At 63.8% G+C, this 94,457-nt stretch carries 91 protein-coding genes and 3 pseudogenes; 56 read left to right on the top strand and 38 right to left on the bottom strand.

Annotated features, from left to right (window positions below; all coding sequences use genetic code 11):
* From Q2941_RS19410 to Q2941_RS19455, 10 genes and pseudogenes are all read left to right on the top strand, one after another.
* Positions 1–235: pseudogene (locus Q2941_RS19410) on the top strand (NAD(P)/FAD-dependent oxidoreductase); the annotation flags it as partial.
* A gap of 97 nt (positions 236–332) precedes the next feature.
* On the top strand, positions 333–845 hold the full coding sequence (gene msrB, locus Q2941_RS19415) for a peptide-methionine (R)-S-oxide reductase MsrB (protein WP_027528659.1): 513 nt from the start codon (positions 333–335) through the stop codon (positions 843–845).
* 189 nt (positions 846–1,034) lie between these two features.
* Positions 1,035–2,834 carry a flagellar hook protein FlgE gene (locus Q2941_RS19420; RefSeq protein WP_027528660.1) on the top strand — a complete coding sequence of 600 codons (1,800 nt, stop codon included), beginning with the start codon at positions 1,035–1,037 and terminating at the stop codon, positions 2,832–2,834.
* A 38-nt stretch (positions 2,835–2,872) separates the two neighbouring features.
* On the top strand, positions 2,873–4,741 hold the full coding sequence (gene flgK, locus Q2941_RS19425; RefSeq protein WP_458193456.1) for a flagellar hook-associated protein FlgK: 1,869 nt from the start codon (positions 2,873–2,875) through the stop codon (positions 4,739–4,741).
* 50 nt (positions 4,742–4,791) lie between these two features.
* The gene (locus Q2941_RS19430) at positions 4,792–6,660 is read left to right on the top strand and encodes a flagellar protein (protein WP_027528662.1); all 1,869 of its coding nucleotides are present in this window, start codon (positions 4,792–4,794) and stop codon (positions 6,658–6,660) included.
* A gap of 215 nt (positions 6,661–6,875) precedes the next feature.
* Positions 6,876–8,488 (top strand): annotated as a pseudogene (locus Q2941_RS19435) (hypothetical protein).
* Between the two features lies 1 nt (position 8,489).
* Positions 8,490–9,740 (top strand): ATP-grasp domain-containing protein, encoded by a 1,251-nt coding sequence (locus Q2941_RS19440; RefSeq protein ID WP_027528664.1) that lies wholly within the window; start codon positions 8,490–8,492, stop codon positions 9,738–9,740.
* Positions 9,737–11,245: a pyridoxal phosphate-dependent decarboxylase family protein gene (locus Q2941_RS19445; RefSeq protein ID WP_458193457.1), complete on the top strand. Its 1,509-nt coding sequence runs from the start codon at positions 9,737–9,739 to the stop codon at positions 11,243–11,245. Before Q2941_RS19440 ends, Q2941_RS19445 begins: the two co-directional genes overlap by 4 nt.
* Before the next feature lie 529 nt (positions 11,246–11,774).
* Positions 11,775–13,022, top strand: a complete 1,248-nt coding sequence (locus Q2941_RS19450; protein ID WP_458193458.1) for a flagellin N-terminal helical domain-containing protein — start codon at positions 11,775–11,777, stop codon at positions 13,020–13,022.
* A 293-nt stretch (positions 13,023–13,315) separates the two neighbouring features.
* Positions 13,316–14,563 (top strand): flagellin N-terminal helical domain-containing protein, encoded by a 1,248-nt coding sequence (locus tag Q2941_RS19455; protein ID WP_254111646.1) that lies wholly within the window; start codon positions 13,316–13,318, stop codon positions 14,561–14,563.
* Between the two features lie 139 nt (positions 14,564–14,702).
* Here Q2941_RS19455 and Q2941_RS19460 read toward each other — a convergent pair whose 3' ends face one another.
* Positions 14,703–15,959, bottom strand: coding sequence for a flagellin N-terminal helical domain-containing protein (locus tag Q2941_RS19460; protein ID WP_254111647.1), 1,257 nt, complete (start codon positions 15,957–15,959; stop codon positions 14,703–14,705).
* Positions 15,960–16,092: 133 nt separating this feature from the next.
* Between Q2941_RS19460 and Q2941_RS19465 the strand changes: the two genes are divergently transcribed.
* The 4 genes from Q2941_RS19465 (at position 16,093) to flbT (ending at position 17,874) form a co-directional block, all read left to right on the top strand.
* Entirely contained in the window at positions 16,093–16,371 is a 279-nt protein-coding gene (locus Q2941_RS19465; protein WP_458193459.1) for a hypothetical protein, read from the top strand.
* 86 nt (positions 16,372–16,457) lie between these two features.
* Positions 16,458–16,826, top strand: coding sequence for a flagellar biosynthesis regulator FlaF (gene flaF / locus Q2941_RS19470; RefSeq protein ID WP_027526339.1), 369 nt, complete (start codon positions 16,458–16,460; stop codon positions 16,824–16,826).
* Between the two features lie 27 nt (positions 16,827–16,853).
* Positions 16,854–17,219 (top strand): hypothetical protein, encoded by a 366-nt coding sequence (locus Q2941_RS19475; RefSeq protein WP_027526338.1) that lies wholly within the window; start codon positions 16,854–16,856, stop codon positions 17,217–17,219.
* A gap of 268 nt (positions 17,220–17,487) precedes the next feature.
* Positions 17,488–17,874: a flagellar biosynthesis repressor FlbT gene (flbT, locus tag Q2941_RS19480; protein WP_027526337.1), complete on the top strand. Its 387-nt coding sequence runs from the start codon at positions 17,488–17,490 to the stop codon at positions 17,872–17,874.
* 85 nt (positions 17,875–17,959) lie between these two features.
* Here flbT and Q2941_RS19485 read toward each other — a convergent pair whose 3' ends face one another.
* The 4 genes from Q2941_RS19485 to Q2941_RS19500 form a co-directional block, all read right to left on the bottom strand.
* Positions 17,960–18,322, bottom strand: coding sequence for a FlaG family protein (locus tag Q2941_RS19485; protein ID WP_458193460.1), 363 nt, complete (start codon positions 18,320–18,322; stop codon positions 17,960–17,962).
* A 146-nt stretch (positions 18,323–18,468) separates the two neighbouring features.
* The gene (locus Q2941_RS19490; protein WP_027526335.1) at positions 18,469–18,984 is read right to left on the bottom strand and encodes a hypothetical protein; all 516 of its coding nucleotides are present in this window, start codon (positions 18,982–18,984) and stop codon (positions 18,469–18,471) included.
* Positions 18,985–18,996: 12 nt separating this feature from the next.
* Positions 18,997–19,362 (bottom strand): flagellar assembly peptidoglycan hydrolase FlgJ, encoded by a 366-nt coding sequence (flgJ, locus tag Q2941_RS19495; protein ID WP_458193461.1) that lies wholly within the window; start codon positions 19,360–19,362, stop codon positions 18,997–18,999.
* Positions 19,362–20,486, bottom strand: coding sequence for a flagellar basal body P-ring protein FlgI (locus Q2941_RS19500; RefSeq protein WP_458193462.1), 1,125 nt, complete (start codon positions 20,484–20,486; stop codon positions 19,362–19,364). The genes flgJ and Q2941_RS19500 overlap by 1 nt, the downstream gene beginning before the upstream one ends.
* Positions 20,487–20,755: 269 nt before the next feature.
* Between Q2941_RS19500 and Q2941_RS19505 the strand changes: the two genes are divergently transcribed.
* On the top strand, positions 20,756–21,172 hold the full coding sequence (locus tag Q2941_RS19505; RefSeq protein ID WP_458193463.1) for a flagellar assembly protein FliX: 417 nt from the start codon (positions 20,756–20,758) through the stop codon (positions 21,170–21,172).
* A 220-nt stretch (positions 21,173–21,392) separates the two neighbouring features.
* Here the strand turns inward: Q2941_RS19505 and Q2941_RS19510 are convergent, their stop codons facing one another.
* Positions 21,393–21,764 (bottom strand): winged helix-turn-helix transcriptional regulator, encoded by a 372-nt coding sequence (locus Q2941_RS19510; RefSeq protein ID WP_027526331.1) that lies wholly within the window; start codon positions 21,762–21,764, stop codon positions 21,393–21,395.
* A gap of 129 nt (positions 21,765–21,893) precedes the next feature.
* Here Q2941_RS19510 and Q2941_RS19515 point away from each other — a divergent pair, with 129 nt between their 5' ends.
* From Q2941_RS19515 to Q2941_RS19530, 4 genes are all read left to right on the top strand, one after another.
* Positions 21,894–22,505 (top strand): NAD(P)-dependent oxidoreductase, encoded by a 612-nt coding sequence (locus tag Q2941_RS19515; protein WP_254111654.1) that lies wholly within the window; start codon positions 21,894–21,896, stop codon positions 22,503–22,505.
* Between the two features lie 213 nt (positions 22,506–22,718).
* On the top strand, positions 22,719–23,084 hold the full coding sequence (gene dksA / locus Q2941_RS19520; RefSeq protein ID WP_085966600.1) for an RNA polymerase-binding protein DksA: 366 nt from the start codon (positions 22,719–22,721) through the stop codon (positions 23,082–23,084).
* A 413-nt stretch (positions 23,085–23,497) separates the two neighbouring features.
* Complete coding sequence (locus Q2941_RS19525; RefSeq protein ID WP_458193464.1) at positions 23,498–24,526, top strand: SDR family oxidoreductase; 1,029 nt, start codon at positions 23,498–23,500, stop codon at positions 24,524–24,526.
* A gap of 86 nt (positions 24,527–24,612) precedes the next feature.
* Positions 24,613–25,392 (top strand): 2-keto-4-pentenoate hydratase, encoded by a 780-nt coding sequence (locus Q2941_RS19530; RefSeq protein ID WP_458193466.1) that lies wholly within the window; start codon positions 24,613–24,615, stop codon positions 25,390–25,392.
* A gap of 266 nt (positions 25,393–25,658) precedes the next feature.
* On the opposite strand, the gene flgH is transcribed toward Q2941_RS19530, so the two are convergent.
* From flgH to flgF, 4 genes are read right to left on the bottom strand one after another with little or no spacing between them, the layout of a single operon-like run.
* Entirely contained in the window at positions 25,659–26,423 is a 765-nt protein-coding gene (gene flgH, locus Q2941_RS19535; protein WP_027526326.1) for a flagellar basal body L-ring protein FlgH, read from the bottom strand.
* 3 nt (positions 26,424–26,426) lie between these two features.
* The gene (flgA, locus tag Q2941_RS19540) at positions 26,427–27,527 is read right to left on the bottom strand and encodes a flagellar basal body P-ring formation chaperone FlgA (protein WP_458193467.1); all 1,101 of its coding nucleotides are present in this window, start codon (positions 27,525–27,527) and stop codon (positions 26,427–26,429) included.
* Positions 27,528–27,536: 9 nt separating this feature from the next.
* The gene (gene flgG, locus Q2941_RS19545; RefSeq protein ID WP_027526324.1) at positions 27,537–28,325 is read right to left on the bottom strand and encodes a flagellar basal-body rod protein FlgG; all 789 of its coding nucleotides are present in this window, start codon (positions 28,323–28,325) and stop codon (positions 27,537–27,539) included.
* Positions 28,326–28,346: 21 nt separating this feature from the next.
* The gene (gene flgF / locus Q2941_RS19550) at positions 28,347–29,108 is read right to left on the bottom strand and encodes a flagellar basal-body rod protein FlgF (RefSeq protein ID WP_027526323.1); all 762 of its coding nucleotides are present in this window, start codon (positions 29,106–29,108) and stop codon (positions 28,347–28,349) included.
* 387 nt (positions 29,109–29,495) lie between these two features.
* Here flgF and fliL point away from each other — a divergent pair, with 387 nt between their 5' ends.
* From fliL to Q2941_RS19570, 4 genes are read left to right on the top strand one after another with little or no spacing between them, the layout of a single operon-like run.
* Positions 29,496–29,996: a flagellar basal body-associated protein FliL gene (gene fliL / locus Q2941_RS19555; RefSeq protein WP_027526322.1), complete on the top strand. Its 501-nt coding sequence runs from the start codon at positions 29,496–29,498 to the stop codon at positions 29,994–29,996.
* Between the two features lie 30 nt (positions 29,997–30,026).
* Positions 30,027–31,229, top strand: a complete 1,203-nt coding sequence (fliM, locus tag Q2941_RS19560) for a flagellar motor switch protein FliM (RefSeq protein ID WP_027526321.1) — start codon at positions 30,027–30,029, stop codon at positions 31,227–31,229.
* Positions 31,226–31,672 carry a DUF6468 domain-containing protein gene (locus Q2941_RS19565; protein ID WP_027526320.1) on the top strand — a complete coding sequence of 149 codons (447 nt, stop codon included), beginning with the start codon at positions 31,226–31,228 and terminating at the stop codon, positions 31,670–31,672. Before fliM ends, Q2941_RS19565 begins: the two co-directional genes overlap by 4 nt.
* A 9-nt stretch (positions 31,673–31,681) precedes the next feature.
* A complete protein-coding gene (locus tag Q2941_RS19570) occupies positions 31,682–32,458 on the top strand; it encodes a MotE family protein (RefSeq protein WP_027526319.1) in 777 nt (258 codons plus the stop codon).
* 1,629 nt (positions 32,459–34,087) lie between these two features.
* On the opposite strand, the gene Q2941_RS19575 is transcribed toward Q2941_RS19570, so the two are convergent.
* Positions 34,088–34,276, bottom strand: coding sequence for a hypothetical protein (locus tag Q2941_RS19575; protein ID WP_027526317.1), 189 nt, complete (start codon positions 34,274–34,276; stop codon positions 34,088–34,090).
* A gap of 146 nt (positions 34,277–34,422) precedes the next feature.
* A complete protein-coding gene (locus tag Q2941_RS19580) occupies positions 34,423–37,608 on the bottom strand; it encodes a VCBS domain-containing protein (protein ID WP_458193468.1) in 3,186 nt (1,061 codons plus the stop codon).
* A 444-nt stretch (positions 37,609–38,052) separates the two neighbouring features.
* On the opposite strand from Q2941_RS19580, the gene Q2941_RS19585 reads away from it, so the two are divergent.
* Together Q2941_RS19585 and Q2941_RS19590 are read left to right on the top strand one after the other, a co-directional pair.
* A complete protein-coding gene (locus tag Q2941_RS19585) occupies positions 38,053–38,712 on the top strand; it encodes a FecR family protein (protein WP_027526316.1) in 660 nt (219 codons plus the stop codon).
* A 53-nt stretch (positions 38,713–38,765) separates the two neighbouring features.
* Positions 38,766–39,629, top strand: coding sequence for a tetratricopeptide repeat protein (locus Q2941_RS19590; protein ID WP_458193469.1), 864 nt, complete (start codon positions 38,766–38,768; stop codon positions 39,627–39,629).
* A gap of 317 nt (positions 39,630–39,946) precedes the next feature.
* On the opposite strand, the gene Q2941_RS19595 is transcribed toward Q2941_RS19590, so the two are convergent.
* Complete coding sequence (locus tag Q2941_RS19595) at positions 39,947–42,739, bottom strand: UPF0182 family membrane protein (protein ID WP_254111661.1); 2,793 nt, start codon at positions 42,737–42,739, stop codon at positions 39,947–39,949.
* Between the two features lie 241 nt (positions 42,740–42,980).
* On the opposite strand from Q2941_RS19595, the gene Q2941_RS19600 reads away from it, so the two are divergent.
* Together Q2941_RS19600 and Q2941_RS19605 are read left to right on the top strand one after the other, a co-directional pair.
* On the top strand, positions 42,981–46,712 hold the full coding sequence (locus Q2941_RS19600) for a tetratricopeptide repeat protein (protein ID WP_035664127.1): 3,732 nt from the start codon (positions 42,981–42,983) through the stop codon (positions 46,710–46,712).
* Between the two features lie 100 nt (positions 46,713–46,812).
* Positions 46,813–47,049, top strand: a complete 237-nt coding sequence (locus Q2941_RS19605; RefSeq protein WP_027526312.1) for a hypothetical protein — start codon at positions 46,813–46,815, stop codon at positions 47,047–47,049.
* A gap of 127 nt (positions 47,050–47,176) precedes the next feature.
* Here Q2941_RS19605 and fliP read toward each other — a convergent pair whose 3' ends face one another.
* Both fliP and Q2941_RS19615 read right to left on the bottom strand, forming a co-directional pair.
* A complete protein-coding gene (gene fliP, locus Q2941_RS19610) occupies positions 47,177–47,932 on the bottom strand; it encodes a flagellar type III secretion system pore protein FliP (RefSeq protein ID WP_254111663.1) in 756 nt (251 codons plus the stop codon).
* Positions 47,929–48,876 carry a flagellar biosynthetic protein FliO gene (locus Q2941_RS19615; protein ID WP_458193470.1) on the bottom strand — a complete coding sequence of 316 codons (948 nt, stop codon included), beginning with the start codon at positions 48,874–48,876 and terminating at the stop codon, positions 47,929–47,931. The genes fliP and Q2941_RS19615 overlap by 4 nt, the downstream gene beginning before the upstream one ends.
* A gap of 349 nt (positions 48,877–49,225) precedes the next feature.
* Here Q2941_RS19615 and flgB point away from each other — a divergent pair, with 349 nt between their 5' ends.
* From flgB to Q2941_RS19665, 10 genes are all read left to right on the top strand, one after another.
* Positions 49,226–49,630: a flagellar basal body rod protein FlgB gene (flgB, locus tag Q2941_RS19620; protein WP_027526309.1), complete on the top strand. Its 405-nt coding sequence runs from the start codon at positions 49,226–49,228 to the stop codon at positions 49,628–49,630.
* A gap of 18 nt (positions 49,631–49,648) precedes the next feature.
* Positions 49,649–50,074: a flagellar basal body rod protein FlgC gene (flgC, locus tag Q2941_RS19625; protein WP_027526308.1), complete on the top strand. Its 426-nt coding sequence runs from the start codon at positions 49,649–49,651 to the stop codon at positions 50,072–50,074.
* 17 nt (positions 50,075–50,091) lie between these two features.
* Complete coding sequence (gene fliE / locus Q2941_RS19630; RefSeq protein ID WP_027526307.1) at positions 50,092–50,400, top strand: flagellar hook-basal body complex protein FliE; 309 nt, start codon at positions 50,092–50,094, stop codon at positions 50,398–50,400.
* Positions 50,401–50,556: 156 nt separating this feature from the next.
* Complete coding sequence (gene fliQ, locus Q2941_RS19635) at positions 50,557–50,820, top strand: flagellar biosynthesis protein FliQ (RefSeq protein WP_007612284.1); 264 nt, start codon at positions 50,557–50,559, stop codon at positions 50,818–50,820.
* Positions 50,821–50,837: 17 nt separating this feature from the next.
* The gene (fliR, locus tag Q2941_RS19640; protein ID WP_458193471.1) at positions 50,838–51,608 is read left to right on the top strand and encodes a flagellar biosynthetic protein FliR; all 771 of its coding nucleotides are present in this window, start codon (positions 50,838–50,840) and stop codon (positions 51,606–51,608) included.
* Between the two features lie 10 nt (positions 51,609–51,618).
* Entirely contained in the window at positions 51,619–52,698 is a 1,080-nt protein-coding gene (gene flhB / locus Q2941_RS19645; RefSeq protein WP_458193472.1) for a flagellar biosynthesis protein FlhB, read from the top strand.
* A 155-nt stretch (positions 52,699–52,853) separates the two neighbouring features.
* The gene (cckA, locus tag Q2941_RS19650) at positions 52,854–55,439 is read left to right on the top strand and encodes a cell cycle histidine kinase CckA (protein ID WP_458193473.1); all 2,586 of its coding nucleotides are present in this window, start codon (positions 52,854–52,856) and stop codon (positions 55,437–55,439) included.
* 186 nt (positions 55,440–55,625) lie between these two features.
* Entirely contained in the window at positions 55,626–56,597 is a 972-nt protein-coding gene (locus tag Q2941_RS19655; protein ID WP_027526303.1) for a Tim44 domain-containing protein, read from the top strand.
* A 146-nt stretch (positions 56,598–56,743) separates the two neighbouring features.
* A complete protein-coding gene (locus Q2941_RS19660) occupies positions 56,744–57,433 on the top strand; it encodes a lectin (protein WP_027526302.1) in 690 nt (229 codons plus the stop codon).
* A 229-nt stretch (positions 57,434–57,662) separates the two neighbouring features.
* Entirely contained in the window at positions 57,663–58,370 is a 708-nt protein-coding gene (locus tag Q2941_RS19665) for a glutathione S-transferase (protein WP_458193474.1), read from the top strand.
* A gap of 107 nt (positions 58,371–58,477) precedes the next feature.
* Here Q2941_RS19665 and Q2941_RS19670 read toward each other — a convergent pair whose 3' ends face one another.
* The 4 genes from Q2941_RS19670 to Q2941_RS19685 all read right to left on the bottom strand — a co-directional run bounded on the left by Q2941_RS19670 (position 58,478) and on the right by Q2941_RS19685 (position 60,750).
* Complete coding sequence (locus tag Q2941_RS19670) at positions 58,478–59,152, bottom strand: methyltransferase family protein (protein WP_458193475.1); 675 nt, start codon at positions 59,150–59,152, stop codon at positions 58,478–58,480.
* A gap of 81 nt (positions 59,153–59,233) precedes the next feature.
* Positions 59,234–59,407 (bottom strand): hypothetical protein, encoded by a 174-nt coding sequence (locus Q2941_RS19675; protein WP_198031875.1) that lies wholly within the window; start codon positions 59,405–59,407, stop codon positions 59,234–59,236.
* Positions 59,408–59,644: 237 nt separating this feature from the next.
* Complete coding sequence (locus tag Q2941_RS19680) at positions 59,645–60,124, bottom strand: hypothetical protein (RefSeq protein ID WP_027526300.1); 480 nt, start codon at positions 60,122–60,124, stop codon at positions 59,645–59,647.
* Positions 60,125–60,216: 92 nt separating this feature from the next.
* The gene (locus Q2941_RS19685) at positions 60,217–60,750 is read right to left on the bottom strand and encodes a hypothetical protein (protein ID WP_458193476.1); all 534 of its coding nucleotides are present in this window, start codon (positions 60,748–60,750) and stop codon (positions 60,217–60,219) included.
* Between the two features lie 120 nt (positions 60,751–60,870).
* Between Q2941_RS19685 and Q2941_RS19690 the strand changes: the two genes are divergently transcribed.
* From Q2941_RS19690 to Q2941_RS19700, 3 genes are all read left to right on the top strand, one after another.
* On the top strand, positions 60,871–62,526 hold the full coding sequence (locus Q2941_RS19690) for a fumarate hydratase (protein ID WP_027526298.1): 1,656 nt from the start codon (positions 60,871–60,873) through the stop codon (positions 62,524–62,526).
* A 143-nt stretch (positions 62,527–62,669) separates the two neighbouring features.
* Positions 62,670–64,628 (top strand): DEAD/DEAH box helicase, encoded by a 1,959-nt coding sequence (locus Q2941_RS19695; protein ID WP_458193477.1) that lies wholly within the window; start codon positions 62,670–62,672, stop codon positions 64,626–64,628.
* 548 nt (positions 64,629–65,176) lie between these two features.
* Positions 65,177–66,238 (top strand): fatty acid desaturase, encoded by a 1,062-nt coding sequence (locus tag Q2941_RS19700; RefSeq protein WP_254111671.1) that lies wholly within the window; start codon positions 65,177–65,179, stop codon positions 66,236–66,238.
* A gap of 212 nt (positions 66,239–66,450) precedes the next feature.
* Here the strand turns inward: Q2941_RS19700 and Q2941_RS19705 are convergent, their stop codons facing one another.
* From Q2941_RS19705 to Q2941_RS19730, 6 genes are all read right to left on the bottom strand, one after another.
* Positions 66,451–67,404, bottom strand: a complete 954-nt coding sequence (locus tag Q2941_RS19705; protein WP_458193478.1) for an SH3 domain-containing protein — start codon at positions 67,402–67,404, stop codon at positions 66,451–66,453.
* Positions 67,405–67,416: 12 nt separating this feature from the next.
* Positions 67,417–67,713, bottom strand: coding sequence for a hypothetical protein (locus Q2941_RS19710; RefSeq protein WP_027526294.1), 297 nt, complete (start codon positions 67,711–67,713; stop codon positions 67,417–67,419).
* Positions 67,714–67,818: 105 nt separating this feature from the next.
* The gene (locus Q2941_RS19715; protein ID WP_458193479.1) at positions 67,819–68,373 is read right to left on the bottom strand and encodes an inner membrane-spanning protein YciB; all 555 of its coding nucleotides are present in this window, start codon (positions 68,371–68,373) and stop codon (positions 67,819–67,821) included.
* 15 nt (positions 68,374–68,388) lie between these two features.
* Complete coding sequence (locus Q2941_RS19720) at positions 68,389–68,961, bottom strand: hypothetical protein (protein ID WP_027526292.1); 573 nt, start codon at positions 68,959–68,961, stop codon at positions 68,389–68,391.
* A gap of 75 nt (positions 68,962–69,036) precedes the next feature.
* Positions 69,037–69,543, bottom strand: coding sequence for an MAPEG family protein (locus Q2941_RS19725; RefSeq protein WP_458193480.1), 507 nt, complete (start codon positions 69,541–69,543; stop codon positions 69,037–69,039).
* A gap of 130 nt (positions 69,544–69,673) precedes the next feature.
* On the bottom strand, positions 69,674–71,074 hold the full coding sequence (locus Q2941_RS19730; protein WP_254111674.1) for a carotenoid oxygenase family protein: 1,401 nt from the start codon (positions 71,072–71,074) through the stop codon (positions 69,674–69,676).
* A gap of 107 nt (positions 71,075–71,181) precedes the next feature.
* On the opposite strand from Q2941_RS19730, the gene Q2941_RS19735 reads away from it, so the two are divergent.
* Positions 71,182–71,904, top strand: coding sequence for a TetR/AcrR family transcriptional regulator (locus tag Q2941_RS19735; RefSeq protein ID WP_458193481.1), 723 nt, complete (start codon positions 71,182–71,184; stop codon positions 71,902–71,904).
* Positions 71,905–71,911: 7 nt separating this feature from the next.
* On the opposite strand, the gene Q2941_RS19740 is transcribed toward Q2941_RS19735, so the two are convergent.
* On the bottom strand, positions 71,912–72,514 hold the full coding sequence (locus Q2941_RS19740; RefSeq protein ID WP_458193482.1) for a hypothetical protein: 603 nt from the start codon (positions 72,512–72,514) through the stop codon (positions 71,912–71,914).
* Positions 72,515–72,663: 149 nt separating this feature from the next.
* On the opposite strand from Q2941_RS19740, the gene Q2941_RS19745 reads away from it, so the two are divergent.
* Entirely contained in the window at positions 72,664–73,224 is a 561-nt protein-coding gene (locus tag Q2941_RS19745) for an SET domain-containing protein (protein WP_254111677.1), read from the top strand.
* A 149-nt stretch (positions 73,225–73,373) separates the two neighbouring features.
* Here the strand turns inward: Q2941_RS19745 and Q2941_RS19750 are convergent, their stop codons facing one another.
* Complete coding sequence (locus Q2941_RS19750; protein WP_254111678.1) at positions 73,374–73,772, bottom strand: hypothetical protein; 399 nt, start codon at positions 73,770–73,772, stop codon at positions 73,374–73,376.
* 34 nt (positions 73,773–73,806) lie between these two features.
* Positions 73,807–74,037: a hypothetical protein gene (locus Q2941_RS19755; RefSeq protein WP_458193483.1), complete on the bottom strand. Its 231-nt coding sequence runs from the start codon at positions 74,035–74,037 to the stop codon at positions 73,807–73,809.
* Positions 74,038–74,138: 101 nt separating this feature from the next.
* On the opposite strand from Q2941_RS19755, the gene Q2941_RS19760 reads away from it, so the two are divergent.
* On the top strand, positions 74,139–74,960 hold the full coding sequence (locus Q2941_RS19760) for a helix-turn-helix domain-containing protein (protein WP_458193484.1): 822 nt from the start codon (positions 74,139–74,141) through the stop codon (positions 74,958–74,960).
* Between the two features lie 67 nt (positions 74,961–75,027).
* Complete coding sequence (locus tag Q2941_RS19765; RefSeq protein ID WP_027526284.1) at positions 75,028–75,693, top strand: DsbA family oxidoreductase; 666 nt, start codon at positions 75,028–75,030, stop codon at positions 75,691–75,693.
* Between the two features lie 5 nt (positions 75,694–75,698).
* Here Q2941_RS19765 and Q2941_RS19770 read toward each other — a convergent pair whose 3' ends face one another.
* Positions 75,699–76,889, bottom strand: a complete 1,191-nt coding sequence (locus Q2941_RS19770; RefSeq protein ID WP_458193485.1) for a GNAT family N-acetyltransferase — start codon at positions 76,887–76,889, stop codon at positions 75,699–75,701.
* Positions 76,890–77,049: 160 nt separating this feature from the next.
* Positions 77,050–78,489, bottom strand: a pseudogene (gene ccoG / locus Q2941_RS19775) (cytochrome c oxidase accessory protein CcoG).
* Between the two features lie 310 nt (positions 78,490–78,799).
* On the opposite strand from ccoG, the gene Q2941_RS19780 reads away from it, so the two are divergent.
* Positions 78,800–79,156 (top strand): carboxymuconolactone decarboxylase family protein, encoded by a 357-nt coding sequence (locus Q2941_RS19780; protein WP_027526281.1) that lies wholly within the window; start codon positions 78,800–78,802, stop codon positions 79,154–79,156.
* 81 nt (positions 79,157–79,237) lie between these two features.
* Here Q2941_RS19780 and Q2941_RS19785 read toward each other — a convergent pair whose 3' ends face one another.
* Both Q2941_RS19785 and Q2941_RS19790 read right to left on the bottom strand, forming a co-directional pair.
* Entirely contained in the window at positions 79,238–79,564 is a 327-nt protein-coding gene (locus Q2941_RS19785) for a hypothetical protein (protein WP_027526280.1), read from the bottom strand.
* 135 nt (positions 79,565–79,699) lie between these two features.
* Complete coding sequence (locus Q2941_RS19790; protein ID WP_254111680.1) at positions 79,700–80,104, bottom strand: hypothetical protein; 405 nt, start codon at positions 80,102–80,104, stop codon at positions 79,700–79,702.
* 156 nt (positions 80,105–80,260) lie between these two features.
* Between Q2941_RS19790 and Q2941_RS19795 the strand changes: the two genes are divergently transcribed.
* Complete coding sequence (locus Q2941_RS19795) at positions 80,261–80,491, top strand: hypothetical protein (protein WP_027526278.1); 231 nt, start codon at positions 80,261–80,263, stop codon at positions 80,489–80,491.
* Positions 80,492–80,548: 57 nt separating this feature from the next.
* Positions 80,549–82,534 carry a pyrroloquinoline quinone-dependent dehydrogenase gene (locus Q2941_RS19800; protein ID WP_458193492.1) on the top strand — a complete coding sequence of 662 codons (1,986 nt, stop codon included), beginning with the start codon at positions 80,549–80,551 and terminating at the stop codon, positions 82,532–82,534.
* A gap of 50 nt (positions 82,535–82,584) precedes the next feature.
* Here Q2941_RS19800 and Q2941_RS19805 read toward each other — a convergent pair whose 3' ends face one another.
* On the bottom strand, positions 82,585–82,827 hold the full coding sequence (locus tag Q2941_RS19805; RefSeq protein ID WP_027526276.1) for a PilZ domain-containing protein: 243 nt from the start codon (positions 82,825–82,827) through the stop codon (positions 82,585–82,587).
* A gap of 198 nt (positions 82,828–83,025) precedes the next feature.
* On the opposite strand from Q2941_RS19805, the gene Q2941_RS19810 reads away from it, so the two are divergent.
* A complete protein-coding gene (locus Q2941_RS19810) occupies positions 83,026–83,319 on the top strand; it encodes an HdeA/HdeB family chaperone (RefSeq protein ID WP_027526275.1) in 294 nt (97 codons plus the stop codon).
* 1 nt (position 83,320) lies between these two features.
* Here the strand turns inward: Q2941_RS19810 and Q2941_RS19815 are convergent, their stop codons facing one another.
* Complete coding sequence (locus Q2941_RS19815) at positions 83,321–83,785, bottom strand: PaaI family thioesterase (protein ID WP_458193486.1); 465 nt, start codon at positions 83,783–83,785, stop codon at positions 83,321–83,323.
* A 349-nt stretch (positions 83,786–84,134) separates the two neighbouring features.
* On the opposite strand from Q2941_RS19815, the gene Q2941_RS19820 reads away from it, so the two are divergent.
* The 3 genes from Q2941_RS19820 (at position 84,135) to Q2941_RS19830 (ending at position 85,245) form a co-directional block, all read left to right on the top strand.
* Entirely contained in the window at positions 84,135–84,425 is a 291-nt protein-coding gene (locus tag Q2941_RS19820) for a lysozyme inhibitor LprI family protein (protein ID WP_254111682.1), read from the top strand.
* 77 nt (positions 84,426–84,502) lie between these two features.
* Positions 84,503–84,733: a hypothetical protein gene (locus Q2941_RS19825; protein WP_027526271.1), complete on the top strand. Its 231-nt coding sequence runs from the start codon at positions 84,503–84,505 to the stop codon at positions 84,731–84,733.
* Positions 84,734–84,900: 167 nt separating this feature from the next.
* Complete coding sequence (locus Q2941_RS19830) at positions 84,901–85,245, top strand: hypothetical protein (protein ID WP_458193487.1); 345 nt, start codon at positions 84,901–84,903, stop codon at positions 85,243–85,245.
* Here the strand turns inward: Q2941_RS19830 and Q2941_RS19835 are convergent.
* On the bottom strand, positions 85,236–85,475 hold the full coding sequence (locus Q2941_RS19835; RefSeq protein ID WP_027526269.1) for a DUF6894 family protein: 240 nt from the start codon (positions 85,473–85,475) through the stop codon (positions 85,236–85,238). The genes Q2941_RS19830 and Q2941_RS19835 overlap by 10 nt on opposite strands.
* A 188-nt stretch (positions 85,476–85,663) precedes the next feature.
* The gene (locus Q2941_RS19840; RefSeq protein WP_027526268.1) at positions 85,664–85,852 is read right to left on the bottom strand and encodes a hypothetical protein; all 189 of its coding nucleotides are present in this window, start codon (positions 85,850–85,852) and stop codon (positions 85,664–85,666) included.
* Between the two features lie 279 nt (positions 85,853–86,131).
* On the opposite strand from Q2941_RS19840, the gene Q2941_RS19845 reads away from it, so the two are divergent.
* Together Q2941_RS19845 and Q2941_RS19850 are read left to right on the top strand one after the other, a co-directional pair.
* Complete coding sequence (locus Q2941_RS19845; protein WP_156944645.1) at positions 86,132–86,302, top strand: hypothetical protein; 171 nt, start codon at positions 86,132–86,134, stop codon at positions 86,300–86,302.
* 600 nt (positions 86,303–86,902) lie between these two features.
* Positions 86,903–87,133 (top strand): DUF2798 domain-containing protein, encoded by a 231-nt coding sequence (locus Q2941_RS19850; RefSeq protein WP_027526267.1) that lies wholly within the window; start codon positions 86,903–86,905, stop codon positions 87,131–87,133.
* Positions 87,134–87,724: 591 nt separating this feature from the next.
* Here Q2941_RS19850 and Q2941_RS19855 read toward each other — a convergent pair.
* A complete protein-coding gene (locus Q2941_RS19855) occupies positions 87,725–88,054 on the bottom strand; it encodes a hypothetical protein (RefSeq protein WP_458193488.1) in 330 nt (109 codons plus the stop codon).
* 493 nt (positions 88,055–88,547) lie between these two features.
* Here Q2941_RS19855 and recA point away from each other — a divergent pair, with 493 nt between their 5' ends.
* The 3 genes from recA (at position 88,548) to Q2941_RS19870 (ending at position 91,848) form a co-directional block, all read left to right on the top strand.
* Positions 88,548–89,636: a recombinase RecA gene (recA, locus tag Q2941_RS19860; protein ID WP_027527840.1), complete on the top strand. Its 1,089-nt coding sequence runs from the start codon at positions 88,548–88,550 to the stop codon at positions 89,634–89,636.
* Between the two features lie 173 nt (positions 89,637–89,809).
* Positions 89,810–90,805, top strand: coding sequence for a hypothetical protein (locus Q2941_RS19865; protein WP_458193489.1), 996 nt, complete (start codon positions 89,810–89,812; stop codon positions 90,803–90,805).
* 59 nt (positions 90,806–90,864) lie between these two features.
* Positions 90,865–91,848, top strand: a complete 984-nt coding sequence (locus Q2941_RS19870; protein WP_458193490.1) for a hypothetical protein — start codon at positions 90,865–90,867, stop codon at positions 91,846–91,848.
* A 4-nt stretch (positions 91,849–91,852) separates the two neighbouring features.
* Here the strand turns inward: Q2941_RS19870 and gcvP are convergent.
* The coding region (gene gcvP, locus Q2941_RS19875; protein WP_458193491.1) for an aminomethyl-transferring glycine dehydrogenase at positions 91,853–94,457 on the bottom strand (2,605 nt) is incomplete at its 5' end.

Genomic DNA, 94,457 nt, shown 5'->3' on the forward strand with positions numbered 1-94,457 from the left:
GCTCTGGGGCAGGGCGAGCTCGGCCGCCGCCGGCTCGCTCGCCCGCTACCGCGAGCGGGCGCGGGTCAAGGAGCGGGAGCGCGACGCGAAACTGGCTGCGGCCAACCGCGCCGCCGGCACGGGTCCGCGGCGCGCGCCGCCCGGCGCGGTTCGCCCGGTTCGGCCGGCGCCGCCGCCGGAACCGGCGCCGCGTGCCGAGGAGGCCGTGTCGGAGGAGCAGGGCGTCTCGCAATAATTTGAGAAAAAACTCCGCCTGACGGTGTAACGTCGTGCGTTGAAGCCCGTATCTCAGCGCGTGGACAGGTGAAAAGTCCCCTCGCACGGAGAAAGAGATGTTTGACCGCCGCATCCTGTTGACGTCCGTCGCCGGCCTGTTCGGCCTGACGGCGTTCCGCTGGCTGAGAGCGACCCCGGCCAAGGCTGGAGAGAAGGCCGCGGAGAAATTCGAGATCGAGAAGACGGAGGCCGAGTGGCGCGCCCAGCTCACGCCTCAGCAGTACGAGATTTTGCGCAACCACGGCACCGAGCGGCCCGGCTCGAGTCCGCTTCTGAAGGAGCATCGCAAGGGCGTCTTCGCCTGCGCCGGCTGCGATCTGCCGCTGTTCGCGTCCGACACCAAGTTCGAGAGCGGCACCGGCTGGCCGAGCTTCTACCAGCCGATCGAGGGCAATGTCGGCAAGACCGAGGACCGCACCTACGGCATGGTCCGCACCGAGGTGCATTGCCGCCGCTGCGGCGGCCATCTCGGCCACGTCTTCGATGATGGTCCAAAGCCCACCGGATTGCGCTACTGCATCGACGGTTTTGGGCTCGTTTTCCACCCCGCGGCAGCGTCCGCGACGTAAGGGGTGTGCCCGGCAATTGTTGCCGGCCCGGCAATTGTGCCCCGGTCCCACGGCCGGGGCATGTCTATTTAAATATTTGATTTCACTGAAATACCCGCATTGGCATAGGCCTTGCGACGTCTCCTTCGATTGCGGCCAAGGGTCGCGAACGGTCGGCCGGCCGTCGGAATCGAATTTGGAGACAAAGTTATGGGTATCTTCGATGCAATGAACACCTCGGTGGGTGGCCTGCAGGCGCAGTCCTACGCGCTTCAGAACATTTCCGGCAATATCGCGAACTCCTCCACCACCGGTTACAAGGGCATCGGAACCAGCTTCGAGGATCTGATTCCCAACTCCGAGGTGCCCAGCAAGCAGGTCGCCGGCGGCGTCACCGCGCACGCGCAGGCGACGATCACGACCCAAGGCACGATCTCGGCATCCAGCGTCGCCACCAACATGGCGATCACCGGCGACGGCTTCTTCTCGGTGGAGAAGGCTACCGGCGTCGTCGACAACGTGCCGGTGTTCGACGGCGTCACCTATTACACCCGCCGCGGCGACTTCCAGGTCAATGCCAACGGCAATCTCGTCAACGGCGCGGGCTACTATCTGATGGGCGTCTCGGTCGATCCGAAGACCGGCAATCCCACCGGCAGCGTGCCGACAGTGCTGCAATTCCAGAACAACTTCGTCCCGGCGCAGGCCACCACGGCCGTCCAGTATGCCGCGAACCTGCCGACAACGCCGAACACAGTGGCGAGCTCGACGGCGGCGAGCGGTTCGCTCGTGGCCTATGGCGGCCTCAATCCTGCCGACTTCGCGTCGAGCCCGTTGCCGTATCTCGATCAGACGGTCACCGGATCGGCCGTCAACAATAAGGCTTCGACGCCTGTTCCCATCACAGCCGCGACGAAACTGTCGGGTCCCGCGAACAGCGACTCGTTGACGACCAACTTCGCCGCCGGCGATACCATCGTGGTTGACGGCATCACGATCACTATCACCACGGCCGGCACCGGCCTGCAGGACTCGACGCACGTCCGCGCGGACGACACTGTCGGTGATCTGCTCACGGCGATCGGTGGGATCACCGGTGTGGCGCCGACGATCAGCGGCAGCGGCGCCATTACACTCCACACCGGCGCCATGCAGGACCTCAGCATCACGAGTACAGCGTCCGCCTTTTCCCCTTCCGCGCTCGGTTTCACGAGCCCAGTATCGCTGGCACGCGCCGCCAATCCCAGCGGCGGCACCGTGATCGGAAACGACATCGCGACTTTCACCAAAGAATCCATCAGCGGCGGCGCGGTGACGGCTTACAACGCGGCCGGCACGCCGGTGAATCTGCAACTGCGCTGGGCCAAGGTCGACAGCGCGTCGCTTGGCGCCGGGCACGCCGATACCTGGAACCTGTTCTATCAGGCCGATCCCAGTGCCACCAACACGAAGGTCGCATGGGTGAATACCGGCACCAATTTCACCTTCGCAAGCGATGGCTCGCTGGCCTCGCCGACCGGCTCGGGCATCACCATCAATAACGTCACCGTCGGTGGGCAATCGCTGGGCTCGGTAGCATTCAATCTCTCCGCCGGCTCGCTGACGCAATATGCGAGCTCGAGCGGTGCCGTGACCATCAACACCATCACGCAGAACGGCTACGCCGCCGGCCAGCTCCGCTCTGTCGCCGTCAACAATAATGGCCTCGTGGTCGGCACCTTCTCCAACGGCCAGAACCTCGATCTCGCCGCGGTGACGCTCTCGCACTTCAATGGCACCAACTACCTGAAGTCGCTCGACGGCGGCGCCTATGCAGTAACCGACGAGTCCGGCCCGGCGATCGCCGGCGCCTCCGGCACGATCAGCGGCTCGTCGCTCGAGGGATCGAATACCGACATCGCCGACGAGTTCACCAAGCTGATCGTGACCCAGCAGGCCTACTCGGCCAACACCAAGGTGATCACGACGGCGAATTCGATGGTGCAGGATCTTCTGAACGTGTTGCGCTGATCAGCGCTCACGCAGCGTAACCAGAGGCGGGCAGTAACATGGGTTTGAGTTCATCCCTCGCCAGCGCAATGAGCGGCCTGCGTGCCAACCAGGCCGCGCTTGCGATCGTCTCCTCGAACGTCGCCAACGCGCAGACGCCGGGCTACGTCGTCCAGACGCCCAATCAGATCGAGGTTACCTCCGGCAGTTTCGGATCGACGGTTCTGACCACCGGCGTCGGCCGCGAGCTCGATCTCTACGTGCAGGGTCAACTTCGCACCGAGACCGGGGGCAGCGGCTATGCCGACCAGATGGCCAGTATCCTGGGCCAGCTGCAGAACGTCTACGGCACCCCAGGCGGCGACGGCACGCTGGAAAGCGCGCTCAACCAGTTCACGACCGCGCTGCAGTCGCTGTCGACGAGCGGAGGTTCGCTGTCGGCGCAATCGGTGGCGGTGACCGCGGCGCAGTCGCTGGCGCAGCAGCTCAACGCCACGAGCAACGGCATTCAGACGCTGCGCTCCAATGTCGAGCAGGACATCGGCGCTACGGCGCAGCAGGCCAACACTGCAATGGCGCAGATCGCCGACATCAATACCAAGCTGCAGAGCCTGACTGCGAACGACCCATCGGCTGCGACGCTGATGGATCAGCGGGATGCTGCGATCGACTCGCTGTCGAAGCTCGTCGATGTCCGTGTCGTCACAGACAGCTCTGGCCAGGCCAACGTTTTTACCAGCACCGGTATCCAGCTCGTCGGCGCCGGGCTCGCCTCGCAGTTCACCTTCTCCTCACCAGGCGCACTCACCGCAAACTCGCTGTACGACCCTAACTCGGTCAAATCCGGCGTCGGCACTTTGAGTATCAAGCTGCCGAACGGCTCGGCGACCGACGTTGTCGCCAACAATGTTGTCTCTTCGGGCCGGCTTGCCGCCGACCTCAAGCTGCGCGACCAGACGCTGGTCCAGGCGCAGAACCAGGTCGACCAGCTTGCCGCGACGATGGCGAGCGCGTTGTCCGACAAGACCACTGCAGGCACTGCCGTGGCCGGACCGCCGTCCGGATTCGATCTCGACGTCTCGAACGTGGCGCCGGGCAATACTGTCAACCTGACCTACACGGACACGGCGACCAACACCCAGCAGCAGATATCGATCGTCAACGTGACCGATCCGGCGGCGTTGCCGTTGCAGAATGCCGCGAACGCCAACCCGCTGCGCGTCGGTGTCGATTTCTCCGGCGGCATGGCCTCGATCGTATCGCAGCTCAATTCCGCGCTGGGCGCAAACCATCTCCAATTCTCCAATCCGTCCGGCACGACGTTGCGGGTCGTGGACGACGGAACGGGCTCGGCCACCGTCAACGCCGCCTCGGTGACGAAGACGATCTCGTCGCTGACCTCGGGCAATCCGCAATTGCCGCTGTTCACCGATGGCACCGCGCTCTATACCGGCGCCATCGCCTCGACCGGCCTGCAGATGACCGGTCTTGCCGGGCGTATCGCGGTGAATTCGGCGCTGGTCACCGACCCCACCCGGCTTTCGGTCTATAGCACCTCGCCCGTGACGCCGGCAGGCGACACCACGCGCTCGGATTTCCTCTATTCGCAGCTCACCAATTCGGTGTTCTCCTATTCGCCGCAAACCGGGCTCGGCTCGTCGAGCCAACCCTTCAGCGGCACCGTCCCGAGCTACCTGCAGCAGTTCCTGAGTATCCAGAGCAACGCCGCGACCCAGGCGAAGCAATTGCAGCAGGGCCAGAGCGTCGTAGTCTCGACGCTGCAGGAGAAGTTCAATTCGACCGCGAGCGTCAATATCGACACCGAGATGTCGAACCTGATCCAGCTCCAGAATGCCTACGCCGCCAATGCCCACATCATGTCCGTGGTGCAAAGCATGATGAACACCTTGCTCCAGGCCCAGGGGTGAGAAGCGAAAGCGTGATGCCCGAGTGTAACAAAGCGTAGGGTGCGGAAAACATGTCGATCAGCAGCATTAATTATTCCTCGTCGGTTCTTGGCGCGCAGATCCGCAACATCAACCAGCAACTCACCGACCTCTCGACGCAGCTTTCCTCCGGCAAGCTGTCGCAGACCTATTCGGGCATGGGCAACAATGAGGGCTTTGCGATCGCCGCGCGAACGCAGCTTTCGAACATCTCTGCCTTCACGGACACGATCAGCAACGTCAACATCAACGTCAACCTTGCCAACACCGCACTGCAGTCGCTGGTGTCGATGCGTAACACGACGCAGTCGGCGGCGGCGAGCACCAACCAGGATATCAATTCGGCCGGTCAGACGGTCGCGCAGCTGACCGCGGCGGCGCAGCTCCAGTCCATGGTCGCGGTGCTCAACACGCAATCGGCCAACCACTACCTGTTCTCCGGCACCGCACTGAACACGCCGTCCGTGGCGAGCGCCAGCAACATCATCAACGGGACCACCACTCAGGCCGGCCTGAAGCAGGTGATGGCCGAGCGCCAGCAGGCCGATCTCGGCACCAGCGGCATGGGGCGGCTCGTGCTGAGCCAGCCTTCGGCGACGTCGGTGCAGGTCGCGGAGGACGTTGCAGGATCGCCCTTCGGGCTGAAGCTCGCTGCGGTCTCCTCGACGTTCACTGGCGCCACCGTGACGGCTCCGAGCGGCTCGCCGGTCGCGGCCTCCGTCGACCTCGGCGCCACCAATCCCAACAACGGCGAAAACGTGAACTTCCAGTTCACGCTGCCCGACGGCACGAGCGAGCAGATCACGCTGACCGCAACCACCACGACGCCGGTACCGGTGGGCAGCTTTGCCATCGGGGCCACTCCGACTGCAACTGCAACCAATCTCAACAACGCGCTGAATAGCGCGATCAGCACGCTTGCCAACACGTCGCTGGTGGCTGCATCGGCGATAGAGGCCGGCGATAATTTCTTCAACACCGATGGCTCGGCGACGGGCGGCGCCAAGAACAACAAGGCGGCGCCGCCGGCTCCAATCACCGGCGCCACATTGCTGTCGGGCACGGCGCCTTCGGACTCCATCGGAACCAATCTTGCCGTCAATGACACCATCACGGTCAACGGCACGACGCTGACCTTCGTGGCGTCAGGCGCCACCGGCAACCAGCTCAACGTCACCGACAGCATCCAGACCCTGCTCAGCAAGATCGATCAGATCACCGGCACCTCGAAGCCGTCGACCGTCCATGGCGGCGTCATCACCATCAACACCAACGACGCGGCGAGCCTGAACATCACGAGCTCGAACAATGCGGCACTCGGCGCGCTCGGCTTCGGTGCGACGGTGACCGCCGCGACTCCCCCGCTGCGCGTCGGCAGCGTGCCGTTCGGTTCGGCGACGACACTGGTCAACGGCTCGGCCAATACGGTCAAATGGTACACTGGCAACTCCGGACCGGGCCCGGCGCGCTCCACCGCGCAGGCCCGGGTCGACGACTCCGTCACCGTGCAATACGGCGCGCAGGCCAACGAGACCGCGATCCGCTCGGCGCTGCAGGCGGTCGCCGTGTTCTCGACGTTCTCGACCTCGCCAACGGGCATGAATTCGCCCGGACAGATCTCGGCGCTGAGCTCGCGGGTGACGCAGCAATTGCTGCCGCAGCCCGGACAGCAGAAGATCGAGGACATCCAAGCGGATATGGCGATGGCCCAGAGCACGATGAAGGATGCCTCTGCCCGCCAGACCCAGGCTAAAGCAACGCTGCAGACCATCGTCGACCAGACCGAAACGGCCTCGCCCGACCAGGTGGCGAGCGAAATCCTGGCACTGCAGAACGCGCTCCAGGCCTCCTACCAGACCACCGCGAAGCTCGCGGATCTGTCGCTCGTCAAGTTCCTGTAAGGGAGCGTTAAGGCTCCATTAACCATGCCTGTTTACCTCTTGGTGAGGATTTGAGGCGTGGGGCCGTCGATGTCGGACAAGATGCAGCTCGTGGTGGCGCCCCCGTGCCTCGTCGGCCGGGTGTCGAGCATCTGCGCAAGCTCGGTCTTTGCGCAACAGCGACGTCACGTTGCAATTCGCACTGATCGCAGTCGCCGCGGCGTGAGCGGTCCGAGATGAGCGTCGGCGCGTCCCGCTGGCGGACTGAAGATGGTCCGCGCTACGGCCTACGCGACCTCTTTACGCCGCTTGAGGCGCTGCTCGTATCCGGCGGAGATCAGCGGCTGGCGATAGATCCCGTCACCCGCCTGAGCGACTACGGTTGCGCGCCGGAGCCCACGCCCGAGATCTGGAATTTCGCTTCTTCGACAGCATCGTCGATCTCCGAACGCGCCTATCACCGGGCGGCGCTGGCGCGCGAAGAGCTGGTGCACAAAACGTTGTTCGACGAGGTCGAGGTCGCATTCGATGCGCGTAATGAAGACATGCGCGACGAGTTGCGCAGCCATCTGCAGCTCGCCCCGCGCGTCGATATCGTGTTCTCGCCCTCCGGCACCGATTCCCAGCTCCACGCGCTGTTCCTGGCCCGCGCCACGCTCGGCGCGCCGCCGGTGACGATCGTTGTCGGCTCCGATCAGACGGGAAGCGGAACCGTCTATACCGCGCGCGGGCGTCACTTCAGCACCAGAAAGCGAGCGGATTCGCAGTTCGCAAGGATGGTGCGATCGCGGACCTGGGCTGTGACAGCATCGCGCTGCCGCTTCTTGATGCCGCCGCGGATCTCGGACCGCGACCCGACGCGGACTCTGCCGTGCTTCGAGCGATCGAGACCACGATCGGGCAGGGCAAACGCGTGCTGCTGCAGATCATGGATTCTTCGAAGCTCGGCTGGCGCGCGCCGAGCGAAGCCTGTCTCGACGAGATCGCCAGGCGCTGGCCCGGCAAGGTGCAGATCGTCGTTGATGCCTGCCAGATGCGGCTCGGTCTAAAGCGGCTGCGCTCCTACCTCGACCGCGGCTATATGGTGCTGATCACGGGGTCGAAATTCTTCGGCGGTCCCGCCTTCAGCGGCGCGTTGCTGGTCCCGAAGGGATTGTCGCGCAGGGTCGACCGGGGCGTCGACGCGGCGCCCGGCTTCTCCGACTATGCCAGCCGCAGCGATTGGCCGATGGGCTGGGCCGCTCTGCGCTCACGCTTCGACAGCCGGCCGAATTTCGGGCAGTGGCTGCGCTGGGAGGCGGCGCTCGAGGAGATCGGCGGCTACTATGCCGTGCCGAGTCCGTTCCGCGCGAAAGCCCTTGGCGAGCTCAGGGCCGGCATCGAGAGCATGATCGCGTTGACGCCGTCGCTCGGCGCGATCCGATCGGATGCGGGACATGCCGGAGTCGATGACGAGGAGTTCACCCATCCAACGGTGTTTCCCTTCACGCTCAACCGTCACGGCAAGCTGGCCGCGATCGCCGACTACAACGCGCTCTATCGCACGTTGGCGCGCGACATGAACGACGAGATCAAGGGTAGCGCGATGGACCGGCAGGTCGCCGCGCAACGCTGCCTCATCGGCCAGCCGGTTCGGCTGGAGCGACCGGACGGCGCAGTCTCCTGCGTGCTCCGCCTGTGCGTCGGCGCGCAACTGGTGACTGAAGCCTGGTCGGCGGACGCTGGAGATGCGCAACGGAATCTGCAGCGCATTCTCGACCGTATCGCCCATGTGCTGGTCAAGATCGAGCTGTTGCTCAACCGCGCCGACACCGCGGCACCTTTCATTCTGTCTGCGTCCGGAGCGTGACATGCAGCATCGTGCGTCTCAACCGATCGGCCTCACCGTGCCGCAATATGCCGACCGTATCGGCTTTGCGCGCTTGACGCATCAGGCCTTCGATGGCGTCGATCTGCGTCCCTTGCGCGACCGGTTCGTCGCCAAGATTGCGGAAGGAACGGTGCAGGCAGGCGAGGTGCTCGATCTGTCGCTGATCACTCAGCTCCTTGGCGACAAGAAGACGGGGCTTGCGATGCAGGCGGAGGTGCTCGCCTTCCATCAGCTGTTTCGCTCGCCCTGCGCCGTTGCAAAGCCCGCGCTACGCGTGCTCGCGCTTGCTGCAGCTATCGACATGGGCGGCAATACCCCGATCGAATTCCTGCTCGAGAGCTCGGACATCGAGCTGTTGACGCTCTACGTCGTCAAGGGCGTCGGCCTGCCGGAGCCGCTGCCGGATCACGACGTCGCCATCGTCGTCGCATCCGATTCCGAGGAGTGCCGCGAGGCGCTCGCGGCGATCGACGATGCTGCATCGCGCTGGCCGCGGCCGCTGCTAAACCGTCCGGACCGCATCGCCAACCTCGATCGCGACAAGCTGCATCGGCTGCTCGCCGGCGCGGCAGGCCTCGACATCCCCGCGACGGTCTGCGCGACGCGCGCGCAATTGTCGGATCTGTCGCAAGCGCGGATCCGGTGCGAGGACATCACGAGCGAGTTGCACTTCCCGATGATCGTGCGGCCGCGCGGCACGCATGCGGGCGTGGGACTCGCGAAGATCGACGATGCCGCGGCGCTGGCGGATTATCTGCCCGGGCGGCAGGAGCAGCAATTCTTCGTCGCGCGCTTCGTCGACTATTCCAGTGCCGACGGATTGTTCCGCAAATATCGTCTCGCCATCGTCGACGGTCGGCCCTACGCATGCCACATGGCGATCGCCGACCGTTGGGACATCTGGTACCTCAACGCCTACATGGCATTCAGCGAAGAGAAGCGCGCGGAGGAAGCCGTCTTCATGCGCGACTTCGATACTGCCTTCGCGAGCCGTCATCGTGCTGCGCTCGACGAGATGATCGCTCGCGTTGGACTCGACTATTTCACAATCGATTGTGCCGAGAACAGACGCGGCGAGCTTCTGATCTTCGAGGCTGACAACACGGCCGTGGTGCACAACATGGATTCGCCGGACTTGTTTCCGTACAAGCAGCCGCAGATGCACAAGATCTTTGCCGCGTTCACGGCGATGCTGTCGCGACATGCGAGGGCGGACGGGAGCGTGGCATGAACGAGATCGTTCGGGGCGATATCCAGAGCGCGCTTGCAGGGACTTCGCTCGATCCGCAGGATTGGAACGCGTTTCGCGCGCTCGCCCACCGCATGCTGGGCGAGACGATCGATTCGATAGCCAATGTGCGCGAGCGGGCGGTGTGGCAGCCTGCGCCGGACAGCGTTCGCGCGCAATTGAAAGCGGATGTGCCGCGCGGGGCAGCCGATCTCGGCGATGTCTATCGCGAGTTCTCCGACGTGATCGCGCCTTACGCGACCGGCAACGTCCATCCCGGTTTCATGGGGTGGGTGCATGGCGGCGGCACCGCGGTGGGCATGCTCGCGGAGATGCTGGCGGCCGGGCTCAACGCCAATCTCGGTGGCCGCGATCACATGCCGATCGAGGTCGAGCGGCAGATCACCGCATGGATGCGCGAGCTGTTCGGCTTCCCGCAAGATGCGAGCGGCATCTTCGTCACGGGAACGTCGATGGCGAACCTGATGGCGGTGCTGGTGGCGCGCACGAACACGCTGGGCACGCTTGCGCGTCAGCACGGCATCGGCAATGACGGTGCGCTGCTCACGGCCTACACGTCGAAGGCGGCACATGGCTGCATCGCGAAGGCGATGGACATCGCGGGGCTCGGCACCGATGCGCTGCGCCAGATCGATGTCGATGCCGAGCATCGCATCGACATCGCTGCACTGCGCGCGCAGATCGCCGTTGATCGCGAGGTTGGCTTCAGGCCGTTCCTCGTCGTTGCGTCGGCCGGCACCGTCGATATCGGCGCCATCGATGATCTCGCCGATCTCGCCCGATTGTGCCGCGAGGAGGGGATCTGGTTTCACGTCGACGGTGCGTTTGGTGCGCTCGCGATTCTTTCACCTGAACTTGCGCCGCGCCTTGCCGGCATCGAGCTTGCGGATTCCATCGCGCTCGATTTCCACAAATGGGGGCAGGTGCCCTATGACGCCGGCTTCCTGATGGTCCGCGACGGTGACAAGCATCGGCAGGCCTTTGCGCAGCCTGCGGCCTACCTGCGGCGCGAGGCGAGGGGGTTGGCGGCGGGCTCGCACTGGCCGTGTGATTTCGGGCCCGATCTGTCGCGCGGCTTCCGCGCGCTGAAGACCTGGTTCACGCTGAAGACCTTCGGCACTGACAGGCTGGGCGCCATGATCGCGCGCACCTGCGCGCTCGCCAAATATCTCGAGACGCGCATTCTCGCCGAGCCGCGGCTCGAACTGCTGGCGCCGGTCAACCTCAACATCGTCTGCTTCCGTTATCGCGCGACCGATGCCGACGAGGTCAATCGCGAGATCGTCGCTGATATCCAGGAGTCCGGGATCGCGGTACCGTCGAGCACGATGATCGACGGCAACCTCGCGATCCGTGCGGCGGTCGTCAATCACCGCACGGACACGATGGACATCGATGCGCTGGTCGCCGCGGTGCTGGATTTCGGCGCGCGGCGCTCGGGCGACGGCCTGATCGAGATCGACGCACCGCCGCTTGCGGCGCAGTAATCTCTTGCGCGATCTGAAATGAAGTCGGCCCCGGAGACGATCCGGGGCCGATCTCGTTTTGTGCAGAGAGTGCACGCCGATCAGGAGACAAGTGCTCAGGCCGCGGAGCTGACATTGCCGTTGGGGCGCATTGTTTCGTATTGCTTCCGCAGCTTCGCTTCACAGGTGATGCGTTCGTGTGGTGTGAGCTCGACTTTTGAGGGGCGTGCCTGTTCTCCATCAACGCTTCGGTAACGAGCGACTGTCGGGCTCCGCGCGAAGATGGCTGCCGGCTGCGGCATGCGAGCCATTGCTTCTGCAACATGTTCGTTGCTTGTTAACCACGATGACTGGCGCGATCTGCGATCGCCTTCGATCGCAGCAGGTGTTTCCGAGCGATCTTCACCCTTCTTAAAGCATGAGCTTCGAAGTCCGCCGGTATCCGGGGCATCCTACCGGTCAGATTCAGTTTTCGTTGATCAGTTGCTTCGTAGCGTCGGTGTACTCGGCCAAGAAGGCCGAAGTTGCGTAACGCCAGAAAGGTTGTTTCATGTCTCTCTCCAATATCACTCTGTCCGCCGCAGTCCGCCAGAACCTGCTCTCGCTGCAGGGCACCGCTGACCTGCTCGCGACCACGCAGAGCCGCCTTGCCACCGGCAAGAAGGTCAACAGCGCGCTCGACAACCCGACCAACTTCTTCACCGCCGCCGGCCTCGATGCTCGCGCCAGCGACATCAGCAACCTGCTCGACAGCATCGGCAACGGCGTGCAGGTGCTCCAGGCGGCCAACGAAGGCATCACCTCGCTCTCGAAGCTGGTCGATACCGCCAAGTCAATCGCCAACCAGGCGCTTCAGTTGTCCTCGGGCTATACCACGAAAGCTAACGTCTCCATCGCCGCGCCGACGGGCGCCGGCGCGCTGGGCGTCGCGGGTACGGCAACCGATCTGACCAACGCGGGCACCAACTCGCTGGAAGGCAAAACGCTGGTCTTCAAGACGTCTGCGACTGCCTCGACCACGCTGACCATCAGCAGCACGGCCGGTGCCGGCAACGTCAACTCGATCAGCAGCCTCAACTCGGCGCTTTCGGCGGCAGGTATTCAGCTGACCGCTAGCCTTAACACCAACGGCTCGCTGACCTTCACCTCGAGCAACGATGCCGCCTCCCAGACCATCACGGCCACAGGCACCTATGCCGCTCCGTCGGCCGGTTCCTCGAGCTCGGTGGACGTTTCCGGAACGGCGACCTTCGGCGCGGTTACCGCCGCGGTAGCCGATCCGGTGTCGCAGGCCTCGCGCTCGTCGCTGGTCGCGCAGTACAACCAGGTGATTCAGCAGATCACCACCACGGCGCAGGACGCCTCCTTCAACGGCATCAACCTGCTGAACGGCGACTCGCTGAAGTTGGTGTTCGACGAGACCGGCAAGTCGGCGACGACGATCCAGGGCGTGACCTTCAATCCGAACGGTCTCGGCCTGGGTTCGCTCACCTCCGGCACCGACTTCATCGACAACGTCGCCACCAACTCCGTGCTGACTTCGCTCAACACCGCCAGCACCACGCTGCGCTCGCAGGCTTCGGCCTTCGGCGCCAACCTGTCGATCGTGCAGATCCGCCAGGACTTCAACAAGAACATCATCAACGTGCTGCAGACCGGCTCGTCCAGCCTGACGCTCGCCGACGCCAACGAGGAAGCGGCCAACAGCCAGGCGCTGTCGACCCGCCAGTCGATCGCAACGTCGGCGCTGTCGCTCGCCAACCAGTCGCAGCAGAGCGTGCTGCAGCTGCTCCGCTAAGCGCGTCAGAATTCTCGATCCCGCGAGCGGCGGGGCTTCGGCCCCGCCGTTTTCTTTTGTCCGCGTGTTCTTTCGTTCGCGTGTCGTATTTGCATCCGGCCGGTCGCGCTTTAACCTCTGCTTAACTCGCCGGCCCGTCTTGACCGTCTGTTAACCATAATATTTCGAAAGCGCCGGCGCCGTTAACCAAGACCCGGCCGGCTTCATCCTTTGTTGACCATAGGATTCCTAGGGTTCCCGGCATGCGCGGCCAAGAAAGGCCGGCTGTTGATTTAAGCCAGAAAGGTGCCTTCATGTCTCTCTCCAACATCACCCTCACTGCCGCAGTCCGTCAGAACCTGCTCTCGCTGCAGGGCACCGCTGACCTGCTCGCGACCACGCAGGGCCGCCTTGCCAGCGGCAAGAAGGTCAACAGCGCGCTCGACAACCCGACCAACTTCTTCACCGCCGCCGGCCTCGATGCCCGCGCCAGCGACATCAGCAACCTGCTCGACAGCATCGGTAACGGCGTGCAGGTGCTTCAGGCGGCCAACACCGGCATTACCTCGCTGTCGAAGCTGGTCGATACCGCCAAGTCGATCGCCAACCAGGCGCTGCAGCAGCCGTCGGGCTATACCACGAAAGCTAACGTCTCCATCGCCGCGCCGACGGGCGCCGGCGCGCTGGGCGTCGCGGGTACGGCAACCGATCTGACCAACGCGGGCACCAACTCGCTGGAAGGCAAAACGCTGATCTTCAAGACGTCTTCGACTGCCTCGACCACGCTGACCATCAGCAGCACGGCCGGTGCCGGCAACGTCAACTCGATCAGCAGCCTCAACTCGGCGCTTTCGGCGGCAGGTATTCAGCTGACCGCTAGCCTTAACACCAACGGCTCGCTGACCTTCACCTCGAGCAACGATGCCGCCTCCCAGACCATCACGGCCACAGGCACCTATGCCGCTCCGCCGGCCGGTTCCTCGAGCTCGGTGGACGTTTCCGGAACGGCGACCTTCGGCGCGGTTACCGCCGCGGTGGCCGATCCGGTGTCGCAGGCCACGCGCTCGTCGCTCGTCGCACAGTACAACCAAATTCTTCAGCAGATCACCACGACGGCGCAGGACGCCTCCTTCAACGGTGTCAACCTGCTGAATGGCGATTCGCTGAAGATGGTGTTCGACGAGACCGGCAAATCGACGGTGACGATCGCGGGCGTGACCTTCAATCCGACCGGTCTCGGCCTGGGTTCGCTCACCGCCGGCACCGACTTCATCGACAACCTCGCCACCAACTCCGTGCTGACTTCGCTCAACACCGCCAGCATTACGCTGCGGTCGCAGGCCTCGGCCTTCGGCGCCAATTTGTCGATCGTGCAGATCCGCCAGGACTTCAACAAGAACATCATCAACGTGCTGCAGACCGGCTCGTCCAGCCTGACGCTCGCCGACGCCAACGAGGAAGCGGCCAACAGCCAGGCGCTGTCGACCCGCCAGTCGATCGCAACGTCGGCGCTGTCGCTCGCCAATACGTCGCAGCAGGCCGTGTTGCAGCTGCTGCGCTGACCTCGGCAAAATCTCACTACGAAATTGCGGCGGGGCTTCGGCCCCGCCGTTTTGTTTGCGGCGAGAACAAAGAAGAAAGCGACGAGGCCAGGCCCCGCCGCCGCAACTTTCTTGTCAGGAGCGTCGCCGAAACTAGCCGTCAGCGCAGGAGCTGCAGCACACTCTGCTGCGACGTATTTGCGAGTGCCAGCGCCGACACCGCGATCGACTGGCGGGTCGACAGCGCCTGGCTGTTGGCCGCTTCCTCGTTGGAATCCGCGAGCGTCAGATTGGATGAACCGGTCTGCAGCACGTTGATGATCTGCTTCGAGAAGTCCTGGCGAATTTGCACGATCGACAAATTGGCGCCGAACGCAGAGGCTTGCGACCGCAGCGTGATGCTGGCGGTATTGAGAGCGGTCAGCACCTTGCCGGTCAGCACGTTGTCCGTGAAATCAGTGCCGGGGGTGAGGTTGCTCAGGCCGAGACCGTTCGGATTGAAGGTGACGCCTGCGATCGTCAGCGTCGATTTACCGGTCTCGTCGAATATCATCTTCAGCGAATTGCCATCCAGCAGGTTGACGCCGTTGAAGGAGGCGTCCTGCGCGGTGGTGGTGATCTGCTGAAGGATCTGGTTGTACTGGCTGACGAGGGTCGCGCGAGCCTGCTGCGACACCGGGTCGGGGACTGCGGCAACGACCGTGCCGCCGGCGCCGCCACCCGCGGCATTGGCGCTGATGTTGATGGCATCGAGCGCAGTGGGAGCCGTGGCGGCGGCCGTACCCGTGATCACCTGTCCCGCGCCGTCATTGGTCGATGTGAAAGTCAAGCTGTCCGGGCCGGTGATCGACGTCGACAGGTTGACGCCCGCATCCGCCAGCGCCTGATTGAGCTGGGCCAGTGACTGAACCTGCGCGGTCAGGGTCACCGGGTTGAAGCTCGACGGCGACGTGCCAATCGTGATCGTGACTGCGGTGCCGACGGAATTCGTGAACGTGTAGACGCCGCCGTTGAGCTTGCTGGTCGTGAGGTCTGCGGCAGTGGCCCCGCCGGTCGCGGTGGGAACGCCCGTGCCGGTGAACTGGATGTTGGATTTGGTGCTGTAGCCCGTGGGTTGCTGCAGTGACTGATTGGCGATCGACTTCGCAGTATCGACCAGCTTCTGCAGCGAGGTGATGCCGGTGTCGGCCGCCTGCAGGACCTGCACGCCGTTGCCGATGCTGTCGAGCAGGTTGCTGATGTCGCTGGCGCGGGCATCTAGACCGGCGGCGGTGAAGAAGTTGGTCGGATTGTCGAGCGCGCTGTTGACCTTCTTGCCGGTGGCAAGACGGGTCTGCGTGGTCGAGAGCAACTGGGCGGTTCCCTGCAGCGAGAGCAGGTTTTGGCGGACTGCCGCGGTAAGGACGACGTCGGACATTTGAATGGCTTCCCTAGGTGCGCACGCCAGCCTGGTTCGGGCACACGTTTTTTGGTTCCAACCATCGGAGAGTGTGAAGAATAGCTTTTAAAATATGGTTAACTGCTGGTTATGAAACGTGGTTAATGAGACGTTGAAGCATCATCTCGGCCACTTCGTGTGCTTCGCTGGAGTCGGCGGCGGCCTGGTTATTGGCGCAGCGGCGCTGTTCAACCGTGGGGCACCGGGCGGTGTCGGTCTGCTCGGCAGAGTCAGAATGCCGATCAGCGCTGATCCGATCCAAAATGTCGTCTTGCGGCGGCGGGCGGTTGTCGCGACTACCACTGCATTATTTTTGCGCGCTGAAGACTTACTTCATACAGCCGCCAGCGGCGATGCGCCTTTTGCTGACGCTAAATCGAGCAGCAAGTAAGTTAATCTTAATTGGCCTTCCTTAGGGATTATCAAGAGGAAATCCGGAAGCTTGTCTGCGGAAAAAAGGGGTTGCTGAGGTGACGAATGTCTAATGCTGCCGCTCAAGCCTATGCGCGCGTCGCGAATACCACTTTGTCTCCGCGGGACACCGAAGCCCAGGCATTGTTGATGGCTGCGAACAAGCTGCAGGCCGTCATGACCAATGCTGACGCGACCTACGCGCAGATGTCGGAAGCGCTGATCTTCAATCGCAAGCTCTGGACGATCTTTCTCAGCGAAGCGCAGCGCGATGAGAACCCGCAGCCGGTGCAGGTGCGGCAGAACATCGCCAATATCAGCGTCTTCGTGCTGTCCCAGACGGCGGCGCTGCAGATCAGCCCTCAGCGCGAGCATCTCAAGCCGTTGATCGAGATCAACCGCAACATTGCAGCCGGATTGAGTGGGCGCGCCTGAGAGGACGTGCCGGCGGGAGTTTTTGAGATGGTGGATTTCTTCAGCATCCTGAGCAGCAGCTACGCGTCGGCGCCAACGCCATCATCGTCCAAGACGAAGTATGTCCCGGTCGATCCCACTCTCTATACCGGGACGTGGACGGGCACGTATTCCACCGGCGAGAAGTTCTCGCTTACGATCTCGGAAGTTCAAGGGTTTCGCGCCAAGGTGAAATACCAGAGCGGCACGGGTCCGATTCAATACCAGGATGTGTTGATCAAGGATCATGCCTTCCGGTTCGGCGACACCAAGTTCGCATTGACGAAGACAGGTCACGCCCAGATCGGGACGGTCGTCACTAATCCGGCAACGGGCGCCAGCGTGCTCAACAAGGCCCCCGCGACCCTCCAGTGACCGCGCCGGGTTCGCGTCACGCCGCGCGTCCGGTCCGTTTTTCCGGACCTGGGGAGTTAAGGTCTCGTTAACCAAACGAATTTACGGTTTGGCAACCGAAGCTCGCGCGTTGGGCCGGCTGGCTCCAAGCGAGCCACGGTCGACGAGGCGACATGCCCCGAGATTTGCGCGATTCGTTCGGTTGCAGGATCGGTTCAGTGCTAAAATGCGGGCGGTCGGGGGTGTGGTCGAATCACTCGCTCTTGTTTGAGAGCAGGAGGTAGCAGCGATGGCGCTGAAAGTTGAACTGAAGCCCTTCGAGCGAATTATCATCGGCCAAAGCCTCATCACCAACTCCGACACGCGCACCAAGCTATTGATCTCGGGGGAGGCGCCAATTCTGCGGGAGAAGGACATCCTGACCGCGGAGACCGCCAATACGCCGGTGAAGCGGCTCTATCTCTGCGTCCAGATGATGTACCTGGAGAACGACATCCCGAAATACCAGGACCTCTATGTGGGCTTCGTCAAGGATTTGCTGGAGGCGGTGCCGAGCCACAGAAAGTCGATTGAGACTGCGAGCAAGCTGATCCTGAGCGGCTCTCTCTACAATTCACTGAAAGAAATCCAGAAACTCATCAAACGTGAAGCGGAACTGCTGAATCAGGCCGTCTAGTTCTGCGGCTCATGCCCAAGCGTCCGTGGCCGTGAGGGTTGCGGGCCGCCGCGGCTAGGTCCAACGACTGATCGGTCTCACCTCTTCAGGCGCTGCGGTCTGTGGAGAGGGGATGCACCGCATCGGCCTTGCTGAGGTCGAGCGCGTGGAAATAGGCGCGGCGGCGCAGCATCGCTTCGTCCGGAAATTGCGTCACGACCGCGTCGGTCTCTCGATTGACGACCTGGAAGACGAAGGATGCGGCGGCCTGGTCGAACACGACCAGGCGCGACATGTTTTCATTCTGCTGCAAATCATTGCGTGCGCTCGCGCCAGCGTCGCTTGCGTTGACGGTCTGACGTGCCGGCAAATCGGTCGGCACAGCATCGTTCGCCGCCGGCCTCGACGTCGTTACGGGTAGCACGGGGGCCGGGATCCCCACCGGCCGGATGCTGAAATCTGTACTCATGGCGCCCTCCTGGTGCCTTGCGAGTCAAATCCCACCCCTTCACTCGGCGCAACTATGGAGGCTTATTGTTAAAGGTCCAGTTAGGAAATATGGCTAACGGTGCCGCTGATTCGCGGTGCAAATTTTCCTAGAATTGTGCGAAGTGCTCAGAGCGAGCGGCTGACCGAGAGCGGCGTGATGTGGCGCGGACCTGGTGCGGCGCGCCGGCCGGCGGCGGTGTAGGTGTTCGGCACGTTGCGCTTCTGGATCTCGGCGTTGACGCCGCGGATCACGCTTTCGGACACCGCGTGTGCGGTTGCGAGCACGGTGAGGTTGACCTGGAGCATGGCGCGGAAGGCATCGTGATGGCGATGCAACGTCGAGAGCAGCTCGGGCGCGGATTTCGCAAGCTGGGTCTGGTTCGCCTTGAGCTGGCTCACGGCGCCGACGTAGCGGCGGGACAATTCCTGCTTCTTCGATTCAAATGCCAGCGCTTCGCGCAGGCGGCCGGCACGCACCAGCTCGGTCTCCCGTTCGATCAGCCCGAGCAGCGCGCTCATCGCGTCCATCAGCTCCTCGGCGAGCTTGCGCGCCTCGGCGCTGCCCGGCGCGCTCGCGCTGCCGGGTGCAGCGGCAGCGCGAGGGGCGGGCACCGGCTGACGTGACGCGTTGAAGTGGTTCATGTCGTTTGTACCTTATGCCGTGCGGATGGTTTTCGCCTGCTGCAGGATGAGGGTGCGGTAGACTTCGCTGGCCACGCCGACGCCGCCGGCATTGGCGAAATTCTTCGAGTATTGCTCGGTCAGCATCGAGCGCCACACGCCGGTGCCGACCGTGTCGCCGAACGGGCCCTCGCCCTTCAGGCCCGACGTCATCTGCGAGAACATCGCGTTGAGGAACATGCCCTCGAAGTCGGTCGCGGTCTTCTGGGCCTTGGCCTGCTGCCGCGGCGAGACCTTTTGCAGGGCGCTCGCGAGCTCGAAGTCGGGCCGGCCGTTGCGGCTCTGCACCGCGAATGCGGAGGAGGCGATGGGGGCCGAATTGGTCATGCCGGTCTGCATCACATCACCTCGATATCGGCTTCGATCGCGCCGGCGGCCTTGATCGCCTGGAGAATGCTGATGAGATCGCGCGGGCCGATGCCGAGGCCGTTGAGGCCGTCGACGAGTTGCTGGAGCGAGACGCCGTCCTTGACGACCGCGAACTTCTTGCCGTCCTCGGTGACGCTGACGCCGGTGCGCGGGGTGACCACGGTGCGGCCGCGCGACAGCGGATTGGGCTGGCTCACTTGCGGGCTTTCGGAGATCGTGACGGTGAGATTTCCTTGCGCGACCGCGACGGTGGCGACGCGAACGTCGCGGCCCATCACAATGATGCCGCTTCGTTCGTCGATGATGATTTTCGCGGCGAGATCCGGATCGACCTGGAGCTGCTCGATCTCGGTGAGGAAGGCGACGACGTTGCCCTTGAACTCCGGCGGGATCGAGAGCTGCACGGTGGAGGGATCAATCGGCTCGGCGCTCTTGACGCCGAGATAGTCGTTGACGGCCGCCGCGATGCGCTTTGCCGTGGTGAAGTCGGCGTTGCGCAGTGCCAGCCGCACGTTCGGCAGGCGGTTCAGCGCGAACTCGATCTCGCGCTCGATGATGGCGCCGTTGGCGATGCGCCCCACCGTCGGCACGCCGCGGACGATTTTTGCAGCTTCGCCCTCAGCCTGGAAGCCGGAGATCGCGAGCGAGCCCTGGGCGACTGCATACACGTTGCCGTCGGCACCGAGCAGGGGGGTGACGAGCAGCGTGCCGCCCTGCAAGTTCTTGGCATCGCCAAGCGCGGACACCGTGACGTCCATGCGCGTGCCCTGCGTCGCGAAGGCCGGGAGATTGCCGGTCACCATGACGGCGGCGACGTTGCCGGTGCGGATGGTGGCACCGCGGATGTTGACGCCCATGCGCTCGAGCATCGCCTGCAGCGACTGCTTGGTGAAAGGGATGTTGTTGAGCGTGTCGCCGGTGCCATTGAGGCCGACGACGAGGCCGTAGCCGATGAGCTGGTTCTGCCGGACGCCTTCGATGTTGGCGAGGTCCTTGATGCGCGAGGTCGCGCTTGCAGGCGCGGCCGAAAGCGCCAGCGCTGACAGCGCGGCACATGCCACCCCCAATAACCTTGCCCAACGCACGCTTGGCATCCTCTGCTCCCCGAGGCTCCTTTAGATCTCGGACCTTCTCGACACTCCCATGACAAGCTGGCCCGATCCTCTCTATGCGAGCGCTGTGCCAGCATGGTGAGTCAAGCTAGGTGACTGAATAGGTTGATTAAACTGCGCTTCATCAGCGCCAGCCGATGTTCTCCTTACGGAGCGAAACTGCCGCCTGTCGGCAGATTTTGCCGAGCCGTTTACGCCTCATTAACCATAATGCGGCGAAGCTGCCGTCATCGATCACGCGGATTCCTGCGATGCGCATCTACGGACCGAACGGCACCACACTTGGAGCGCCCGCCAGCCAGACCAGGCGGACGGGCTCCGGTACCTTCGTGCTGCCCGACACCTCCTCGACGCAGGAGACCAAGTCCGCATCCGCGCCGAAGGCGGCCGCCGCCAACATCGATGCGCTGCTCGCGCTGCAGGGCATCGAGGAGGACCCGGTCGAGCGGCGCAAGCGCTCGGTCGCCCGCGGCAAGACCGCGCTCGACGTGCTCGACGATCTCAAGATGGGACTGTTGTCGGGCAATCTCGATGCCTCGACGGTCATGCGCTTGCGCGATGCGGCAGCGAACCTCAAATCGTCTTCGGGTGATCCCGGCCTTGATGCCGTGCTCTCCGAGATCGAGCTACGCGTCGAGGTCGAACTCGCCAAGGCCGGGCAGGGCTGACGCTTATCGTCAGTTAGTTATCCGTCACCCCCGCGCAACGGCGAAGCCGTTGCCGAAGCGAAGCGGAGGCCTCGAAGGGCGACGGCCCGGCTGTTGCCGCAAGAGCATCGAGCGCGCTGATCCATCTCGGCCGTTCATCCTTCGAGGCTCCCAGCGCGATACTGCGTATCGCGCGGCTCGCACCTCAGGATGACGGGTCTGCTATTTGCGTGCTCATCAACTACGCCGCTTCCTGCTTCTGCTGCGCGTCGTAGCGGCGCTGTGCGGCGAGGACGTCCTTCAGGTTCTGCTCGGCCCAGTCGCGCAAGGGATCGACTGCGGCCGCTAATGTCAGCCCGAGCTGCGTGATCGAATACTCGACCGTTACCGGAACGGTTGCGATGGCGCGGCGCTTGATCAATCCGTCGCGTTCGAGTGACTTGAGAACCTGGCTCAGCATCTTCTGCGAAATGCCTTCAATCGTCCGGCGCAACTGATTGAAACGCATCGCATCCTCGCGCAGCAGCAACAGGATCAGCACCGCCCATTTGTCACCGACGCGATCGAGGATCTGGCGTGTCGGGCAATTGGCTGCGTAGACGTCGGGCTTCATGTCTTCGTTCCTCGCGAACTGTTCCGGTTACTCCTGCGTAAGCAGGTAAGCCAAAAGTGCTCTCTTAACACCAGCATTCTTTGCGATATCTAGTCACTGCTAGTTACCACAGAAGCGAAGGAGCCTTCCATGAAAATCGCAGTCACCGGGGCCTCGGGCCGGGCCGGTTCGGAGATCACCAGGGAACTGTCCCGCCGCGGCCATGCCGTCACCGCCATCGCCCGGAACCCGGAGAAGATCGCTCATCTGTCCAACGTCACCCCGACCAAGGGCGACGTGCTCGACCAGGCAGGGCTCGCCAAGCTGTGGGCCGGGCATGACGTCGCCATCAGTTCCGTTCACTTCCTGGCCAGCGACCCAGACAAGCTGATTGGCGCTGCCAAGGACTCGAAGGTGGGCCGCTACCTCGTGGTCGGCGGTGCCGGCAGCCTCGAGGTTGCTCCCGGCGTGAAACTGGTCACAACCCCCGGTTTTCCCGCCCAATACAAGGCCGAGGCGGAGAAAGGTTCCGAATTCCTCGACCTGCTGCGGCAGGAAAAGGAGCTGAACTGGACCTTCGTCTCGCCCTCGGCCCTGTTCGTGGAGGGTGAGCGGACCGGCAAGTTCCGGCTTGGGACCGATCAGCTTCTCGCAGATGCGAGCGGGAAGAGCTGGATCACCTTCGCCGATTACGCGATTGCGCTCGCCGACGAGATCGAGCGGCCTTCGCATCTGCGGAAGCGTTTCACGGTCGGCTACTGAGTGGATAACCGCCCCCAGGCGCTTGCCGATAAACCTGCCGGTGCAAGGACTTGGGGGCGGTAACGCCAAGATCAGGGAAATATTGTCTGTCACAGGAGGCCGCTATATAAGGCCCGGCTCAACGGACCCTGTTCGTTGCGAGTCGTCGCTTAGAAAGATAGGCCACCCTTGGAAAAGTTGAAAAATTACCGACCGACCGAAAAAGAGCCTTTCATGAACGACCGGCAGAAGGAGTACTTCCGTTTGAAGCTCCTCGCCTGGAAGGATGAGATCCTCAAAGAGTCCAAGCTCACCCTGCAAGCCCTGCAGGAGGAGAACGTGAACCACCCCGATCTCGCTGATCGGGCTTCGTCCGAAACCGACCGTGCCATCGAACTCCGCGCCCGCGACCGCCAGCGCAAGTTGATCGCCAAGATCGATGCAGCGCTTCAGCGTATCGAGGACAACACCTACGGCTATTGCGAAGAGACCGGCGAGCCGATCTCGTTGAAGCGGCTGGAAGCCCGCCCGATCGCGACGCTGTCGGTGGAAGCGCAGGAGCGCCACGAGAAGCGCGAGAAGGTCTATCGCGACGAATAGGCGTTGAGCCGTAAGCAGCGGCTCCGCATGCAAGACGCATCTGGCGCGCAGCGTCGCGCCGTGCTCGATTTTTTTCGTGCCGATATTGCACGCGTCCGGAACCCCGCATGGCGAACGCGAAAAATGAATCGCGATCAAGGGGCTAGACTCAACTCCTTCATGCTTACGTGAGCTCGCATGAGAAAGAGCCTTCACTTCAGGTGAGGATGTTTTTGCGAGTCCGGGCAACGGGATCGACTCGACTTCTAAGGATGCGACCGGCGGGACGAGACATCGTCGTCATCACGCATCCTGCACCTCTGAGCGCAGGGTGCGCGCCGCCATAAATCCTGGACCGGCTCAACAACTCCTTAAAGGCCGGCAGCAGGGTTCGGTGGACAAATTTGCCTGCCCGCGAGAGAAGGGTTTGCGACATGAGCACTGTTCTGGTCACGGGCGGGTCGGGTTTCGTCGGCATCCATGCCGTCCTGCAACTGCTGGCCGCGGGCCACGAGGTGCGGACCACGGTCCGTCGACCGGACCGGCAGGCCGATGTGCTGGCGATGCTGCGCGAAGGCGGTGTCGATGCGGCCGAGCGGCTCGCTTTCTTTATCGCCGACCTGACCCGGGACGAGGGCTGGCGCGAGGCGGTCGCGGGCTACGACTATGTCCTGCATGTGGCTTCGCCGCTCTCGACCACAGTCCCGAAGGACGAGAACGAGATGATCATTCCGGCCCGCGACGGCACGCTGCGGGTGCTGCGCGCCGCGCGTGAGGCGGGCGTCAAGCGCGTGGTCGTCACCTCGTCGCTGGGCGCGGTCGGCTACGGCCATCCGCCGCGCGCAACGCCGTTCGACGAGACCGACTGGACCAATCTCGACGGTGCTGACGTGCAGCCTTACGTCAAATCCAAGACGCTGGCCGAGCGGGCGGCCTGGGATTTCGTCGCCCGCGAAGGAGGCGGCCTCGAGCTCGCCGTCGTCAATCCCACCGGCATTTTCGGTCCCGTGCTGGGGCCGGATTTCTCGGGCTCGATCGAGATCGTTAAATTACTGCTCAATGGCGCCATGCCGGCGGTGCCGCGGATCTATTTTGGTCTGGTCGACGTGCGCGACGTCGTCGACCTGCATCTGCGGGCGATGACCGCGCCCGAGGCCAAGGGCGAACGGTTCATCGCGGTCGCTGGGGAGACGCTGTCGCTGCTCGACATCGCCAACGTGCTGAGGCGGGAGCTGGGGCCGGCGGCGCGCCGGGTTCCACGCCTTCAGGCGCCGGATTGGCTGGTGCGCCTCGCCGCGACCGGCGTTCCCATGCTGCGCTATACCTTGCCGATGCTCGGCAAGGTGCGGCGGTCGACCAGCGCCAAGGCGGGGCGGCTCCTCGGCTGGCAAGCGCGCTCCAATGACGAGGCAATTCTGAGCTCGGCCGAGAGCCTGATCCGGCTTGGCCTCGTCAAGGCGTGACGCGCGCCCCTCCCGCAGCGCTTGTCAGGCGGGAGCGGGGATGGTGAAGTGCGGCCTTGAGTTGCGTAGCGTGGGAGTCGGCGCCGATGGACAAAATTCTCGCAGCCGCAAAGGCGATCGCGCTTGCGCGCCGCAACCATGCTCCCCTCGCGCCGCTCGAGGTTCCCCCACGCGATGAGGAGGAGGGTTACAAGATTCAGCGCGCGCTGCACGACCTGCTGCAACCACATGTCGGCTCGCTGGTCGGCTACAAGATCGGCTGCACCAGCCCGGTCATGCAGGACTACATGCAGATTGACCATCCCTGCGCCGGCGGCGTGTTCGAGAAGGTCGTGTATGACAGCCGCGCAAAACTGGCCGTCTCCGACTATGTCCGCGTCGGCGTCGAATGCGAGATCGCCGTGCGGCTGAAGCGCGACCTTGCCCCCGGCGAGGCGCCGTTCACCGCCGAATGGGTGGGAGAGGCGGTCGACGCCTACGCCCCCGCGATCGAGATCGTCGATGACCGTTATGTGAAATGGGAGACGATGGGCGCGCCGACGCTGATCGCGGATGATTTCTTCTCCGCCGGCTGCGTGCTTGGCGCCACGGTCGACCGCGCCAATGTACCCGATCTTCGGGCGGTCGCCGGCCGCGCCCTCGTCAACGGCGAGGAGGCGGGCAAGGGCACCGGCGCCGACGTGCTCGGCCATCCCCATAACGCACTCGCCTGGCTCGCCAATCATCTTGCCACCGAAGGCAAGGGCCTGCATGCCGGCCAGCTCGTGCTCACCGGCAGCCTCGTGAAAACGCTGTGGCTGAAGGCCGGCGACAAGGTACGGATGGAGCTGGATGGGCTGGGCGTGGTGGAGGCGAAGTTTACGTGAAGGCATAACGTCATTCCCCGCCGTCATTGCGAGGAGCGAAGCGACGAAGCAATCCAGAATCCCTCCGCGGAAAGGCTCTGGATTGCTTCGCTGCGCTCGCAATGACGGAGTGTGTGTTGGCGGCTGAGCGATTAGTCGTAACTCGCTGCCGCAACCACCAACAGCAAAAATCATGCGGCCTCCGGCAGGGGAGCTACCGGAGGCCGCGTAGAACATCGCGTTGTGCCTAGGTTCACAACGAGATGTGGGAGCTCTTAAAGAAACTCTTAGAACGGCAGCAGCACGTCCATCACTTGCTGGCCGTAGCGCGGCTGCTGCACGTCGGTGATCTGGCCGCGGCCGCCATAGGCGATGCGGGCCTGGGCGATCTTGCTGGAGTCGATGGTGTTGTCGCTCTGGATGTCCTCGGGCCGGACGATGCCGGCGACGACCAGCTCGCGGATCTCGTAGTTGACGCGGATTTCCTGCTTGCCTTCGACGACGAGGTTGCCATTCGGCAGCACCTGGGTGACGACGGCCGCGACGTTGGTCTGCAAGGCTTCCTGGCGCTGGACCGAGCCCTTGCCGTCGGCGGAGGACGTCGAGTCAGTGGTGAGAAGACGGCCGGGCAGGATCTTGAGCGGCTGTGTGATCGTCTGGCTGCCGATAAAATCGGTAATCCCCGAATCTTCCTTGGCGGTCCGGCTGCGCTGGGTCTCGTTGGCGATGTTGGCCTTGTCCGTGAAATTGACCGTCACCGTCAGGAGGTCGCCGACCTGATGGGCGCGCTGGTCCTTGAAGAAGGCGCGGCTGCCGTTGCGCCAGAGCGAGTTCGGATTGTAGGAGGCGACTTCCGGCTTCGGCATCGGCATCTGCACCGGCTTGTAGCCGGGCTGCGTCGTCGGATTGTCGATCGCGGACAGTTTCGGCTGTTCGCCGATCTGCGACAGACGGTCGATCGAGGAACACCCGCTCGCAAAGGCGAAAGTTGCGAGCAGCGTGCCGGAGAGGGCGATACGACGAAGACGGGCCACGGAACGGAACTTGGACATGACTTACTCTGACTTGGCTTGTGCTTGCGCGATCTGGGTTGGCGAAACGGGGGCCTGGATCAGGCTTTGGGCGAGGGCGGCCGCTGCCGGCGTCTCCTCGCGCTTGAGGGATGACGTCTGCTCGACCGCAGGCGCGGCAGGCGCGGACTGGCTCGCGCCCTGCACAGTGACCTGGCCGCGGCCGGTGACGATGCCCTGGAGCGTGCGCTTGGACTGCATGTTGAGGACGGAGACGGTGTCGCCCTCGGAGCCGCTGTCGACCGCCTTGCCGCGGGTCGTGAGATAGAGGCCCGGCACCTGGTAGATGATGGTGACGTTCTGGTCGCGCTGCACGAGGTCGGGCTTTGCGATGTCGGCGACGCGGATCGGGGTGCCTGCTCGCATCGGATGACGGAGCTGCATGCCGACGGCACGCTCGCGCGAGGCCGCTTCGCCCTGAATGTCCGCCTTCGGGCGGCGCTCCAGCGTGACGTCGGACGACTTCAGCATCTCGGTGCGGTCGATGTCGCGGGTCAGCACGGCAACCTCGACGGTTTCAATCGCGGTGCCGGTCAGGCGCAGCCTGGCCGGCGCGAGGCTGTTCTCGTTGTTGATCTCGAAGCTCAGATCGAAGCGGCCGCTGCGCGCGTCGTAGCGCGTGGCAGTCGCCTGGAGCGCGCCGGTGTTGGAGGCGTCCAGCCGTACGTCGGAAACGCCGCGGTCGAAGGTAACGGTGATGTTGGCGGCATCCCCGAGGCCGAAGCGGCGCTCCAGCGCGGAGGCGACCGCGAGCTCGAGGTCCTTGTTGGCAAGCGTGCGCGCGAGCCGCGTGACCGTGACTTCCTTGAGGTCGCCGGTCATCACGCCGATCACCTGTTTTGCGCGCAGCACGCTCAGGACGTTCGCAACCGGCAGCGCGCCGGTGGTTCCGAGATCGGGTGAGCGATAGACCGGAATCTGCGCGGCCGACCCTGCATTGTCGATGAGGTCGCCGACCCGCACCACGTCGGAGGTGACGGTGATGCTGGCGCGCAGCGTCGGCGGCGCGATGCCGTCGTCGGCGGCGCATGCCGGCGCGGACAGCGCGAGCAGGGCGGCGAGGGTGGTGATGGTCTTGCGCATCATCGTCATTCCCTAGCGGAACAGCGCCGTGGTGGATTGCATCATCTGGTCGGCGGCGCTGATCACCTTGGCGTTCATCTCGTAGGCGCGCTGTGCGGCGATCAGGTCGCTCATCTCCGAGACGACGTCGACATTGGCCTGTTCGAGGCTGCCTTGCGTGATCGTGCCGTAGCCTTCGGAGCTCGCGGTGCCGTCCTGCGGCGCTCCGGAGGAGGGCGTCTCGGTGAACTGGTTGTTGCCGACCGGCTGGAGGCCCGCCTTGTTGATGAAGCGCGTCAGCGCGAGCTGGCCGATGATGGTGGAGGTCGACGAGCCCGGCAGCGTCACCGAGACCTGGCCCTGCACGTTGACGGTGAGGCCCGAGGCGTTGTTCGGGATCGTGATGGTCGGCTGCACCGGGTTGCCCTGCGCGGTGACGATGCGGCCCTGGTTGTCCATCTGGAAGGTGCCGTCGCGGGTGTACTGGTAGGTCCCGTCGGGCATCAGGACCTTGAAGAAACCTTCGCCCGAGACCGCCAGATCGAGATCGTTACCGGTCTGCGACAGCGTGCCCTGCGTCATGCTGCGCGGCGTGCCGACCGTCTTGACGCCGCCGCCGATATCGACGCCGACCGGCAGGATGGTGCCCTGGTCGGACGACTGCGCGCCGACGCGGCGAATGTGCTCGTAGATCAGATCCTGGAACGCCGCGGTCTGCTTCTTGAAGCCGGTGGTGCGCAGGTTCGCGATGTTGTTGGAGATGACCTGCACGTTGAGTTCCTGTGCCGCCATCCCGGTCGCAGCGGTGTGAAGCGCTTGCATGTCAATCGTCTCCTAATGGCGTTACGCTGGAACGTCGGCGAGCTTCTCGATCGCCGATTTGTGCATGTCGCTCTGCTGCTGGAGCAGGTTGGCGACCTGGGTGTACATCCGCATCACCTCGACCATGCGGCTCATCTCGCCGACCGCGTTCACGTTCGACTTCTCGATGTAGCCCTGGCGCACGGTGGACTTGGCGTCTGCCTGCTGGTTCGCCGAACCCTGGGCGTAGAGATTGGCCCCCTGCTTGGCGAGCTTCTGCGGATCGTCGAAGGCGACCATGCGGATCTTGCCTCGGATGGAGTCGACGCGGGCGGTGCCCTCGAGCACCGTCACCGTGCCGTCGGGCGCGACGTTGATGTCGTGGTCGGTCGGCTGGAAGGTGATCGGGCCGGCATTGCCGAGCACGAGATTGCCGTCCGAGGTGACGAGCTGGCCCTGGTTGTTGAGCGAGAACTTGCCGTCGCGGGTGTAACGCTCGCCGCCGGCGGTCTGCACCGCGAAAAAGGAGTTGCCGTCGACCGCGAGGTCGAGCGGGTTCTTGGTCTCCTCCATCGGGCCCTGGCCGACGTCGCGGAAGGTGCCGCGGTCCTGCACATAGGAGACCCGGCGGTCGGAGCCGACGAAATTGTCCTCATGCGCGCGCGAGCTGAGGAATTCCTCAAACAGCGTGCGATCGGCCTTGAAGCCGTTGGTGTTGGCATTGGCGACGTTATTGGCGATGACATCCATCTGCCGTTCCAACGTCATCTGCCGCGATAAACCGACCAGAAGCGCGTTCTGCATCGGATGGTTCTCCCCTGTGGAGGTCCTGCTTCGCCGCTCTCCCAAGCGTCTTGGCCGACCCGTCGATGAGACCTTCGGGCTCTCCCAAACCGTCCGGTCTCGGCCTTTCCTCAGCGAAAGCCGTGCCAACTCAGAAAGTCACGTATTTGCAAGCGCTTAAGTGTTCGGGAGGGGTGTGCGGGGAGCGGCAGAAAGGTTCTGTTGACCATGTTTGCCCGGCAGATTTTTCCTAGCGCGGGGGCAATCGAAAGGTTCTGTTAACCATCATTACCGTAGCGTTTGCAGCTGTGAGGAGCGCGTTGCGCGCTGGGGCATTTGTTTCGCGTCAACGGCCGACCAGAGGTTTCGCTCTCTTAAGACCCTTTATAGTGAGCGAGCGCGGCGACCATGGCAGAGAATGAAGCGGAAGGCGGCGCAGCCACTGACGGCACTGAGGCGGCCCCGCCGAAGAACAAGCTCAAGCTCATCATCATCGCCGTCGCCGCGCTGGCCATTCTCGGCGGCGGTGCGGCGACCTGGTTTCTCTTCCTCCGTCATGGCGATGACGAGCACCATGCCGAGGCTGCGCCGCCGCCGAAGCCGCCGGCCTTCGTCGACGTGCCCGACATGATGGTCAACCTCGCCGGCGCGCCCGGCGAGCGCGTGCAATATCTGCGGCTGAAGATCGTGCTCGAACTGAAGGAAGAGAAGCAGATCGAGGCGATCAAGCCGACGATGCCGCGCGTCACCGATATCTTCCAGACGTATGTGCGGGAACTCCGCCCCTCCGACCTCAACGGCTCCGCCGGCATCTTCCGCCTCAAGGAAGAGCTGACCAAGCGCGTCAACGCGGCGGTCGCGCCGATCCAGGTCAGCGCAGTGCTGTTCAAGGAAGTCGTGGTGCAGTGACGGTGCAAGTGAAGGTAATGGGCTAGCGCCATGGCGGGCAACGATCCAGTCGACCAAGATGCCATAGCCGCCCAATGGGAGGCCTCGCTCGATTCCGAGGATCCCGCGGAGGCCGCGAAGGCTGCTGCCGAGAATGAACTATCCGAGACCATGGCCCTGCAATGGGCGGCCATGGTCGAGGACGGCAGCCGCGATCTCGGCAACGGCAAGAACTCAGGCGAGAGGGTGCTGTCGCAGGAGGAAATCGACAATCTCCTCGGCTTCACCGTCGGCGACGTCACGCTCGACGATCATTCCGGCATTCGCGCGATCATCGATTCGGCGATGGTCTCCTACGAGCGTCTGCCGATGCTCGAAATCGTCTTCGACCGCCTGGTGCGGTTGCTGACGACCTCCTTGCGCAATTTCACCTCGGACAATGTCGAAGTCTCGCTCGACCGCATCACCTCGGTGCGTTTCGGCGACTACATGAACTCGATCCCGCTGCCAGCCGTGCTCTCGGTGTTCAAGGCCGAGGAGTGGGAAAACTTCGGCATGGCGGTGGTCGACTCCAGCCTGATCTATTCGATGATCGACGTGCTGCTCGGCGGTCGGCGGGGCGCGAGCCAGCTCCGCATCGAAGGCCGGCCCTACACCACGATCGAGACCGAGCTGGTCAAGCGGCTGGTCGAGGTAGTGCTGGCCGATGCCGAACAGGCATTCCGGCCGCTGTCTCCGGTGACCTTCACGATCGACCGGCTCGAGACCAATCCGCGTTTCGCAGCGATCAGCCGTCCTGCGAACGCCGCGATCCTGGTGCGACTGCGCATCGACATGGAAGATCGTGGCGGCAACATCGAACTATTGCTGCCTTACGCGACCATCGAGCCGATCCGGGGCGTCCTGCTCCAGATGTTCATGGGCGAAAAGTTCGGCCGTGACACGATCTGGGAAGGCCATTTCGCCACCGAGATCGTCCAGGCCGAGATTGCAGTCGATGCCGTGCTCTACGAGGCCGACATTCCGCTCAAGCAGCTGATGCGGCTGAAGGTCGGCGACACGCTGCCGCTGGACATGCGCGCGGATGCCAACGTGACCGTGCGCTGCGGCAGCGTCACGCTGACCGAAGGGCGGATGGGGCGCGTCGGCGACCGCGTCGCGATCCGCGTGACGAAACCCCTGCGCAAGCCAGTTACGACACTTGCGATGTTCGAGAAGGTCGACGAGCAGAACAAGATGATGGAGGCACCATGAACCACTCCTTAGGCATGGCGATCGAGACGCTGGTCGCAATCCTCCTGATGCTGACGATCGGCTACTGCATCCTGCTCAACAAGCGGCTGACGCGGCTGAAGGCGGACGAGCATTCACTGAAAGCCGTCATCGCCGAGCTGATCACCGCGACCGAGATTGCCGAGCGCGCGATCGGCGGGCTGAAGCTCGCTGTCCGCGACGTCAACGAGAATCTCGGCAGCCAGCTCGCGGCCGCAACGCAGATGTCCGACCAGCTCTACCGCCAGCTCGGCGAGGCCGACAACGTGGTGCGGCGCCTCTCCAAGATCGCCATCGCTGCGCGCCCCGTGACGAATCCGGAAGCTGCCGCAGCCCCGGTCGCCAAGCCCTCTGCGGCGAAGGCGGTGGCGGCGGCTGCCGAAGCGTTCTCCGAGCGCAGAAGGTCCAACGGGCTTGCCGCATAAAGTCGCTGTATGAAATCCTTTCGTAACATCCGCGTCATTCCCGTCGTACTGATCGCAGTTGCCGCCCTTGCCACGCTGAAGGTCGCCGGCCTCGTGATCAACGGCGGCTATGTGTTCGACTACCAGCCGAAGACGACCAAGAAATCCTGGGCACAGGAGAACCTCAACTTCCCGACTGGCCGCGAAGATCCCGACATCACCGGCTCGACGCATGGCGCGCCGAAGGAGGCTTCCAAGGAAGATGCGCCGAAACCGGCCGCGCCCGAGACCAAGCCCGAAGGCCAGGTGATCAAGCCGGAAGAATCCCGCGAGCAGACCTCGCCTGCCGAGCGCGCGATTCTGGAGCGCTTGCAGAACCGCCGCCAGGAGCTCGAAGCGCGCCAGCGCGAGATCGACATTCGCGAGAGCCTGCTCAAGGCGGCCGAGAAGCGCATCGAGTCCAAGGTCGAGGAGATGAAGGCGGTGGAATCCCGCATCTCCACCACCGCGGCCGAGCAGAAGGCGGCGGAAGCTCAGCGCCTCAAGGGCCTCGTCACCACGTATGAGAGCATGAAGCCCAAGGACGCCGCGCGGGTGTTCGATCGGCTGGAGATGGGCGTGCTGATCGAGATCGCCACGCAGATCGCGCCGCGCAAGATGTCCGACATCATGGGGCTGATGTCGCCCGAGGCCGCCGAGCGGCTGACGGTCGAGATGGCCCGCCGCGCCGGTGGCGGAGGAGACCGTTCTGCCGATGCGGCCGATCTGCCCAAGATCGAGGGTCGCCCGACGCAAAAGCCGAATTGACCCGGAGGAGCTTGCCGCTCCACCGCGATGGGGCTGGGGGCTGAGGTTCGCGGTGGAGCGGAGCCGGAGAACCCCAATACTCAAGCGAAGCACCCCGGCGAGGACCATCTGCGCCTGTGATTCGGGCGTGTTGGCGGCCAATCCGAGGCGTTGTTGGTTCGCGCATAGCCGCTCGTTCAGCGCACCACTTCCCCCCGCGATGCCTTCTCTGCAATGCAGCATCGGTCGCTGCGAGAATGGATTAAGACGCCATTAGCTTCTGCGGATCATGCTTCTCAGCATGAGAGTTGCAATGGCTGCACTTGTTGCTCTCCTCGCCCTTCATTACGTGGATGAGCAACTATTCGGCGCCCGGTATACCCGAGGCGCTACCGCGATGCTGTCTCAGATCATGAGGTCGTTCGGCTAGGGCGCGTTCAGACCGGTTGTCTAGTTCGCGACCCGCTGGTGAACCCTGCGATCTCCGATATCGGCAGTCGTCGCATCGAACCACTTCCCGGCGGGAAGCGGGGTGCCGCATCGTTGCTTGATCAGATCCGCCTTCGTGACCCGCGTCACCAGATGCAGAGTGCTATGGCAACAGGCGCACTCGTAGACCTTCAGTGCATATCCTCTGGCGACTGGAACGAGAGCTATGAGTGCTCTTGCCCTGCTGCATATGATGCAATTGGCTTCCCCGCGCATCGATCGAGCCCCCGCCTGATCAATCGAAATCGGATCGTCACGATGCTATCTCATTCTGAGTCGCTCATCGGTTGCAACGTCTCAACGGTTGAGCGGGCGCGCTCGCAAAACCTCACCGCGCAGCCCGTCCTCACTCATGAAGTGAGCGACGAAGAGCCGCATCGCGTTGCAGATGCAATCAGATGGCGCTTCACGTTCTGAACGTGCGATGAGTTGACGCGCGCAAAATGTGAGATGGACGACAGTCGCGCAGCGCAGACTGGGACTAAGCTAGGGCCGTTCGCAAATCAGTGGCGCGGAGAGAGCGATGAACTACTGCTCATCCATAGCGGAACGCGCAATTGAGGCCATCAATCGTTTACTGATCGTGGCGATGACGTCCGCCTGGACATCGACCTTGGATCATCAGCACGCATTGCCGTCCTCTGAGGAAGACGACAGTGACGGTGACGTTTGTTCCCGGCAGCAGAGCTCCTCGGCGCCGGATTGGATCGGCAGGCCACATTGAAGGAGCCTCGCGGCATAGCCGCAGGTTGCGCTTAACACGCGACGTTGTGAGGCGTTGAACGATGCAGTGCCCGGCCTGATTGGGTCAGCGATTTCCGATCCGGGCGCGCCAACGTGCTTCGAAAGTGTCGTAGTCCACGGCCCACGCTTGCGAGTTCAAGGGATTGGCCGGGCTTGCTGCCGCCGCGCCTCTCACGTCCGCTTCCAAAACTGGTCGTGCCGAATTCTGCTTCGACCACTCCAGCTCCGATTTGGGGAGCATAGGCTTACCCTCGTACCAGCATTTCCTTCCATCGATGATGCGATAGGACCACCAGCGGCCCTGCGTCGACGAGGGCATCGCGCTGCTGCATTGTTGCTTCGCCACTGCATCGGGTATCCCGGCTGGCAAAAGCCAGGCCGCGCACGCGGCAAGGGCGATCGATCGGAGCCGGTTCCTCATTGGTCCGCAAAGGAACTGCTTCGCTGCTGTAAACGACTTACAGCGACGACCAGCTCGGGACGTTCGAGAACTTCGATCAGCTTGTCGAGAACACGCTCTGTGCTCTGAGGTCGCGGCTGGAGGTATTCTTCGAGGATCGATTGCGCTTCGCTAATCGCATCAAGTGCCAATTGTTGATCGGTCATCACTTCTTACCCATCCACAAATTCGCCAAGAATAGAGGTGAAAAAGATCAAGTCACTTTTGGGGAATATTCACGTTTTCCTTAGGCCTATGATCAAATTTTGTTTCGATCGGAACCTGAGCCATAGAGCCTACCGGTCGAAATTCTTCACACCATCAGCTCGTGGTGGAAGGCGGTCTGAGCGCTTGCCTCATGAACGGCCGGATTCAGCAGGTCAGCGGAGTCGTGCACGGGTGCAAGCGGTTCAACTGCTTGCACTCTGAGAAGTCCCGTGGGTGCGGTGTTTGCATCGACCGACGAAGGGGTAGGGAGCAGCTCCGTGAGCGCAACAGCGCCCGAGCCTTTGGCATCGGCAATTTCGTCCCTGAAGCGAAAGACCACTTCGGCGCTGAGCGCCGTGAGAAGATGTGAGTCCACGAGCGAGGGGGCAGGATCGGACAATTCGGAATGATCCGCGGCGGACTGAATGGGTGCGATGCCTTGCTCGCTTCTTGCGCCGGAGACCGGATTGGCCACGAACGAAAAAACAAAATGGTCGCTGTTGGCGAGATCGTTGGCATCGAGCGCGCTGATCGTCTCAGGCTTCGATTCAGCCTGACCGGTGTCGTCCGCACTCTTGGCGGCCGTCGTCGGGCTGCTGGAACCGGCCGCGACCACGTCGGTTTGGCTGGCGTCGTGCGTTGAGTCTGGACTGGCTGCCGAGTGGAGTGCCTGGCTGGCGTCGCTTGCGCTCGCCGTGCCGTCTTGTTTCGATGCCCCATCGGTTGGTGGCGGATCCGCTTGCGTTGCGGTGGCCGAGCTGTCGAGGTTCCGGAAGCCTGCGCCGTGGATGGTAATCGTCACCACCTGCGGGGTCCCGTCGATCGTGGTCACCGTGAAGGTATCGGTCAGCGTGTCGCACGCCTTGAGCGCCCGGACCGCGCAGTTGTCCTCGTCGAGCGTGTAGGTCCAAACGCCCGCCGCCGTCATCGTGAAGGTGCCGTAGCCGTGCGTGGTGCACTTTGGCGCGCAAACCGCGGTGAACATGTTGGACGGATTGTCGACATCGGTGTCGGTGAGCGTGCCGGTGGCCTTCGGTGCCTCCGGCGTCTTGCAGCCGGGTTCGGTTACCGAGCCCGTCGTGGTACCGGAGATGATGGCGGGGTCGTTGGCGCCCTGGATGGTGATCGTCACCACCTGCGGCGTGCCGTCGATCGTGGTCACCGTGAAGGTGTCGGTGAGCTTGTCGCAGACATTGAGCGCCTGCACCGCACTGTTGCTGTTGTCGAGCGTGTAGGTCCAGACGCCCGCTGCCGTCATTGTGAAAGTGCCGTAGCCGCCTGCGCTGGCCTTGGGTGAGCACACTGCGGTGAACGTGTTGGGCGGATTGTCGACGTCAGTATCGGTCAGCGTGCCGGTCGCAGTCGGCATACCCGGCTTGCAGCCGGCGGCCTCGACCACGCATCCGGTTGTCTTGCCGCAGATGATGGCGGGATCGTTGGCGCCATGGATGGTGACCGTCACCACCTGTGGCGTGCCGTCGATCGTGGTCACGGTGAACTTGTCGGTCAAGGTGTCGCCGACATTGAGCGCCTGCACTGCGCACTTGCTGTTGTCGAGCGTGTAGGTCCAGACGCCGGCCGCCGTCATCGTGAAGGTGCCGTAGCTGCCCGCTTCGGGACAGCCGATCGCCACGAAGGTGTTGGGCGTATTGTCGACGTCGGTGTCGGTCAGCGTACCGGTCGCGGTCGGAATTCCCGGCTTGCAGCCGGCCGCCTCGGTCACTGAGCCGGTCGTGTCGCCCGAGATGATCGCGGCATCGTTGGCGCCGTGGATGGTGATCGTCACCACCTGCGGCGTACCGTCGATGGTCGTCACGGTGAAGGTGTCGGTCAATGTGTCGCCGACATTGAGCGCCTGGACCTTGCTGTTGGCGTTGTCGACTGTGTAGGTCCAGAGGCCCGCCGCGGTCACGCTAAACGTGCCGTAGCCCCCCGTGCTGGCCTTCGAACTCACGACCGTGAAGGTGTTGGGCGTATTGTCGACGTCTTTATCGGTCATCGTGCCGGTTGCGGATATGCCAGGCGCCGTATTGGCGACGCCGCCCGCTTCGGTTGACGAGCCGGTCGTGACGCCGGAAATGACGGCGGCGTCATTGACGCCATCGATGTTGATTGTGAAGGTCTGAGCAGTGGTAAGGTTGCCGTCCGACACTGTAATGACGAAATCGTCGGTCGTTGGCGCCGTCAGCGCGTTGATGGCGTCACTGTTCGGTACGAAGGTATAGGCGCCGCTGGCGCTGTTCACATAGAGCGTGCCATAGGGGCTGCCTTTCGACACATCATACGTCACTCCACCCACGACCGTATCGCCGGCGGTCCCGCCGCTGATGCCGAAAAACAGTGGCGCGTCACTGGTGCTGCTGGCGCTGAACGTTCCGCTGGTCGCAGTGAAGGTGTCAAACACCACCGTATCGAGTTCGACCGGTCCCGACTGAATATTGAACGTCGGCGGCGAATGAAGGATGATGGGATTGTCGGGAACGACGACGGTGCTGGGCAGCACGATCGGAAGCGAATGTAGCTGCGCAGGGCCATCAGACTCTATGAAATTGATCGGCTCCAGCGGCAGCGTCTCCGGGAAGGGAGTCGTGCCGGAGCCCTTTGCCTCGATCTCCTTCGAGAGATTGGCCCAAACGTCATGCTCCGCCGCCTGGAGCTCCTCCATGCGAGCCAAACTATTGACGACCTGGTTGACGCTGACCGATGACCCGATCTTGTTGAGCACGACCGTCTCGCCAGGATCCTCCACGATGATGTGTCGTGGGATCGCCTCCTTTGTCACGATCTCGAACGCCCCGTGCTCGACGTCCTTGTACGTGATGCTGTCGTTGTCCAGGAACGTGATGTTCGCGTCTGCGGCCTCGGCACCCTTCAACATCGAGAACATCAATGCTCCGAGCGCCAGCATTCCGAACCCGCCCGTATGGATCCGGCCGCGAATGCTCCCAACGGGTGTGTCGAGCGTCAGGGCACCGCTCTTTGCCGACCGGCCGGCAACGAAAGCAAAGGTGCCCTTGGATATCGTGAGCAGGGCCGAACAGGAGGTGCCGTCGAGATCGTAGACGAATTCGCTCAGCTCCATGCGGGCGTCGCTGGAGAGGTTGAAAAAGGTGTCGTCAATGAAGCGGATGCCGATCCGACCGTCCGCGGCAGTCTCGATCACGTCACCAAGGCAGAGTGGATCGCCAACCATGACTTCGGTGGCGACACCGCTCGCGCGCCTGAGGATGCCGCAACCGATTGCCGTGTGAACGGTGCCGATTATCTTCGGAGGCGGGACCACGGAGGTCACGTCTCCGGCCTCAACGCCGGACGCAACTAACATAGCCTTCGACCTCGTCAGTCGAGGAATTCAGGCTCAGCGCGGCGCCGTTTTTCTTTCGCTCTGGTCTGCCCTCGCCACGAGGTCAACAAATCATGGCGCCGGCAGCCCGAGGCTCGCCCGCCGAAATCCTGATCGAGATGACCCAAGTCGATTCAAGAAAGAGGCGCGTTCAGCGCGAGGCCGCCGTGAACTACTTTCGTCTCGCTGAGTATCCGGCCCCTTCCATCGAAGCGATCTGCTCTTCCAAATAAGAGGTATTGCAATTTCGCGGTATTCCGGACCTGCGGAACAAAAATATGCCGCCGGGGTGGATTTAACAACAATTAAATTATACTATTTGCCGTCCTACTTGCGAATTTTGAAAGATCGCAGAGGACTGGGGCGAAGATCTTCTCGACGAAGGGGGAGGTCATGCGTGCATATTCGATATTCGGATTGGTGGCCGCCTTTGTTCTGACGCTCGCCGGTTTCTTGCCCGATGCTGCGCGCGCGCAAGTCGATTCCGCCAAGCCCGTCCTTCAAAACTTTTCATCGAAGCCAATTGGCAAGGTCGTAACCGCCGCGGGCTCGGTCACGATCGAGCACGCGAACGCGGTCGTCGTTCAGGCCAACGTGCCCCCCCAAGCCAATCAGACGAAAGCCGGCGATCTCGTCTATCTGGGGGACGTGGTACAGACGGGGGATGACGGTCGGGTTGGCATCAACTTTACCGATGGCAGCTCGTTCAATCTGTCGAGCAACGCGCACATGACCTTGGACGAGTACGTCTACGACCCGAACGGAAAGTCCAATTCGACTTTCTTCAGCCTCGCCAAAGGGACGTTCACCTTCGTTGCCGGCAAAGTCGCGAAAACTGGTGACATGAAGGTCGACACCCCGGCCGCAACAATGGGCATCCGAGGCACCACGCCGCATGTCGAGATATCCGACAACGGGTCGGTGAAATTCTCTACCCTCATCGAAGAGGGCAAGAGCAAGAGCAAGGTGACAAAGAAATCCGCCGCGTCCACCGGGCCATCCGAACAGAAAGCCGACCGCAAGCTCAACTTGAACATCTGCCGACGGTGCTAGAAGCCTTTCACCAGGGATGGAAGTTTCCTCAGTCCGTGATCGGGATTCCCGATATGAAGCCGAGTGCGACAGGAACCATCACCGGCGGCGTGGCGTCCGGTCTCATCCTGCTATTGCTCGAGCTGCCGGCGGTGGCGCAGGCGCCGAAGCAGGAAGGGGGTTATCTCAAGACGATCGAGCTGTGCAACAGCGTCGGGCGCGCCTCGCTCGAAGCGCGAATTGATGGTTGCACCGCGTTCATCGACGCGCACCCAGGCGCGACGAAGGCCTTGGCCATCGCTTATAACAACCGTGGCAACGCTTATGCCGAAACGGGACACTATGACCGAGCCATCCACGATTTCGATCAATCGATCGAGCTCAACCCGGGCTATACCAAGGCCTTCAACAACCGCGGTGTGGCCCAACTGATGAAAGGCGAATACGACCTCGCGATCGCGTCATTGGATGAGGCCATCAAGCTCAATCCCAACTACGGCGAGGCCTTCGCGAACCGTGCAGAGGCCAACCTGCGAAAGAACGCGTACGATCGTGCGGCGCAAGATTACGACGCGGCCATTCGCTTGCGGCCAGATATGGCTGGCGCGTGGAGCGGACGCTGTTGGGCCCGCACAATGCAGGGCGCTTTACAGGCTGCGCTCGAAGACTGTAACAAGGCGCTGCAATCGGGATCAGGCAATGCGGCAACGTACGATTCACGTGCTCTGGTCCTCCTGAAAATGGGCCAGCTCGCCGCCTCCATCGATGACTACAACTTGGCGCTGCGGCTCGAGCCGAAACTGGCGAGCGCGCTTTATGGGCGCGGGCTCGCCCGGCTCAAACAAGGCGACAAGGCTGGCGGTGACGCCGATATCGTGGCGGCACAGACAATTCAGCCCAGGATCGACGACGATTTCGCGCGCTACGGCCTGCGGTAGTTGCTGAGGCCCGCATTCGCAAACATGGACTGCGACTGTCGAGGTATCAAAATCCGGTATTCAGGCGGGTTCGGTGGTGCTTAGATTTCACCTACGTCATGACGTGACGGGCGCTGGCTTACGGACTCCGCCCGCCGCTTTGGAATAGCATGCCCTTGAGGCCCGCCTCCAACTCTTGAAGCCTTCCGTTCTTCCCCACACTCGGGGGCGGGCCTTTGTCTTTCAGCAGGCCGTGGGTCGCGAACCATGACCCGAACATACGGAAGTCATCGTCCGGTTCAGTTCAGGCGAATGGCGGACTTCACTGGGCCTGGTCCTCACGGACCGCCCGGTTGCCGGCGGATGTCTTCCAGCAGGCGGCGCATCGCCTCGATCTGTTTGCCGAAGCCTGCCCAATCGCCGGATTTCAACCGCTCCATTGCCTGATCGTAGTGCGCGAGCGCCTCCTGCGCTCGTGCCGCCGTGGCTCCTTCACTGGGCAACTCCGCGGTCCCACCCGGCGCTGTCGTTGCGGGCCCGCCGTTCGCGAAGAGCGCCGACAAAGCTTCCTCAAGCGTTTCCTTCATGACGACGTGCTCGCCATAGGCGGCAATCACCCGTTTCAGTTCCGGCAAATGCCCTTGCTCGGCCCGCAGATAGAGTGGCGACACGTAGAGGATTGAATTCTCGATTGGGATCACGAGCAGGTTTCCCCTGATTACCCGCGATCCCATCTGGTTCCATAGCGAGATCTGCTGGGAGATCTCCGTGTTCTGATGAATGCGCGCCTCGATCTGGAACGGTCCGTAGACCAGCTTCTCCTTGGGAAATTCGTACACGATCAGCTTGCCATAGCCGGGCTCGTCGCAGCGCGCAGCCAGCCATGCGATCATGTTGTCGCGGCGGCTCGGTACCATCGGGATCATCAGAAAGAACTCGGCTTGAGCTTCGCCGGGCAGCCGCATGATGATGTAGTAGGGCGCCATCGCCGTCGTGCCGTCCATCGAAGAGATGCCGTCGCCGGCCGGCTGGCGCGGGAATTGCCAGAGGTCCTCGCGGTTGTAGAAAACATCGGCAGATTCCATGTGATAGGTTTGGAAAAGCCGAGCCTGGATGAGGAAGAGGTCCTCGGGATAGCGAATGTGCCTTTGCAGATCGGGAGGCATCGCCGTGAACGGCTTGAAGAGAGCCGGGAAAATTCGACGATAGGTCGCGGCGATCGGGTCCGCCTGGTCCATCAGATAGAAGTCGACAGTGCCGTTATAGGCATCGATGATTACCTTCACTGAATTTCTGATGTAGTTGAGATTGAGGCCGGACGCGCGCTGCGCATAGGGAAAATATTCGCTGGTCGTGTAGGCGTCCTGAATCCAGAACATCCGGCCCTCGCTGACGACGAGGTAGGGATCGCGATCCAGAACCAGGAACGGGGCGATCGTGCCGACTCGCTCCTGGATCTTGCGCCGGATCATGATCCGGCTGCCGTTGCCGATGTAGTCAGAAAGAAACAGGTTCACGTCATTGAAATAGTGAGCGAAGATCAGTCGCCGCACCATGCTCGACAGCGGGACGCCGCCGGCGCCGTCATAGGACGCGTAGACGTTGTCCTTTCCCTTGGGATAATCGAACTCCGGCACGGTCGCCTTGACGATGACGTAGTCCTCGGTCTGCTGCCCGTAGTAGATGCGCGGCTCGCGAATGTCGGGACCTCCCTGAGCAACCGGAGGAACATCGTGCAGGTAGAGGAGCGGAAGCCCTTCGCTGCTCTTCTGGGTGACCGGGCTCAGCACCGCACCATTGCCATGGGTGAACAGGATGTGGCGGTTGACCCAGGTCTGCGCGTTGGGCGGCAGCAACTCGGAATTCAGCTCGCGGGCCGAGAGGATCACGCTCTGGTAGGTGCCGCCGAGCCAGTAGCGGTCGACATCGAGGTTGCGCAGCTTGTAGTAGGTGCGGATCTCCTGCAATTGCGCGTAAGTGTCGGCCAATGGTTGCCAGTCCCACAGCCTTATATTCGCGATCGTGGCCTTGTTGGCCTCGAGCGTGTTGAAGGTCAGCGTCTGTTCCGCAGGGAACGGCTTCGGTGAGATCCGATTGAGATTGTAGGCCTCCCGGGTCAGCGTGATGTTGCGTTCGATATAGGGACGCTCCCAGTCCAGCTCGTTTGGCCTGACGTAGAAGCGCTGAAAGACTGCCGGGATGATGCCCGATAGCAGGAATGCGGCGCTGAAGAGCAGCGCAATCGCGGCGGTGGGGAGGCGGTAGGTGCGCACCCACAGGTTCGCCCATGCGGCCAAGGCGGCGACGATCGACAGCGCGATCAGGATCCAAAGCACCGGCAATTCGACGTTGACGTCGGTATAGCCTGCGCCGACCACCACGCCGTTGTCGCCGAACAGCAGGTGGTAGCGGTCGAGCCCGTAGGACCACGCCTTCACGGCGAAGAAAAGCCCAAGCAGTGCCGAACCGTGGGAGATCGCCGCCGGCGACATTCGCTGGGCCCGGTCCTCGATGTCGCCATGCACCCAATAGACAAACCCGGCAAACAGCGCGCTCATGACGAGCGTCAGCATTGCCCAGTTCTTGACGGCGACAAAGGCGGGCAGGGAGAAGAGGTAGAAACCGATGTCCTTGCCGTACAAGGGATCGTTGCTGCCGTACGGCACTTGATAGATGAACCGGAGCAGCGTGCTCCAGTTGCCGACCTCGCCCCAGGCGACAAGCAAGGCGACGAGGCAGCTACTGGCGGCGATCACGCCACGCCACGGCAGTCGCTCGCGCAGGAATTCAAGCGGATCGGGCTGAGCCGCAGCGGCTCCAACTGTTGGGACAAAGGCCGCTGGCAACCGGGTTCGCCGCCCGGCGAGACCAAGAGCAATCCGCGCGTTCACCCACAATACGGTGGCAGTCGCTGCGAAAACGACGAGGAAGCCAGCAGTTTTGGCGCCGATCGTGATCCAGAAGACCTGCCTGTAGCCGATCGAGGCGAACCACATCCAGTCGACCAGGACGTCGCTTACGAGAGCGAGCAGGATCAGACCAATGACGATGGCGATGGCCGCGATAATGAACCCTGCCGCAGCACTGCGCCGCGGCGCCTTCTGGCCGGGTCCGGCGATCCCGATCGTCATGTCCGCACTATAGCAGAACGGCAGCCGGGGCGGCGCTCCGTGGACGTGCGACCGATGGCGCTACTTCCCACCGCCGGGGGCCCTCGACTGGCCGTTTCGGGAACGCTGGTGCGGCGCAGCGAGCGCCGGTCAAATCAATCCGACAGCATTAACAAGTCCTTAATTGGCGAAACCTTACAGTCGAGGGCACAGGCCGGCCCCATTGCCGGCATGAATCGTCGGACCGGATGAAATGCCGCCAATGGCGCGACAGGCTGCCGCTGGATTTTGGTCGCGAGCCCGCGCCTTGGTGTTGACCTCGGCGCCGGGCGTGCAGCGTCATGTCCGCGTGCTGTCCGTACTGGCCGCCTGCCTATTGGTGGGCCTGGCCTTGCCCGCGCGCGCCGAGCCGGTGCGGGGCGAGGCGACCTTCTCGGCCGGCGGCGGTTTTGCGCGCCTCGTCATCAAGCTCGGCGAGGACGTTTCGTCCGAGGTGACGACCGCGGGATCGATCCTGATCATCCGCTTCGAGCGACCGGTCGATGTACCGGTCGACCGCATCCCGGAGGGTGCCCCCGACTACGTCAACTCCGCTCGCCGCGATCCCGACGGCGGGGCGATCCGGCTGTCGCTCGCGCGCCGCGTCACCGTCAACACCATGAATGCCGGCGAGCGGACCTTCGTCGACCTTCTGCCCGAGGGCTGGAAGGGCGCGCCGCCGAGCCTGCCGATGGACGTGGTGAAGGAACTCTCCGATCGTGCGCGCGCCGCGGAGCGCGCGCTGCGCGCCCAGCGCGTGGCCGCCGAGACCAAGAAGCGCCCGCCGATCCGCGTCCGCGCCTCGGTGCAGCCGACCTTCGTGCGCTTCGTCTTCGAGATGCCCGACGGCGTCGGCGTCTCCTCGGTGCTCAACGAGCAGAAGCTGACGCTCGCCTTCAACGCCAATCTCAACTTCGATCTCGCCGACGCGGTCGTGGCGGCGCCCCCGAACGTGGCCTCGATCAAGCAGAAGGCGGACATCGACCAGACCAATGTCGAGATCGCGCTGATCGGCGAGGCCGACGTGCACTCTTTCCGCGACGACAAGAACTATGTCGTCGACGTCGCCTTCCAGCCGGACAAGAACAAGGCCGCGACGACGGCCGAGCAGGTCCTGGCGCCAGCAAAGCCGGCCGCGACGCAGGGACCGCACGCGGCGGTGGAGAAGAAGGAGATGCCGCGCGAGATCGCGCCGCCGACCTCCGAGACCATCGCGCGCGAGGCCAAGATCGAGGTGAAGCCTGAGGTCGCGGGCGCGGCGCCGGCTGCCGAGGCGCCGAAGCCCGCGCCGGTGCTGGCCGCGCCCGAGCCTGTCACGGCTCAAGCTGCGCATTCGGCCGAGGCGCCGAAACCTGCGCCGGCGGCTGCAGAGGCCGCAGCGCCGGCTGCTGCGCCAAAACCGTTAGCACCGATGGCCGCCGAAGCGCCGAAGGAGCCGGTCAAGGACGCGCCGAAGGACATGGCGAAAGCCGCACCAGTCGAGGCGCCGGCTCCGGCCGTCGCGCAAGACACCGCGCCGAGCGTCGATGCCCGCCGCGACAGCGACGGCCTGCGCGTGACGTTCCCGCTCTCGGTCGCAACGCCCGCCGCCGCATTCCGGCGCGGCGACACCGTCTGGCTGGTGTTCGACACCCAGAAAGCCATCGACGTCGAGCCGATCCGCGCCAAGGGCGGCGCGATGATCGGCGAGGTCAGCCGCACGCCGCTCGACAAGGGCCAGGCCATCCGCATCCGCCTCAATCGGCCGCTGGTCTATTCGCTGTCGAGTGAGGAGAACGGCAAGGAGACCAACTGGCTCCTGACGCTCGCCGACAAGATCCAGGCAACGCCGCTGCCGCTAATGATGATGCGCAACATCACTGACCCGGCGCTCGCCAATATCGCTATCCCCTTCGCCAATCCGGGCATGCTGCACAAGCTGACCGATCCCGACGCCGGCGACACGCTCTACGTCGTCACCGCGCCGCGGCCGGTCCGCGGCTTCATCAAGCGGCAGGACCTGGTCGATCTCTCGCTGCTCGAATCCGCGCACGGCATCGCCATTCGTCCGAACTCCGACGAGGTCGGCGTCGAGGTCGGCTCCGACAAGGTGATCCTGGGCAAGAAGGGCGGGCTGACGCTGTCGCCGGTCGACGTCTCCGCTGAGCGCGCGCCGACCGCGGTGCGGCCGGTCTTCAACATCGAGGAATGGCGCAAGGGCCAGTCCGAGCTGTTCATGAACCGCCAGAGCGCGCTGGTCGCCGCGATCGCGGCGGTCGAGCCGGCGCAGCGCTCGATCCCGCGGCTTGACCTCGCGCATTTCTACATGTCGCGCGGCATGTATCACGAAGCCAAGGCGATGACCGACGTCATGCTGGCCGATCCCCTCAACAAGGAGGAGTCCTCGGCGCTGATCATGCACGCGATCGCGAGCATCCTCATTGGCCGGCCTGGGCAGGGGCTGAAGGATCTCGCCAATCCCGTAATCGGCAACAGCCACGACTCGCAGCTCTGGAAGGCGCTCGCCTATGCGCGCCAAGGGAAGTGGGCCGATGCGCGTGAAAAGTTCAAGAACGTCGAGTTCGCCATCGCCTCGCTGCCGCTCGACGTCCAGCGCATCGTGACGATGGATGCGATGCGGGCCTCGCTCGAGGTGAAGGATTATGCCGGCGCCTCCAAGCGGCGCAGCGAGCTCGAGGTCGTCGGCGTGCCGCCGGACATGGCGCCGTCCTTCGCGGTGCTGCGCGGCAGGCTCGCCGAAGCGCTCGGCCACGACAAGGACGCGCTCGACGACTACAAGTTCGCTGTCGGCTCGGACGACCGGCCGGCCGCCGCCGAAGCCAAGCAGCTCGAGGTCGCGCTGCGGCAGAAGCGCGACGAGATCACCAAGGATGACGCGCTGCGTGAGCTCGAGACGCTGGCGATGACCTGGCGCGGCGACGCCATCGAGGTGAAGACGCTGCAGTTGCTGGCGCGGATGTATGCCGACATGGGCCGCTACCGGGATGCGCTCGCCGCGGCCCGTACCGCGACGATACTCCAACCGAATGCGGACGCCTCGCGCCAGGCGCAGGACCTTGCGCAGGAGCTGTTCTCGCAGATCTTCTTGAGCTCCAAGGGCGACGATCTTCCGCCGATCGAGGCGCTCGGGATGTTCTACGAGTTCCGCGAGCTGACGCCGATCGGCCGGCGCGGCGACGAGCTGATCCGCAAGCTCGCCGATCGCCTGGCGTCCATCGACCTGCTCGACCAGGCCGCCGAGCTCCTGCAATACCAGGTCGACCACCGCCTCGAAGGGGCGGCGCGCGCGCAGGTCGCGGCCCGCCTCGCCATGGTCTATCTCGCCAACCGCAAGCCCGACATGGCCATCTCGGCGCTGCGGGCGAGCCGCATCAGCGATCTGTCCGGCGAATTGCGCCAGCAGCGCCTGCTGCTGGAGGCGCGCGCGCAGAGCGACGTCGGCCGCCACGACCTCGCGCTCGACATCGTCTCCAACGTCGCGGGCCGCGAGGCCATCCGCCTGCGCTCCGACATCTTCTGGGCGGCGCGGCGCTGGCGCGAATCCGCCGAGCAGATCGAGCTCTACTACGGCGAGCGTTTTCGCGACTTCAAGCCGCTCAACGCGGTCGAGAAGAGCGACGTGATCCGCGCCGCCGTCGGCTACGCGCTCGCCGACGATGCGATCGGGCTGTCGCGCTTCCGCGAGAAATACGCGCCGTTGATGAGCGAGAGCTCCGACCGGCTCGCCTTCGACATCGCAAGCAAGCCGGCGGCCGCCTCCAGCGCCGAATTCGCGGAGATTGCCAAGCTCGCGGCCAGCGTCGACACGCTCGACGGCTTCCTGCGCGAGATGAAGCAGCGCTTCCCCGACGCCACCGCCCGCGCGCCCATGCCGCCGCAGGCCAAGGACGAGACCGAGCACACCGGCTCGCTGCCCGCGATCCCGCCCGTGAGGCAGATCAAGATGACCCGCTAGGTCCTCCTACCTTCGGCCTCTCGACAGCCGCCCTCTGACGCGGCAATTTCCCGTTCAAGGCGCGGTCTCGACACGCGCCGATGCCGGGAGAAGCGTGGACATGAGCAAGCCCGTCAAGACCGAAGCCGAACTGATCGCCATGGCGAAAGCCGAATTGAAGGTCCATGCCGATTGTTCGGACGGCATGAAGATCATCGTTCTCCGCGATGGCGACAGCTGGGAGTTCCGCGACGAGTCCGACCAGGCCACCATCGACAAGCCCGGCTACCCCGAATGCGTCGCCATGCTCGTGCAGATCGGCGATCACCTCAGCAAGCAATATGACGTGAAGGGGTAGGGTGGGCAGCCGCAGCGCCGGCCGGCAATTGTTGTCGCAAGCTGCCGCCACATCCTCCGCAATGACGGGGAGGGGCCTGAGGTTCTCGACGAAAGCAGGAGACGTTTGCCCCGTGGCCGTCCGCCCGCTACCCCCCGTAACTCTGCACCAGGCTTCCCGCCACCAGCGACCAGCCGTCGACCAGCACGAAGAAGATCAACTTGAACGGCAGCGACACCACCGCTGGCGGCAGCATCATCATGCCCATCGACATCAGGACGGAGGCGACGACGAGATCGATAATCAGGAATGGGAGGAACAGGAGGAAGCCGATCTCGAAGGCGCGCTTCAGCTCGGAGATCATGAACGAGGGGATGAGGATGCGGAGCGCGAGCTCGTCGGGGGTTGCCGGCGGCGGCTCGCCGGAGAGGTCCATGAAGAGTTTCAGATCCTTCTCGCGCACGTTCTTCTGCATGAAGCCACGCAGGGGGACTGAGGCACGCTGGAGCGCGTCCTCGACGCCGATCTGGTTGGCGACCAGCGGCTTGATGCCCTCGTCATAGGATTTCTGCAGGACCGGTCCCATCACGAAGAAGGTGAGGAACATCGCGAGCGCGATGATCACGGAGTTCGGCGGCGCGGTCGCGGTGCCCATGGCGGTGCGAAGCAGCGACAGCACGACCACGATGCGCGTGAACGACGTCATCATGACCAGGATCGACGGCGCGATCGACAGCACCGTGAGCAGCGCGATGAGCTGGATCGCGCGCTCGGTGACGCCGCCGCCCCCCTGGCCGCCGAGATTGATGCTGATGTCCTGCGCATGCGCAGGCGCCGCCAGGAGAGCGGCGCCGATCAGGACAGGAAGGAAAAAAACTCTACGCGGGAAAGCCGAGTGCCTCACGAAGATGGCTTCGGGCGGCCGAGCAGGGAGGCCATCTCGTCTTCGAGATTTTCAAAGCTCGTCTTTGCGGGTGCGGCCGGGGCAGGCGCCTCGTTGCGTGACGGGCGCACCGCGGGTGCGGGCGGCTCGGGCGCAACGGGAGGCGCGACCGTCTCGCCGGCGGGCCGGCGCAGGGCGGCCTCGAGCCGCTGCGCCATCTCGGCGAGATTCTGCTCGGCGCTCGAGGGCACGGCCGGCGAGGGAGGCGCCGGCGGGGCGGGAGGCGCCGGGGGAGGCGGTGGCGGCGCGGCGGCGCGCACCGGCGGGACCTTGGGCGGCTCGCTCTGGCGCGGCGGGCGCGGCATCATCGGCTCGCCGCGCGGGACACGCGGCGGCATCGGCTCGGGCCTGACCTGTGGCTCGCGCTCGGGGCGCGGCGTGACCGGCTCGGCGGTGAAGCCGGCGAACGGATCACTGCGACGCTCGGCGAGCGCAGGCGCAGGCGCAGGCCGGCGCACTTCGTCGGCGAAGGAGGGACGCGCAGGCCGCGGCGACGGCTCGGGCATCTGCGGCTCGGGTTGGTCGAGCAGCTCGGGGCGCGGCGAAGGCTCATCCCAAGCGACGGGTTCCGGCAATGGAGCGAGGCGCGGCGGCGGCTCGGCGTTCCCGGCCCGTTGCGGCAACTGATCGCGGCTCGGGGCTGCACGCACGATGTTGGGCTCGACGACGATGTCGGTCGGGCCGCCGATCATCAGGAGATGTTCGACATTGTCGCGCCGGACCAGCACCAGGCGGCGACGGCCATCGACGGCGGCGGCATCGATCACGGCAAGCCGGGGCATCCGGCCGCGCTGGGTGTTGGCGCCCAGCCGGTTCGTCGCGAATCGGCGAACCAGCCACGCGGCCAGGCCGATCAGCGCCAGAACGACGATGAACGCTAAGATAAAGGTCAAAGGGCCTTGCATGCTTGTCCCCGGCAAATGGCGCTTGTCTCATGCGGCCAATGGTCGAAATCCATCCCGACCACAAGCCCGCGACGCCCCAGAAGTTCGATCCCTTAACACCTCACGGCAAGTTCTGCCGTCCCCGGTTCTTAATAACCCATGAATCGCCCGATCCAAAACGACTTCTTGGGGATTGTTCCGGAGCCAAGCGATTGGGTTAACGAGCGTTTTGGAAGCGTAGAATCACGGGGCGAAACCTTGGCGTCTCAAGGAGGGATATCTGCCGCCAACCTCTTAACCAGCCATTAACCATACACGCGGCAAATTCTGCCTAGCTCCGGGCCTGATCCGGGGCAAGGAGCCGCAAGCCATGTCCATCAACGACCTTCCGGTGCTCTCGGCGCTTCGCACCAAGATGCAGTGGCACCAGGAACGCCAGCGCGTCCTGTCCGAGAACGTCTCCAATTCCGACACGCCCAACTTCCGGCCGCGCGACCTGGTCGAGCCCAAGTTCGACAAGGCCGGCGCGGTCACCGGCTCCATGGGGCCGCTCGCGATGGCCCGCACCAGCGCCTCGCACATGACGCCGTCGGGCGCGCCGTCGAGCTTCGACCAGAACAAGAATGCGGGCTTCGAGACACGTCCTGCGGGCAATGCCGTCAATCTCGAGGAGGAAATGATGAAGTCCGCCTCGAACCAGATGGATTACGCGGCCGCGACCTCGCTCTACTCCAAAAGCCTGCACCTTCTGAAGACCGCGATCGGTAAAGGTTAGAGCTAGCGGAAGCGCATCATGGCGAATGACAGCAGCGACTTTGCCCGCTCGATGGCGATTGCGACCTCCGGCCTGCGCGCGCAGGCCGGGCGCATGCGGGTGATCTCGGAGAACATCGCGAACGCGGACTCCACTGCTCAGACCGCCGGCGGCGATCCCTACCGGCGCAAGGTGCCGACCTTCTCCTCCGCGCTCGACCGCACGCTGGACGCGCAAGTCGTCACCCTCGGCAAGATCAAGCCCGACCAGTCCAACTTCCGCGTCAAATACGAGCCGAACAATCCAGCCGCCGACGCGAGCGGCAACGTCAAATATCCGAACGTGAACTCGGTGGTCGAAATGACCGACATGCGCGACGCGCAGCGGTCCTATGAAGCCAATCTCAACATCATCAGTGCAACGCGCCGGATGATCCAGCGCACGCTCGACATCCTCAAGGCCTGAACAGGAGGCTCAAAGCCATGGCTTCACCGACGATTGCCGCGAACGCCTACGCCAACCTCGCGCGCGTGCTGGAGAACAGCGCCGCAGGCAAGGGATCGGAGACGAATGGCCCGTCCTTCGCCGCGCTGCTCAAGGACTCCATCGGCAGCGTCATGGACTCCGGCCGCAAGTCCGATGCGCAGACCGTGGCCATGGCGAGCGGCAAGGCCAACGTCATGGATGTGGTGACGGCGGTGGCCGAAACCGATGTCGCCGTCTCGACCCTGGTGTCGGTGCGCGACCGGGTGATCCAGTCCTATGAAGACATCATGAAGATGGCGATCTGAGTTTCTCACACTCGTCATTGCGAGCGCAGCCAAGCAATCCAGAATCTTTCCGCGGATGCCTCTCTGGATTGCTTCGCTGCGCTCGCAATGACGGGAGAGGGCGTGGCTCCCTCGCGACGGCGGTGGGAAGGCGAGTGTTGAATAGAGGATCTTGCAATGACCGGACCTGAAACGCTTGACGTGGCGCGGGATGCGATCTGGACGATCGTGATCGTGTCGTCGCCGCTGATGGTGGTGGGGCTCGTGGTTGGTGTCGTGGTGTCGCTATTCCAGGCGCTGACGCAGATCCAGGAGCAGACCCTGATCTACGTGCCGAAAATCCTCGCGATCTTCGCGACCATGCTGCTGGCGCTGCCGTTCATGGCCGACGCGCTCCACTCCCACATGCTGCGGATATCGTCGCGAATCATCGGCGGCTGAGGCACAATGCGTGTGTCATGCGCATCGACATCTCGCTGCTGCCGGCGCTCGCCGCTGCCTTCATGCTCGCCTTCGCCCGGGTCGGCGCGATGGTGATGCTGCTGCCGGGGCTGGGCGAGACCAACATTCCAACGCGCATCAAGCTGTCGATCGCGCTGCTGCTCACCCTGATCATCCTGCCGCTGCATCGCAACGCCTATCATGTCGACATGGGCTCGATCTCCTCGCTCCTGGTGCTGATGCTGCATGAGATCGCGATCGGCATCGTGCTGGGCGCGACCGCGCGCGTGACGCTTGCCGCCCTCCAGGTCGCCGGCGCCGTGATCGCGCAGCAGATGGGACTCGGCTTCGTCACCTCGGTCGATCCGACGCAGGGCCAGCAGGGCGTGCTGGTCGGCAACTTCCTGACCATGCTGGGCGTGACGCTGCTGTTCGCGACCGACAGCCATCATCTCGTGATCGCCGCGCTCAACGACAGCTATGCGATCTTCGCGCCGGGCGAGACGATGGCAAGCGGCGATGTCGCTTCGCTGGCGACGCGCGCCTTCGCCGCCGCCTTCCGCCTGGGCTTGCAGCTCTCCGGACCGTTCCTGGTGTTCGGCCTCGTCTTCAATATCGGGCTTGGCGTGCTGGCGCGGCTGATGCCGCAGATGCAGGTCTATTTCGTCGGCGTGCCGCTCTCGATCTTCGCCGGATTTTTGGTGCTTGCCGTGGTGCTCACGGCGATGATGGGCACCTTCCTCGATTATTTCATCGGTGTCATGCACCAGATGATGCCACTCAAGTAATGGGTGATCGATGGCTGAAGACAACGATCCCGAGAGTCAAACAGAAGATCCGACGCAAAAACGTCTCGAGGAGGCGCTCGAGCGCGGCGACGTCGCCAAGAGCCAGGAGATCAACACCTGGTTCATGATCGCGGGCGGCACGCTCGTGGTCTCGACCTTCTCGGGCTCGGTCGGCAGCGGGCTGGTGACGCCGATGCGCAACCTGCTCGCCAATTCCTGGATGATCAAGACCGACGGCGGGAACCTGCTCGCGCTGATGCAGCAGATCGAAGTCGCGGTGGTCGCCGCGGTCGGCATGCCATTGCTGATGCTGGTGCTGGCGGCCATCGCCGGCAACATGCTCCAGCACCGCCTGGTGTGGTCTGCCGAATCCCTGAAGCCCAAATTCAGCAAGCTCTCGCCCGCCGCCGGCATGAAGCGCATTTTCGGCAAGCAGGCGGCGGCGAACTTCCTCAAAGGCATCGGCAAGCTGATCGTGCTCGGCGCGGTCATGACCATGATCCTGTGGCCGGAGCGGCACCGCATGGAGGCGATGGTCAAGCTCGACCCGGTCGCCATGCTGGGCGCCACCACCAACATGACCATCCATCTGCTCGGCGCGGTGGTCGCGGCGCTCGCGATCATCGCGATCGCCGACTATTTCTTCCAGTATCGCAGCTGGTTCCAGCGCCAAAAGATGTCGCTCCAGGAGATCAAGGAGGAGTTCAAGCAGTCCGAAGGCGACCCGCACATCAAGGGCAAGATCAGGCAGCTCCGGCAGCAGCGTGCCAAGAAGCGCATGATGGCGGCGGTTCCGAAGGCCTCCGTGATCATCACCAACCCGACCCACTATTCGGTGGCGCTCTCCTACGAACGCGGCATGCAGGCGCCGATCTGCGTCGCCAAGGGCGTCGACAATCTCGCCTTCAAGATCAGGGAGGTCGCCCGCAAGCACGACATTCCGATCGTCGAGAACGTGCCGCTGGCGCGCGCGCTCTATGCCACCGTCGAGATCGACCAGGAAATCCCGGTCGAGCACTACCATGCTGTTGCCGAGGTCATCGGCTACGTCATGCGGCTGAAGCGCGGATTCGGCGCCGGACGGCAATAAGGCACCCGAAAAGTACCGGAAATGGCCGTAAACTGGGAATCAGCGTACGTTTCGCCCTTGCCGCCCTTGCGCCTGCGGGTCCGATTCAGGCAGGGAGGGCCCGTTGCGCGCGGTTCGCGCATTCTTTTCCTGCCGACAGGCTGCGCTGACCTGGGATGACCGCCGAAACCGACCACAACGTGTCACGCGAGCCTGTTGCGGTGCATGAGCCGCCGCAGCGCTCGGGCAGCATCGCGCTGGTGTTCCTGGTGGCGGCGACGCTCGTGGCAGTCGCCGTCGGGCTGATGACGCTCGGCCGGACGCAGGCGCAGCCCTATATCCTCGGCATCCTCGCCGTGCTGGCGATGGTCGGTCTGTTCAACCTGTTCGCCTTTGCGGCCGGCATCGTTCGTTTCGCCGACCGCAATCTCGACGATCCCATCATTGCTCGCATTTCCGATCATGCCTTCGACGGGCTCGCGGTAACCGATCCGCGCGGCCATGTCGTCTATTCCAATGCGGCCTATCTGACCATGACCGGCGCTTCCGGCCCGCAGGACGTGCGGCCCGTCGAGCGCGTCTTCATCGGCAACCCTGATGTGTCGGAGGCCGTGTTCCGCCTGCTGAAGGCCGCGCGCGAAGGCAAGCGGCAGCAGGAAGAGGTGCGGATCTCCGGCCATGACGGCAGCCAGGGGCGCTGGCTGCGCATGCGGGTGCGTCCGCTCGGCACGGGCAAGCGCGAGGCCAGATATGCGGTGTGGTCGATCGCCGATATTACCCGCGACCGCGAGCGCCAGGAGGACGTGTTCCAGGAGCTCCAGCACGCGATCGAATATCTCGATCACGCGCCGTGCGGCTTCTTCTCCGTCAATCCGGCCGGCGAGCTCGCTTACGTCAACGCGACGCTCGCCAACTGGCTCGACTATGATCTCGCCGAGATCGGTTCGGGCGGCCTCAAGCTCACCGACATCGTCTCCGGTGATGGCGCCTCGCTGCTGACCTCGATCGTGGCGGTGCCGGGTGAGGTGAAGACGGAAGTCTTCGACATCGACCTGCGCATGCGAACCGGCAAGACCATGCCGGTGCGGCTCTACCACAAGCTGGCCTTCGGAGCCGACGGCACGCCGGGCCCGTCGCGTACCCTCGTGATCAGCCGCGCCCGCGACGAGCGCAGCGATCCCGACCGCGCCGCCGAGGTGCGCTTCATGCGCTTCTTCGACCACACGCCGATGGCGATCGCCACCGTCGATCGCGGCGGCAACGTCGTGCGGGCGAACGCGCGTTACGCCAAGCTGGCGCAGGGCCTTGGCCTCGACAGCGCCGGCAGGTCGATCTTCCGCGCGATCAATTCGCGCGATCGGAACCTGCTGATCGCGGCGATCAACCAGGCCGCCGAAGGGAAGGGCGACATCGCGCCGGTCGAGGTTGCGCTGGAGGGAACGAAGGAGCGCTGGGGACAGTTCTTCGTCACGCCGGTCGACGAGGGCGAGAACGACGCCGAGGCCGCGATTGTGCACATCCTCGAGACCACCGAGCGGCGTGCGCTGGAGAACCAGATCAACCAGTCGCAGAAGATGGAGACGGTCGGCCAACTCGCCGGCGGCATCGCCCACGACTTCAACAACGTGCTGTCCGCCATCATGATGGCGAACGACTTCCTGCTCAACGCGCACAAGCCGACCGATCCGTCGTTCCAGGACATCATGCAGATCAAGCAGAACGCGACGCGGGCTGCGACCCTGGTGCGGCAGCTGCTGGCGTTCTCGCGCCGGCAGACGCTGCGGCCGCAGGTGCTCGATCTCGGCGATGCGCTCTCCGATCTCACCATGCTGCTCCGCCGGCTGATCGGCGAGAAGGTGAAGCTCGATCTCGTCCACGGCCGCGACCTCTGGCCGGTCAAGGTCGACGTCTCCCAGTTCGAGCAGGTCATCGTCAATCTCGCCGTCAACGCGCGCGATGCGATGCCCGACGGCGGCAAGCTGATCATCCGCACCGCCAACGTCGCCACGGACGAAGCGGGCAAGCTCGCCTATAAGGGCATGCCGGCGGCGGACTATGTGCGGATCGAGGTCGCCGACACCGGCACCGGCATCCCCGCCGACATCCGCGACAAGATCTTTGAGCCGTTCTTCTCGACCAAGGAGGTCGGCAAGGGCACGGGGCTCGGGCTGTCCACCGTCTACGGCATCGTCAAGCAGACCGGCGGCTTCATCTACGTCGATTCCGAGCCGGGCAAGGGTACCTCGTTCCATATCTTCCTGCCGCGGCACCATGCCGAACCCGAAGCGCAGGTCGAGACGCCGGTGACCGGCACGGCCGCCGTCGCCGCGACCAACGGCGCGGCCAAGGAAGCGCCCGCGGCCGAAGCCAAGCCACGCACCGACCTCACGGGGCAGGGCACCATCCTGCTCGTCGAGGACGAGGAGGGCCTACGTGCACTCAACGCGCGCGGCCTGCGCTCACGCGGCTACACCGTGGTCGAGGCCGAAAACGGCGTCGAGGCCATGGAGGTGCTGGACGAGCAGAGCGGCGCGATCGATCTCGTCGTCTCCGACGTCGTGATGCCGGAGATGGATGGTCCGACGCTTCTGAAGGCGATGCGGGAGAAGAACCCCGACATCAAGTTCATCTTCGTCTCCGGCTACGCCGAGGACGCCTTCGAGAAGAGCCTGCCCGAAGGCCAGCAGTTCGACTTCCTGCCAAAACCGTTCACGCTGAGCCAGCTCGTCGCCGCCGTGAAGGAGACGATGAAGGCGGGGTGAGGTGGGATAGGACCGGAGACTTGGCCGCAAATTCCGAAGTCGTCCTGGGTTTCGCCAGGACGACCGTGGGAGGATGCAACCAACGGCGGGTAATTCCGCACCACCCCGCGACTGAGGGCCGCAGCCGCGGTTTCCGAAACCGGCTTCACTTTTGTGTTCCACTGCCCATCTTAGGGGCACTTCCCCATGTCGGGGATTTGGGAAACGCACATGAATTTCTCGTTACGCAGCCGCAGTCTCGTGAAGGCGATGGCCGTCGCGCTGGCGCTGGCGCTGCCGACCGCGCTCGCGATCACATCCGCCGATGCACGCGTCGGTGGCGGCTTCTCGTCAGGCTCGCGCGGTTCGCGAACCTTCTCCGCGCCGCCGTCGACCTCGACGGCGCCGGGCACGGCCACACCCTTCAACCGCACCTATAGCCAGCCGGGCGCGAACTCGACCGCCCCGATGGGCGGCGGCATGTTCAACCGTCCGGGCGGCAGCATGCTGCGCGGGCTCGCGGCGGGCTTCATCGGCGCCGGCCTGTTCGGCCTGTTGTTCGGCGGCGGCCTGTTCGGTGGGCTGGGCGGCCTGTCGTCGATCCTCGGGCTGATTCTCCAGATCGTGCTGGTGGTGTTCCTGGTGCGGATGGCGATGTCCTGGTGGCAGCGCCGTCACACGCCGCAGACGGCCTATGCTGGCGCGGGCGCAGGCAGCGGACCGCAGCCGAGCTATCGCAGCGGACTTGGTTTCGGGCTCGGCGCCAACAACGCGCCGCTGGAGATCCAGCCGGCCGATTATGAGGCCTTCGAGCGCCTGCTCGGGGATATCCAGGCCGCCTGGTCGAACGAGGATGTCGCAAAACTGCATACGCTCGCGACGCCGGAAATGGTTGCCTATTTCGAGAAGGATCTGGCCGAGAACCGCGCCCGCAACGTCGTCAACAAGACTTCCAACGTAAAACTGTTGCAGGGCGACCTGGCGGAAGCCTGGCGCGAGGACGTGACCGACTATGCCACCGTCGCGATGCGCTTCGCGCTGACCGACAAGACGGTCGACCGCAACACCGGCGCGATCGTCGCCGGCAGCGAGCAGCCGAGCGAAGTCACCGAGGTCTGGACCTTCGCGCGCCGGCCCGGCAGCAACTGGGAACTTTCGGCGATCCAGCAGACCAACTGATCGCTCGCAAATCAACGAACAAGGGCGTCGTGCTCCGGCACGGCGCCTTTTTTGTTGTGCCCGCTTGGCGCCGCGGCGGCGGAATAATCTCGCGCGCGGCGGGTTCGACTAGGGCGGCGGCCAAAGAAACACAACTGGAGGAAGAGATGACCCGTTTGATGAAACGTGCGAACCCGTTACGCCCCGCACTCGCTGTGGCCGCGCTTGCCTTGGTCGCGGCGCCGCCGGCACTCGCGCAATCGGCCGGCATAACCTTCTTCGTTACCTCCAGCGGGCCCGGCAAGGGCGCCGATCTCGGCGGTCTCGATGGTGCCGACGCGCAATGCCAGAAGCTCGCGCAATCCGCCGGCGCCGGCACCAAGACCTGGCATGCGTACCTTTCGACACAAGCCGCAGACGGCAAGCCGGCCGTCAACGCGCGCGACCGCATCGGCAAGGGACCGTGGCAGAATGCGAAGGGGGTCGTGATCGCCAAGGACGTTGCCGATCTGCACAGCCCGGCCAATAACCTCACCAAGCAGACCGCGCTGAGCGAGAAGGGCGAGGGGATCAATGGTGTTGGCGACCAGCCGAACCGGCACGACGTCCTCACGGGCTCGCAATCCGACGGCACTGCGTTTGCCGGTCCGGATGATCGCACCTGCAAGAACTGGACGTCGAGCACGCAAGGCGCCGCGATGGTCGGCCATCTCGATCGCCGGGGCCTGCGCGACGACGAGCCCTCGAAATCCTGGAACAGCTCGCATCCCTCGCGCGGACCGGAAGGCGGCTGCTCGCAGGCCGACCTGAAGAGCACCGGCGGCGACGGGCTGCTCTACTGCTTCGCGGCGAATTGAGGCGAGCGCAGCTCTCTCCTCATCGTCATTGCGAGCGCAGCGAAGCAATCCAGAAATCCCGCCGCGGAAAGACTCAGGATTGCTTCGCTGAGCCTGTCATCGGGCCGCGCTACGCGCGGACCCGGTGGCTCGCAATGACGGAGTGTGCGGCAACGAGATTCCGTCTCGCAACGACGGAACTTGCGTCGCGTGCTATTACTTGTCCCGGCATTGTCACGGGACCTCCCTCATGAAATACGAGCTTTATTACTGGCCCGAGATCCAGGGCCGCGGCGAATATGTGCGGCTGGCGCTGGAGGAGGCGGGGGCGGCCTATGTCGACGTGGCGCGCGGGCCGCGCGGCACGGCTGCGATGATGAAGATGATGGATGCGCAAGGAGGGACGCCGCCCTTTGCGCCGCCGTTCCTGAAAGCCGGCAAGCTCGTCATCGGCCAGACCGCCAACATCCTGCTTTATTTGGGCAGCCGCCATGGCCTCGCGCCAAAGACCGAGGCCGGCAAATTGTGGCTGCATCAGCTCCAGCTCACGATCGCCGATTTCGTGCTGGAGATCCACGACACCCATCATCCGCTCGGGCCGTCGCTCTACTACGAGGACGCGCGGCCGGCTGCGAAGAAGCGCACGGCCGAATTCTGGAAGGAGCGCGTGCCAAAATATCTCGGCTATTTCGAGGAGCTTCTCGATACCAATGGCGGTGTCTACGTCACCGGCCGCAAGCTCACCTACGCCGATCTCTCGCTGTTTCAGATCGTCGACGGCCTGCGCTACGCGTTTCCAAAACGCATGCGCGCCTTCGAGAAGGAGATCCCCGGCCTCGTCGCGCTGCGCGAGCGCGTCGCGGCTCGGCCGAACATCAAGGCCTATCTCGCATGCGAGCGCCGCATTCCCTTCAACGAGCAGGGCATCTTCCGCCGCTACAAGGAGCTCGACGCGTAAGCGGATCATCATCGTGCTAGGTTTATTGTATTGAGCATGATCTCCGCGCAAACGCGTTCCGCGTTTGTCGCGAGGGAAAACCGCTGCACACTTTTTCCGGATCATGCTCACCAGACGCCCGGCAGCAGCCGGTGGCGCACGCGCAGCGCATAGTCGGCATAGCCGGGCAGGCCCTGGATCAGGGTGCGCTCCTCGATGCGGATGCGGATCGCAAACAAGACGAGGAACAGCGGCAGCATCGCGACGCCCCACCATGAGCCGACCAGCAGCGGCACGCCGAGGAAGAACAGCACCATGCCGCTGTACATGGGATGCCGCACATAGGCATAGGGTCCGCTCGAGACCACGTGCTGCGCGCGCTCGGTTTGCAGCTTCACCACGGGTGCGGCGAACGAGTTCTCGCGAAACACCCAAAGAATGCAGGCCGTCGAGAGCAGGTTCAGCACGAAGCCCAGCACCTGCAACGCGACCGGCATGTCGGAGGCGCGATAGCGCCGCTCCAGCCCCATCGTGACAAGCCAGGCCACCATCGCCAGGATGAACACGGCCATGAAGACCTTGTCGGCGGCCGGCTGGTCTTTCTGGATGACCGGGCGGAGGCGTTCGGCGAGGAGTGCCGGATCGAGCCGGTACAGCCACCAGCCGCAGACCGGGCCGAGCAGTGCAGAGGTGATCAGCCACACCCACAGGGAGGGCCAGTCCAGCGTGCCGGCGGACGCGAACAGTAGCGCGCCCATTGCGACAACGACGATCGAGTTCTGCAAGAGCAGTCTTGCGATCATGCGCGGTTCCCTGCAATTCGCACATGATGCTAGCGCCGCTATCTGGCAAAGATGCGGCTTGAAGGCGGGCGAGAGCCGAGGTTAGGCGTACTGATCGATCCGCGTGCCCTGGCCCGGCGGCAGCGGCGGCGCCGGCGGCGGCTGATAGCTGGAATCGGAATCGTTGGCCTTGGTCTGGTCGTCCTGCTGCTGGGTCGTGTCGTAGTTCGGCGCCACGATCGCGATCGGCGGCGGCGTAACGCTAGAAACACTCATCACGCAAATCCTCACAGATAGAAACACGCGAACATGACCCGCGGGAGCCGAACCTTCCGTGAAGCAGATCGTTAAAATGCGAGGGATTTTTCTGCGTCAGCCGCAGGACGGCAGCCTTTATCACCGCAATCAAGAGCGCCTCAGCAAGAGCACCGCTCTTTCCCCGTCATTGCGCAATGACGGAGTTTGTGGACCCGACGTCGCGACGGTGCCCGATCGTGAGGAGAGGGACTCCGTCTACTCGTCCTTCGGCCGCGTGATTGCGATCGAGGCTTCGGTCTTGGTGCGTGTGCACTCCATGTTCAGCCGCTTGTAGCGCATCGACACCTTGTCGCCGCGCAAGATGCCCATGCGCTTCAGGCAGCGCGTCGCACCGGTCGTGGTGTCGTCCTTCGGCAGCGTGAAGATGATTGCCGCCGCCGAGGCGACCAGATCATAGAACTGCGACGTCGGCCGCCGGTCGCCCTTGGCATAGAGCTCGTTGGAGTAGGTCTGCCCTTGCGCGCGACAGCCGAGCGACAATTCCTTCGCCGCAGGGTGAGTGAGGTAGATGATGTTGGCGGCCTTGAAGTTGACCTTCAGCCCGTCGATGGCATTGCCGAGCTGCTTTGCGATGTCATCGCACTGGTCCGCGCGCGCAGGCGAGGCGAGGGTGACAAGGCCGGTGATTGCAGCGGCGGCCAGAATCGCGCCGCGAACGTCGAATTTGAAAATCATGATGAAAAGCCCCTTCGGCGCTATAAAAGCGTTGGAGCGCCCGAAGCGCAAGTGTCGCGTTGTCGGTTATGCGGGCCCAATGCGCCGGTTTTTCAGAACCCGTAGATCGCCACGCCCACCGCAAAGGCAACCAACATCATCATGTTGAACAGCGTCGGTACGCCGACCAGCAGCGTGGCGAGAGCGAGGCGCTGATTGCGGAGCGCGCAGGCGATGGCGCAGGCGGCCATCAGCGGGAAGGCGATGATTTCGGCCGGGGTCTGGAAGGCGCCGATGCCGGCGACGTCGAAGCCGTGCAGAACCACCGAAGGCATGTGGTTCAGCCAGGTCATCATGATGATGGCGGCAAGTGCGAGGATTGCGCCACGCAGGTGTCCCATGGCCGCGCAGGCGAGCGCCGCCAGCGCCAGCACGGGATGCGTGGCGATATGTGCCTTGATCAGGAATCCACCGAGACCGGGGCCAGGGATCTCCGACATGTCGCCAAACAGCGTCGAAACGCTGGACAAGCCGTCAAAAGCCTCCAGCGCCGCGACGGCGAAGAGGACCATCAAGAGGCCGAACGGGCGGCGTATCGGCAGGGCCGGGACCGGGATGGTGTCAGGTGTAATCGCAGGGGCAGGCATTCGTCATTTCGATTGCTGGAGGGCGTCCGAAAACCTTCCCTTTGTGGGAAAAGTGCTTAGAAGGGTTCAAACCTTGGCGCCTTTTGTCGCGCCCAGCCGACCTAACCCCGAGACCAGACCATGAACGCTCCCACCGCCTTTCCCGACCAGTCCCAGCCCGTTCCGCCCTACAAGCACACCCCGCTGTTTCCGCTCGGCAAGGACGAGACGCCCTACAAGAAGATTTCGACCGAGGGCGTGCGGGTCGAGAAAGTGCTGGGCAAGGACATGCTGGTGGTGTCGCGCGAGGCGCTGCGGGCGCTGTCGGAGGCGGCCTTTGGCGAGATCAACCACTATTTGCGCCCAGGGCATCTGAAGCAGCTCCGCGCGATCCTGGAGGACGGCGAAGCCAGCCCGAACGACAAGTTCGTCGCGCTCGACTTCCTGAAGAACGCCAACATCGCCGCCGGCGGCGTCCTGCCGATGTGCCAGGACACCGGCACCGCGATCATCATGGGCAAGAAGGGCTGCAACGTCATCACCGACGGCGAGGACGAGGCGGCGCTGTCGGAAGGCGCGCGCGACGCTTACTTGCGCCGCAACCTGCGCTACTCGCAGGTCGCTCCGCTGTCGATGTATGAGGAGAAGAACACCGCAAACAACATGCCGGCGCAGTGCGAGATCTACGCCGAGGGCGATGACGCCTACAAGTTCATGTTCATGGCCAAGGGCGGCGGCTCGGCCAACAAGAGTTTCCTGTTCCAGGCAACGCCCTCGGTGCTGACCAGAGACCGGCTGCTCGCCTTCCTCAAGGAGAAGGTGCTGACGCTCGGCACAGCGGCGTGCCCGCCCTATCACCTCGCGATCGTGATCGGCGGCACCTCGGCCGAGCTCTGCATGAAGACGGTGAAGCTCGCCTCCGCACGCTATCTCGATGCGCTGCCGACCCACGGCTCGCCTGATGGCAACGCCTTCCGCGACGTCGAGATGGAGCAGGAAATCCACAAGATGACGCAGTCGCTCGGCGTCGGCGCGCAGTTCGGCGGCAAGTATTTCTGCCACGACGTGCGCGTGATCCGCATGCCGCGCCATGGCGCCTCGCTGCCGATCGGGCTCGGCGTGTCCTGCTCGGCCGATCGCCAGGTGCTCGGCAAGATCACGAAGGACGGCATCTATATCGAGGAGCTCGAGCACAATCCGGCGCAGTATCTGCCGCAGGTCGAAGAAACGCTCGGCGGCGAGGTCGTCAAGATCGACCTCAACCAGCCGATGAAGGACATTCTGGCGACGTTCGCGAAATATCCGATCAAGACGCGGGTCTCGATGACCGGCACCATGATCGTCGCGCGCGACTCCGCACACGCGAAGCTGCGCGAGCGGCTGGAAAAGGGCGAGCCGCTGCCGGATTACTTCAAGAACCATCCGGTCTACTACGCGGGTCCTGCGAAAACGCCCGAGGGCTACGCTTCCGGCGCGTTCGGTCCGACCACGGCGGGCCGCATGGATTCCTTCGTCGACCAGTTCCAGGCCGCCGGCGGTTCGATGGTGATGGTGGCGAAGGGCAACCGTGCGCCGGCCGTGCGCGAGGCCTGCAAGAAGTACGGCGGCTTCTATCTCGGCTCGATCGGCGGCGCCGCGGCGAACCTGGCCGAGCACTGCATCAAGAAGGTCGAGGTGCTCGAATATCCCGAGCTCGGGATGGAAGCGATCTGGCGCATCGAAGTGGTCGATTTCCCGGCGTTCATCATCATCGACGACAAGGGCAACGACTTCTTCAAGGAGTTGAACCTGGGCTAGCACGCGTCCTCGCAGGAGTTCGCAAAGCATCCTGATCAAGTCGCCACGCGTGCGGCCGCGCGCGTGGCTTCCATTCGTTCGGCCGGACCATCTCTGCCTGAACCAACCAAGCTCCGCCTGAACCAAACAAGGCTATTCATCTCGTGTCATTCCCGACCACAAGTCCGCCGCTCGCTCGCGCTCTCGCCGACCGCAACTACGACCGGCCGACCCCTGTTCAGATCGCCGTACTTGCGGACGAAGCCGTTGACCGCGACCTGCTCGTTTCGGCCCAGACCGGCTCGGGCAAGACCATCGCCTACGGGCTCGCCATTGCGAAGAATCTGCTCGGCAGCCTGGAGCGCTTCGAGCGGGCTGCCGCACCGCTTGCCTTGATCGTCGCGCCCACCCGTGAGCTCGCCTTGCAGGTCCATCGCGAGCTCGCATGGCTCTATCAACATGCGGAAGGGCGCGTCGTCTCCTGCGTCGGCGGCATGGATCCGCGCCGCGAACAGCGCGAGCTTGCCGCGGGCGCTCACATCGTGGTCGGGACGCCCGGCCGATTGAGCGATCACTTGCGGCGCGGCCATCTCGACATCTCGGAATTGAGGACCGTCGTTCTCGACGAGGCCGACGAGATGCTCAATCTTGGTTTTCGCGAGGATATGGAATTCATCCTCGAGACCACGCCGGACACGCGCCGCACGTTGTTGTTCTCGGCGACCTTTCCGCGCGGCATCGTCGCGCTGGCCAAGCAATATCAGCAACAGGCGTTCCGGATCGAGGTCGCCGGCGACGAAGGCGGTCATGCCGATATCGAGTACCGTGCCATCCGGATCGCTCCCGGTGACGTCGAGCACGCGGTGGTCAACGTCCTGCGTTTCTTCGAGTCGCCGAGCGCGCTGGTGTTTTGCAACACGAGAGATGCTGTCAGGCATTTGCAGGCGGCACTGCTCGAGCGCGGTTTTTCCGTGGTCGCGCTCTCCGGCGAGTTGACGCAGAACGAACGAACCCAGGCGCTGCAGGCGTTGCGGGATGGACGTTCTCGCGTCTGCGTGGCGACCGACGTGGCGGCGCGCGGCATCGATCTGCCGAGCCTCGACCTCGTCGTTCATGCGGATCTGCCGAACGATGCGGAGGTCATGCAGCATCGCTCGGGCCGCACCGGCCGTGCAGGCCGGAAGGGTGTCAGCGTCCTGCTGGTGCCGCCCGCACGACGACGGCGTGCGGAACTGCTGCTGAACCTGTCCGGCACCGACGCCGTCTGGGGCACCGCTCCACAGGCGGATGAAATCCGCAAGCTCGATCACGAACGCATGCTGAAGGATGCGGTGTTCACCGAGGAGACGACCTCCGACGATCTGGCAATGGCGCAAGCCTTGCTCGCCGAGCGGTCGCCAGAGGATATCGCCGCCGCGCTCGCGCGTCTCTATCGCGCGCGGCTTCCTTCGCCCGAAGACATTCTCGATCCCGGTGAGGGGAGCGGTCGGCCGCGCGACGGGCGAGGTCGAGAGAATGCTCGCACATCGCGCGGCGATGACCGTCCTGCCACGCCCCGATCGAAGACGGGAAAATCATCGTCGCGTCACGGCATGGCGGAGGCCAGCGTATGGTTCCGCGCCGCCATTGGACGAAGAAAGAATGCGGAGGCGCGCTGGCTCTTGCCGATGATTTGCCGCCGCGGCGGCATCGACAAGCGCGACATCGGCGCCATCCGGATTATGGACACCACCACCGAGTTCGAGATTTCCGAGCGGGTCGCGGAATCCTTCGCCATCAAGATCCGGCGTCCGGACAAGGAAGACAGCATACGCATCGAGCCGATGGCAGATGCTCCCCGAGGCGAGGCGTCTTCGGAAAAGCGCCCACACGCGCCGCGGCGCGACGCCGGCGACACCGATCACCATGCTCGTCGCAACGACAAGTCTCGTGACGCGACAGGACCGAAGCAACGCGGCAAGCCGCACGGCGACAGCGGGTCGAAATTCGCCAGCGAGCCGGAATTCGGGAAGAAAAAGAAACACCGGGACAAGCCCGGCCACGCCGGTCAATCGCGGCCAGTAAGCGCTTGGCCCGCAAAAGGTGCCCCTGGAAAGAAGGTAAAGAAAAATCGTCGCGGCTAATCCGTCGCCGCACAGAGCAACCGCTCGAGGTCTATCGGGTGCTGCGAGACGCTCAATCCTTCAAGTGTGAGCGGCGTTCCTGGGCACCACGGTGAGTCTTCGGTGATCAACGTCGGACGGTCGCCACAATTCCACAAAACCACCCGATGAGCCATCGCCCCTTGTGGATATCGAACTTCACCAAGCCCTCGTCTCGCATCTTCAACAGGAGGGTCGTGTACAGGGCTGCGCCGGTCGACCGCGTTCTTACGCAGCCAAGATCCAAAGCGGACATCGGCAAGCCGGATGCCGCAGACCTTGACGTCGTTCCAATTCATGTTCTATATCGGGCCCAATCGACAGATGGCCGACGACCTGGGTCGCTTCGCCTCGTTGCTGACGGCGCGCACGTTTCAGACCCCTTCTCCAAAAAATAGATCAACCGACGAAGGGTGCCGATCCCTCGGCGCCTGGGTCTTACGTGTACGGTGTCAAGGATATTCTCTGCGAGCTGCGAGGCTGAAAAGTCAGTCCACCCAGCGCGCGATAGGTAGGCCTCGGATATCATCGTGAGCATTAAACATAACTCAGGTCTGGCGACTCCCGACACCCGGCGTTGGACGCGCATTCTGGGCGGCTATCGGACGCCAAATCACGTGCGCAGCATTGCTGAGTTGGCGATCACGGCTTTGCCGCTCGTGACGTTATGGACGGCAGCTTGGTTCACATTCTCCCTTGGCCACGCCTGGGCTTCATTGCTTATCGCGATTCCTGCTGCTGGCTTTCTCTTGCGCCTGTTCATGATCCAGCACGACTGCGGCCATGGCACCTTTTTCGCCAATCGTCTGGTGAACGACTGGGTCGGCCGCGTCATTGGGGTGCTCACGCTGACGCCTTACGACTGGTGGCGCCGCGCCCACGCGATCCATCACGCCACCACCGGCAACCTCGACCGGCGCGGTATCGGCGATATCGATACCCTGACAGTGCGCGAATACCAGGCCCGTTCGCGGTGGGGCCGTCTGAAATACCGACTCTACCGCCACCCGCTGGTCATGTTCGTGCTCGGACCAGCCTATCTGTTTCTCCTGCAACACCGTCTCCCGGTCGGCCTCATGCGTGACGGTTGGCAGCCTTGGGCCAGCACAATGGCAACCAATCTCGGTGTTGCCCTGATCGCCGCCGCCCTCACATGGTTCATCGGTATCAAGGCGTTCCTGCTCGTACATCTCCCGATCATGCTGCTCGCCGCCACGGCCGGCGTATGGCTGTTCTATGTTCAGCATCAGTTTGAGCAAACCGCGTGGGAGCGCGACGAGCGCTGGAATCTGCATCAGGCCGCCCTGTACGGCAGCTCACATTACGATCTTCCGATATTGTTGCGCTGGTTCACAGCCAACATCGGCATCCACCACGTGCACCATCTCTGCAGTCGTATCCCTTTTTACCGGCTGCCACACGTGCTACGCGACCACCCGGAACTGCGCGAGGTCGGTCATATAACGCTCCTGCAGAGCTTTCGGTGCGTAAGGCTTGTGCTGTGGGACGAGGCGCAACGCCGCTTGGTGTCGTTCCGTGAAATCAGAGCTCGAGAGTTTCAGGACACGGCGCCAAAGCTCGCTGTACCATAGCCGATCTTGATAGTGCCACGGTTGGCACATTGCCTAGGTCAGGGGCTCGAGGCATCAACGTCGCCTGTTGGCCCTCAGTGACATGACCCTGCTGTCGGATCGATTGCGACTGAAATCTTGAGTTGTGCGCGCGATGTTGCTCCCGGTACTGGCCGGGGTCAACGGCGGGAGTGCATCGGCCCCGTGGCCGATGACCGCAGACGCGTCCGCGATCAGCTACAATTCGTAACTTGGTTGGAGCAAAGTGAGCGCCACCAGCCGCGTACGCCGTCGTGACTCTCGACGAGGCCCCAATGCCCGCTACAGGCGAGAATGCGCTTGGGGCCACCATCGGTATCCAGCGCACCGCCGAGCGCGCGCTTCGCCGGCGTCCATTTGGCGTCGACGAACGGGGCCTGGAATAATCCGCCCATGCGCGTGCTGCCGTTCGCGACCCCAACCTTGTTGGCCGCGACCCAGCCGCGCCCGGCATAGGGTTTTGGCGCGTTGCGCGGATATTTCCTGTCGTCTTCATAGTCCCTGCCGGGCGGCTTCGCGCCCTCGATCAGAAACCAGCCGTCCTTGAAGCCGATGATGCGGAATTCGGTGAGCCAGCCGCCGTCAGGCGTGTTCTCGCTGCCGCCCATCTTGAGCCGATAGGGCGCGGGCAGCGTGCCGAGCACGCGCGCCTTTACCGTCGGCTCGGCGCGCACGTTGAGGCCTTTCGGGTCCTTGTCCTCGGACCATCCGCCGAGATCGCAAGGCTCGGTGCCATCGGGAAGCGCGTCACGTTTCGTTGCAAGCTCGGCCTGGAGCTTGTCGTACTCGCTCTCTTCGCTGTCGGGGTCGCTCATCGTGGTGTCGCGGTTGCTGCGTGCCGGATCGGTGCGCGGCTTCAACTCCGCCGACACCGCGCGCGTCGCATCTGGCGTGAGCTTGACGACAAGCACCTGGCGCGGTGCGAACACGCTCGCCGGTGTCTTCGGATCGTTTGAATTGGCACGATCGACCGCGAGGTAGCCGGTGAGGCCTGCAGGATCGGTGCGATAAGCCTCGCCCGCGACATATCCCGCAGGCACCTGGACGAGGGCGCTTGCGCGCCACGCCGGTTCGTTGTCGTCCGCGCGAGCTGCCGCCGCTGTTGCGACGGACAGGACCGTCGCAGCGATGAGGCGGAGAGCACGCATGGGTGAAGAGGGCTAGGCCCGCGTGCCGGTGAAGGGGAAGCTGCCCATCGGGCCGATGCCCATCTCACCGCTCATGCTGTCGCCGGAGACCGTTCCGACGAATTCGAGCGTCAGCGGCATCGGATTGGTGATCGAGACCTTCCAGTTGACGGCATCGCCGCTGACCGCACCGTCGAAGATCTCGGCGGTGTTGCCTTCCGCGCCCTGCGTGCCGGTGAGCGTGCCGCCCGAGCTCGTCAGGCTCAGCGTCGCCTGGCGCTCACCCATCGGCGTCGTCATGGTCAGATTCCAGTTGCCGTCCACAGCCATTCCCGTCTCCCTAAACTGTCGTGGTGAGCCCGCGTTACGCGGTCCGTCCAGAGTTGAGCGTATAGCGCAACTCAAAGCCGCTGCCTAACGCTCTCTTCGCCGCAGTCAGGCGCGGGCGGCGGCGCGCAGGCGGCTGGTGATGATGATGCGGAAGATCACGTATTGGATGGCGAAGGCCGCGATCTTCGCGCTGACGAGAACGACCGAGACGTAGAACGCCCACAATTTGAGATCGCCGGTCCAGGCGACCGCGATGGTGCCGGCGCCGAGTACGAACATCAGCACGGCCCAGGCATAGCCTGCGGCGGTGACATATTCCGGAATGACGTCGGTCACCCGCGCCGGCATGTAGCGCAGCATCCAGCCGGGCTTGACCATGATCGCGCCGATCGCGAAATGCGCGATCGAGGGCTTTGCCAGCACGAAGCGCGGATCCTGCGTGAGGATGGTGACGGTGCCGAGCACGATGACCAGCGCGAGCGAGGCATAGGTCATGTAGCCGAGCGAGATGCCCTTGACGCGGGCATAGATCACCTGCGCGATCGCTCCCGCAATCGCCACCGACGTTGCCAGGATGATGTTGTCGGTGGCGAGATAGATGACGAGGAAGACGATGGTCGAGAGGAAGTCGGAGGCGAGGCGGGCGAATACGTCCTTCATCGTCGGTCCTGTCAGTTAGGAGGAGGGCAGTGCGCTCGCGGGCGTACCGTACTTGATCTTACGGTACTCCGGATACCATTTCGTGAAATACATCGCGCTGTTGCGGGCGGCGAAGGCCACCGCGAGGCCCGACCAGATCGGCAGGCCGGGCACGTAGAGCAGCACGGCGTTGGAGGCCATCATCAACAGCGCTGCCGCGGTCCATGCGGCGGTAATGATGTAGTTGGCACGCAGGAAGCCGGGCATTGCCGCCGTCTCGGCGGGGACCTCTTCGAGGGCGTATTGCAGCGTGAACGGGTGTCGGGCCAGCATCGAGCCGAGCGAGATCACGAAGATGCCCGCATCGAGCGAGAATTTCACCGCGAGCGCGCTCAGCATGGGATTGAGCAGCGAGAGATAGATACCGATGCCGGCGAACAGAACCGCCGATCCGGCGGCGAGGATCTTCACCGAGCGGCCGCGCGCAACGTCGATCGCGATGGTGACGAGGCAGATCGCGGAGGCCGTGAACACGCTGGCGGTGGCCGATGTCATGAACATCAGGAAGCCAAAGGCGCCATAGGGGGCAAGGATCAGGAAGATGGTCATGAGCCGCCTCGATCAGGCCAATCTTTACAACGTAAAAATCAATAGTTCAGACCAGGGCAAGGTCAAGCGAAATCTTTACAGTGTCAAAATGATGTGAATGACCTGTAAAAAGTGAATTGCTGCAATGGCTTGCGTCGACACTTCGTCGGCGAAATCGCTCCAGGGCAGCCGCGACAGGATCGTCAAGGCACACGTGATCAACAGGCTGATGGTGATGAAAATGCCGCCGACGCGGCCGATCTGAAACCGCAGCGAGTTCGGCGCGGCGGACAGGCCGAAGGGATGGATCAGCCGCGACACCAACAGGGCGCCCATCAGGAGGTGAACGCGCAGTGTGGAGGCGCCGGACATTTCGATCATGGCGACCATCAGCGTGATGATCGGCACGTACTCCATGAAATTGGCGTGGGCGCGGATCGCATTGCGCAAGCTCGTGTTGCCGCCGTCGCTGAAGGCGGCCTTGTTGCTCCGTCGCAGCCGGATCACCTGAAGCGCGAGGACGGCATAGAGCAGGGCGAGGATCGCGAGATAGAACGCAGTGATGCTGGCATGTGCATGTGGGGCTCCCTTGAGGTGCGGCATGCTTTTTCCACGGTGTCATTCCGGGGCGCGCCACTTGGCGCGAGCCCGGAATCCATCGTGCCTCATCATGCGCGGCGAAATGGAGTCCGGGCTCGTCGCTTCGCTCCGCTCCGGAATGACGGATGAGCGACTACGCCGCTCCCACCCAGTTGCCGTGAAAACCGTCGGGCACGCGATGGCCGAGCTGCACGAGCGCGACGGGGCCGGCCTCGACATCGGTGGCGTTGAACACGGCGAGATCGCTGCGGTTCTCGCGGGCGCGCCAGATTACCGCGAGCAGCCAGCCATCGCCTTCCGCAGCGTCCTTGCTCCGCTCGACGAACACCGGCTCCGAAATGCTGTCACCGGCCGGCAGCAGATAATGGCCGAGGCGTTTTCCCGCACCATCGACATGCACGATGCCGGACAACGCGGCGAACATCGGCAGCCTTGGATTGGCGCAGGCGTACCAGCCGTGGTTGGTCTTCAATCCTGCGCGACGATCATCGACGCGCGGGAATTCGCCGGTGAGATCGTCGAGATAGGTCTGCTGGAAGCGGTCGGTATTCCCGGTGAGATCGAAGGTCCAGCGGCAATGGCGCGCGAATGATTTGTCGGGATTGGTCGGCCTGCCGTCGGGATGCGGAAACAGCGGCGCCTCCTCGAACTGCATGACATCGGCGATGATGCGGTTGCCGTCCTCCCAGGCGTTCATGACGTGGAAGACGTAGCAGGCTTCGGCGCGGAACCAGACGATGTCCTCAGGCTTGCCGTTGCGCTTCATCACGCCGACATAGGCGCCTTTCTCCGGCTCCCAGGCATAAGGCGGCCGGCCCTTCATCGCGCGCTCCATGCTGCCGGTGATGGGCAGGATTGGAAACAGCACGTGGTTCTCCGTCACGATGAAGTCGTGCACCATGCTGGCATAGGGCGCCTCGAAACGCGCAAAACGCGTCGCCTTGCCGCTGGCGTCGATCGCGCCGTAGGAGAGGGTGGGCGTGAGCGGGCCGCTCGCATTGTAGCCGAAGAACACCATCTCGCCGGTTAGGGGATCGATCTTCGGATGTGCGGTGAAGGGGCCGGCGACGCGGCCCTGGTAGTTGCAATAGCCGCGCGTGGCGAGCGTGCCGGGCTCGATTTCGGTCGGCAGATGACCTTCCTCGAGCGCGAGCAGCTTGCCAGCGTGGAAGATGATGTTGGTGTTGGCGACGCCTCCGTCGGTCAGGTGCGCAGGCGCATCCGGCAATTTGCTGCCGAAGCCCTTGCCGAAGAATGCGCGGCCGGCATCATGCTCAGCCTGCCATTTGGGCGTGCGGACCCAGCGATTGCGATAGCTTGCGCGGCCGTTTTCGAGATGGAATGCGTGCAGCATGCCGTCGCCGACGAACCAGTGCGCGCCCGCCACCTCGAACTGCGGATTGGGGCCGTTGCGATAGAGCGTGCCGTTCAATTCGCGCGGCAACTCGCCGACGACCTTCAGGAACGGCGCGTCGGCCTCGAACGGGATCGGCGCGCGATTGGCCGGCACCTGGCTGAACACATCCTGCTGCATGGCGGATCCTTCTGTATCTTTACACCGTAAAGATACGCTAGTGCCGCTTCAAGCTTCGGTCAAGCGAAATCTTTACACTGTCAAAATAACGTCATATAACGCTGGTCATGGCCAAGACCGAAACCATCCGTCGCGCTCGCCCCAGAAAATCGCCGTCATCCGCGGCCAAGGAGCGGCCGCGCCGCGCCGCGAGCGCGAAGGCCGAGACGCCCTATCATCACGGTGCGCTGCGCGAGGCTCTGCTCAAGGCGGCAGAACGCGTGCTGGAGTGCGACGGGCTCGCCGGCCTGACGCTGCGTGCCGTGGCGCGCGAGGCGGGGGTGTCGCATGCCGCGCCGACCCATCATTTCGGCGATCTCACCGGCCTCGTCAGCGAGCTCGCCGCGGTCGGCTTCCGCAGGTTCAATGCCGCCATGATTGCCGCCCGCGCCAGCGAGACGCATCCGCTGATGCGGGGGATGGCGAATGCAAAGGCTTATGTTGCCTATGCGCAGATGCATCCCGGCATGTACAGCCTGATGTTCCGCAGCGAGCGGCTCGACTATTCCCGGCCGTCGTTGCACGAGGCCGCCACGGCGTCGTTCCAGGGATTGGCGAGCTCCGTCGGTATTTTCAGCCCGGAGCAGCTCACTGAGTCCGCGCTGGACGCTTTGTCGCTCGACCATGCCGCGGTCATCGCGCGCAACTGGTCGCTGGTGCACGGCTTCACCATGCTGATGCTCGACGGGCGGCTCAAGGACATCCTGCACCGGCTGCCGGAAGGCACCACGCCCGAGCAGCTTCTGGTCGCGATCCTGAAATCGACGGTGGCGAGGCCGCCGGGCTGCTGACCGGTAGCTAGCGCGCCACGAGCTCGACTGCGCGGCCGCTCGCGCCCATGATCTTCACCTCGTCCTTGCCGCAACCGAAGCTGCGGGCGAAACCGTCGGCGGCCTTGCGCGCCAGCTCGTTGGCGTTCGGATTAGCGATCGCATCGACATAGGCGACGTGGCAGACCGCGCCCGGCGGCAGCCGCGTCACGACCAGCATCGCCTTGGTGTTCGGCCGTCCCTGTTTGTCGAGGTCGTTGCCATCGGCGATGTGCCAGCGCTGGATGATGGCGAACGGTTTTCCGTTCGCCGCCCGCCACTCGACCGTGTGCTCGGACGAGTTGAACGGGCCGAACCAGTCCTCGGCCGCGGGCTCCTTGGCGGCAGCCGCGCGGTTCTTTCCGACTGAGACGACCTCGCGCAGGTCATCCTCGGAAATGAGGACGACGAGGCCCGCCTTGCCGGGGCAGACGCGGATTGTGCTGTCGTCGACACCATTGCCGGCGCTCCTCACGCGGCAGTCCTTCGGCGCGGTCGAGGTGTAGCTGCTGGCGAAAGATTGGGCGCTGGCCTGGTCATAACAGCCGCAGGCGAGCAGCGCGATCAGGCAGCCGAATGTGGCATGCTTCATGATGAGCCCTTTTTGGGCGCGGAACTCTCTCCATCAGACGTGTTCATTGTGGGGAAGGTTCAAACAGGGCCTTGAGACACCTGACATGGCCGCGGAATCGTTCTAGAAGAGCGCCTTCGCCTCGTCCCGCGTTGTCACTTATCTCGATCATGCCAGCCATCTCGTCGAACAAACCCTATCGCGTCGGCCGCTCCAAGACCGGACTTGGCCTCTTCGCCACCAAACCGATCAAGAAGGGTACCCGGATCATCCGCTATTTCGGGCCGATCCTGGACTGTCGGATCCCGGAACAAGACGACATCGAGAACAAATACCTGTTCGAGCTCAACGGCCGCTGGACCATCGACGGCTCGGTCCGCAAGAACGTCGCGCGCTACATCAACCATTCCTGCCGGCCCAATGCGGAATCCGACGTGCGGCCGCGCGAGCGCAAGGTCTTCATCCGCGCCATCAAGAACATCGAGGCGGGCGACGAGATCAACTACGACTACGGCACCGACTATTTCAAAGCCTATCTCAAGCCGATCGGCTGCAAGTGCGCGTCCTGCGAAAAGAAGCGCAAGAAGCTCCGCGCCGAGGCGCGGGCCGAGCGGGCCAAGGTGAAGGTGCGCGCCGAGCGCAAGGCACAGAAGGCGGGCGCGGCTCCGAAAAAGAAGGAGCTCAACGGCAAGCACGCCAACGGCAAGACCAACGGCCGCGCGCGGGCGTAATCATTTATTTCTGCTGTCATGCCCCGGCTTGATGGATAGACCGGGGCATCCAGTGCGCCGCGTCTTATCCACATACGTTTGTCGTCTCTGGAATTCTGGGTCGCCCGGTCGAACCGGGCGACGACTTCTTTGCGTGGTAACGGCGTTGGTCAAGCCGTCACAGCGCTTCCGCTCCTTCGCAACCCAACATACTGCAATTCCGCGAACACGCCGGTCGCGATCGCCTGCGCGACGATCATGAGCTCGCCGGCAAGGTTTGGCGACACGGCGCCGGAGAACAGCAGCGCGATGCTTGCGACTGTCCAGGCGGCGTTGCCGACCACGACGAGGATGACGAGCGCCCTCGGCACCGAGCTGCGCGAGGCCAGCCAGCCGACGAGTGCGGCATAGGCGATCAAGAACAGGCCGGTCTCGCGCAGCAGCGCCTCGGGCAGATTGAAGAGCGAGGCGAAGGCGCTCGCGGCGAAGGTCAGGCCGATGGCCGAGACGCCGCTGAAGATTGCGTCGGCGAAGAGGGCGCGGCGCAGGAAAGTCGATGCAAAGATCATGGTCGTTCTCCTTGTGTGGGCTTGGGGGTGAAGATCAGTGCAGGCCGCGCCAGAAGGCGCGAATGATGCGTGCGAGGCGGAACGGGCAGAGGCTTTTTCCCACGCTGTGCTCGAAGGCCAGCACCTGTGCGACGACGAAGTCGCCGGTCGAATGCACCAGCGGTTCCGGCATGTTGAGGCTGCGCGCGAGCATGCGGGTCGCAAACTTCACCGCCCAGGGCAGCAGGGTGTCGGCGACGGTCCGATAGAGAAGCAGCGCGATCATGGTCATCTCCTGTTGCCCGAGAAGATGCGCCATGGCCCTGCGCAATTCGATTACCTCAGGAGTAATGGAAGGGCCGAAATCCACATGCTAGGTTTTTGACCATGAACGCACATGCATCCGCGGCGCAGGCCGAGCGCGCCCAGTCCATCCATATCGGCGATTACCTGCGCGAATGGCGGCAGCGCCGTCGCATGAGCCAGCTCGATCTCGCGGGCGAAGCGGAGATCTCGGCGCGGCATTTGAGCTTCGTCGAGACCGGCCGCGCGACGCCCTCGCGCGAGATGGTGTTGAAGCTCGCCGAGCGGCTCGATGTTCCCTTGCGCGAACGCAACGTGCTGCTGGTCTCGGCCGGCTACGCGCCGGCGTTTCCGCAGCGCCCGCTGGAGGATCCCGCCTTGAAGTCAGCCCGCCAGGCGATCGACCTCGTGCTCAGGGCGCATGAGCCAAATCCGGCGCTGGCCTATGACCGGCACTGGAATCTGGTCTCCGCCAACCGCATGGTGGCGCCGCTTCTGGAGGGCGTCCCGCAGCGGCTGCTCGGCCAGCCCCTCAACGTGCTGCGGCTCGCCTTCCATCCCGAGGCGCTCGCCCCGCTCACCGTCAATCTCGCCGAATGGTGCGGGCATCTGCTGGAGCGGCTGCACCGGCAATGCGAAGCAACCGCCGACCCTGAATTGATCAAGCTCTACAATGATCTGAAGACCTATCCGATTCCGGCACGCTCCGCGCCGCTCTCGCACGACAATGTCGCGATCCCGTTCAAGCTGCGGCACGAGGGCGAGATACTAAGTTTCTTCTCCACCACCATGGTGTTCGGCACGCCCGTCGACATCACGCTGTCGGAATTGGCGCTGGAGACGTTCTTCCCGGCGGATGAGCTCACGGCAGAGCGGCTGAAGCAGATGGCGGCAAAGATCGGCTAGCCCTTGCCTCGGGGCGCGTTCGGCTTATCTTCCGACGGAACCGATGGTCCGCCCGAAGGAGCCTCAGATGAGCACGCTCAAACCGCTTCAGATCGACGTCGTCTCCGACGTGGTGTGCCCCTGGTGCTATATCGGCAAGCGCCGGATCGAGAATGCGCTCGCGCTGGTGCCGGACGTGCCGGTCGAGCTCAACTTCCGCCCGTTCTTCCTCAATCCCTGGGTGCCGCGCGAGGGTATCAGTCGCGAGGATTATCTGACCAAGAAGTTCGGCTCGGTCGAGGCCTATAAGGGCATTGCGGGCCGCGTGGTCGCAGCCGCGGGCGAGGAGGGGCTGACCTATCGGCCCGATCTCGTGCAGCGCCAGCCCAACACCATCGACTGCCACCGTCTGATCCACTGGGCCGAGGCAGCCGGCAAGGCGCCCGAGATGAAGCAGCGGCTGATGGAGCTCTATTTCCGCGACGGCGGCGATCTCACCGACGTCAACGTGCTGGTGCAGGCGGCGGCAGATGTCGGGCTCGATGCCGACGACGTACGCCGGCGGCTTGCCACCGACGAGGACGTCGCTCTGATCTCGGCGCAGGCGCAGGACGCCGCCGAGAAGGGCATCTCGGGCGTGCCGACCTACGTGTTCGCGCAGAAATACGCCGTCTCCGGCGCGCAGGATCCGAACCTGCTCGCCCGCGCCATCCGTCAGGTGTCGGAGGAGATCAACGCGCAGGCGGCGGAGTAGGCGCTCTACCTGCGGAGCAGGCGAACGGCTTGCCGCGCGGTGTCCAGCGCAGCATAGCGCGCAACCAGCGCCGCATGGATCAGCGTCACCGTCGGATCGTTCCGCCGTAGCGGAATCAGCACGTCGCCGATTGCGAAGCGGCCGCGCCAGATCGGGTTGATCATGGGGTGATCGGCGCTTGCGGTGGAATCGGCGCTGGCGATCGCCGGATCGGCGCAGAGGTGGCGCGTCAGCTCGAGCGTGAGCTGCACGCCCGGTGAATATTTTGCAAAGCGCTCGTCGATGCCGAGCTTGAAGAAGAAGGCGCGGTCTAGATGCCGCAGCACGATGCCGGCGGCGACCGGCGTTGGCCCAGTGCGCAGGCTGATGAGCTCGCACTGGCCGGCTTCGGCGAGCGCGGGCGCGGCGCGGCGAATGAAGCTGGCATCGCCCGCGTGCTGGATCAGCGCAGTGCCGCGCTTGCCTTTCCAGCCGCTCGCCTCGAGCTGCAAGAAGGTTTCGAGCGCCGTTTTGACCTCGTTAGGCGCACGTGCGACGTCGAACGCGATCGGGCCATGCTCTTCGAGCCGGTGCCGTTGGCGCCGAAGCTCCTTGAGCTTTTTCGCCCCAACTGCCTCGCGCAGCAGCACTTCGCCATCCTGCTTCGCATCAAGGCTGGCGCGGATGTACGAGCCCAGCACGCGCGGCTTCAGAGCGCCGCTGGTCAAGGTTGCAGTCAGCGACTTCATCGCTGCGCCTTCGAGCGCGACGTCTCGCAGGATCAGCGCGTGGGCGCCGGCATCGCGTGCCTGATCGAGCAGGCGCGCGGCGGCTGAGCTCGCGGTGTCACGATCGAGCAGCGGGCTGCACAGCGTGCCGTAGGGATGCGCGCTCACCAGCGCGGGCAGGGGGATTTTCCAGGCGCGCCATAGCGAGACGACCGGCATCAGCCCGATCAGTTGCGTCGACGCATCCACCGCGCACAGCGCCATTGCGCCGGTGCGGCCGCGGGCCGTCGCGCTGGCGGCGAGCGCCCAGGGCGGCAGGTAGTAGCCGTTCGGCTCGATCGCCTGCGCGCCGAGCGCCTGCCATTGCCCCAAATCGACTGACGCCAGCGGAACGAGCGGTGCGGCATCGGAGAGATTGCGGGCGCGCGGAGCCGTGGCATCACTTGCCGATGCGCCGTTGATCGCAGCTCGATGTGCGATATCGACCACGTCCCGTCGTTCCCTGCTCACGCCGGCCGGGCCTACGCCCGAACCGCGGCTCATGCTTAGCGCAAAGATTGGAAGATACCGTTGGCGCGAGCCGTCAATTCGAACGGTAGTGTTAACGTCCCGTTGACAATCCGGCGGCGATCCGCCAGATGCCGCGCTGTTATTGGTCGGCCGGCACGAAATGGTCGCGCGTGCTAGCGCTTTCACCGCTGGCGCGATCCGTGATCCTGATCTCGATGTCCACCGGCGCCTGCGGAACGTGGGCGGGATCGACCTGCACCGACATCCTGACTTCGCGGGTCTGGTCCTGCCCGACCTGCACAGTCAGCTTGCCATCCGGCTTGGGCTCGACGCCGGCAATCCGGATCGTTGACCCCGGCAGCCCAAGGACTTCCAGACCAAACGATCACTCCGGGCCCTTGTTGAGCAGGCGGACCGTGTAGTCGTTGCGGATGCCGCCATCCGAGAGCTGCACGAACAGGGGATTGCGTTCGTGCAGCACGTTGACGTCCATCGTGCTGCGGGTTGCGAGCGTGTAGAGCATGATGCTGCCGACCAGCCCGATCGCCGCCGCATAGATCAGCGTGCGCGGCCGGACGATGCGATAGATCGGCGCCTTGCCCTCGCGCCGCCGCTGCATGTTGATGTCGGTATCGTAGCCGATCAGCCCGGGCGGCCGGCCGATCTCCTTCATGATGTTGTCGCAGGCGTCGATGCACAGGCCGCACTGGATGCAGCCGAGCTGGATGCCGTGGCGGATGTCGACGCCGGTCGGACAGACATTGATGCATTGGTGGCAGTCGACGCAGTCGCCGGCGACGTCGCCGAGCGCGCGTGCGGCTTCCGCCTTCTTCACCGACATGCGCGGCTCGCCGCGGTCGCGGCGGTAGGTGACGTTGAGCGCCCATTCGTCGGTCAGCGCCGCCTGGATGCGCGGCCACGGGCACATGTAGATGCAGGTCTGCTCGCGGGCGTGTCCTGCGAACAGGTACGTGGTGGCGGTGAGAATGCCGATCCAGAGATAGGCGATGAAGGGCGCCTGGAAGGTGGCGAGATCCTTCACCAGCGTCGGCGCATCGGCGAAATAGAGCACCCAGGCGCCGCCGGTCCACCAGGCGATCATGATCCAGAGAAAATGCTTGAGCGCCACTTTGCGGACGTGACCGAACGTCCAGTAGCGCTTGTCGCCCTGCATGCGCTCGCGCCGGTCGCCCTCGACCCAGCGCTCGACGGCGTAGAACAAGTCGGTCCATACCGTCTGCGGGCACAGATAGCCGCACCAGAGGCGCCCCGCTACCGCATTCATCAGGAACAGCGCCATCGCCGCGATGATCAACAGGCCCGTGAAGTAGTAGACCTCCTGCGGCCACAGCTCGATGAAGAAGAAGTAGAAGCGGCGATGCGGCAAGTCGACGAGCACGGCCTGGCTGGGCAGGCCGGGCCCGCGGTGCCAGCGCACGAACGGCAGCAGGTAGTAGATGCCGAGCGTGATGCAGAGGATCGCCCATTTGATGCGGCGGAATCTCCCGTGGACCGACTGCGGGTAGACCTTTCTGCGGCTCTCGTAGAGCGGTCCTTCGATGAAGGTGTCGTCGGTCATCATGCGCTCCTCGTCGTCGCGCGGACAGCGATCCCTGTGCCGGAGCGCAGAACGGGCGGTACAGCGCCTCCAGTACGGAGCGGACCTCAGGGCTCGCGAGGCTGCAGTATATCGTCTGGCCGTCGCGCCAGTTCTTGACCAGGCTCAATGCGCGCATCTTGCCGAGGTGCTGGGATCAGGCGGGCGGTGGAAGACGAGGCCAGCGATCTCGGCCAGTTCCCCAACGGACACGTCTGGAATGACGCTGGCAGGCGGCAGATCGGCTTGAAACCTGAACAATATGCCGCATCGCAACCGTAGGGAGTAAGTCATGGACAAGAACTATCCCGAGATCGTCAGGCAAATTTCCGCAAACATGCGCAAGCTGCGCAACGACATTCCCGACACTATGAAGGGCTTCGCCGCGCTCGCGCAGGCCGCGACGCGGGATGGGGCGCTCGACAAGAAGACCAAGGAGCTGATCGCGCTCGCGCTTGGCGTTGCCGCGCATTGCGACGGCTGCATCGGCTTTCACACCGAGGCGCTCGTCAGGCTCGGCGCCTCGCGCCAGGAAATCGAGGAGACCCTCGGTATGGCCGTCTATATGGGCGGCGGTCCTTCGCTGATGTATGCGGCGGACGCAATCGCCGCCTACGAGCAGTTCCAGCAGCAATCGGTGGCCGCCTGACCGGCGCGACCATCAGCCAATGAATCGAAAAACGACCGGGCGGCAGCGCCGTCCGGTCGTTTCCGATTCCACGCGATGGAACTAGTAGCGATCCTCGCCGATACCCACGCTGACGCCGGGCGCGTAAATGCCGACGCCCGCGCGCGGTCTGTCGTAGTCGCGATAGGTGCGGCGCTCGTAATAGCGCTCGCGCGGCATGTAGTTGTAGGAATCGCGATCGCGGATGATCACCCGCCCGCCGTCGTGGGTACGATAGCAGCGACCGGTGTCATCGCAGACGAGTCGCACCTGCTGCACCAGGTCGGGGTTGGTGTATTCGCTGGTCGTGTAGATGTCGGCAGCCTTCGCGACTCCTGTCGCGGCCAGGGCCCCGACGCCTGCCAGCAACGCAATCATCGTTGTCCTCATCAGTCTTCTCCGTGGCAACTGCCCTCGGGGTGACAAGAATGGCCGCGCGCATTCGTTCCGGATGCTTTTGCGGGTTTTTCCCGGAACACGTGTGACGTTCCGGGGAACAAGACGAGCGGAAGAGGATGCTGTTCCCTAGATCGGCTCGTAGGTTTCGGATCCGCAGATGTCGTCAACCTCTGCGCGCCGCCGGTCGACGACCTTGCCGCCGCTGATGGTCACGACGTAGGTCTGGGTGCCGAGCCCGGTGCCGGTCGCCGACGTGAGTTGCGCGCGGACGCAGGACGTCCAGCCCAGCCCGCGGACCTCGTGATGAGGCGGGGCGACCTGCACCTCGCGCGGATATGACGCCGCCATGAAGACGACGTCGAGCTGCTCGCGAACGATTTTCTTGACGTCGGGTGGCGGTTCGGGAGGCGGCTGCTCGGCGTCTTTCATGCGCATGAACTCCGGCACCGGCGCGCGGCTGTCGGCAAAACCGCACGCGCCGAGCGCCAGCGCGCCGGCAAGCAGTGCCGCATGAGCAACGATTCGTAACATCCGTGAAGATCCCCTGCGTCCCGACAAATGGGTACGAAGACGGCCGATCGAAGTCTCCCTCGATCAACAATTGCTGAGCGGGACTAAAGGGCCAGCGGGATTTGCCAATAGGGCAATGCAGGCTAGGCTGATACGCCAGATGGGAGGGATTGACGCATGAGGTTTCTTGTCGTCGCGGTGACCGTGCTCGCATTCGTTGCCGCGCCCGCGCAGGCCCAGATGGGCGGCCGGCGCCACGGCAGTGACGGTCCCAAGACCGAGAAGAAGACTCCCGAGGTCGATGAGAAGGCGTACAAGGCAGCCCTCGAGCGCATTCCCGATCCCAAGGAGAAATACGACCCATGGGGCGGGGCGCGCCAGACCGAGCCCGCCAAGAAGCCGAAATAGCGCCGGGCGAGCCCCATGATCCACCTGCGCCATCTGGCAGGTCTGTTCGCGGTCCTGATGCTTGGGCTGGGTCCGGCCTCCGGCTGGGAGTTTTGGGGCGGCGATGCCGGCGGTCAAAAATATTCAGCGCTGAAGGAGATCACGCCCGACAATGTCGGCAATCTCGTTCGCGCCTTCGAATATCACACCGGCGATCTCGTGACGCGTCCGAGCGAGGTGATGAAGCGGACGAAGTTCGAGGCGACGCCGCTGTTCGTCGAGGACAGCCTGATCTTCTGCTCGCCTTTCAACGAGGTGATCGCGCTCGATCCCGGCACGGGCGCCGAGAAGTGGCGCTACGATCCGAAGATCAGCACCGATTATCGCCCCGCAAACCGCTTCGTCTGTCGCGGCGTCACCTATTGGGTCGATGACCAGGCGCCGGCGGATGCCGCGTGTCGCGCCCGCATCTTCATGGGCACCAACGACGTCCGCCTGATCGCACTCGATGCGAAGAGCGGAATTCCCTGTGCCGGTTTCGGCAACAACGGCGAGGTCAGGATCGACGTCGGCATGAAGCTGGAATGGCCCGGCGAATTCCAGATCACCTCGCCGCCCGCGGTCGGGCGCGGCGTCGTCGTGGTTGGCTCTGCGATCGGCGACAACCGGCGCGTCAACGCGCCGGCGGGCACGGTGCGCGCGTTCGACGCGCGCAGCGGCCAGCCGCGCTGGAGCTTTGAGCCTCTGAATCGCGACGGCATCGAGGCCGGTCACGCCAATGTCTGGGCGCCGATGTCGGTGGACGAGGCGCGCGGACTGGTTGTCCTGCCGACCTCCTCGCCGTCGCCGGATTTCTGGGGCGGCAGGCGCCCCGGCAACAATGAGCACGCCAATTCGGTCGTCGCCCTGCGCATCGAGACCGGCGAGCTCGCGTGGTCGTTCCAGATCGTGCATCACGATCTCTGGGATTACGATCTGCCGGCGCAGCCGACGCTCGCGCGTATCGATACCGGCGCGGGTCAGCGCGACGTCGTGATCCAGCCGACCAAGCATGGCTTCGTCTTCGTGCTCGACCGCGACAGCGGCAAGCCGGTGTGGCCGGTCGAGGAACGCAACGTTCCGCAAAGCGCGGCCGAGGGCGAAAAACTGTCGCCGACGCAGCCGTTCCCGACCCATGTGCCGGCGCTGACGCAGCAGACGATCTCGGCGGACGATATTTTCTCGCTGATCCCCGGCATGGGCTCCGCCTGCAAACAACAGTTCGCGGCGGCACGCAACGAGGGCCTGTTCACGCCGCCCTCGACGCAGGGCACGCTGGAGTTTCCCTTCACGGGCGGCGGCGTGAACTGGGGCAGCGCGGCGTTCGACCCCGTCAACCAGATCCTCTATGCCAACACCAGCCGGGTTGCGCATCTCATCAAGCTGATCCCGCGTGCGGACGCGGCCGGCTTCAATCCGCCGCCGGGCCACGATTTCGGTCAGCAGCAGGGCGCGCCGTTTGCGATGTCGCGTTCGGTGGTGATGTCGCCAATGGGGCTGATCTGCGTCAAGCCGCCATGGGGCGAGATGGTCGCGGTCGACCTCAAGGCCGGCAAGATCCTCTGGCGCTCCACGGTTGGCACCACCGAGGATCTCGCTCCGCTCGACCTGCCGTTTGCGTGGGGAACGCCGCTCGTCAGCGGCGTCGCGATCACGGCGGGCGGTCTCGTCTTTACCGGCGCGATGGATGCATACTTGCGCGCCTTCGATGCACACAGCGGACGCGAGCTGTGGCAGGGCCGGCTGCCCGTACCCGGCGTTGCCAATCCCATGACCTATGTCTGGAAGGGCGAGCAATATGTCGCGATCGGCGCCGGCGGCCATTCGGAAGGCGGCACGTCGATCGGCGACAGCGTGGTCGCGTTTCGCCTGGCGCGGGAAGGGGAGTCGCCCTCGCTATTGTCGCGCACGCTCGATCGTCCCGGCGGCCGGTTCTGGGCAGCGGTCGCCGTGCTGGTGCTCGTGGTGATCGCGCTCGTCATCGCCGGCTTTCGCCGGCGCGTGAGTCGCCGCAGGACGGTCTAGTCCCAGGCGCGAAGACGCGTTTTGCGAACCGCGGTTCACAGCCTCGCGCGTCACTGTTCGAAGGCGAGACCGAGACGTTTGTCGTTGCGCCACACGGTGCGGCACTTGCGCACGAACTGATCGCTGGAGATCGACAGAGTAAACGACGGCGGCAGCAAAATGCGGCCGTCGAGGTCGATTGCAGCGCCTCCGCTCGATAAATTCCGCACCGTGCACGCAACGCCGCGGCTTTCGAAGGTGATCGTCGCGCCTTTGAAAACCCGATGTCGCTGCGCTGCACGCTTCTCGAACATGTCGGTTAATCCAAACTGAGAGAGTGTAAATTACGGCATGAAAATTACATCGAACTAAATTCAATGTACGTCGTACTTGCCCGGCGCTTCATACTTCGTTTACGACAATGCGCGGCGGGCGCGGGCGTTGTGCTCGCGTCCCGCAGCCTCGCAAAAGAGGCTGATCAATTGCGGCGTCCCTCGCCAATGGAGATATTGATGAAGACCACGATTTCGATTTTGTTCGCTGCCGCCGTCGCGCTGTCATCGGCTCCCGCCAACGCCACCAAGCTCGATCTGTCGACCATGAGCTGCAAGCAGTTTCTCGAGAGCGGCGACGACACCATCAAGCTGGTGCTGACCTGGATGGACGGCTGGTACAAGGGTGACGAGGACAACGCGATCATCGACACCGACGTGTTCGTGGAGAACGCCAAGAAGTTCGGCACCTATTGCGGACAGAATCCGACGGTCAGCATCGTCACCGCCGCCGACGAAGTGCTGGGCAAGTAAATTAGCCCGGCAGCATCGCAAACGCGCTCGAGACCATCGCCACCGGCTTGTTGTCGGTGGCGGACAACAGCGTGACGCGACCGAAGCTCATGGTGCGTCCGAGCCGCACCACCTTCGCATCCGCCAGGACGTCCGACGACGAGACCGCGCGCATGAAGTGCGTGGTCTGGTCGACGGTCGTCATCGGCCGGTAGCCGCGGTTGGCGGCGAGGATCGCGATCACCATGGAGGTGTCGGCGAGCGCCATCAGGGCCTGGCCGCAGACCACGCCGCCGCTGCGGCACAGCCGCTCCGAGAACGCCATGCGCAGCACCGCGCCTGGCTGCCAGTCCGTGTCGTTCGGCGGCGGTTCGTGGTCGATGCGCTCGACCGACAGGCCGAGATCCTGAACCCATGGCGCGAACACGTCGACCAGCACGCGTCTTGCCTCCTCGATGCCGAATTCGGTCGTTGGCTGCACTGGCATGAATTCCGTTTCCCCCTGTTGCCCGATGTTTCGGCCATTCTGCCCGGTATGGCACGGCAAAGTCACCTCGTTCCGGGCTTTTGCCTTGGCTTGAAAATGCCCGACTTCGCCCCCTATGATGCCGGGCCTGGGAACAGGGTGGATGATGTTGCGGCGATTTGTCCTGGTGTTTTGCTTGGGCCTGGTCGGCCTTGCGCTGGGCGGGTGCACCAAATGCGGCCCGATCTGGGACGATTGGCTGCAATCGCCGAAATCCTGCAAATCGGACCGTTTCTAGCGGGTCGCAGGGCATGCGGCGTCACGGCTGACGACGCGCCCGATCGACCATCGATAATCAAGGAGTGACGTGATGAAGGTTTTCCGTATGGCGGCGCTGCTGGCTGTGATCGCCGGGCCGGCCTACGCGCAGAATGCGATGCCCCACATCAACATGATGCAGGACGCGCCAAGCAAGACCGACGAGGAGAAGGCGGCCGATGCCGAGCGCGACCAGCGCTACAAGGAGACGATAAAGAAGATTCCGGACGCCAAGGCCTCCAGCGATCCCTGGGGCGGGATGCGTTCCGATCCCCCCAAGGCTGCTGCGCCGAAGGCCTCTGCCGCGGCCAAGAAGACCAAGACCGCTCCGACCGCGAACTGACCGCCACAGCCAGCCGGACTCCTCTTCGCGCTCCGGTCTCCCTATATTCGGAGGGGGCAGGGTGAAGGAGTTGCGGCATGGTGTTTCGCCCGCGGGATCTTGCCGACCGGATGGCGCGCCGGCGCAAGGCGGGCGACGGCTATTTGCGCGAGACCTTCACATTGCCGCGCGAGGCGGCGAGGGCGAAGGCGCAGGCCTTCTTCGCCCGCTATCCCAAGGCCGGCTATATGAGTGAGGTCGAAAGTTGGCGCGAGCTGCCTGGCGGCGACATCGAGTTCACGATGCGTCGCCTGCCGAGTGCCGACTAGTTGTGAGTGTGAGGCGGTTTTGCTTCGCGATAAACGCGGAATGCATTCGCGCAGAGATCATTTAGGGTCGCCTTGAACCGGCCTGCAGTTTGCAGCCACTTTTAGTCTTTTCTGGAAACCCGTTCAAAGACTTTGCGGTTTAGGGTCTCTTCTTCCAGGGGAGAGCGATGGTCCGGCACCGCAAAGATCTAGGCGCCCGCCGACATGTGCGGGTCGATCTCTATAGGCCCGGATTTCTGATTCCGGCGCCCGATGCGCCATGGATCGAATGCACGATCGTCGATGTCTCCGATGACGGCGTGTCTATCGACGTCGGTGCGCTGCCGGTGCCGAAAGTGTTCGGCCTGTCGTTCACGACCGGCGGCGAGGTGATCCGGATCTGCATCCTGACCTGGCGCAATGGCGAGCGCGTCGGTGCGCGCTTCGTTCGTGCCAGGGATTTGCGGCGGAAGCGTCAGCGCAAGGCGGCCAGGGAGCCGGAGGGCAGGGCGGCCGGGCGTGGCTATCCGTGATCAAAGGATTCCGCGACAATTCGAATCCGGAAGACCGGTTGCTTGGCCTCGTCCAGGAGCTCCATGTGCCATTCGGAGTTCTCCTGCAATTTGCGGGCGATGCCGGCGGCCATGTCAGCGCAGACATGGGTCATTTCCTTCCAGGCAGCATCGCGGTCGGGAAATTCACTGGCCTGCTCCGATGAGCCTGAATAGCGCCCGTTCCGGATCCGGAAGAAATAGAGCGGCATGGCTGGCACCGATCGCATGATGGCCGCGCCCCGAGGCCATGAGGCGCGCAGTGCAATCCCAAACCGCAGGCAGATCAACTCCGGAACTCTACGGGATTCATGAGCAGCAAAGCTGTGCGGGCAATGCACATCAATGCGCACCCAAGGGTGCACGGCACGGTTTTGCCGACGATGTCCTCGCGACCCGCTCAGGCCATCTTGCGATCGATGGCCTTCAGTTCGCGGTCGATACGCAGTTGCACGCGACGGATGGCAAGGAGATCGATTTTGGTCTCGGTCTTGCCGGTTTTGACCGTTTCACCGATGCGGAATTGCCACTGCCAGACGCCTTGTATCGCTGTCTTGGCCACGGTGAACTCGATGCCCCTGTGATTCATGGCCTACCTCCACGATTCACCCATGGTTAACGTAACATGTTGGACGTCATAATATTCCCGCCGTCCATTAAATCTGCCGCTAAGCCGTGGATAATGCAAGGAAATCCTTGGTCCGCGCGTGGCACGAAACAAACAAGGGCGCCCGCGAAAGATGCTTTCCGTAAATGGTGCGGCGCAAATATCGGCGGGGCCAAAGGGAACCAGTCGGCTTGGCCGCGCATTGGCTCGGCAAGGATTCATCCAGGGCCATTCGACTCAAACCCGGCGCGTTCGGATTCCATGAAGCTGATCGTCGACCTCTTCAAGCGGGTCTGGCAGCGCGGCCGGGTCGAGACAGACGGCTACAACTTGCGCGCAAGCGAGGGTGACGACCGTTCGAGCATGGCAGATTTCGTCCGCATCCTTCAGATGCACGACCGGGAGGGCGAGCGAACCAACTATCCGAATTGATCGGGTGCTGCCACTGGTCGCGGCGGGGCAGGAACTTTGTTCATGGCCGGAGAACCACGGGTTCCAGAAGCGACATCTCCGCGGACAATCGCGACATGCAGCGTGAAGCGCGCTGCGGCTGTCTTGCGAAAGGCCGCGCAGTTGGGATGGAACCGACTCGATTCAGATTGGCCTTGTGTTGCAATGTTTGATCGCACATGACAACGAGAGGTTTCATTCTATGGTACTTGCTAACTTGACCTCGTAAGAAACTCGACCTCGTAAAAGAGGATGGCGTGGGCTGGCTTCGTAATCTCGTGTTGCGCTGGGGTGCGCGAAACTTTTCGCTGGTCTGTCCGCATTGCAGGCAGCCGGCATCGCCTGCGGTCTTCAGGCGCGGACGCTACAGCCTCGGTGAGGAGATGCTCGCCTGCGAGCGATGCGGCGAGACGAGCGTGATCACCTTCTGGCGCTTCGAGGGACTGTCGAAACAGCCGCCTAGCTGCGGCGGCGACCCATCTGCCGGGAAGCCGCTAACGCCCGGGTCGCATCGTGCGATGAGATGAGGCCGCGGCACATGCCTTGCTTCGCCCGTGGCGGGTCGAACGACAAAGGCGTCTCATGCTCGGCATTCCCCGTCGCTACAGCCATTTCGTGTTCGGCGCGATCCAGTCCGGCCTGACCTGCCTGGTCGCCGCCGCCATTGCGAGCCTGCCCGCGACCGCAGCACCCGACTTCCTAGAACACTGGCTCGCGTCCTGGCTGATCTCCTGGGCCGCGATGCTGCCGGTCGTCCTCCTCGCCGCGCCTGCGATCAGAAGCTTCTCGCTGCGGCTCACGCGCGAACCGTAGAGCATGATCCGGAAAAGTGTGAAGCGGTTTTCCCTCGCGACAAACGCGGTACGCGTTTGCGCGGAGATCATGCTCAAACAAACAACAACCTAACGCGCGATGATGATTCATCCCAATCTCATCGCGCCTTAGGGGTTGCGGGACAGCGAACAAAAAAAGCCCCACCAGGGGAGAGCCGGGCGGGGCAGAAGGTTATTGGAGGCTGAGGTGCTGGGCTGCAACACCGTAGCCAAGCGAAGTTAACCCGCGCAGCTTACAGGGAGCTTACAAGCGGGAGCGGGCGATTGGCTGTTCAAGGCCAGATTGCGGATAGGTCGCTCTGCCATCTCAAGGACGAATCCCGTCCCAATTCCGACACCCACTCGCAGAAATTACGACACAGCGATTGAAGAGACTCAGCGTTGCTCGGCGACGCCATGGGGGAACGTGGCCCGCCGATCAGGGGTGGCATATGGATAATGTAGAGCGATCATTCGCCGCAGCGACGGCGATGGGTTTTGTCGTGCTGGTCGTGGGGCTCATTCTGTTGGCTGTGTTGTAGGCCGGCACGCGGGACGAGAAGGGGCCGCTGGGCAGGCGGCCTTGCTCGTGTCATGGGCCAAAACTGCGGACGGCGGCGATGAGAAACGCCGCAGCGACCGTGAGCGATATTGCGGCGGCTATGCCCTTTGCCAGCGCCTTCAGTCCCGGCCTTGGCAGCACGAGACCAGTGGCCAAGATCGAAAGTCCGGCAGCGACAGCGGCAATCTTGAAGATAACCGAAGGCATCTTTTCCACCGTTCTTCGATCGGCGCTCGCCTGATCGTAGCCGGTCTGGGCGCTGTCAAAATCAACTCGATGACATCGAATCCGGCCCGATCCGCCGGCTACTTTGCATGGGGTTGTTTTCAGGGATTTTGGTGAAAGCCCGAAAGGCCGCAACCGAGGCGGCCTGATCCTTGAATTTAAACGGCCCCAAACGGGGGGCCGCCAACCCACTGATGGGGTTTTCCTCCAGCAGTCTGGGGGGCACCTTTCTGGCTGGGGGCCCCAAATCGACGCGCTACCAGGCGGATTGTTCCCTATGCCAAATAGTCTACCCAATTCAGACTAGGCGGGAGCGCCTAGTTCGTCCGAGGCATGAACAGAACTTGGCCAAATGCTGGCAACCGTGAACAGCGGTCATGAACAGAGTTTGACGCGTCCTTGGCAGTCTGCGAACAAATTAGGACACCTCGAAATTCATCTTGGGACACTTGGGGTTAGCTACGGACAGTGCCCCGAAGCGGGTCTTGGCCGAAACCGGCCAGCGCGCCGAAATCGAAAAGAACATATTGCGAACTTGGAACAAACGGTGTACGGTACTTTTATCGCCGACCCGCTTCGCCAATCGTTTGTCGCAACGCCGAATCCCCGCCATAAGGAGTACGACCAGATGTCCGCCACTGCCCTGCGTATCGTCGAAGGATCTTCCATGGACAAGAGTAAAGCCCTGGCTGCCGCGCTCTCTCAGATCGAGCGCCAGTTCGGTAAGGGTTCGGTGATGAAGCTCGGCAAGAGCGACCGTTCGATGGACATCGAGGCGGTGTCCTCCGGCTCGCTCGGGCTCGATATTGCACTCGGCATCGGCGGCCTGCCCAAGGGGCGCATCGTCGAGATCTACGGGCCGGAATCCTCGGGCAAGACCACGCTGGCGCTGCACACGGTGGCGGAAGCGCAGAAGAAGGGCGGCATCTGCGCCTTCATCGACGCCGAGCACGCGCTAGATCCGGTCTATGCGCGCAAGTTAGGGGTCAACATCGACGACCTCCTGATCTCGCAGCCGGACACCGGCGAGCAGGCGCTGGAGATCTGCGACACGCTGGTGCGCTCGGGCGCGGTGGACGTGATGGTGATCGATTCGGTCGCCGCGCTCGTGCCGAAGGCCGAGCTCGAGGGCGAGATGGGGGAATCGCTGCCCGGTCTTCAGGCGCGGTTGATGAGCCAGGCGCTGCGCAAGCTGACGGCCTCGATCAACAAGTCCAACACCATGGTTATCTTCATCAACCAGATCCGCATGAAGATCGGTGTGATGTACGGCTCGCCGGAAACCACGACCGGCGGCAACGCGCTGAAGTTCTACGCCTCGGTCCGCCTCGACATCCGCCGCATCGGCGCGATCAAGGAGCGCGACGAGGTCGTCGGCAACACCACGCGCGTGAAGGTGGTGAAGAACAAGCTGGCGCCGCCCTTCAAGCAGGTCGAGTTCGACATCATGTACGGCGAGGGCGTTTCCAAGATGGGCGAGATCCTCGATCTCGGCGTCAAGGCCGGCATCGTCGAGAAGTCCGGCGCCTGGTTCTCCTATGACAGCCAGCGCCTCGGCCAGGGCCGCGAGAATTCCAAAGCGTTCTTGAAGGCCAACCCCGACGTCACCGCCAAGATCGAGACCGCGATCCGCCAGAACTCCGGCCTGATCGCCGAGCAGATTTTGGCCGGCAATCCCGAGCGCGACGCCGACGGCGAGGAGCCGACGGAGGAGTAGGACCTAGCTAGATAATTTTCGCGAGGAGCGGGCGCTGAGGACGTTGAGTTGCCGACGTCTTCGGCGCCCGTTTCGTTTGGGCGCTGAGTGGGGCATGAAGCGGCTGATTTTGACCAACAATTGGCTCTGGCGTTTTCGGCCCTGTTTTAAGCAAGCCTTGAGGCCACGAAGCCATGACACGGCTTATTCTGACAACAGACTCGTCCGCTGCCGGTGCTCTCGAACGCGGTGGCCTTGGCGATCTCGTGATCGCGATTGGGCGTCGGCTTGTCTGGGGACCGTTGCCATCCGGCGCGGAGTTCGAAGCATTCTTTGCGCCGCGTAAGTCGCAGCCACGCGGTCTTCATTGGCTCGATGATACGCCACCCTGGCGCCCCGAGAAATCGGGTGCGAAGGATCGTGGATTGATCGAACTGCTTGCGGAAAGTGATTCCGTCGAATTGTGGATAGGCCCAGAGCCAAATGCGCAATTGATTCTGCTCTGGCTGCTCGAGCATTGGGGCAGTGGGAGCGTGGCGGGTTCCAAAATCGTGATGCGCCACTTGGACATCGCCGTCGGTGGCATCGATCCACAGCAGCTTGCGAAGCTTAACCCGCCGGCTGTTCAGATCACACACGATCACCTCGAACTGGCCGGTCGTGCGTGGCGGGCCTACCGAGCGTCGACCCCCAAGGGCTGGATCGAGCTCATCAAAGCGGATTTGAGCCTGCCGCAGCTTGGTCCATGCGCGTGGGACCTCCTCGAAGAGCTTCCGAGTGTCGCTACCGGTCTTGGGGCCACGGAAACGCGGATGCTGGAGTTAATCGCACCAGGCGAGGTGCAGCCCTTCGATGTCTTCCCAGGGCATCAGAAGCGCAACGAGCGGCGTGTTTTCGATTACTGGGAAGTCGGGGCCCTGCTTGACGGACTTGCGCGGTGTCCATGGCCGGCGGTGTCGGGACTGGATGAGGGGCCCTTTTCGCTGGCCATGCACGAGGACGCAGGTCGTCATGAACTGTACAAGCGGTCGCGATTATCGCTCACCGAACTCGGAACAGCGGTGCTGGCAGGAGAGGAGGACTTCCGCCGCCATAACCCGATCCAGCGATGGTGGGGCGGCACCGAATTGAACGGCGATCGACTGTGGCGCTGGGACGCAGAAGGCCGCTCGTTGATCGCGCCTGCCTGATGTGCGCGTGCTGCTTGGGGCGTAGCATTTTTTGTATCAATTCTGATCGAGAGGCGACCGTGTCACATTTGATCCTTGCTACGAATGGCCTGGCGGCAGGCACCCTGCGCCAGGCTGGAATGATGAACGTTGTCCTCGGCTTTTACCTTCGCTTCGTCTGGGGCCGGTTGCCGTCCGAGGAGCAGCTTGTGATGGGGCTGGAGCCGCGTTCAGCGAAGCACTGCAACATCGGCGATCACTGGCTCGATGACGTACAGAAGTGCCAGCTGAAAGGTTTCGGCACGCGAGATATCGGCTTTTTCGAGCTCTGCGAGAAATTCGATTCGATCGAAGTGTGGGTTGATCCGCAGCCAAACGATCAACTCGTGCTGGTCTGGCTGCTCAACCTTCTTCGCCCATACAAGGAGATCACGACCAAGCTGAGCCTGGTGCACACGGACGACGCCGTCGCGGGGTATCAGCCGGAATCAGTGGTGGAATGGAAGTTGCCGGCGTTCAAAGTTGCGGATAGTCACCTGACACTTGCGAGCCGTGCATGGCGCGCTTGGCGAGCGCCGACGCCCGAACCGTGGTTCGATCTACTCGCGAAGGATCTGACCATCCTTCCTCGATTGCGATCGGCCGTCATCACCATGCTCGCAGAGTTGCCTGATGTACAATCCGGACTCGGCGAAAACGAAATGGGCATGCTGGGGTGGATTGAAGACGAAGGTACCGAGCCACGAGAGGTGCTCCGTGCGGTTGAGTACCGCGAGGTGTTCGACGAGCTGGAAGCCGGTGAACTGCTCCGGGCGCTGGCGCAGGGTCCGGCACCCGCAATCATTGAACTTGGCGAGGTGCCGCTGGATACGAGTGAGGAGGCCCGTCCCTATCCATTTAGGGGAGGCCGGATCGCGCTTACTGAACTTGGGCGCGCCATTATGGCAGGCGAGGAAGACTTCTCCCGCCATAGCTCGATCCATCGTTGGTGGGGCGGTACTGAACTGACCAACGAACGGCTCTGGCGTTGGGACCCAAAAAGCCGTTCGCTGGTGGCACCCTGAAGTCCTACTCCGCCGCCTGCGCGTAGTCGCTCACCGCCGGGCAGGAGCACACGAGGTTGCGGTCGCCATAGACGTTGTCGACGCGGCCGACCGGGCTCCAATATTTGTCGGTGCGCGAGACGCCATCGGGGAAGCAGCCCTCAGTGCGGGTGTAGGCACGGGTCCAGTTGTCATCCGCGATGTCGTGCACGCTGTGCGGGGCGTTGCGCAGCGGTGACGCTTCGATCTTGAAGCGGCCGGCCTCGACTTCGGCGATTTCTTTGCGGATCGCGATCATGGCGTCGCAGAAGCGATCGAGCTCGGCTTTCGATTCCGACTCGGTCGGCTCGATCATCAGCGTGCCCGGGACCGGGAAACTCATGGTCGGGGCGTGGAAGCCGTAGTCGATCAGCCGCTTGGCGATGTCGTCGACGGTGACGCCGCTGGTCGTCTTCAACGGGCGCGGATCGATGATGCATTCGTGCGCGACGCGACCCTTCGCGTTCTTGTAGAGCACCGGGAAATGCGCGTCCAAACGTGCCGCGACATAGTTCGCGTTGAGGATCGCGATCTCGGTCGCACGCTTCAACCCTTCGCCGCCCATCATCAGGATGTAGATGTAGGAGATGGTCAGGATCGAGGCCGAGCCGAACGGCGCCGCTGAGACCGGACCGACCGTCGCATCAGCCTTCGTCGCTGGATGGCCGGGCAGGAACGGGGCAAGGTGCGCCTTCACGCCGATCGGGCCCATGCCCGGGCCGCCGCCGCCATGTGGGATGCAGAAGGTCTTGTGCAGGTTGAGATGGCTGACATCGGCGCCGTAGTCGCCGGGCCGCGACAGGCCGACCTGCGCGTTCAGGTTCGCGCCATCGAGATAAACCTGGCCGCCATGATCGTGGACGATGTCGCAGATCTCGCGGATATGCTCCTCGAATACGCCATGCGTCGAGGGATAGGTGATCATGACAGCGGCGAGATCGTTCGAATGCTCCTCGGCCTTGGCGCGGAGATCATTGACGTCGACGTCACCGTTCTTCTCGCAGGCGACGACCACAACCTCCATGTCGACCATTGCGGCGGAGGCCGGATTGGTGCCGTGCGCAGAGGAGGGGATCAGGCACACTTTGCGATGCGCCTGCCCGCGCGCTGCATGATAGCCGCGGATCGCGAGCAAGCCGGCGTATTCGCCCTGCGCGCCCGAATTCGGCTGCAGCGAGATCGCGTCATAGCCAGTGATGTCGCACAGCCATTTTTCCAGCCGCGCGAACAGCGCGTGATAGCCTGCCGCCTGCTCACGCGGCGCGAAGGGGTGCAGGCTGGAAAACTCCGGCCAGGTCAGCGGCATCATCTCGGTGGTTGCGTTCAGCTTCATGGTGCACGAGCCCAGCGGGATCATGGCGCGGTCGAGCGCGAGATCGCGGTCGCTGAGCTTGCGCATGTAGCGCAGCATCTCGGTTTCGGAACGATGCGCATGGAACACCGGATGGGTCAGGAAGGGCGTCGTCCGCTTCAATGCGTCCGGCAGCGTCTCGCGCGTGGTCGCGTCGATCTCGGCATAGGAGAGGTTGCCGCCGAACGCACGCCAGACCGCCTCAACGGTCGCCGGCGTCGTGGTCTCGTCGAGCGCAATGCGCAGGGCGCCATCACCGAGGCCGAGATTGATCGTCTCGGAAGCCGCGCGCGCGACGATCTCGTCGCGCTTCGCGCCGAAGTCCACGCTGACCGTGTCGAAAAAGTTTTCGGAGCGCGGCGCGAAGCCGAGCTTGCGCAAGCCCGCGGCCAGCACCGCGGTGCGGCGATGCACGATGCGCGCGATCTGCGAGAGACCTTCGGGGCCGTGATATACGGCGTACATCGAGGCGATCACCGCAAGCAGAACCTGCGCTGTGCAGATGTTGGAGGTCGCCTTCTCGCGGCGGATATGCTGCTCGCGGGTCTGAAGCGCGAGGCGATAGGCGGGTGCGCCACGCGAGTCCACGGAGAGGCCGACGATGCGGCCGGGCAGCGAGCGCTTCAGCGCATCGCGCACCGCCATGTAGGCCGCGTGCGGGCCGCCATAACCCATCGGCACGCCAAAGCGCTGCGCCGAGCCGATCGCGATATCCGCCCCTAACTCGCCGGGCGAAGCGAGCAGCGTCAGCGCCAGCAGATCGGCGGCAACGATCGCAAGCGCGCCCTTGGCGCGAAGCGTCGCAATGGCCGGCCGCAGGTCGCGCACCGCACCCGAGCTGCCGGGATATTGCAGCAGCGCACCAAGCACGTCTGTGTTGTCGAGATCGGTGAGGGGATCGCCGACGATCAGGTTCCAGCCCAGGGGTTCGGCGCGGGTGCGCATCACCGCGAGCGTCTGCGGATGCACGTCCTTGTCGACGAAGAAGGCTTGCGCCTTCACCTGTGAGTGCCGCTCCGCGAGCGCCATGGCCTCCGCCGCGGCCGTCGCCTCATCGAGCAGCGAGGCGTTGGCAACATCGAGCCCGGTGAGATCGCAGATCATGGTCTGGAAGTTGAACAGCGCTTCCAGCCGGCCCTGGCTGATCTCGGGCTGGTAGGGGGTGTAGGCCGTGTACCAGGCGGGATTTTCCAAAATGTTGCGCTGGATGACCGCGGGCAAAATCGTGCCTGAATAACCC

This window comes from Bradyrhizobium sp. UFLA05-153, assembly GCF_054185185.1.

Coding starts and splice junctions, on each gene's coding strand:
- msrB (WP_027528659.1), top strand. CDS start 333: ATGTTTGACCGCCGCATCCTGTTGACGTCCGTCGCCGGCCTGTTCGGC.
- Q2941_RS19420 (WP_027528660.1), top strand. CDS start 1,035: ATGGGTATCTTCGATGCAATGAACACCTCGGTGGGTGGCCTGCAGGCG.
- flgK (WP_458193456.1), top strand. CDS start 2,873: ATGGGTTTGAGTTCATCCCTCGCCAGCGCAATGAGCGGCCTGCGTGCC.
- Q2941_RS19430 (WP_027528662.1), top strand. CDS start 4,792: ATGTCGATCAGCAGCATTAATTATTCCTCGTCGGTTCTTGGCGCGCAG.
- Q2941_RS19440 (WP_027528664.1), top strand. CDS start 8,490: ATGCAGCATCGTGCGTCTCAACCGATCGGCCTCACCGTGCCGCAATAT.
- Q2941_RS19445 (WP_458193457.1), top strand. CDS start 9,737: ATGAACGAGATCGTTCGGGGCGATATCCAGAGCGCGCTTGCAGGGACT.
- Q2941_RS19450 (WP_458193458.1), top strand. CDS start 11,775: ATGTCTCTCTCCAATATCACTCTGTCCGCCGCAGTCCGCCAGAACCTG.
- Q2941_RS19455 (WP_254111646.1), top strand. CDS start 13,316: ATGTCTCTCTCCAACATCACCCTCACTGCCGCAGTCCGTCAGAACCTG.
- Q2941_RS19460 (WP_254111647.1), bottom strand. CDS start 15,959: ATGTCCGACGTCGTCCTTACCGCGGCAGTCCGCCAAAACCTGCTCTCG.
- flaF (WP_027526339.1), top strand. CDS start 16,458: ATGTCTAATGCTGCCGCTCAAGCCTATGCGCGCGTCGCGAATACCACT.
- Q2941_RS19475 (WP_027526338.1), top strand. CDS start 16,854: ATGGTGGATTTCTTCAGCATCCTGAGCAGCAGCTACGCGTCGGCGCCA.
- flbT (WP_027526337.1), top strand. CDS start 17,488: ATGGCGCTGAAAGTTGAACTGAAGCCCTTCGAGCGAATTATCATCGGC.
- Q2941_RS19485 (WP_458193460.1), bottom strand. CDS start 18,322: ATGAGTACAGATTTCAGCATCCGGCCGGTGGGGATCCCGGCCCCCGTG.
- Q2941_RS19490 (WP_027526335.1), bottom strand. CDS start 18,984: ATGAACCACTTCAACGCGTCACGTCAGCCGGTGCCCGCCCCTCGCGCT.
- flgJ (WP_458193461.1), bottom strand. CDS start 19,362: ATGCAGACCGGCATGACCAATTCGGCCCCCATCGCCTCCTCCGCATTC.
- Q2941_RS19500 (WP_458193462.1), bottom strand. CDS start 20,486: ATGCCAAGCGTGCGTTGGGCAAGGTTATTGGGGGTGGCATGTGCCGCG.
- Q2941_RS19505 (WP_458193463.1), top strand. CDS start 20,756: ATGCGCATCTACGGACCGAACGGCACCACACTTGGAGCGCCCGCCAGC.
- Q2941_RS19510 (WP_027526331.1), bottom strand. CDS start 21,764: ATGAAGCCCGACGTCTACGCAGCCAATTGCCCGACACGCCAGATCCTC.
- Q2941_RS19515 (WP_254111654.1), top strand. CDS start 21,894: ATGAAAATCGCAGTCACCGGGGCCTCGGGCCGGGCCGGTTCGGAGATC.
- dksA (WP_085966600.1), top strand. CDS start 22,719: ATGAACGACCGGCAGAAGGAGTACTTCCGTTTGAAGCTCCTCGCCTGG.
- Q2941_RS19525 (WP_458193464.1), top strand. CDS start 23,498: ATGAGCACTGTTCTGGTCACGGGCGGGTCGGGTTTCGTCGGCATCCAT.
- Q2941_RS19530 (WP_458193466.1), top strand. CDS start 24,613: ATGGACAAAATTCTCGCAGCCGCAAAGGCGATCGCGCTTGCGCGCCGC.
- flgH (WP_027526326.1), bottom strand. CDS start 26,423: ATGTCCAAGTTCCGTTCCGTGGCCCGTCTTCGTCGTATCGCCCTCTCC.
- flgA (WP_458193467.1), bottom strand. CDS start 27,527: ATGATGCGCAAGACCATCACCACCCTCGCCGCCCTGCTCGCGCTGTCC.
- flgG (WP_027526324.1), bottom strand. CDS start 28,325: ATGCAAGCGCTTCACACCGCTGCGACCGGGATGGCGGCACAGGAACTC.
- flgF (WP_027526323.1), bottom strand. CDS start 29,108: ATGCAGAACGCGCTTCTGGTCGGTTTATCGCGGCAGATGACGTTGGAA.
- fliL (WP_027526322.1), top strand. CDS start 29,496: ATGGCAGAGAATGAAGCGGAAGGCGGCGCAGCCACTGACGGCACTGAG.
- fliM (WP_027526321.1), top strand. CDS start 30,027: ATGGCGGGCAACGATCCAGTCGACCAAGATGCCATAGCCGCCCAATGG.
- Q2941_RS19565 (WP_027526320.1), top strand. CDS start 31,226: ATGAACCACTCCTTAGGCATGGCGATCGAGACGCTGGTCGCAATCCTC.
- Q2941_RS19570 (WP_027526319.1), top strand. CDS start 31,682: ATGAAATCCTTTCGTAACATCCGCGTCATTCCCGTCGTACTGATCGCA.
- Q2941_RS19575 (WP_027526317.1), bottom strand. CDS start 34,276: ATGACCGATCAACAATTGGCACTTGATGCGATTAGCGAAGCGCAATCG.
- Q2941_RS19585 (WP_027526316.1), top strand. CDS start 38,053: ATGCGTGCATATTCGATATTCGGATTGGTGGCCGCCTTTGTTCTGACG.
- Q2941_RS19590 (WP_458193469.1), top strand. CDS start 38,766: ATGAAGCCGAGTGCGACAGGAACCATCACCGGCGGCGTGGCGTCCGGT.
- Q2941_RS19595 (WP_254111661.1), bottom strand. CDS start 42,739: ATGACGATCGGGATCGCCGGACCCGGCCAGAAGGCGCCGCGGCGCAGT.
- Q2941_RS19600 (WP_035664127.1), top strand. CDS start 42,981: ATGGCGCGACAGGCTGCCGCTGGATTTTGGTCGCGAGCCCGCGCCTTG.
- Q2941_RS19605 (WP_027526312.1), top strand. CDS start 46,813: ATGAGCAAGCCCGTCAAGACCGAAGCCGAACTGATCGCCATGGCGAAA.
- Q2941_RS19615 (WP_458193470.1), bottom strand. CDS start 48,876: ATGCAAGGCCCTTTGACCTTTATCTTAGCGTTCATCGTCGTTCTGGCG.
- flgB (WP_027526309.1), top strand. CDS start 49,226: ATGTCCATCAACGACCTTCCGGTGCTCTCGGCGCTTCGCACCAAGATG.
- flgC (WP_027526308.1), top strand. CDS start 49,649: ATGGCGAATGACAGCAGCGACTTTGCCCGCTCGATGGCGATTGCGACC.
- fliE (WP_027526307.1), top strand. CDS start 50,092: ATGGCTTCACCGACGATTGCCGCGAACGCCTACGCCAACCTCGCGCGC.
- fliQ (WP_007612284.1), top strand. CDS start 50,557: ATGACCGGACCTGAAACGCTTGACGTGGCGCGGGATGCGATCTGGACG.
- fliR (WP_458193471.1), top strand. CDS start 50,838: ATGCGCATCGACATCTCGCTGCTGCCGGCGCTCGCCGCTGCCTTCATG.
- flhB (WP_458193472.1), top strand. CDS start 51,619: ATGGCTGAAGACAACGATCCCGAGAGTCAAACAGAAGATCCGACGCAA.
- cckA (WP_458193473.1), top strand. CDS start 52,854: ATGACCGCCGAAACCGACCACAACGTGTCACGCGAGCCTGTTGCGGTG.
- Q2941_RS19655 (WP_027526303.1), top strand. CDS start 55,626: ATGTCGGGGATTTGGGAAACGCACATGAATTTCTCGTTACGCAGCCGC.
- Q2941_RS19660 (WP_027526302.1), top strand. CDS start 56,744: ATGACCCGTTTGATGAAACGTGCGAACCCGTTACGCCCCGCACTCGCT.
- Q2941_RS19665 (WP_458193474.1), top strand. CDS start 57,663: ATGAAATACGAGCTTTATTACTGGCCCGAGATCCAGGGCCGCGGCGAA.
- Q2941_RS19670 (WP_458193475.1), bottom strand. CDS start 59,152: ATGATCGCAAGACTGCTCTTGCAGAACTCGATCGTCGTTGTCGCAATG.
- Q2941_RS19675 (WP_198031875.1), bottom strand. CDS start 59,407: ATGAGTGTTTCTAGCGTTACGCCGCCGCCGATCGCGATCGTGGCGCCG.
- Q2941_RS19680 (WP_027526300.1), bottom strand. CDS start 60,124: ATGATTTTCAAATTCGACGTTCGCGGCGCGATTCTGGCCGCCGCTGCA.
- Q2941_RS19685 (WP_458193476.1), bottom strand. CDS start 60,750: ATGCCTGCCCCTGCGATTACACCTGACACCATCCCGGTCCCGGCCCTG.
- Q2941_RS19690 (WP_027526298.1), top strand. CDS start 60,871: ATGAACGCTCCCACCGCCTTTCCCGACCAGTCCCAGCCCGTTCCGCCC.
- Q2941_RS19705 (WP_458193478.1), bottom strand. CDS start 67,404: ATGCGTGCTCTCCGCCTCATCGCTGCGACGGTCCTGTCCGTCGCAACA.
- Q2941_RS19710 (WP_027526294.1), bottom strand. CDS start 67,713: ATGGCTGTGGACGGCAACTGGAATCTGACCATGACGACGCCGATGGGT.
- Q2941_RS19715 (WP_458193479.1), bottom strand. CDS start 68,373: ATGAAGGACGTATTCGCCCGCCTCGCCTCCGACTTCCTCTCGACCATC.
- Q2941_RS19720 (WP_027526292.1), bottom strand. CDS start 68,961: ATGACCATCTTCCTGATCCTTGCCCCCTATGGCGCCTTTGGCTTCCTG.
- Q2941_RS19725 (WP_458193480.1), bottom strand. CDS start 69,543: ATGCCGCACCTCAAGGGAGCCCCACATGCACATGCCAGCATCACTGCG.
- Q2941_RS19730 (WP_254111674.1), bottom strand. CDS start 71,074: ATGCAGCAGGATGTGTTCAGCCAGGTGCCGGCCAATCGCGCGCCGATC.
- Q2941_RS19735 (WP_458193481.1), top strand. CDS start 71,182: ATGGCCAAGACCGAAACCATCCGTCGCGCTCGCCCCAGAAAATCGCCG.
- Q2941_RS19740 (WP_458193482.1), bottom strand. CDS start 72,514: ATGAAGCATGCCACATTCGGCTGCCTGATCGCGCTGCTCGCCTGCGGC.
- Q2941_RS19745 (WP_254111677.1), top strand. CDS start 72,664: ATGCCAGCCATCTCGTCGAACAAACCCTATCGCGTCGGCCGCTCCAAG.
- Q2941_RS19750 (WP_254111678.1), bottom strand. CDS start 73,772: ATGATCTTTGCATCGACTTTCCTGCGCCGCGCCCTCTTCGCCGACGCA.
- Q2941_RS19755 (WP_458193483.1), bottom strand. CDS start 74,037: ATGATCGCGCTGCTTCTCTATCGGACCGTCGCCGACACCCTGCTGCCC.
- Q2941_RS19760 (WP_458193484.1), top strand. CDS start 74,139: ATGAACGCACATGCATCCGCGGCGCAGGCCGAGCGCGCCCAGTCCATC.
- Q2941_RS19765 (WP_027526284.1), top strand. CDS start 75,028: ATGAGCACGCTCAAACCGCTTCAGATCGACGTCGTCTCCGACGTGGTG.
- Q2941_RS19780 (WP_027526281.1), top strand. CDS start 78,800: ATGGACAAGAACTATCCCGAGATCGTCAGGCAAATTTCCGCAAACATG.
- Q2941_RS19785 (WP_027526280.1), bottom strand. CDS start 79,564: ATGAGGACAACGATGATTGCGTTGCTGGCAGGCGTCGGGGCCCTGGCC.
- Q2941_RS19790 (WP_254111680.1), bottom strand. CDS start 80,104: ATGTTACGAATCGTTGCTCATGCGGCACTGCTTGCCGGCGCGCTGGCG.
- Q2941_RS19795 (WP_027526278.1), top strand. CDS start 80,261: ATGAGGTTTCTTGTCGTCGCGGTGACCGTGCTCGCATTCGTTGCCGCG.
- Q2941_RS19800 (WP_458193492.1), top strand. CDS start 80,549: ATGCTTGGGCTGGGTCCGGCCTCCGGCTGGGAGTTTTGGGGCGGCGAT.
- Q2941_RS19805 (WP_027526276.1), bottom strand. CDS start 82,827: ATGTTCGAGAAGCGTGCAGCGCAGCGACATCGGGTTTTCAAAGGCGCG.
- Q2941_RS19810 (WP_027526275.1), top strand. CDS start 83,026: ATGAAGACCACGATTTCGATTTTGTTCGCTGCCGCCGTCGCGCTGTCA.
- Q2941_RS19815 (WP_458193486.1), bottom strand. CDS start 83,785: ATGCCAGTGCAGCCAACGACCGAATTCGGCATCGAGGAGGCAAGACGC.
- Q2941_RS19820 (WP_254111682.1), top strand. CDS start 84,135: ATGAAGGTTTTCCGTATGGCGGCGCTGCTGGCTGTGATCGCCGGGCCG.
- Q2941_RS19825 (WP_027526271.1), top strand. CDS start 84,503: ATGGTGTTTCGCCCGCGGGATCTTGCCGACCGGATGGCGCGCCGGCGC.
- Q2941_RS19830 (WP_458193487.1), top strand. CDS start 84,901: ATGGTCCGGCACCGCAAAGATCTAGGCGCCCGCCGACATGTGCGGGTC.
- Q2941_RS19835 (WP_027526269.1), bottom strand. CDS start 85,475: ATGCCGCTCTATTTCTTCCGGATCCGGAACGGGCGCTATTCAGGCTCA.
- Q2941_RS19840 (WP_027526268.1), bottom strand. CDS start 85,852: ATGAATCACAGGGGCATCGAGTTCACCGTGGCCAAGACAGCGATACAA.
- Q2941_RS19845 (WP_156944645.1), top strand. CDS start 86,132: ATGAAGCTGATCGTCGACCTCTTCAAGCGGGTCTGGCAGCGCGGCCGG.
- Q2941_RS19850 (WP_027526267.1), top strand. CDS start 86,903: ATGCTCGGCATTCCCCGTCGCTACAGCCATTTCGTGTTCGGCGCGATC.
- recA (WP_027527840.1), top strand. CDS start 88,548: ATGTCCGCCACTGCCCTGCGTATCGTCGAAGGATCTTCCATGGACAAG.
- Q2941_RS19865 (WP_458193489.1), top strand. CDS start 89,810: ATGACACGGCTTATTCTGACAACAGACTCGTCCGCTGCCGGTGCTCTC.